Genomic DNA, 111,469 nt, shown 5'->3' on the forward strand with positions numbered 1-111,469 from the left:
CTGCGCGTCGTTGTGGATGGTGACCTGCGGTGCGAAGGCGAAATGCTTGAGCTGGCGCGGCACCCGGCGCTGGATGATGGTCGGGTAGTCGTCAGGATTGCGCAGGGCTTCCACCAGGCCGCGGCGGATCTCCTGGATGCGCCGCGGGTTTTCGCCGATCGGGCTGCCATCGGCGTCCAGCACGATGTAGGTGTCCAGGGTGAACTGACTGGTCGAGGTGATGATGCGGGCGTCATGGATGCTCAGATTGAGCTGGTCCATGGCGGCCACGGTCACGGCGAAGAAGTCGTGCTGGTCCGGCGCGTAGATGAAGATCTGGGTGGCCCCCTCGAACTCGCGTTGGGTGGTTTCCTTGATCAGGACCAGCGGATCGCTGCTGGTGACCGGGTGCTGCAGAATCGCCTCGGTATGCCAGGCGACGTCGTTGGCGGTATGGCGCAGGAAATAGTCGTCGCCCAGCTGCGACCAGAGCTGCTCGGCATCGTCCGGGTCGGTACCACTGCGCACCAGGATGTCCAGCGCGGCGCTCTGGGTCTGGCGGATCTGCTCCTCGCGGTCGACCGGGTGCTCCAGGCCACGGCGCAGTGCCTGCTTGGTCTCGGTGTAGAGCTGGCGCAACAGGCTGGCGCGCCAGGAGTTCCACAGTGTCGGGTTGGTGGCGTTGATGTCCGCCACGGTCAGCACGTAGAGATAGTCCAGGTGGGTCTGGTCGACGACCTGGCGGGCGAAGTCGAAGATCACCTGCGGGTCGGAGAGGTCCTTGCGCTGGGCGGTGGTGGACATCGCCAGGTGGTTGCGCACCAGCCAGACCACCAGCTCGGTGTCCCAGGCCGGCAGGTGATGGCGTTCGCAGAAGGCACGGGCGTCGGTCGCGCCGAGCTCCGAGTGGTCGCCGCCGCGGCCCTTGCCGATGTCGTGATAGAGGCCGGCGATGTAGATCAGCTCGGGTTTGGGCAGCTTGGCGGTGAGCTTGCTGGCCAACGGATACTTCTCCGCCATCTCCGGCCAGGTCAGCTTGCGCAACTGCTTGATCACGTTCAGGGTGTGGGCGTCCACGGTATAGATGTGGAACAGGTCGTGCTGCATCTGCCCGACGATGTGCCCGAACTCCGGCAGATAACGCCCCAGGATGCCGTAGCGGTTCATTCTGCGCAGGTTGCGGTGGATACCCTGGCGGCACTTGAACAGCTCGATGAACAGGCTGGTGTTGCGGATGTCGTTGCGGAATTCGTCGTTGATCAGATAGCGATGATCCCGCAGCAGACGGATGGTATCGGCACGCACGCCCTTGATTTCCGGGTGCTGGGCCAGCAGCACGAAAATCTCCATCAGGGCGAACGGGGCGCGCTTGAAGACGCTCTCGTTGCAGGCCTCCAGATAGCCGTCGTGGATCTGGAAGCGACTGTTCAGGGGCTCGATCTGGTCGGCCTTGTCGCTGCGGAGGATGACTTCCTCGAAGTGCTGGGAGACCAGTTCGGTCAGCTCGGCGATGCCCATCACCACCCGGTAGTACTTCTGCATGAAGCGCTCGACCGCCAGTTTGGCGTCGCTATCTTGGTAGCCGAGCAGTCCGGCGATCTGTCGCTGGTAGTCGAACAGCAGGCGGTCCTCCGCGCGGCCGGCGAGCATGTGCAGGGCATAGCGCACCTTCCAGAGGAACTCCTGGGATTCGGAGAGTAGGGCATATTCGCCTTCCAGCAGGAAGCCCTGGCCGACCATCGCGTGCAGCTTGAGGGTGCCGAACTGGCGGCGGGCGATCCATAGGATGGTCTGGATGTCGCGCAGCCCGCCGGGCGAGCCCTTGACGTTGGGCTCCAGATTGTACTCGGTGTCGTTGTAGCGGGCGTGGCGGGCTTTCTGCTCGTCGCGCTTGGCGAGGAAGAAGGCCTGACTCGGCCACATCCGCTCGGGGCTGGTGACCTCCTGCATGCGCTGGCGCAGGCGTTCAGGGCCGGCGATGGTACGGCTCTCCATCAGGTTGGTGATCACCGTCAGGTCGGCTCGGGCCTCCTCGGCGCACTCGGCCACCGAGCGCACGCTCTGGCCCACTTCCAGGCCGATGTCCCAGAGCAGGGTGAGAAAGCCCTCGATGGACTCGCGAAAGGTCTCATGGTCGTCGCCGTCCAGCAGGATCAGCAGGTCGATGTCCGAATACGGGTGCAGCTCGCCACGCCCGTAGCCTCCGACCGCGACCAGGGCGATATCGGCGTCCTCGCTCCAGTCGAAGCGGTTCCAGGCCTGGCAAAGGATCTGGTCGACGAACCAGGCGCGGTCCTCGATCAGGCGACGAATGTCGCGGCCGGACAGAAAGCGCTCGTCGAGCACCTCCCGTGCGTGCTTGATGGCCTTCTTGAATGCGGCGATGGGGCTGGCCTTCAGAGCCAGCTCCGCCTGGAACTGGCCATGGTCGAACAATTCCGGATCTACCTGCGGCATGACATGAGTTCCTTCCTTTTGAGTGCTGTACGCCGTCGTCAGGCCGGGGTGCGCGGGATGGTGTCGTCGCTGCGCAGGGTGAGGATCTCGTATCCGTCGGCGGTCACCAGGATGGTGTGCTCCCACTGGGCAGAGAGCTTGCGGTCCTTGGTGATGGCGGTCCAGCCGTCGCCGAGCAGACGGGTCTCAGCGCGGCCCTGGTTGATCATCGGCTCGATGGTGAAGGTCATGCCCTCCTTGAGCTCCAGGCCGGTGCCGGCGCGGCCGTAGTGCAACACCTGGGGCTCTTCGTGGAACACGGCGCCGATGCCATGACCGCAGTATTCGCGGACCACGGAGAAACCGTTCTTCTCGGCGTGCTTCTGGATCACCTCGCCGATATCGCCGAGATGGGCGCCCGGGCGGACCAGTTCGATGCCTTTATACAGGCACTCCTGGGTCACCTGGCACAGCCTTCTGGCCCATTCGGAAACATTGCCGACTAGGAACATCATGCTGGTGTCCCCGTGATAGCCGTCCTTGATCACCGTGATGTCGATATTGACGATGTCGCCATCCTTGAGTGGCTTGTCATTGGGGATGCCGTGGCAGACCACGTGGTTGATCGAGGTGCAGATCGACTTGGGAAAACCCTTGTAATTGAGCGGTGCCGGAATAGCCTTCTGCTCGTTGACCATGTAATCGTGGCAGATCCGGTCCAGTTCCTCGGTGGTGACGCCGGGCTTCACATGTTTGCCGATCATTTCCAGCACGTCGGCGGCCAGGCGGCCGGCTACGCGCATTTTTTCGATTTCCTCGGGCGTCTTGATAGTGACGGTCATGAAAACTCTCTGGGCGCACGGGGCGCAAGGCTACAAATCAGAAAGAACGATAATAAACCAAATTGGTCAGAAGCCCGAGAAAAGCACGGAAAACCCCGCCAAAGCAGTACGGCTCGGTCGCCGAGGCGAGGATGGATGGCGCCGCGAACCCTGCAGGCCTGTAGCTCGCAGCTGGCTTTTATGCTATAAAGCGCGCCGCTCGGAGGATCCCTGTCCAGCGAGCGCAAAACCCACACACGCATCGACACGATATCCTGGGTGCCCGCAAGGGTTGGATATTGGGATGCGTGGAGGCCCAACCCGACTTATCGAGGAATAGAGATGTCCCAAGTCAACATGCGCGACATGCTGAAGGCCGGTGTGCACTTCGGCCACCAGACCCGTTACTGGAACCCGAAGATGAACAAGTACATCTTCGGCGCGCGCAACAAGATTCACATCATCAACCTAGAAAAGACTCTGCCGATGTTCAACGAGGCCCTGGCCTTCGTTGAAAAGCTGGCTGCCAGCAAGAACAAGATCCTGTTCGTAGGCACCAAGCGTTCCGCCGGCAAGCTCGTGCGTGAAGAAGCGACCCGCTGCGGCATGCCGTACGTCGATCACCGTTGGCTCGGCGGCATGCTGACCAACTACAAGACCATTCGCGCCTCCATCAAGCGTCTGCGCGAGCTGGAAGCCCAGTCCCAGGACGGCACCTTCGCCAAGCTGACCAAGAAAGAAGCGCTGATGCGCACTCGCGATCTGGAGAAGCTGGAGCGCAGCCTGGGTGGCATCAAGGACATGGGCGGTCTGCCGGACGCCATGTTCGTGATCGACGTCGACCATGAGCGCATCGCGATCAGCGAAGCCAACAAGCTGGGTATTCCGGTGATCGGCATCGTCGATACCAACAGCAGCCCGGAAGGTGTGGATTACATCATCCCGGGTAACGACGACGCCATCCGCGCCGTTCAGCTGTACCTGGTCGCCATGGCTGACGCGATTATCCAGGGTCGTCAGAACGCCAGCACCGGCGACGAGTTCGTCGAAGAAGTCGCGGCCTCCGAGGTCGCAGAAGGCTAAGTTCGGACGCCTGCGTTACCCGGTGCGCAAAAAGGGGGCTAGGCCCCCTTTTTGCCACCTTCGAATTGAAGCCCGCTCGGCTTTCCGGGTTGAGTGGTTTGAAACCTATCCTAGAGGATTGCGAACATGGCAGAGATTACTGCGGCTCTGGTCAAGGAACTGCGCGAGCGTACCGGCCAGGGCATGATGGAGTGCAAGAAGGCCCTGGTTGCCGCCGGTGGCGACATCGAAAAGGCCATTGACGACATGCGCGCTTCCGGTGCGATCAAGGCGGCCAAGAAGGCTGGCAACATCGCAGCCGAGGGTGCCATCGCCGTCAAGGTGGCAGCTGACAACAAGTCGGCCGTGATTGTCGAAATCAACTCCCAGACCGACTTCCTGGCTCTGCAGGAAGACTTCAAGGCCTTCGTCGCCGATAGTCTGGAAAAGGCTTTCGTCGAGAAGTTGACCGACGTGGCTCCGCTGGTCGCTGCCCAGGAGTCCGCTCGCGAGGCTCTGGTGGCCAAGACCGGCGAAAACGTCAACATCCGCCGTCTGACCCGTGTCGAAGGCGACGTGGTCGGTGCCTACCTGCACGGCCACCGCATCGGCGTGCTGGTGACCCTCAAGGGCGGCGATTCCGAACTGGCTCGCGAAATCGCCATGCACGTGGCGGCCAGCAACCCGCAGTTCCTGGACCCGACCCAGGTCTCCGAGGAAGCCGTCGCCAAGGAGAAAGAGATTTTCCTGGCCCTCAATGCCGACAAGATCGCCGGCAAGCCGGAAAACATCGTCGAGAACATGGTCAAGGGCCGTATCAGCAAGTTCCTCGCCGAGGCCAGCCTGATCGAGCAGCCTTTCGTCAAGGACCCGGAAATCAAGGTCGGCGCTCTTGCCAAGAAGGCCGGTGCCGAGATCGTCTCCTTCGTTCGCTACGAAGTGGGTGAGGGTATCGAGAAGGCTGAGGTCGACTTCGCTGCCGAAGTTGCCGCCCAAGTCGCTGCCAGCAAGCAATAAGACGGTTTATCACCGTCGTCCCGACAAGAGGCTGCCCGCTCACGCGTGCGGCCTCTTTGTCAAACTAGCGGTCTGTTCGGTCGATCCGCCTGTCGGTTTTGCCGCTCAAGGCGCCGGTTTGCTCCTTGTCCTGGCGGGGCATGGGGCCGATCAATAGGCCTCTCAGACCGAGGGCGCCAGAAGCGTCCATTTGTTGTTCGCGCCATAGCTGCGCAGAAAACCCGCAGGCGTAATTGTCTGTCATGATTCAAAGTGCCGCAGGAGAGATTCGCAATGGCCCAGCAGGTGAGTGGACGTCAACCTCGCTATAAACGCATTCTGCTCAAACTCAGCGGCGAAGCCCTAATGGGCTCCGAAGACTTCGGTATAGATCCCAAGGTACTGGATCGCATGGCCCTTGAGGTCGGTCAGTTGGTCGGTATCGGCGTTCAGGTCGGCCTGGTGGTCGGTGGAGGCAACCTGTTCCGTGGTGCTGCGCTTTCTGCTGCCGGCATGGACCGCGTGACTGGAGATCACATGGGTATGCTGGCTACGGTGATGAACGCCTTGGCCATGCGGGATGCTCTGGAGCGCTCCAATATCCCCGCACTGGTTATGTCGGCGATTTCCATGGTTGGCGTGACCGACCACTACGATCGGCGCAAGGCCATGCGCCATCTGACCTCTGGCGAAGTAGTGATATTTTCTGCCGGCACCGGCAACCCATTCTTCACCACGGACTCCGCGGCCTGCCTGCGTGCCATCGAGGTCGATGCCGATCTGGTGCTCAAAGCCACCAAGGTGGATGGCGTCTACACTGCCGACCCGTTCAAGGATCCCAATGCCGAGAAGTTCGATCACCTGACCTATGATGAAGTGCTCGATCGCAAGCTGGGCGTGATGGATCTGACCGCTATCTGTCTGTGTCGTGATCACAAGATGCCTCTGCGTGTCTTCAATATGAACAAGCCTGGCGCCCTGCTGAACATCGTCGTGGGGGGCGCCGAGGGAACCCTGATCGAGGAGAGTAAGCATGATCAATGAGATCAAGAAGGACGCGCAGGAGCGCATGAAGAAGACTCTGGAATCCCTGGGCCACGCGTTCGCCAAGATCCGTACCGGTCGTGCCCATCCGAGCATTCTGGATGGTGTCATGGTTTCCTACTATGGCGCTGACACTCCATTGCGCCAGGTTGCCAACGTGGTTGCCGAAGACGCGCGCACCCTGGCTCTGACCGTATTCGACAAGAGCATGATCCAGGCGGTGGAAAAGGCGATCATGACCTCCGATCTGGGGCTCAATCCGGCGACCGCGGGTACCACCATTCGAGTGCCGATGCCGGCGCTGACCGAGGAGACCCGCAAGGGCTATACCCGTCAGGCCCGCGCTGAGGCGGAGAACGCCCGGGTCGCCGTGCGTAATATTCGCCGCGATGCTCTGGCTCAACTGAAGGATCTGGTCAAAGAGAAGGAGATCAGCGAGGACGAGGAGCGCCGCGCGGCTGATGAGGTCCAGAAGCTGACCGATAAGCATGTTGCCGAGGTTGATAAGGCCTTGGAGAACAAGGAAACCGACCTGATGGCCGTGTGATAGCGGCTTTTACAGGAAGCCTTATGGACAAGAAGAAGACGGCTGCTCAGCCCGCAGTGCCACGTCATGTGGCCATCATCATGGATGGGAATAATCGCTGGGCGAAGAAACGCCTGTTGCCTGGTATCGCCGGGCACAAGGCCGGTGTGGACGCGGTGCGCGCGGTGATCGAGGCTTGCCTCGAGGCCGGCGTTGAGGTGCTGACCCTGTTCGCGTTCTCCAGCGAGAACTGGCAGCGTCCCGCCGCAGAGGTCGGTGCCTTGATGGATCTGTTTTTAGCTGCCTTGCGCCGCGAGGCGAAGAAGCTCGAGGAAAACGGCATCTCTTTGCGCATTATTGGCGACCGTTCCCGCTTCCGGCCGGAATTGCAGGCGGCTATGCGCGAGGCCGAGCTGCAGACGGTCGGGCAGGATCGCTTCATCCTGCAGATCGCCGCCAATTACGGCGGTCAGTGGGACATCGTCCAGGCCGCTCAGCGCCTGGCGCGGGAGGTCAAGGCCGGCCATCTGCAGCCAGAGGAAATCAGTCCGCAGCTCCTGCAGAGCTGCCTCTCGACAGGTGATCTGCCTTTGCCCGATCTATGTATTCGTACTGGTGGAGACCATCGCATCAGTAATTTTCTGCTTTGGCAGCTTTCCTACGCCGAATTGTATTTTAGCGATCTCTATTGGCCCGACTTCAAACAGGATGCCATGCGCAAGGCGCTGGCCGATTTCGCGACTCGCCAGCGTCGCTTCGGCAAGACCAGCGAGCAGATCGAGACAGAGGCGCGGCTCTGATGCTCAAGCAGAGAGTTATTACCGCGCTGATTCTCCTGCCCATCGCGTTGGGCGGCTTTTTTCTTCTGGATGGCTGGGCATTTGCTGCGTTTATCGGGGGCGTGATCACGCTGGGGGCTTGGGAGTGGGCTCGACTGGCCGGGCTCGAGGCCCAGGCGGCAAGGGTGGGGTTCGCTGTACTGGTCGCATTGACACTTTGGATGCTTTACCAAATTCCAGTGATTTCGACCTTGCTGCTTCCGCTGGCTCTCGTCTGGTGGGTGCTGGCTGTGCCGTTGGTGCTGCGTTATCCGCAAAGCAGTTTCTACTGGGAGAGTACCGCTAGACGGTTGCTCATCGGTCTGCTGATTCTCCTGCCGGCCTGGAAAGGCTTGCTGCTGCTCAAGCAGTGGCCTTTAGCGAACTGGCTCATCGTCGCCGTGATGGTGCTCGTCTGGGCAGCAGATGTCGGCGCCTACTTCTTTGGCAGGGCCTTCGGCAAGCACAAGCTCGCACCGAAGGTAAGTCCCGGAAAAAGTTGGGAAGGGTTGTTTGGCGGTCTGTTGGTCAGCCTGTTGATCACGGCAGGAGTCGGTTTGTTTCGCGGCTGGTCGATGTCCGAGCTATCGCTGGCGCTGGTCGGTTCAACGCTGGTGGTGCTCGTTTCGGTGGTCGGGGATCTGGCCGAAAGCATGTTCAAGCGCCAATCCGGACTTAAGGACAGCAGCCACCTGTTGCCCGGGCATGGTGGTGTCTTGGATCGCATCGACAGCTTGACGGCAGCCATTCCGCTCTTCGTTGTCATTCTTTGGATTGCTGGCTGGGGGAAACTTTGAATCCGCAACAGATAACGGTGCTGGGTGCTACCGGTTCGATCGGCAAAAGTACGCTAGATGTCATCGCCCGCCATCCTGATCGCTACCAGGCGTTCGCACTAACCGGGTACGCCCGTTTGGACGAGTTGAGGGCGCTCTGCTTGCGCTTCCGTCCGAGATACGCCGTGGTGCCGACAGAGGTGGCGGCGCGTCAGCTGCAGGATGATCTGCGGTCTGCTGGGTTGGCTACTCGGGTCTTGCAGGGGACAGATGGCCTTTGCGAGGTGTCCGCCCATCCCGAGGTGGATGCCGTGATGGCGGCAATCGTCGGGGCGGCCGGTTTGCGTCCGACGCTGGCTGCTGTGGAGGCTGGCAAGAAAGTCCTGTTGGCCAACAAGGAGGCGCTGGTGATGTCCGGTGCCTTGTTCATGCAGGCGGTACGCCGTAGTGGTTCGCAGCTTCTGCCTATCGACAGCGAGCACAATGCGATTTTCCAATGCCTGCCGTCCGATTATCAGCGAGGGCTGAGCAAGGTCGGGGTGCGCCGCATTCTGCTGACGGCCTCAGGTGGTCCATTCCGACAAATGCCTGCAGCGGGTTTGGTTGATGTGACGCCCGAGCAGGCTTGTGCCCATCCCAACTGGTCCATGGGCCGGAAGATTTCCGTCGATTCTGCGAGCATGATGAACAAGGGGCTGGAGTTGATCGAGGCCTGCTGGCTATTCGATGCGCAGCCGGCACAGGTCGAGGTGGTCGTTCATCCACAGAGCGTTATCCATTCCTTGGTCGATTATGTCGATGGCTCGGTTCTGGCTCAGTTGGGCAATCCGGACATGCGCACTCCCATCGCTCACGCTTTGGCTTGGCCTGAGCGGATCGACTCGGGTGTTGCTCCACTGGATCTATTCAGGGTCGCCCGGCTGGATTTCGAAGCTCCCGACGAGCAGCGATTCCCCTGTTTGCGTCTCGCGCGTCAGGCTGCAGAGGCTGGTGGTTGTGCTCCGGCCATGCTCAATGCCGCCAACGAAGTGGCGGTATCCGCTTTCCTCGAGCGGCGCATTCGCTTCACGGAAATCGCGAGTATGATCGGAGACGTGCTCGAGGCGGAATCGAATACGGCCGCCGATAGCCTGGATGCAGTCTTGCATGCGGATGCCAAGGCGCGCTCGCTGGCTGAGGATTGGCTGCGGCGAGGTGGGCGCTGATCCGTTGGCAATGAGCGGATTCGCCGTTTGCCGTATCGCGCCTGGAACGACCATGGATTCCCGAGGAGTCATTCGATGAGTGCACTTTACATGATCGTGGGCACCTTCATTGCCCTCGGGGTCTTGGTTACCTTCCACGAGTTCGGCCATTTCTGGGTTGCTCGTCGCTGTGGGGTCAAGGTTCTGCGCTTTTCCATCGGCTTCGGCAAGCCACTGCTACGTTGGCATGGCCGGAAAGGCACCGAATTCATGATCGCAGCGGTGCCGCTGGGTGGCTACGTGAAGATGCTCGACGAGCGAGAGGCAGAGGTGCCGGTCGAACTCCTCGATCAGGCTTTCAATCGTAAAAGTGTATGGCAGCGCATTTCGATCGTCTCCGCGGGCCCGTTGGCTAACTTCCTCTTGGCACTGTTCTTCTTCTGGCTGTTCGCGGTGCTCGGAAGCCAGCAGGTCAGACCTGTTATCGGCTCGGTCGAGGAGGGCAGTTTGGCTGCGGTGGCGGGATTGGCGGCCGGGCAGGAGATCGTCGCTGTAGATGGCGAGGAAACCTTCGGTTGGGCAGCAGTAAACCTGCAACTGGTCCGGCGTCTGGGGGAGTCCGGGCGGCTGAAGGTGACCGTGCGTGACAATGGATCCAACGTGGCTCAGACGCGCCAAGTGGTTCTTGAGGATTGGCTGAAAGGAATAGATGAGCCCGATCCGATCGCGGCGCTGGGGATTCGCCCTTGGCGTCCCGCCATCCCGCCGTTGTTGGGACGGCTTGATCCGAAGGGGGCTGCGCAGGCGGCCGGTTTGCTCAGTGGCGATCGTCTGCTCTCGTTCGATGGGCAGACATTGGATGACTGGCAACAGGTCGTGGACAGGGTTCGTGCGCGCCCTGGCGAGCGTGTGGTTTTCCAGGTCGAGCGTGCCGGGCAGCAGCTCCAGGTGCCCGTCACCTTGGGCTCGCGAGGAGAGGGCAAGGCACGTAGTGGCTACCTTGGGGCTGGCGTGGAGGGCGTCGACTGGCCTCCTGAGATGCTGCGCACTGTTCGTTTCGGTCCCGCGGATGCGATTGGCGAAGCTTTCCGGCGTACCTGGAGCATGAGCGTCCTGACGTTCGAGTCCCTGAAGAAAATGCTCTTTGGCGAGCTCTCGGTAAAAAACTTGAGCGGGCCGATAACCATTGCTAAAGTGGCCGGCGCCTCGGCCCAGTCCGGGGTGGGGGACTTCCTGAACTTTCTCGCCTACCTGAGCATAAGCTTGGGGGTACTCAATCTGCTGCCTATTCCGGTGCTCGATGGTGGGCATTTGCTGTATTACGTTGTCGAAGCCGTGCGTGGGCGCCCCTTGTCCGAAAGAGTGCAGGCTTGGGGTATGCAGATCGGCATCAGTCTCGTGATCGGGGTGATGCTGTTGGCTCTATTGAACGATTTGAGCCGACTGTAACGCGCTGCCGAATTTACGAACCTGCCGCATTTTGCGGCAGGTTCTTTATTGACAGTTGGAAAAAAGGACTTCATGAAACGCCTGCTGCTACCTGCGGTCCTCGCCGCTTTGATGACCGCTGAGGTTCACGCTGAGTCTTTCAAAATAACCGATATTCGCGTGAACGGTTTGCAGCGGGTTTCCGCCGGCAGCGTATTCGGCGCTCTACCGCTGAACGTCGGCGAGCAGGTAGACGATCGCCGTCTGGTGGAGGCAACGCGAGCTCTATTTCGGACGGGCTTCTTCCAGGATATCCAGCTCGGTCGTGAAGGGAATGTCCTGGTCATCAATGTAGTCGAGCGCCCAACAATTTCGGGGATCGAGCTGGAGGGCAACAAGGCTATCAAGTCGGAAGACCTTCTGAAGGGGTTGCAACAGTCTGGGCTCGCCGAGGGTGAGATCTTCCAGCGAGCCACTCTGGAGGGGGTCCGCAATGAGCTGCTTCGCCAGTATATCGCTCAGGGGCGGTATTCGGCCGACATTCAAACTGAAGTAGTACCGCAACCGCGTAATCGCGTGCTACTGAAGATCAAGATCAATGAGGGCTCGGTTGCTGCTATCCAGCATATCAACGTGGTCGGGAATACCGTCTTTCCTGACAAGACCCTGCTCAATCTGTTCGAGCTGAAAACCACGAACCTGCTGTCCTTTTTCCGCAACGACGACAAGTATGCGCGGGAAAAGCTGTCCGGAGATCTGGAGCGTCTGCGCTCTTACTACCTGGATCGTGGCTATATCAACATGGATATCTCCTCTACCCAGGTATCCATCACGCCCGACAAGAAGCATGTCTATATCACCGTCAACATCGAAGAGGGTGAGAAGTACACCGTTCGCGATGTAAAGCTGGCTGGCGATCTCAAAGTCCCGGAGGATGAGATTCGCTCCCTGGTGTTGGCAAAGGAGGGGCAGGTCTTTTCGCGCAAGGTAATGACCAGCACTTCCGAACTGATCACCCGTCGCCTGGGCAACGAGGGCTATACCTTTGCCAACGTCAACGCTGTTCCCGAGCCCCATGATGAGGACCATACGGTATCGGTGACCTTCGTGGTCGATCCGGGCAAGCGGGCTTATGTGAACCGTATCAATTTCCGTGGGAATACCAAGACCGAAGACGAAGTGCTTCGCCGGGAGATGCGTCAGATGGAGGGCGGCTGGGCATCCACTTACCTGATCGATCAGTCCAAGGTTCGTCTCGAACGTCTGGGATTCTTCAAAGAGGTCAACGTCGAGACCCCCCAAGTGCCAGGTACTGACGATCAGGTTGACGTCAACTACACGGTCGAAGAGCAACCCTCCGGCTCCGTCAGTGCTAGCGTAGGTTTCGCCCAGAACTCGGGTCTCGTGCTCGGTGGTTCAATCAGCCAGAACAACTTCCTCGGTACTGGTAACCGGGTCAGCATCGGTCTGACTCGCAGTAATTATCAGACCAACTACAACTTCGCCTTCACCGATCCCTATTGGACTGACGATGGGATTAGTCTTGGCTATAACGTGTTTTACCGCACTTCCAATTACGACAAGCTCAATGTCAGTTACTCCAGCTATTCGCTGGATAGTTATGGTGCTGGCGTCAACCTCGGTTATCCGATTAACGAGACCTCACGGCTGAGCTATGGCTTGTCTGCTCAGCAGGACAAGATCAAGCCTGGCACCTATCCGGTCGGAGAAATCCTGGATTTCATCGACAAGGAAGGCGACAGCTTCATGAACTTCAAAGCCTCCGCCGGATGGTCAGAGTCGACTCTGAACAAGGGGGTCATGGCTACCAAGGGGCATTCTCAGGGCTTATCGTTGCAGACCACCTTGCCTGGAAGTGACCTGTCGTTCTACAAGCTTGAGTACAATGCTCAGTTGTTCACGCCGCTGACCGAAACCTATACCCTGCGTTTCCATACTGAGCTTGGCTATGCCGATAGTTTTGGCTCGACATCCAAGATGCCGTTCTATGAAAACTACTATGGGGGCGGTTTCGGCTCGGTTCGTGGTTTCCGTGCTGGCAGTCTGGGCTCGCGCAGTACTCCCGCTGCCAATGATCCGGATCAGAAGCCACAACCCTTCGGTGGTAACGTCAAGCTTATCGGCGGGGTCGAGGTGCTGTTCCCTCTTCCGTTCGTCGAGGATCAACGCTCGTTGCGCAGTACTGTATTCTGGGACGTGGGTAACGTGTTCGATACGAACTGCAGTAATGCCCAGAAAAATGGTGTGACTGGTGGCAGGAAAAAGGACGACTCTTGCAGCATCAGCCCCAGCAACCTAGCTAGCGCTGTTGGTGTCGGCCTGACCTGGATCACTGCCATGGGGCCTCTCAGCTTCAGTGTGGCCGCTCCGGTTCAAAAGCCGCAGAATGCCGATACCCAGTTCTTCCAATTCTCTCTGGGGCAGACCTACTGACAGCCGCCCCGTTTTATCTGTAAATGCTTCATAGCAGGAGTGCATCGTGCGTAAATTGACTCAATGGTTTTTGTTCAGTGCTGTCCTGCTGGCATCTCCGGCATTCGCCGAAATGAAGATTGCAGTGCTCAATTACCAGATGGCGTTGCTCGAATCCGATGCTGCCAAGCGCTATGCCGTGGATGCGGAGAAGAAGTTCGGCCCTCAGTTGAACAAACTGAAGTCCTTGGAAGACGATGCCAAGCGCATTCAAGATCGCCTGGTAAAGGATGGTGAAAAGCTCTCGACTGCCGAGCGTGAGCGCCTTGAACTGGAATTCAAGCAGAAGGCGCGTGATTTCCAGTTCCAGTCCAAGGAGCTGAATGAGGCAAAGGCTGTGGCCGACCGCGACATGCTGAAGCAGCTCAAGCCGAAGCTGGACAAAGCCGTCGAGGAAATTATCAGCAAAGGAAACTTCGATCTGGTAATTGAGCGTGGTGCGGTGGTCGACGTCAAGCCGCAATACGACATCACCCGTCAAGTTATCGAACGCATGAATCAAATGCGTTGATGATGACATCTCCTATGTTCACCCTTGGTGAGCTCGCTGAACGGCTTGGCGCCACCCTGCGCGGTGCAGCGGACAGATCGATCAGCGGGCTTGCTTCTCTGGAGGAAGCCGGCCCCCAGCAGCTGAGCTTCCTTGCCAACCCGAAATACCGCAAGTTCCTTTCGGAAACCCGTGCGGGCGCCTTGCTGTTGACTCCAGATGATGCCGAGAGTTACGGCGGCGATGCGCTAATTCTGGCTGATCCTTATCTGGCGTATGCGCGGTTATCACATCTGTTCGACCCGAAGCCGAAAGCGTCCCCCGGCATTCATCCGACAGCTGTGATTGCGGGCGATGCCGTTGTGGATGACCGCGCCAGTATCGGTGCCTATTCCGTCATCGAGTCGGGTGTAAGGATTGAGGCCGGGGTGGTCGTTGGTGCCCATTGCTTCATCGGGGCGCGCAGCAGGATCGGCGCGGATGGCTGGTTGGCTCCGAGGGTCACGCTCTACCATGACGTGCGGATCGGTAAGCGTGTGGTTATCCAGTCGGGCGCGGTGATCGGGGGTGAGGGTTTTGGCTTCGCCAAGGAAAAAGGTGTCTGGATCAAGATCGCGCAGAATGGCGGAGTCCTCATCGGAGATGATGTAGAAATCGGTGCGAATACCACTATTGATCGGGGTGCATTGGCGGATACCCGTATTGGTAACGGGGTCAAGCTGGATAACCAGATTATGATCGCGCACAACGTCCAGATCGGCGATCACACAGCCATGGCTGGTTGTTGCGGAATTTCCGGCAGCACCCAGATCGGCCAGCGTTGCATGATCGCTGGCGGAGTCGGCATGGTCGGGCATATCGAGGTATGCGATGACGTATTTGTCACCGGTATGACCATGGTTACTCGTTCTATCTCTCAACCGGGCGCTTATTCCTCCGGCACGGCAATGCAGCCGGCAGCAGAGTGGAAGAAGAGCGTCGCCCGTATACGCCAGTTGGATGATCTGGCTCGTCGCCTTCAGCAGATGGAAAAGCGCCTGGCAACCGTGACCTCCGGCGGTGATGGTTCATCAGAAGCCTGAACCCGCCCAGACGCGCGTCCCTAATTTTTACTCACAGGCTTTTCTGAAAATATGATGGACATCAAAGAGATTCGCGAGTATCTGCCTCATCGTTACCCTTTCCTTCTGGTTGATAGAGTGGTAGACCTTGACGTCGAGGGTCAGCGCATTCGCGCCTACAAGAATGTCAGCATCAACGAGCCTTTCTTCAATGGGCATTTCCCCCTTCATCCAATCATGCCGGGGGTTCTGATCGTCGAGGCAATGGCTCAGGCGGCAGGAATCCTCGGTTTCAAAATGTTAGACGTCAAGCCTTCCGACGGTACCCTCTACTACTTCGTCGGTTCCGATAAGCTGCGTTTCCGGCAGCCGGTATTGCCGGGTGACCAGTTGATTCTCGAGGCCCAATTCCTCAGCATGAAGCGCGGTATATGGAAATTCGATTGTCAGGCCTTGGTCGATGACAAATCCGTCTGTTCGGCTGAGATCATCTGTGCGGAACGAAAGCTATGAGTTTGATTGACCCTCGCGCCATCATCGATCCGTCGGCTAGTCTGGCGGCCGGTGTGCGCGTCGGTCCCTGGTCCATCATCGGGCCAGATGTGCATATTGGTGAAGGTACGGAAATCGGCCCCCACGTCATCGTCAAGGGGCCGACCTGGATCGGTCGGCATAACCGAGTCTTTCAGTTCTCCAGCATCGGTGAGGATACCCCCGATCTGAAGTTCAAAGGAGAGCCGACCCGTCTGGTGATAGGTGATCACAACGTGATCCGCGAGGGGGTGACCATCCATCGCGGTACCGTTCAGGACCGCGAAGAGACCACCATCGGAGATTACAACCTGATCATGGCGTATGCCCATATCGGCCATGACAGCGTGATCGGTAACCATTGCATTTTGGTCAACAACACCGCACTCGCGGGCCATGTGCACTTGGGCGACTGGGTGATTCTTTCCGGATATACGCTGGTTCACCAGTACTGCCGTTTGGGGGCGCACAGTTTCTCCGGCATGGGGACCGCAATCGGCAAGGATGTTCCGGCTTACGTCACCGTATTCGGCAATCCGGCCGAGGCGCGCAGCATGAACTTCGAGGGCATGCGCCGGCGTGGTTTCACGACCGAGGCCATCCATGCCCTCCGCCGCGCCTACAAGATGGTGTATCGCCAGGGGCTGACGGTAGAGCAGGCTCTGGTGGAGTTGGAAGAGTTGGCCGCGCAGTTTCCCGAGGTGGCTGTCTTCCGGGATTCGATCCGCAACTCGACTCGCGGTATCACCCGCTGAAATGACCGGGGGAATGCGCGTCGCGCTGGTGGCCGGCGAAATGTCCGGCGACATTCTGGGAGCCGGGCTGATGCAGGCCTTGAAGGCCCGTCTGCCGAACATCGAGTTCATCGGTATTGGCGGTCCGCGGATGCAGGCCGAGGGTCTGAAATCCTATTTTCCCATGGAGCGTCTATCTGTCATGGGGCTCGTCGAGGTTCTCGGACGCCTGCCCGAATTGTTGCGGCGGCGACGATGGCTAATCTCGACTCTGCTGGCAGTCCGCCCAGACGTATTCGTCGGCATCGATGCGCCTGACTTCAACCTGGATATCGAACTGAGGCTGCGTCGAGCCGGCATCAAGACCGTGCATTATGTCAGCCCATCGGTCTGGGCATGGAGACAGAAGCGGGTTCAGAAGATTCGCCAGGCCTGCGATCTGATGCTGACGCTGTTCCCCTTCGAAGCGCGCTTCTACGAAGAAAAGTCAGTGCCGGTTAGCTTTGTCGGTCATCCGCTGGCTGATCAGATTCCCTTGCAGGTCGAGCGTGATCGGGCTCGCCAGGAACTGGGGCTCCCTCATGATGGAAGGGTTATTGCCCTGATGCCCGGTAGTCGCGGTGCCGAGGTGGCGCGCCTGGGGCCTCTGTTCATCGAGGCCGCTTCACGCTTGCATGGGATGAGTTCAGAGCCTGTGCATTTCGTCGTGCCCTGCGCCAATCCGCAGCGGCGCGCGCAGTTGGAGAATCTGCTAGCGGATGCCGAGCTGGATTGTTCTCTGATACTGCTCGATGGGTGCTCCCATGAGGCGCTGGCTGCCTGCGATGCCGTATTGATTGCTTCGGGGACCGCGACTCTCGAGGCCTTGCTGTTCAAGCGGCCAATGGTGGTGGCTTATCGGATGGCGCCCTGGACTTACCGGATTCTCAAGCGGCTGGTGAAAATCCCTTATGTCTCCTTGCCCAACCTGCTGGTCGGGCGCCCCCTGGTGCCGGAGCTGCTGCAGGAGCGGGCTACCCCGGCGGCGCTGGCCGAGACGTTGATGCTCGCTCTGGAAAAAGAGGATGGGCAGAAAACCATTTTCGATGATATCCACCGTTCGCTGCGTCGCGATGCCTCGCGACAGGCAGCCGAGGCGGTGCTGCAACTGACAGGGCGAGCCTGATGCAACTTGGATTGGATTTCTCATTGGTCGAGGAACTGGTAGCCGGGGTCGACGAGGTGGGGCGCGGCCCCCTGTGCGGGCCGGTGGTGACGGCGGCCGTGATTCTCGATCCGTCCCGGCCGATCCGGGGCTTGAACGATTCGAAAAAGCTCGGTGAGGCACGACGCGAGGCGTTGTTCGACGAGATCTGCGAGAAGGCGCTGGCCTGGTGTATCGGTCGCGCCGAGGTGGAGGAAATCGATCGCCTCAACATCCTGCATGCCACCATGCTGGCCATGCAGCGTGCAGTCGAGGGGCTCTGCGTGATGCCGCGCCTGGCGTTGATCGACGGGAATCGCTGTCCGCAGTTGTCGGTTCCCACTGCAGCGGTGGTCAAGGGGGACAGCCAGGTGCCGGCGATCGCAGCCGCTTCGATCCTGGCCAAGGTGAGCCGGGACCGCGAAATGCAGACCATGGATCTCCTTTATCCTGGTTATGGTCTGGCCGCACATAAGGGTTATCCCACGGCTGAGCATCTTGACGCTTTGACCCGTCTGGGACCGACCCGGATCCATCGCCGTTCGTTCGCCCCGGTACGCGCCGCCTTCGAGGCCTTGGCGCAGCCGGCGCTGCCAACAGCTACAGGTGCTTTGCTCTAAACAGGCAGGAAGGATCTCGGGCTGCGTTTTCCGGATCTGCCCGCGTCAGGCTGCGCTCTGTAGCTTTCCCATTACCGCCGTTACAATTTTCATCCTCGTCGCCCGTTTTCCAAGGTCTACCCATGCCCGTTTCCTTCGTCCACCTGCGCCTGCATACCGAGTATTCCCTGGTCGACGGGCTGGTCCGGGTCAAGCCGCTTATCAAGGCGGTGGCCGGTGCCGGCATGCCGGCAGTGGCGGTTACCGACCAGAGCAACATGTGCTCGCTGGTCAAGTTCTACAAGACCGCCAATGGCGCCGGGATCAAACCGATCTGCGGCGCGGACCTCTGGCTTGCTAGTCGCGAGGAGGATGGCCCGCTGTCTCGAGTGACCCTGCTGGTGATGGATGCCGAGGGTTACCGCAATCTCACAGAGCTGGTCTCCCGCGGCTGGACCGAGGGCCAACACAACGGACTGGTGATCATTCAGCGCGACTGGGTGAAGGAGGCCGCCGATGGCCTGATCCTCCTGAATGGTAAGGAAGGAGATGTCGGGCAGGCGCTGCTCAATGGCGATCAGTCCCAGGCTCAGGCGTTGCTGGAGGAGTGGCAGGCGGTCTTTCCCGATCGGCTCTATCTCGAGGTGCAGCGTACCAACCGGGCGGGCGACGAAGAGCACCTGCATGCCTCGGTCGCTCTGGCCGAGCGCCGCGGCGTGCCGCTGGTCGCGACCAACGACGTGCGTTTCCTCAAGCAGGCGGATTTCGAGGCCCACGAGACCCGCGTATGCATCGGCGAAGGGCGTACCCTCGAGGACCCGCGACGACCGCGCAACTACTCGGATCAGCAGTATCTGAAGACGCCCGCGGAAATGGCCGAGCTGTTCGCCGACCTGCCCGAGGCCCTGGAAAACACCGTCGAAATCGCCAAGCGATGCAATATCGAAGTGCGTCTGGGCAAATATTTCCTGCCCAATTTCCCCGTGCCGGAAGGCATGACCATCGACGACTACCTGCGCCAGGCCTCCCACGAGGGATTGGAGGAGCGTCTGGCCGTGCTCTGGCCGAAGGAAACCACGCCCAACTACGAAGAGGTGCGGCAGAAATACATCGACCGTCTGGAGTTCGAGCTTGGCACCATCATCCAGATGGGATTCCCCGGCTACTTCCTGATCGTGATGGACTTCATCAAGTGGGCGAAGAACAACGGCGTGCCGGTCGGCCCCGGCCGGGGCTCGGGGGCCGGCTCCCTGGTCGCCTACGCGCTGAAGATCACCGACCTGGATCCGCTGGCCTACGACCTGCTGTTCGAGCGCTTCCTCAACCCCGAGCGGATCTCCATGCCCGACTTCGACGTCGACTTCTGCATGGACGGCCGCGACCGGGTCATCGACTACGTGGCAGAAGCCTACGGGCGCAACGCGGTGAGCCAGATCATCACCTTCGGCTCGATGGCGGCCAAGGCGGTGGTGCGCGACGTGGCCCGGGTGCAGGGCAAGTCCTACGGCCTGGCTGACCGGCTGTCGAAGATGATCCCATTCGAAGTCGGTATGACCCTGGAGAAGGCCTACGAGCAGGAAGAGGTACTGCGCGACTTCCTCAAGTCCGACGAGGAGGCCCAGGAAATCTGGGACATGGCCCTCAAGCTCGAAGGTATCACCCGCGGTACCGGCAAGCATGCCGGCGGCGTGGTGATCGCGCCGACCAAGCTCACCGACTTCGCTCCCATCGCCTGCGATGAGGAAGGCGGCGGCCTGGTCACCCAGTTCGACAAGGATGACGTGGAAGCCGCCGGGCTGGTTAAGTTCGACTTCCTCGGCCTGCGCACCCTGACCATCATCAAGTGGGCGATGGAGACCATCAACCGCGAACAGGCCAAGAAGGGCTTGCCACCGGTGGACATCGACCGCGTTCCGCTGGACGACAAGGCGACCTACGCGCTGTTGCAGAAGGCCGAGACCACCGCGGTGTTCCAGCTGGAATCGCGGGGTATGAAGGAGCTGATCAAGAAGCTCAAGCCCGACAACATCGAAGACATGATCGCATTGGTGGCTCTGTTCCGGCCGGGGCCGCTGCAGTCGGGCATGGTGGATGACTTCATCAACCGCAAGCATGGTCGTGCCGAGATTTCCTATCCCCACCCGGACTACCAGTACGCGGGGCTGGAGCCTGTCCTCAAGCCCACCTACGGCGTCATCCTTTACCAGGAACAGGTGATGCAGATCGCCCAGGTCATGGCTGGGTACACGCTCGGCGGCGCTGACATGCTGCGCCGGGCCATGGGCAAAAAGAAGCCGGAGGAGATGGCCAAGCAGCGCGGCGGCTTCATCGAGGGCTGTGCGAATAACGGCATCAATGCCGAGCTTGCGGGTAATATCTTCGATCTTGTAGAAAAATTCGCCGGTTACGGCTTCAACAAGTCGCACTCCGCTGCCTACGGCCTGGTCTCCTATCAGACGGCCTGGCTGAAGACCCACTACCCGGCCCCCTTCATGGCCGCGGTGCTCTCCGCGGATATGCACAATACCGACAAGGTGGTGACGCTGATCGAGGAGTGCCGCAGCATGAAGCTGCGCCTCGTGGCGCCAGACGTGAACAACTCCGAATTCATGTTCACGGTGGACGACGACGGTCGCATCGTCTATGGCCTGGGGGCGATCAAGGGGGTCGGCGAGGGGCCGGTGGAGGCCATCGTGGAGTGCCGGGCCGAGGGAGGGGCGTTCGAGGATCTCTTCGACTTCTGTGCGCGGGTCGATCTCAAGCGTATCAACAAGCGGACCCTCGAAGCCCTGATCCGCGCCGGTGCGCTGGATCGGCTCGGGCCTTACTTTTCCGACGAACCCAAGGCCTACCAGGCGAATGTCGACCGTAACCGGGCAGTCCTCCTGGCCTCCATGGAGGAGGCGGTGCAGGCGGCCGAACAGACGGCGCGCAGCGCCGACAGCGGCCACATGGACCTGTTCGGCGGACTGTTTGCCGAGCCCGAGGCGGATGTCTACGCCAATCATCGGAGCGCTCGCGAGCTGTCGCTGAAGGAGCGGTTGAAAGGCGAGAAGGAGACGCTCGGTCTCTATCTGACCGGTCATCCGATCGATGAATACGAAGGGGAAATCCGCCGTTTCGCCCGCCAGCGCATCGTCGAGCTGCGGCCGGCGCGGGATACCCAGACGGTCGCCGGGCTGATCGTCAACCTGCGGGTGATGAAGAACAAGAAGGGCGACAAGATGGGCTTCATCACGCTCGATGACCGCTCCGGGCGCATCGAGGCCTCGTTGTTCGCCGATGCTTTCGCCAGCGCGCAGGCGTTGCTGCAGACCGATGCCCTGGTGGTGGTCGAGGGCGAGGTCAGCAACGACGATTTCTCCGGCGGACTGCGGCTGCGCGCCCGGCGAGTGATGAGTCTGGAGGAGGCACGGACCGGCCTGGCCGAGAGTCTACGCCTGCAGGTCGCCAGCGAGGCGCTCAAGGGCGATCGCCTGCGCTGGCTGGCGGAGCTCTGCAGTCGCCATCGCGGCGCCTGTCCGATCACCCTGGACTATACCGGCAGCGACGCACGAGCCCTGTTGCAGTTCGGCGAAAGCTGGCGCATCGACCCGGCCGACAGTCTGATTCAGGCGTTGCGTGACCAGTTCGGCCGCGACAACGTCTTTTTGCACTACCGCTGATGCGTATCGACAGTGGAACCGCCTGCCTGGCTGTGCGGTCTTCGCGGATACATGCAGCAGCCTCGACCCCGAGCGCCCGATCCCGTAAGGTAGGGCGCCAAACGGAACAGCATCCGGCGGCCTGGCCGTCGACGCATGACGGAAGCCTATGAACCCAAATTTTCTGGATTTCGAACAGCCGATTGCCGACCTGCAAGCCAAGATCGAAGAGCTGCGTCTGGTCGGTAACGACAATGCGCTGAACATCAGCGAAGAGATTGCCCGCCTGCAGGACAAGAGCCTCTCGCTCACCGCCAGCATCTTCGGCAACCTCTCCAGCTGGCAGATCGCCCAGCTGGCGCGCCATCCGCGTCGGCCCTATACCCTCGATTACATCGAGCACATCTTCACCGAGTTCGAGGAGCTTCATGGCGATCGCCATTTCTCCGACGACTCCGCGATCGTCGGCGGCATGGCGCGCCTAGATGGCGAGCCGGTCATGGTCATCGGCCATCAGAAGGGCCGCGACGTACGCGAGAAGGTGCGCCGCAACTTCGGCATGCCGCGTCCGGAAGGCTACCGCAAGGCTTGCCGACTGATGGAGCTGGCTGAGCGCTTCAAGCTGCCGATCCTGACCTTCATCGACACTCCCGGCGCCTATCCGGGCATCGACGCCGAAGAGCGCAACCAGAGCGAGGCCATCGCCTGGAATCTGCGGGTCATGTCGCGTCTGAAGACCCCGATCATCGCTACCGTAATCGGCGAGGGCGGCTCCGGCGGCGCGTTGGCGATCGGCGTCTGCGACCGGCTGAACATGCTGCAGTATTCGACCTACTCGGTGATTTCGCCGGAAGGTTGCGCCTCGATTCTCTGGCGTACCGCCGAGAAGGCACCAGACGCCGCCGAGGCCATGGGTATCACGGCTGCGCGTCTGAAGGATCTGGGCATCGTCGACGAAGTGATCAAGGAGCCCCTGGGCGGTGCCCATCGGGACCCGGCCTCCACTGCCGAGGCTGTCCGCCAGCAACTGGCCGGACAGCTGGACGTTCTGCGCGGTCTGGACGCCGACGCCCTGCTCGAGCGTCGTTATTCGCGACTGATGAGTTACGGCGTTTCCTGATGAGGTAAACCGGCTCCGTCGCTGTGCGAGGCTTTTGGCACAGGATGGAGCCGGGCGTCACCGTAGCCGGCGCATGCCCCGTTCGCCGTTGCTGGAAAGCAAGGTGTCTCCTTGAGGTCGAAAGCGCCATGTCCCTCGAAACGCGCCTGCTCGCCGCCCTTGATCCCTGGCTCGATGCGCCGAGATGTTGGGTCGCCTTCTCGGGGGGGCTGGATTCCACCGTTCTTCTGCACCTGCTGGTCCGTCTTGCCGAGCGGCATCGGCTGCCGTCGTTGTCCGCCATTCACATCCATCACGGTCTGCAAGCTGTCGCCGATGCCTGGCCGGAACATTGCCGGCAGATCTGTGCGCGGCTGGGAGTCGTCCTGCAGGTCCGTCACGTCGAGGTCGATGTGATGGCCAGTCTGGAACGGGGTGCCCGCGAGGCCCGCTACCGGGCCTTTGCCGAGGTGTTGGGCGAGGGCGAGCTGCTATTGACCGCCCAGCACCGCGACGATCAGGCGGAGACCCTGCTGTTCCGCCTGCTGCGCGGGGCCGGCGTGCGCGGCCTGGCGGCCATGCCGGCTTGTCGGTCGCTCGGGTGCGGGCATCTGCTGCGGCCGTTGCTGAAGGTCTCGCGGGACGAGCTGGAGAGTTACGCCCGCGAGCATGGGTTGAGTTGGGTCGAGGATCCCTCGAACCAGTCGCTCGAGTTTTCCCGCAATTACCTGCGACATCGGGTCCTGCCCATGATGACCGCTCGCTGGCCGCAGGCCGTGGGGAACATGGCGCGTTGCGCCGGGCACATGCGCGAAGCGCAAGAGATGCTCGGCGAGCTGGCGGAACTGGATCTGGCCGCGGCCAGGGAAGCGTGTGCCTTTCCCTGGCTGGCGCTGCCGTCCCTGGCTTTGGCGCCGTTGCTCCAGCTTTCCCCGGCACGTCAGCGCAATGCTCTGCGCCATTGGCTGGAGCCCCTGACCGGTCTGCCGGATACGGAGCACTGGGCGGGTTGGGAGAGTCTGCGCGATGCGGTGTCCGCGGCGGCTCCGGTCTGGCGGCTGGCGCAGGGTGAGTTGCATCGTGCTGGCGGCAGACTCTGGTGGCTGGCGGGCGAATGGCTTGCCCAGCCGCGCGGCCCGGTATTCTGGGCTAGTCCCGAGCAGGCCTTGTCCTTGCCGGGCAATGGCCGGCTGCTCCTTGCTGGGCAGGGGGCGGAGGGTCCTCTGCAAGTGCGCTACCGGCGGGGCGGCGAGGTGCTGAGCCTGCCGGGGCGAGGTCGTCGCGATCTGAAGCGCCTGCTCAACGAGCGAGGGATACCGGCCTTCGTGCGCGGCCGTTTGCCGCTGCTCTACCGGGGGGATGAGCTGCTGGCGGTCGCCAATCTGCCCGGGCTCGAGGGGCCGCTGGATGGCTCCTGGCAGCTGTGCTGGCAGCCTTGCGGGAAATGATCAAGGTTTGAGCTGAAAAACCCTTTCCGGTAGACTACGCTCCCGTCTTAGCCAGTGCTTCTGTGGTTCCCATTCAGGAAACCCGCAGGGATTGGTTATTGTCGCGCTTCGCGCAATCGCTCCTTCGCTTCCTCGGCGGTGCTGACCGCCTAAACGCAGACTTCTAGGGTTATTCATGACGCGCTATATCTTCGTCACGGGCGGTGTTGTTTCTTCATTGGGGAAAGGCATCGCTTCGGCTTCCTTGGCGGCTATCCTGGAGGCGCGGGGGCTGAAGGTCACCCTGCTCAAACTGGATCCGTACATCAACGTCGATCCCGGCACCATGAGTCCGTTCCAGCACGGTGAGGTGTTCGTCACCGAGGATGGCGCCGAAACCGACCTCGATCTGGGGCATTACGAGCGCTTCGTGCGCACCACCATGACCCAGAACAACAACTTCACCACTGGCCGCGTCTACGAGGACGTGCTGCGCCGCGAGCGCCGTGGCGACTATCTGGGGGCCACCATTCAGGTGATCCCGCACATCACCGACGAGATCAAGCGCCGCATCATCAAGGGCGCCGGCGATGCCGACGTGGCCATGGTGGAGATCGGCGGTACCGTCGGTGACATCGAGTCCCAGCCGTTCCTCGAAGCGATCCGCCAGCTGCGCGTGGAAGTGGGTGCCAAGCGCGCCATGCTGATGCACCTGACCCTGGTGCCCTATATCGCCACCGCCGGCGAGACCAAGACCAAGCCCACCCAGCACTCGGTGAAGGAGCTGCGCTCCATAGGCCTGCAGCCCGACGTGCTGATCTGCCGTTCCGACCATCCGATCGACGTTTCCTCCCGGCGCAAGATCGCCCTCTTCACCAACGTGGAGGAGCGCGCGGTGATCGCCCTGGAAGACGTCGACACCATCTACAAGATTCCTTCGGTGCTGCATGCCCAGGGGCTGGACGACATCGTCGTCGAGCGTTTCGGCCTGGAGTGCAAGAGCGCCGATCTCTCCGAGTGGGATCGCGTGGTCGATGCCAAGCTACATCCGGAGAGGGAAGTCACCATCGCCATGGTCGGCAAGTACATGGAACTCCTGGATGCCTACAAGTCGCTGATCGAGGCGATGAGCCACGCCGGCATCCAGACCCGCACCCGGGTCAATCTGCGCTACATCGATTCCGAGGACATCGAGAACCAGGGCACCGAGCTGCTGGACGGCGCCGATGCCATCCTGGTCCCCGGTGGCTTCGGTCTGCGCGGAGTGGAAGGCAAGATCACGGCAGTGAAGTATGCCCGCGAGAACAAGGTTCCCTACCTGGGCATCTGCCTCGGAATGCAGGTCGCGGTGATCGAGTTCGCCCGTGACGTGCTCGGCTGGTCCGATGCCAATTCCACCGAATTCGACAAGTCCTCCACGCATCCGGTGGTCGGCCTGATCACCGAGTGGCAGGACGCTACCGGCGCCACCGAGACCCGCAGCGAATCCTCCGATTTGGGCGGCACCATGCGTCTCGGCGCCCAGCAGTGCCAGCTGGAGAATGGCTCCCAGGTGCGCCAGTGCTATGGCAAGGATGTCATCGTCGAGCGTCACCGCCATCGCTACGAGGTCAACAACAACCTGCTGCCGGAGCTGGTCGGGGCCGGTCTCAAGGTCACCGGCCGCTCCGGCGACGGTGCGCTGGTCGAGGTGATCGAGGCGCCGGACCATCCCTGGTTCGTCGCCTGCCAGTTCCATCCCGAGTTCACCTCGACGCCGCGTGACGGCCATCCCCTGTTCACCGGCTTCGTCAAGGCTGCGCTGGCGCAGAAGGCGAAGAAGGACTGAGGCATGGCACAGAAGCTTATTCGCGTCGGTAACATCGAGATCGCCAACGACAGGCCGATGGTGCTCTTCGGCGGCATGAACGTGCTGGAGTCCCGCGATCTGGCGCTGAGGGTTTGCGAGGAATACGTGCGGGTGACCGACAAGCTCGGTATCCCGTACGTGTTCAAGGCCAGCTTCGACAAGGCCAACCGCTCCTCGATCACCTCCTTCCGCGGCCCGGGCCTGGAAGAGGGCATGAAGATCTTCGAGGAAGTGAAGAAGACCTTCGGCGTGCCGGTTCTCACCGACGTGCACGAGCCCCATCAGGCCGCGCCCGTGGCCGAAGTCTGCGACATCCTCCAGTTGCCGGCCTTCCTCTCGCGGCAGACCGATCTGGTGGTGGCCATGGCCAGGACTGGCGCGGTGATCAACATCAAGAAGGCCCAGTTCCTCGCCCCGCAGGAGATGAAGCACATCCTGCGCAAGTGCGAGGAGGCGGGCAACGACCAGTTGATCCTCTGCGAGCGCGGCACCTCCTTCGGCTACAACAACCTAGTGGTGGACATGCTCGGCTTCGGCATCATGAAGCAGTTCGAGTATCCGGTGTTCTTCGACGTGACCCATGCCCTGCAAATGCCGGGCGGTCGTGCCGATTCCGCCGGCGGTCGTCGCGCCCAGGTCACCGACCTGGCCAAGGCCGGCATCAGTCAGGGCCTGGCCGGTCTCTTCCTCGAGGCCCATCCAGACCCGGACCAGGCCAAGTGCGATGGCCCCTGCGCCCTGCGTCTGGACAAGCTGGAGCCCTTCCTCGGCCAGCTCAAGCAGCTGGACGACCTGATCAAGGGCTTCCCGCCAATCGAGACTGCCTGATACCGTCCCGTTCCGGTAAAGTAGCGGACGCCCCATGGGGCGTCCGATCACAATTATTCTTCGGTGACCGCAGCCGAGGCAGTGAAGCCCGTGAGCTCGGCCACCTGTACGTAACCCTTCTGGAGTGCTACCAGCAATGGCAAAGATCGTCGACATCAAAGGCCGTGAGGTCCTGGATTCCCGCGGTAACCCGACCGTAGAAGCCGACGTAATTCTCGACAACGGCATCATCGGCAGCGCCTGCGCGCCGTCCGGGGCCTCCACCGGTTCCCGCGAGGCGCTGGAGCTGCGCGATGGCGACAAAAGCCGTTACCTGGGCAAGGGCGTACTGAAGGCGGTCGCCAACGTCAACGGCCCCATCCGCGATCTGCTGCTGGGCAAGGATCCGGCCGATCAGAAGGCTCTGGACAGGGCGATGATCGAGCTGGACGGCACCGAGAACAAGGCCAAGCTGGGCGCCAACGCCATCCTTGCCGTATCCCTGGCCGCCGCCAAGGCCGCCGCCAAGGACAAGGGCGTGCCGCTGTACGCCCACATCGCCGATCTGAACGGCACCCCGGGCGTCTACTCCATGCCGGTGCCGATGATGAACATCATCAACGGCGGCGAGCACGCCGACAACAACGTCGACATCCAGGAATTCATGGTCCAGCCGGTCGGCGCCAAGACCTTCGCCGACGCCCTGCGAATGGGCGCCGAGATCTTCCATCACCTGAAGGCCGTGCTGAAGGCCCGTGGTCTGAACACCGCGGTGGGCGACGAGGGGGGCTTCGCCCCGAACCTGTCCTCCAACGAAGATGCCCTGGCGGCCATCGCCGAAGCCGTGGCCAACGCCGGTTACAAGCTGGGCACCGACGTGACCCTGGCTCTGGACTGCGCTTCCAGCGAGTTCTACAAGGATGGCAAGTACGATCTGGCCGGCGAAGGCAAGGTCTTCGATGCAGCCGGTTTCGCCGACTATCTGGCCGGTCTGACCCAGCGCTATCCGATCATCTCCATCGAGGACGGCATGGACGAGTCCGACTGGGCCGGCTGGAAGGGGCTGACCGAGAAGATCGGCGCCAAGGTGCAGCTGGTCGGCGACGACCTGTTCGTGACCAACACCAAGATCCTCAAGGAAGGCATCGAGAAGGGCATCGCCAACTCGATCCTGATCAAGTTCAACCAGATCGGCTCGCTCACCGAGACCCTGGAAGCCATCCAGATGGCCAAGGCCTCCGGCTACACCGCGGTGATTTCGCACCGTTCCGGCGAGACCGAGGACAGCACCATCGCCGACCTGGCCGTGGGCACCGCGGCAGGCCAGATCAAGACCGGCTCGTTGTGCCGTTCCGATCGCGTCTCCAAGTACAACCAGCTGCTGCGCATCGAAGAGCAACTGGCTGGCAAGGCGCCCTATCGCGGTCGTGCCGAGTTCCGCGGCTGATTGCAGGAGAGCGAAGGAGGGGCGGCGTTGGCTGCCCCTTTTGCTATGAATTTCCGGCGTGCGGGCCCATCATCAGTGGCTCGTCGCGGTCCCACCGCCTTCAATCCCTACCGACGCATGCTCATGTCCATCCTGCGTAGTCACTACTGGCTTTTGGTCGCGCTGATCCTGTTGTTTGCCGGACTGCAGTATCGCCTCTGGGTGGGCGACGGCAGTTTCGCCCAAGTGGCGTCGCTCAAGCGACAGATCGCCGAGCAGCATGGGGAAAACGAGCGCTTGCAGGAGCGCAACCGGATCCTCGAGGCCGAGGTGCGGGAGCTGAAAAAAGGCATGGAAACCGTGGAGGAGCGCGCCCGGCAGGAGCTCGGCATGGTCAAGGAAGGCGAAACCCTATATCAGTTGACCGAATGAACATTCCCGATTTGCCCCCCTTCTGGGCCGTTATCCCGGCCGCCGGCGTCGGCAGCCGCATGCGCGCCGACCGTCCCAAGCAGTATCTGTCGCTGGCCGGCAAGAGCATTCTCGAACATACCCTCGATTGCTTTCTCGATCATCCCCGCCTGAAAGGGGTGGTGGTGAGTCTGGCTGCCGACGATCCCTATTGGCCTGAACTCGCCTGTGCTCGCGATCCGCGCATACACCGGGCCCCGGGCGGGCGCGAGCGCGCCGACTCGGTATTCAACGCCCTGCAGACCCTGGGCGAACTGGGTGCCGAGCCGACGGACTGGGTTCTGGTGCACGACGCCGCGCGACCTAACCTGGCCCGCAGCGATCTGGACAACCTCCTCATGACTCTCGCCCACGACCCGGTCGGCGGCCTGCTGGCGGTTCCGGCGCGGGATACCCTGAAGCGCGCCGATGCCGACGGTCGGGTGAGTCAGACCGTGGACCGCTCGGTCATCTGGCAGGCCTATACCCCGCAGATGTTCCATCTGGAGCCGCTGCGGCGCGCCCTGGCCGATGCGCAGGATGCCGGCGCGACCATCACCGACGAATCCTCCGCCATGGAGTGGGCCGGTCTCTCGCCTCGTCTGATCGAGGGCCGCGGCGACAATCTCAAGGTCACCCGTCCGGAAGATCTGCAGTGGCTGGCCCAGCGCTGGGCCCAGCGCTGAGTTTTCCGTTCTAGAGGCTGGTCTGCTGCTGGTACTCCGGCCGCGCGGCCAGCCCCTCCTTCAACGCCTCGATCAGCAGTCTCACCTTCGGCAGTGGATAGCGCCGCTGCGGGTAAACCGCCCAGACCGCGGTATTCGGCGGCTGGTTGCCTTCCAATAGAGAGACCAGCGCGCCGCGGCGCAGCGGCTCCTGCACGTAGTAGTCCGGCAGCTGGCACAGGCCGAAACCGCGCAGGGCCGCATCCAGCACCGCTTCGCCACTGTTGCAACGCCAGTTACCGCTCGGCCGGAACGGATGCTCGCGGCCGTCGAGCTGGAACATCCAGGTGTCGCTGGTGCCGATCAGGCAGTTGTGCCGGGCCAGTTCGGACAGGGTGTGCGGTCGCCCGTAGCGCTCCAGATAGGCAGGGGCAGCGCACAGGTACATGGCGCGCGGGGCGATGCGGCTGGCGATCAGGCTGGAGTCGCTGAGCCGGCCGAGGCGGATGGCCAGGTCGAAACCTTCCTGGACCAGATCCAGGTTACGGTTGGTCAGCTCGATTTCTACCCGCAGTTGGGGATGCTGCGCCATGAAGGCGTTGACCAGCGGCACGATGAAGCGCTCACCGTAGGTGACCGCCGCGGTCATGCGCAGCAGGCCGGTGGGCGTACTCTGCAGCTCGCCCAGGGCGTTGAAGGCAGCTTCGCGTTCCTCGATCAGCCGCTGGCAGTGGGCAAAGAAGGTCTGTCCGGCCTCGGTGAGGGAAACCCGGCGGGTGGTCCGGTAGAGCAGGCGGGCGTGCAGGCGCTCCTCCAGTCGGGCGATCTGGCGGCTGACATGGGACGAGGACACTCGCAGGCGCTCGGCGGCCCGGTAGAAACTGCCGCATTCGGCGACGGCGACGAACTCGTCCAGACCTTCCCAGCGATTCACGGTGACTCCAAAACCTGATGGACACTGCCGGCATTATCCCTGTGTGGCAATAATGTTTTCCAGCTCGGTCGATTATCCCCTTCGGTGCTTGAATTAGACTTCAGGCTTTCTCACCAGCGAGAGCTTTGTCATGACCATCAAATCCCGCGCCGCTGTCGCCTTCGCGCCGAACGAACCGCTGAAGATCGTCGAAGTGGAGGTGGAGCCGCCGAAGAAAGGCGAGGTGCTGGTGCGCATCGTCGCCACCGGCGTGTGCCATACCGATGCCTATACCCTGTCGGGCCAGGATTCCGAAGGCGTGTTCCCCTGCATTCTCGGCCACGAGGGCGGCGGCATCGTCGAGGCGGTGGGCGAGGGGGTCACCTCCCTGCAGGTCGGCGACCACGTGATCCCGCTGTACACCGCCGAGTGCGGCCAGTGCAAGTTCTGCAAGTCCGGCAAGACCAACCTGTGCCAGGCCGTGCGAGCCACCCAGGGCAAGGGCCTGATGCCCGACGGCACCACCCGCTTCTCCTACAACGGCCAGCCGATCTACCACTACATGGGCTGCTCGACCTTCTCCGAGTACACCGTGCTGCCGGAGATCTCCCTGGCCAAGATTCCGAAGGAGGCGCCGCTGGAGAAGGTCTGCCTGCTCGGCTGCGGCGTGACCACCGGCATCGGCGCGGTGCTGAACACCGCCAAGGTGGAAGAAGGCTCCACCGTGGCCATCTTCGGCCTCGGCGGCATCGGCCTGGCGGCGATCATCGGCGCCAAGATGGCCAAGGCCAGCCGCATCATCGCCATCGACATCAACCCGGCCAAGTTCGAGGTGGCCCGCGAGCTGGGCGCCACCGACTTCGTCAATCCGAAGGACTACGAGAAGCCGATCCAAGAAGTGATCGTCGAGATGACCGACGGCGGCGTGGACTACTCCTTCGAATGCGTCGGCAACGTGCAGCTGATGCGCGCCGCCCTGGAGTGTTGCCACAAGGGCTGGGGCGAGTCGACCATCATCGGCGTGGCGCCTGCCGGTGCCGAGATCAGCACCCGTCCGTTCCAGCTGGTCACCGGCCGCGTCTGGCGCGGAAGCGCCTTCGGCGGCGTGAAGGGCCGCACCGAGCTGCCGAGCTACGTGGAGAAGGCACAGAAGGGCGAGATCCCGCTGGATACCTTCATCACCCACACCATGGGGCTGGATGACATCAACGAGGCCTTCGACCTGATGCACGAAGGCAAGAGCATCCGCACGGTCATCCACTTCTGATCAGCCAGCGGGGTGGATGTCCTGGGGGCATCCATCCTGCGGGTGGAGATAGCAACGATGTCCCTGGAAAACCTTTCCTGCCAGAAGAGCTTCGGCGGTTGGCACAAGCGTTACCGGCACCGCTCCAGCAAGCTGAACTGCGACATGGTGTTCGCCGTCTACCTGCCGCCGCAGGCGGAGCAGGGCGAGAAACTGCCGGTGCTGTACTGGCTGTCCGGACTGACCTGCACCGACGAGAACTTCATGCAGAAGGCCGGAGCCCTGCGGATGGCGGCCGAGCTGGGCTTGATCCTGGTCGCACCGGATACCAGCCCGCGCGGCGAGGGCGTGCCGGACGATCCGGATGGCGCCTGGGATTTCGGCCTCGGGGCCGGCTTCTACGTCAACGCCACCCAGGAGCCCTGGGCCAGGCACTACCGCATGTACGACTACGTGGTCCACGAGCTGCCGGCGCTGATCGAGGCCAGCTTCCCGGTCTCGGGCAAGCGCGGCATCTTCGGTCATTCCATGGGCGGTCATGGCGCCCTGATCTGCGCCCTGAAGAATCCCGGGCGCTACCAGTCGCTATCCGCCTTCGCGCCGATCGCCAACCCGTTGAACTGCCCCTGGGGCGAGAAGGCCTTCACCCGCTACCTGGGCGAGGACCGCTCGCGCTGGCGCGAATGGGATGCCTGTGCGCTGATTGCCGAGGCCAAGGAGAAGCTGCCGATCCTGGTCGACCAAGGCGACCGCGACGACTTCCTGGTCACCCAGCTCAGGCCGGAGGCACTGCAGGCCTCGGCCCAGGCCGCCGGACACCCGCTGACGCTGCGCCTGCAGCCGGGGTACGACCACAGCTACTATTTCATCGCCTCCTTCATTGAGGATCATCTGCGCCATCATGCCCGGGCACTGAAAGGCGAGTGAGCCGTTGTCCTCTGTCGCACCGGTGCGGCAGTCGGCGGCAGGCTCCGTCCGGCCGTCAAACCGGTTAGAATCGCCGCCTGACTTCGGAAAGGCGGTTTTTTTATGCGTATTGGTCACGGCTACGACGTGCATCGCTTCGGCGAGGGCGAATTCATCACGCTCGGCGGAGTTCGGATTCCCCATAAATTCGGTCTGATCGCCCATTCCGACGGCGACGTGCTGCTGCACGCGCTGTCCGACGCGCTGCTCGGCGCAGCGGCCCTGGGCGATATCGGCCGGCATTTCCCGGATACCGATCCGCAGTTCAAGGGGGCGGACAGCCGTGCGCTGCTGCGCCACGTACTCGCTCTGGTGCGGGGCAAGGGCTGGCGGGTCGGCAATATCGACGCCACCATCGTCGCCCAGGCGCCGAAGATGGCGCCGCACATCGAGAAAATGCGCGAGCTGATCGCCGCGGATCTCGAAGTCGAGACGGATCAGGTCAACGTCAAGGCGACCACTACCGAGAAGCTCGGCTTCGCCGGGCGCGAGGAAGGCATCGCGGTGCACGCCGTCGCCCTGTTGCTGCCGCTATGACCGAACTCGAGCTGCTCGGCCCTCGGGCCCATGGCGAGCCTTGCGGCCAGGGGGTACTGAAGGCCTGCGCGGAGGACTTCCAGGTCGACGAGGTACTCGACATCCCGCTGAGCGGAGAGGGCGAGCACCTCTGGCTGTGGGTGGAAAAGCGCGGGCTGAATACCGAGGAGGCGGCACGCCGGTTGGCGCGGGCGGCAGGCATGCCGCTCAAGAGCGTCAGCTATGCCGGCCTCAAGGATCGCCAGGCGCTGACCCGGCAATGGTTCAGCCTGCACCTGCCAGGCAAGGCCGATCCGGAACTGGGCGCGGCGGAGGGCGACAGCCTGCGCATCCTCAAGCGTGTCCGCCACTCGCGCAAGCTGCAGCGCGGCGCCCATGCGGCTAACGGCTTCAGCCTGCGGCTGACCCAGCTGCGCGGCGACCGCGAGCGACTGGAGGCGCGACTCGAGCGCCTCAAGGCCGAAGGGGTGCCCAATTACTTCGGTCTGCAGCGCTTCGGCCACGAGGGTGGCAATCTGCTCGAGGCCCGGGCCTACGCCGAGCGAGGGGAGCTGCCGGTCCAGCGCAACCTGCGCTCGCGCCTGCTCTCCACGGCGCGTAGCTATCTGTTCAATCGAGCGCTCGCCGAGCGGGTCGCTGTCGGCAGCTGGAACCGGGCCCTGCCTGGAGATCTGCTGGCCTTCACCGACAGCCGCAGCTTCTTCCCGGCGGGGGAGGCCGAGTGCGCGGACCCGCGCCTGGCCCTGCTTGATCTGCATCCCACCGGGCCGCTGTGGGGCGCCGGAGCGTCGTCGGCCGGCGGTGCCGAACGGGAATTGGAGGCGGGAATCGCCGCGCGCGAGGACAGACTCTGCGCCTGGCTGGGGGAAGCGGGACTGGCGCACGAACGTCGAATCCTGCGCCTCCCCATCGGCAGCCTGACATGGCATTATCCCGCCACCGATACACTGCAACTGGGATTTATCCTGCCGGCCGGATGCTTCGCCACCGTCGTGGTGCGCGAGTTGATCGATCTGCTGCCAGCAGGGCACACGGATACTCCATGCGAATTCTGATTGCCAACGACGACGGGGTCCATGCCCCCGGCATCGCCGCGCTCCACGACGCGCTGGCCGACTACGCCGAATGCGTGGTCGTCGCCCCCATTCAGGACATGAGCGGCGCCAGCAGCTCGCTCACCCTGGACCGGCCGCTGCACCCGCAGCGCTTGCCGAACGGGTTCATCGCCCTCGACGGCAGTCCGACGGATTGCGTCCATCTCGGCCTCAACGGGCTTTTGGAACAGCCGCCGGACATGGTGGTCTCGGGCATCAACCTGGGCGCCAACCTGGGCGACGACGTGCTCTACTCCGGCACCGTGGCTGCCGCCATCGAGGGGCGTTTCAGCGGACGCCCGGCGTTCGCCTTCTCCCTGCTGTCGCGTCAGCCGGACAACCTGCCGACCGCCGCGCATATCGCCCGGTTATTGGTCGAGCGGCACGGTGAGCTCGATCTGCCGCCGCGCACCGTGCTGAGCGTGAACGTCCCCAATCTGCCCCTGGATCACATCCGCGGCATCCGCCTGACCCGCCTGGGGCACCGTGCCCGCGCCAAGGCTCCGGTGAAGGTGGTCAATCCGCGCGGCAAGGAGGGTTACTGGATCTCGGTAGCCGGCGACGTCGAGGACGGCGGACCGGGGACCGACTTCCATGCCGTGATGCAGGGCTACGTCTCGATCACTCCGTTGCAGCTGGATCGCACCTTTCACGAGGCTTTCAGTGGCCTCGGCAGCTGGGTGGAGGGATTGCTCTGATGCGTCGCCAGCAAGACGACCTGCTGCACCGGGGCATCGGCATGACATCGCAGCGCACCCGCGAGCGTCTGATCCAGCGCCTCTATGAGGAGGGCTTGTCGAACGCTGCGGTGCTCGAGGTGATCCGTCGTACGCCGCGGCATCTGTTCGTCGACGAGGCGCTGGCCCATCGGGCATATGAAGACACCGCCTTGCCCATCGGCCACAACCAGACGATTTCCCAGCCCTACATGGTCGGGCGCATGACCGAGCTGCTGCTGGCGGGCGGCCCGCTGGACAAGGTGCTGGAAATCGGTACCGGTTCGGGCTATCAGACCGCGGTTCTGGCGCAGCTGGTGGAGCGGGTGTTTTCGGTCGAGCGGATCCAGACGCTGCAGGAGCGCGCCAAGGAGCGCCTGACGGAGCTCAGCTTGCGCAACGTGGTCTTCCGCTGGGGCGATGGCTGGGAGGGGTGGCCGGCCTTGGCACCCTACAACGGCATCATCGTGACGGCGGCCGCTGCCGACGTGCCGCAGGCGTTGCTCGATCAGCTGGCTCCCGGCGGGCGCCTGGTCATTCCGGTAGGGGAAGGCACCACGCAACAGTTGCAGCTGATCATCCGCGAAGGCGATGGCTTCGCCCGCCATGTATTGGATAACGTGCGTTTCGTTCCCCTGTTGCATGGCTCGCAGCTCTAAGTATTCGGGACGGATCTGTGAAGCCATCCCTGCATCCTCTTCCGACAGGAGCCGTCCCGTGGGCGACGCCGTCCGGGGCGGGTCCGGTTTCTGTATCAGTTGTGCGATGATTTCGCCGAAATGTCGGCGCGGGTTGAGTGGTCGCTCTGCTGCCGATTCTCGATCGGGCCGGCCAGTCGGGGCCAACAGCTAGGCACCGTGGATCGCCGCGATCCCTGCGGGCCTTCAGTCTTTTTTTATCGGAGGAACGGGTGAGTCTCAGAGCCATACAACAGTGGGGGAGTCATGGCAGTGCATGGCTCCCGGCGACTGGATTCGTCATCGCCATGCTGCTGGGTGGCTGCACGAGTTCACCCTCTGGGAACGTACAGGTGGTCGACCGCAACGCAGTAGCGCGTACCAACAGCGGTCACTACGTGGTGCAGCGTGGCGACTCGCTGTATTCCATCGCCTTCCGCTACGGATGGGATTGGCGGGAGCTGGCCGACCTCAACGGTATTTCCGCGCCCTATACCATCCATCCCGGACAGAGGATTCGCTTCGGACGGGGCCAGTCGTCCGGTACCTATGCCGCAGAGCGCAAGCCGGCGCCTGCCTCCTCCAAGGCGACCTCTTCTACAGCAGTCGTGGCTGCTCCGGCCAATCCCGCGGCCAGGACGGAGAAACCCTCCGCCGCGCCTGCCTCCGTCGCCCCGATTCCGACTCCGATACCTGCCGCGAACTCGCCTGCCGGCTGGACCTGGCCGGCCAACGGTCCCCTCGTCGGGCGCTTCTCCTCAAACGGTAGTTTGAATAAAGGCATTGATATCGGCGGACAATTGGGCCAGCCTGTTTCAGCTGCGTCTGATGGGGCGGTGGTATACGCCGGCAATGGTCTGAGGGGCTATGGCGAGCTGATCATCATCAAGCACAGCGACCTTTACGTGAGTGCCTACGGGCACAACCGTAAATTGCTGGTACGGGAAGGGCAACAGGTCAAGGCCGGGCAGACGATTGCCGAAATGGGGTCCACGGGAACCGATCAGGTGAAGCTTCATTTCGAGATCCGCCAACAGGGCAAGCCTGTCGATCCGCTGCAGTACCTGCCTTCTCGATGATCCAGCCTGGTTACGAAAACTAGGGGATGGCTCTGATCTTGCCAGGGGAGGGTGATTTTCGAGCCTGATTGTCGAACTCAGCATAGGATCGCAACGATGGCACTGAAACTAAATATAAAAGTAAAAGAAGCGCCGGAGTTTGATGTGGATGACGATGTGCTCCTGATGGAGCCCGAGATCGTGCTGGAGGACGTGTTGAGCGAAGAGCCTGATCTTCCCGGCACGAAGTCCCGCCAGGCCGGCACGAAACAGCACAAGTACATCGATTACACCCGAGCGCTCGATGCCACCCAGCTTTATCTCAACGAGATCGGTTTCTCGCCGCTGCTGACCCCGCCGGAAGAGGTGCACTTCGCGCGACTGGCGCAGAAGGGGGACCCGGCCGGGCGCAAGCGCATGATCGAGAGCAACCTGCGTCTGGTAGTCAAGATCGCCCGCCGCTATGTCAATCGTGGCCTGTCGCTGCTCGACCTGATCGAAGAGGGCAACCTGGGACTGATCCGGGCGGTGGAGAAGTTCGATCCGGAGCGTGGATTCCGCTTCTCCACCTACGCCACCTGGTGGATTCGCCAGACCATCGAGCGGGCCATCATGAATCAGACCCGCACCATTCGTCTGCCGATCCACGTGGTCAAGGAGCTCAATGTCTATCTGCGGGCGGCACGCGAGCTGACCCAGAAGCTCGACCACGAGCCTTCGGCCGAAGAGATCGCCTGCCTGCTGGAAAAGCCCGTGGCAGAAGTGAAGCGAATGTTGGGCCTGAACGAGCGGGTCACCTCGGTGGACGTTTCCCTGGGGCCGGACTCCGACAAGACCCTGCTCGACGTGCTGACCGACGAGCGGCCGTCGGACCCCTGCGAACTGCTGCAGGACGACGATCTTTCCCAGAGCATCGACCAGTGGCTGTTCGATCTGACCGAGAAGCAGCGCGAGGTCGTGGTCCGGCGTTTCGGTCTGCGCGGCCATGAAAGCTACACGCTGGAAGAGGTAGGGCAGGAAATCGGTCTGACCCGCGAGCGGGTCCGTCAGATCCAGGTCGAGGCGCTCAAGCGTCTGCGGGAGATCCTCGAGAAGAACGGACTTTCCAGCGACGCATTGTTCCAGTGAAGCGATATTCCTGAACCTGAACCTGAACCTGAACCTGAACCTGAACCTGAACCTGAAGGGGCGGGCTGTGCCACGCCCCTTTTGCTGGTCCTGTGGCACTCCCCCCTGGCCTGCTACTCCCTCTGCCCACGCCTCCATTTCTCCTCCAGAAGAATGAGCAGCCATACCCGTGCGGCCTGATTCGGCTCTGTCGTTGAGTGTCGACGGATTGCCGTTCCCGGCTCGCTGGGGGCCGAAACCTTTGTCTCAATATGTACAAAGAGCGTTGGGGAATCCGACTGTTTCTGTCGGCAATCCGACATTGAAATGGCTATCTGCCATCTAAAGTCCATGAAAACCGGGCTCTTATCCCTGGTGTGCTTCTTGCTGTTGCTCCGGTGGGGCTAGTACGTCCGCCCCAAATCGTAGCCTTGCCTCGCGCGTCCCTGCAGAAGCATACACAAGGAGCTCGACATGAAGTCCGACCTACCGATCACGCAGAATGAATACGAGCTGAGGGATGATCAGAACCTGCTTTCTAGAACCGACCTGAAAGGGCGGATCACCTACGCAGCCCCCGGCTTCATCGAAGCGAGCGGTTACAACCGTGAGGAGTTGATCGGTGCTCCCCACAGCCTGGTTCGTCACCCTGACATGCCCAAGGAGGCATTCGCCAACCTCTGGGAAACCCTCCAGCGCGGCGAGATCTGGACGGGGCTGGTGAAGAACCGGCGAAAGAATGGCGATTACTACTGGGTGCGTGCCAACGTCGCCCCCATCATCGAGAACGGAGAGGTTCTGGGCTACTCCTCCGTTCGCGTCAAGGTGTCACCCGCGGAGCGGACCCGGGCCGAGGCGGCCTACTCCCGTATCCGCGCCGGCCAGTCGCGGGGCATACGTCTCGTGCGCGGGCAGATCACCCGGACCGGCCTGGTCGGCTGGCTGCAGCGCATCGACCCTGGTTCCATCGGTTTTCGCCTGAACGCCATGGTCTGTCTCAATCTGCTGCTGCTGGCGGTCTGCGCCAGCGTGAGCTTTCTCGGGTTCGAGCAGACTAGCGGCTACATCGCGCAACTCAAGCAGGAGGCGACGGGCGCGACCGCGCTGCTGGATGGCATGCAGTCGCAGCAGGAAAGTCTGCTGTGGACCCAGTTGATCCTGATGCTGCTGGTCGGGGGGCTGATGGTGGGGGTGGGCTCTTTGGTGCTGCGCAGTTTCCTGCGCCAACTCCAGGATGCCATCGGCTTCTCCATGCAGATCGCCACGGGCAATCTCGCCGCCACCCCGGCGCAGATGGCGCGCAGCGAGATCGGTAGGCTGCTCGACATGCTGGTGATCATGCGCAAGAGCCTGGGCAATATCGTCACCGACGTCTATCAGAGCCTCGGCGAAGTCCAGCCGGCCGCCCAGTCGATTGCCGAGGGTAACGTCGATCTGTCCCAGCGTACCGAGCAGCAGGCCGGCGCCCTGCAGCAGACGGCCTCGAGCATGGAAGAGATCACCGGCACCGTGCAGCAGAACGCCGACAACGCGCGGCAGGCCAGCCAGCTGTCGAATACCGCGGCCATGGAGGTCCAGGCCACCGGCTCGGCGGTGAGCGCGGTAGTGGATAGCATGGCGCGTATCGCCGGCAGTTCCGACAAGATCGCCGAGATCATCCGGGTGATCGACGGGATCGCCTTCCAGACCAACATCCTCGCCCTCAATGCCTCGGTCGAGGCGGCCCGTGCCGGCGAGCACGGGCGCGGCTTCTCCGTGGTCGCCAGCGAGGTGCGCAACCTCGCCGGGCGTTGTTCGGCCGCGGCCAAGGACGTGCGCGAGCTGATCGAGGTTTCCGGCCGCGAGGTGCAGAGCGGCGAACAGCACGTCAAGCAGGCCGAGACGGCCATTCAGCGCGTGGTCGAGGCGGTGCTCAAGGTCAACGACATCATGGGCGAGATCGCCGCTGCCTCGGAAGAACAGACCCGTGGCATCGAGCAGGTCAACCGGGCGGTCGCGCAGATGGACGAGGTCACCCAACGCAATGCGGAGCTGGTCGAGCAGTCGGCCCGTGACGCGGCCCATCTGGACGAGCAGGTGGCCTATCTGTCCAACACCATTTCCGTGCTGCGCACCGCCGGACGAGGGCTAGAACAGGTCAGTCGCGAACAGCGCTTCGTCGCCCAGGCGGCCCGGAAGCGCATCGAAAAGAAGGCTCCGCTGGTGAGCCGGGTCGCCGAGGTCACGACCCTGCTGCGCCCGAGGGGCCCGCTGCCGGCCGCGAGCGGGGCGATCGGCGGCGACGACTGGAAGGTGTTCTGACCGGCGATCCTGCGCTGCCGGAAAGCAAAAGGCCCGCCGAACGGCGGGCCTTTTCGTTGGCAGGGGAACTCAGCGCTCCAGATACTTGATCTTGCCTTTCACCCCGTCCCACTGCTCGGCGTCCGGCAGCGATTCCTTCTTCTCGGTGATGTTCGGCCAGACTTCAGCCAGTTCGGCGTTCAGCTGGATGTACTCCTGCATGTCCTCGGGGACTTCGTCCTCGGAGTAGATCGCCTGGGCCGGGCACTCGGGCTCGCACAGCGCGCAGTCGATGCACTCGTCCGGATGGATGACCAGGAAATTCGGCCCCTCGTAGAAACAGTCTACCGGGCAGACTTCAACACAGTCGGTGTACTTGCATTTGACGCAGTTGTCGGTAACGACGAAGGACATTTTTCTTTCTCTCCTCAGGCGGTAGCAGAAGAGCCCGATGGGGAATCCTGCTTGTATCGTGGTGTCTCGCCGCCTCTAGGCCATGGGCAGCGGATTTCGAAACGGGCGCGATTCTATCAGCTTGTTCCGGGTGCCGTCAGATGCGCTTCTTTAATGTATACAACAGCTCGAGGGCCTGCCGCGGACTCAGGTCGTCCGGATCGACCCGTTCCAGCTCCTCCAGCACCGGATGGGGCAGGCTGGCGAACAGATCGTTCTGGATCGGCGCCGCGGACTTGCCGTCCTTTGCGCGCGGCGTTTCGTGCGGCAGGCTGGTGGTTTCCAGCCGCGCCAGATGCTCCCGCGCACGCAGGATCACGGCGGTCGGCACCCCGGCGAGCTGCGCCACCGCCAGACCATAGCTCTGGCTGGCCGGCCCCGGCAGCACGTGATGCAGGAAGACGATGCGGTCGTTGTGCTCGGTGGCGTTGAGATGCACGTTGGCCACCACCGGCTCGCTCTCCGGCAGCACGGTCAGCTCGAAGTAGTGGGTGGCGAACAGGGTGAAGGCGCGCAGACGCGCCAGGTGCTCGGCGGCCGCCCAGGCCAGCGATAGGCCGTCGAAGGTGCTGGTGCCGCGGCCGACCTCGTCCATCAGTACTAGGCTGCGGTCGCTGGCGTTGTGCAGGATGTTGGCGGTCTCGCTCATTTCCACCATGAAGGTGGAGCGCCCGCCGGCCAGATCGTCGCTGGAGCCGATGCGGGTGAAGATGCGGTCCACCAGGGACAGCTCGCAGCTGGCCGCCGGCACGAAGCTGCCGATGTGGGCGAGCAGCACGATCAGCGCGGTCTGGCGCATGTAGGTGGACTTACCGCCCATGTTCGGGCCGGTGATGATCAGCATGCGCGTGGCATCGTCCAGCGCCAGGTCGTTGGCGACGAAGGGCGTGTCGAGCACCTGCTCCACCACCGGGTGGCGGCCCTGCTGGATGCGCATGCAGGGCTCGTCGACGAAGCGCGGTCGGTTGAGGTCCAGATTCAGCGCCCGTTCGGCCAGGTTCGCCAGCACGTCCAGTTCCGCCAGGGCCGCAGCGGTTTCCTGCAGCGGCGCCAGCTCGCCGATGAGAATCTCCAGAAGTTCGTCGTACAGCGCCTTCTCCCGCGCCAGGGCACGGCTCTTGGCCGACAGCGCCTTGTCCTCGAAGGCCTTGAGTTCCGGCGTGATGAAGCGCTCGGCGCCCTTCAAGGTCTGCCGGCGGATATAGTCGGCCGGCGCCTGCTCGGCCTGGACCCGCGGCAGCTCGATGTAGTAGCCGTGGATGCGGTTGTAGCCGACCTTGAGATTGGGCAGGCCGGTGCGTTCCTTCTCCCGCGCTTCCAGGTCCATCAGGAACTGGCCGGCGTTCTCGCTGAGCGACAGCAGCTCGTCCAGCTCGGCGTCGTAGCCGCGCTTGAGCACGCCGCCGTCGCGGATCACCGCCGGCGGGTTGTCGATGATCGCCCGGGCCAGCAGCTCGGCGAGCTCGGGATAGGTGCGGATGCTCTCGGCGAGCTGATTCAGGTGCGGCACCACCAGATCCTGCATGCCCGCCTGCAGCTGCGGCAGGGCGGCCAGGGCGTCGCGCAGGCGCGCGAGATCCCGCGGGCGGGCGTTGCGCAGGCCGATGCGGGCGAGGATGCGCTCGACGTCGCCGATCTCCTTGAGCTGCGGCTGGAGCTGCTCGAAGCGGTAGTTCTCCTGCAGACAGGCGATGGAGTCCTGGCGCGCCACCAGCACGGCGCGGTCGCGCAACGGACGGTTCAGCCAGCGCCCGAGTAGGCGATTGCCCATGGCGGTCTGGCAGCGGTCGATCACCGATTGCAGGGTGTTGTCTCGTCCGCCGGAGAGATTGACGTCCAGCTCCAGATTGCGTCGGCTGGCACCGTCGAGGATGACCGTGTCGTCCAGGCGCTCGTGGCGCAGACTGCGCAGATGGGGCAGGGCGGTGCGCTGGGTTTCCCTGGCGTAGGCCAGGAGACAGCCGGCGGCGCCGATGGCCAGGGTCAGGCCCTCGCAGCCGAAGCCCTTCAGGTCCTGGGTGGCGAACTGCTGGCAGAGGCTCTTGTGCGCGCTGTCGCGGTCGAAGTCCCAGGGCGCGCGGCGATGCGCCCCGCGGCGCTTCTCCAGCGGCAGGCCGGTCGGCCAGTCGTCGGGGTACAGCAGCTCGGCCGGATTCAGGCGTTCCAGTTCGGCCAGCAGGTTGTCCCAGCCCTTGAGCTCCTGCACGCTGAAGCGGCCGCTGGTGATGTCCAGCACCGCCAGGCCAAACAGCCGCTCGTCGCCGAGCACTGCGGTCAGCAGGTTGTCCTGGCGCTCGTCGAGCAGAGCCTCGTCGCTGATCGTGCCCGGGGTGATGATGCGCACCACCTGGCGTTCCACCGGCCCCTTGCTGGTCGCCGGGTCGCCGATCTGCTCGCAGATCACCACCGACTGGCCGAGCTTGACCAGCTTGGCCAGATAGCCCTCGGCGGAATGAAAGGGAATCCCAGCCATGGGAATCGACTGCCCGGCCGACTGTCCGCGAGCCGTCAGGGTGATGTCGAGCAGCTTGGCGGCCTTCTTGGCATCCTCGTAGAACAGCTCGTAGAAATCGCCCATGCGATAGAACATCAGCTGATCCGGATGCTCGCGCTTGAGCTTCCAGTACTGCTGCATCATCGGAGTGTGTTGGGAAAAATCAGAAAAGTCTTTAGACATCAGGGGGTTACGCGATCAGTCTTAAAAGTGTGGGGCAGATTTGGGGCTTTTTGCGCTTCGTTTTGCATGCCGCGCCAGATGTGCTGCAGCTCGTTCGGAGACTCGTCGTCCATCCACCTGGCGTAGACCTCCACCAGCATGGTGTAGTCCTTGTGCCCCATTTGCTTGGCGATGAAGGCAAGGTTACCACGGGCCGTCAGACACCAGCAGGCATAGGTGTGCCGGGACTGGTACGGGCGGCGCGGGCGGATCTTGGCGCGCTTCTGGATGGTGTTCCATTTGGTGTTCCAGGCGGTGGGAACGAACCAGGGATTGATGTGGGTCTTCCTGGCCTGCAGCGTGGGAGAGAGCAGCGGGGTCACGGTGTCGATCCGGGTTTCGTGCCTGGTCAGCTGGACGGTGATCTGGTGCCGGGGCACCTTGCTGGGAATGGCGAGCAGGGTGCGGCAGGCCTCTAGCGCCGGGGGGAACAGCATCACGGTACGGGGCTTGCCGGTCTTCGGTAGTTTGAAGGTGCCCTTGCCGGTGATGGCACGCTGGACGTGAATCAGGCCGACCTCGAGGTCGATGTCTTCCCGGGCCAGGGCGCAGATCTCGCCAGGACGCAGGCCAGTGTAGATGGCCAGGGTAACGGCAGCGTGGTCGGCCGGGTGTAGGCAGCCCACGGTCAGCAGCGCCTCGACCTCGGCCCGGGTGAGCGGATCCGGCTCGCGATCACTCATCTCGAAGCGGTTGCAGGCCTCGGCCAGGCCCGCCCGGCAGTAGCCGTTACTTTCACACCAGCGCAGGAAGCCGGCGACCGTGGCCAGGTAGTGGTTAACCGTTGAGGTGGCTCGGTCCTCTATCAGCTGGACGCGCAGCGTCTGGATATCCTCGGGCAGCAGCACGCTAGCCAGGCGGTCCTTGCCCAGTAGATCGATGCAGATATTCAGCGCCCAGCCGTAGCGGCGCTCGGTTTCTTCGGTGATGTCGACGGCTTTTAGCGGCTTGTACCGCTCGAGCAGAGTGCCGAGGCGCTCGTCTCGCGGAGTGCTGTAGTTGCCGGCGTGCTTCGAGTCGGGGAAGTGCCGGGCATAGTCGAAGGTGCCTAGCTTGATCTCGTGGAGGATCGCCGCCCGGAGCTGGGCGGCGTGGCGGATATTGGCCTTGGTGACGGGCAGGCCCAGGGTCTCGCGGCAGCGACGCCGGCGCCACATGAATGTGATACGCAGGCTATTGCCGTGGATTTCAATGCCCGTGTGCTTGGCCAGTTCGGTTTCTAGGCCGCTTCCTGCGGAGCGCTCTCGACCCACTTGTCCACTTCCTCCAGGTTGATGAATACCCGGTTGTCCCGAGCCTTTCTCCAGATTCGGCCCTGTGCCCAGGTGCCGTTCTTCACTTTGTGTCTTATGGCGTCTTCGCTGTAGCCGGTGAGCTCGGCGGCGCGCTTGATCAGGACCCATCGCGGCATGCTCATCGGCTTCGCCCTCCCTTCCTACTTTTCCTCTTCCCCCCATGGGCCGTCGCCCTCCAGCTGATGAAGTTGGCGACGTTGCCGACCTCATCGCCGATTGCGCCGATGGTGTGGTCCATGATGGCGCGCAGTTCATCGAACGTGGCGTGCTGGATGGTTTTGGTGCTCTCTACCACGGTGCGCCCGTCCGGGGTTTTGACGACGTAGTCCACGGCCCAGCGCATGGGTTTGGTGGGGACGCCGCCGGTGACCTTGGCCTGCTCCTTGGGCATTTCGGTGCTGTAGAAGATGGTGCAGGTCATGCTGCCACCTCAATCGGCCGCCAATCGCTGTCGCACAGGCCATAGGCGCTGGAGCAGGCCGAGGCGTCGACTTCTCCATCGCTGGCCAGCAGGTCGTACTGGATTCCGCCGCGGGTGGTGCGTGACCACTCGACGGCCTGGCGGATGTTGGCGATTGCTACGATCTGCTGGGCATCCATTTCCTTGATCGAGCCCTGCTGATGCTTAGCGTTGGCACCGGCAAAGAACGTCGCGCCGCCGCGCTTGCTGGCTTGGCGAACCAAGCTCTCCCAGTGCTCGATGCGGTCGATGTGTTCGGGCCAGCGTGCGGCAATCTCTCGCAGTTCAGACTTGCGGCAGTTGATGCATGGCATACACCCGACCCGGCCGGCGCCCATGGTGTAGAGCGGGTTCGGCTTGATACCCATGCAACGATGGGCCTCGAACACTGCGGGCACATCCCATTTCAGAATCGGCCGGTAGTTGAACAGGCCGCCGCCCACCTCGTCGCATTCCGGTAGGTAGCGCCTGGCCTCTGACTCCTCGCGGCGCACGCCCTGCCACGACAGGATCATGTTCTCGCCATCCATCAGCGGCAGCATGACCTGCTCGATGATGACGTTGCGCTTGAGCTCCTCGGTGCAGAACTGTGCCCGGCGGCTGGGGAAGCGTCCCTTCCAGAGACATAGGTCGAGGAAGGGGATACCGGTCGGATGCAGTACGTCCAGGGCCGCGCACACGATGCTTTCGGCTACGCCCTGAGCACGCCACTGGGTGGCGACGAACTGGCGCTTACGGGCGATTCGTTCAGAGAAGTTGGCGCGGCGGCGCTCGATGGTTACGCCGGTGGCATGTTCCAGATAATCGAGGTACTCCAGCGTCAGCTCGTGCTCGTTTCCGGTGTCGGCGAACACGGCGCGCAAGTTCGGCGCCCCCATGGTGATGGCGAGCAGCAAGGTTGCAGTGCTGTCTTTTCCCCCGGAGACGCTGACGATGTTGTGCTGCTGGACCAGAACATGGTCTGCCCCATGGGGGTAGGATGATCGAGGGTTGATGCGGAAGAGGCTGGTCATTGGCCGGCCTCCTGATCAATCCACAGGCTGGCTCGATCAAGACGCTCGATCTCAGCAAGGATCAGGGCGCCGGCCTTGATTTGATTCTGACGGTACGTCGTTGGCTTCCACCAACTATCGGCCCATGGCCATCCAGCCGGCGGCTGTCCTTCGTTCGGGTAGGCGTCAGAGAACAGCAAGTAGCATCCGGCGGCGGTAGCCAGCTCTCCAACACGGTACTGGTCATCACACTCAGGCGCGAAGCCTTCCGCCTCGACCTGGCGGCGGCGCTCTGCGAGCACATCCGCGGAGGCCTGGCTCAGCTCCGGCCGATGGCATGTCTGCGCGACGGGGGCGGTGTATAGCTTGGTTCCAGCTGGAAGATATCCCAGTCGATTCAGATCTTCCCTACTGAACCATGGGCCGTCGCGTTCGTCGGAAGGGTCAGGCAGTTGAATAGTCGCCACCGGCTGCTGCTCAGGCTCCTGCGCTTCCTGTGCTGGCGCGACCACCTCCGCAAGCTGCGCGCGCAACTGATGTGCAATGCGATATCCAGCGTCGACAAGCCGAATTGATCCGCCCGTCTCGAAGAAGCTGGCTATGACCTCGGCATCCGCTCGATTGAGCTTCACGGTTTCCTGCTGCTCGGCGGCGGGTAGGGCGGCCAGCCCGTCGACAGCCGTGGCGTAGATATCCTTGATGGTCGACCAGTCCACGGGAATTATCTCCGTGTACTCAACTTCACCGGCGCAGACTTCGCAGTCTTCTTGCGGCTCATCGAAACTGCAGGCAGTACATGTGGCCGTGTGCAGGATCGTGAATTCTCCGGACAGCAGTGCCTTGGCTCCGTTCTCTGCAGTCAGGGTACGCGGCATCAGGATGTAGTCAGCCAGCGCCTTGGCGGGCATGGTGGCTTTCTTAACCATGGCTCACCTCCTCGCGCTCCACCTGCAGCAGCGGGTTGTTCTCCAGCTCGCCCTCGATGCTGCGGGTCAACTGCTGGCGGGCGGTCATGCTGGCGGAGGGGTTGGATAGCATGCTGGCTGCCTGAAGCAGCAGGTCGTTCAGCACGATGCGGCTCTCGATTTGCACCGGGCGGTCATCAGGCTTCTTCCAAATGACTGCCGCGAGTTGCGCCTGCTCGCCGGCCAGGGCCTCAACCATTCCGAGCAGCTCTTCCTTCTCCCGCTTCGCTTGCTCCAGCTGGTCCCCACTGTCGAACGGCCCACTGACCAGCGACCAGGCGCTGGCGAATACCTGGGCCTGCTCCATGACCTGGTCGACGGTGGGCGGGCTGGCCGGATTTTCTTCGATCTCTGCCTTGCTCTGTGACGATGTGGAACCGGTCGGGTCATTCCATCCTTCTGCCAGCCCTTCCGGCGTGAATGACTCGACGCTGCGAGAGCATTTCGGGCAGACCAGCGATAGGAATCCCTCCTTATGCTGCACGCCTAAGAACGGGCCGTCGGAGCCGCAGTGGCACGGTTTCAATTCGATACTCATGCCGCAGCCTCCTGTACCACCTCGGTGGGTGCGCTGGCTTTGTCTGCCAGGGTGCGGGCGATGGCTGCGCCGCGCTTCATGTTGTCGGCTGCAACCGTGGCGCCGACGTTTCTGCAGGTGGTAGCGGCTACCTCCAGCTGAGTGGCGAAGGCGCGCAGAGTGGTGGCGTCATCGGCACTCAGGGCGCGGCGTTCGGTGTCGGCGATGCGCTGGTCGGCATCGTGGACGGCCTGTTCCAGTGCCTCGTGGGCTTCGATGCGCTCGCGATCACGGGCGGCGCGCAGCTTGAGGAGGTCGACGGTCTGGTTGTCGATCTGGCGTTGCAGGGCGGCGATCGTACCCTGCTGGCTCTCGGCACCGGCCGAGTAGCCGATGGAGTAGGAGTAGTCCTTGGCGCTGGAAATCCTGTGCAGCAGGTACATGGCCGGCAGGGCTCCGCTCAGGACCATGGCCCCGATGATGATGTAAGTGTTCATGCTGTGTCTCCCTGAGCCCGCCGCCGGGAATTAGTGTCAGAGTCCGGCGGCGGGCTTTATGTGTTAGAGGTTGGCTTCGTAGAGCGGGACTTGACCGATAGCGGCCTTGATCTGCTCGCGCACGGCGGTGTAGGCCTCTTCCAGCACCTTGTCCGGGCGCACCAGCTCGTACCACATGAATAGGCGGCCATCGGTGATGCGGTAGCGGAAGCGGGCCGGGATGCAGAAGGCTTCGCCGCCGAGGAAGGGGCGGATGCCGATGTAGAACTGCTCGGGGATGTTGAGCTGGCCGGAAGCGCCGGCGCGGCCGTCGATCTCCTCGTTGTAGGTCAGTTGCACCTGGCCGTTATCGAGGCGGATGCCCTGGCGGAAGCTGATGTTCTTCTTCGCCTCTAGGGTGCGGCTAATCTCCAGCATGTCGGCCGCGCTCGGTGCCGTGCTGGTGCCATCGGGCTGAACGATGTCCTTGACGTTCTCCTCGATGAACTCGGCAAAGTCGTTCTGGGACAGCTTCTGGCGGTCTTGCTTGCGCCAGTTTCCCCACTCGACAGTGGTCGGGCACTGGTAGGTGGCCTTGTGGGTAGCCCAGCTCGGCTGGCCGGGCTGGTGGTAGTCGAGCACGGCGATGAAGGTGCGTCCCTCCGGGCCGTTGCAGAACACCGCCGAGGCGTCGGAAGCGAAGCGGTTGACGTAGTCGATGAAGGTCTGGGCGTCCAACACCTTCAGGCTCTGGCGGATGCGCACAGGGGCATCGAGGTGCTCTTCCAGATCCTGCAGGCGCACATCGTCGGGAACCAGGGCGAGCGGGGCCGGCAGACCCGGGTGGTTGAACGGCTTGCCGAGAGCCAGGGCGAGGGTGGTCAGTTTGTTGATGGCTTCTTGCATCGTGGTTTTCCTTGGGTGAACTGCTTATTCGTTGACGGTACGCAGAGTGGCGGCCGGTTCTTCGGAGACGGAGCGCAGCGGGATTTCCTGCTGGCGAGGATCCTTGCGGGTGAGGTTGCCTTCCGGGGTCAGGAAGAACAGGGAGGTGCCGCGCGACAGTTGCGGCTCCTTGGCCTTCACATCGGCCTTGATGGTCATCTGGCCGGCGCCATCGGGCTTGTAGGTCAGCTTGATGGTCAGCTCGCCTTGCTTTCCGGTCAGGCGGATGGCGTCGATCAGGCTGTGCTGGCTATCCGTCAGCTCGTCGAGCAGGTGCCCGGCCTCCAGATCGCGCAGGGTGTCAATGAATGGGCGTGCCTTCTTGGCTGTCATGGTGCTGTGCCTCTTGGTTGTAGATCGTCAGAGTGTTGCCCGGAGCGGCCGGGCGCCGTGTCAGGCTGCAGCCCTAGTCTTGCTGTCCAGGAATGAAGCCAGATCCTCCAGAGTGACCCGGGGGCACTCCAGGCGAGATTTCGTAAGGGTGAAGGTGCGCAGCTTGATGTCGCCCTTGCGGATCAGGGAGCGCAGGTGCTTATCCGTCTCGATGTGCGGGAAGTAGTGTTCGCGTACCTCGGTAAGAGTCAGGCTGGCGACTCTCCACTGCTTCCACAGCGCATCGAGCGTGCTTGAAAAGCCAGGCTCCACCCCGCGCCCCTCCTGGGTAGCCTGGCTGGCGCAGTTCTCGGCAGGTTGGCGGGCGATGGTTTGGCCTGCGTTCATGTGGCATCGTCCTTGTGTTGGGGGATAGTGATGGATACCCAGAGGCGGCCTCAGGCTGCCTTGCGCAACTGGCGGTGGATGATTCCGGCGATGGTGGTGCGCAGCACGGCGTGGAGCGTTTCGATGTCCGAGTCGTTGCTGATCTCGATATCGCTTCCGTGGATAGCAATGCCGTGCTCGCTGCGGTGGCTGGCGACCTGGGGGGCGTCCGGGCGGTGGATATGCAGGATCATCCCGCCTCGGGCGCGAACCCAGGCGGCCTCGTTCTCGAAGCGCACGTCGCTGATGATGTAGCCGTTGAAGGCATGGGGTAGGGCGTCCTCGATGTGCGCCAGACGACGTTCCGCCACGCGCAACCAGAAGTCGCGGCCGCCGTACTGGCGGCCCCATTCCGTGCCCAGGGTCTGCAGTAGCTGGCGGGGGCTGAGGCCGATATCGGCCAGAGGCGCCTCCTTCAGATCGCCCTCTAGTTCGCGATCGCTGAGATTCAGCATGCCGCGCAGAGCCTCTTTCAGCGGCTGGGCGAAGGCGTACTGCGCGAAGCCGAAGTGCTGCTCGATGTAGGTGGCGGCGGTGCTCTTGCCGCTGTGAGCGGGGCCGGCGAGGCCGATGAGGATCTTGCGGCTCATGCTGCATCGCCTCCCCAGGGGCCGAAGTCGTCGGTGGGGCGGGCGAGCGTTGGCGCCTTGCGGCTTTTCCCAGCGATCACCAGCAGGCCGGTGCGGGCCTGGATGCGGCGGATGGTGTTGGGGCTAGAGGCGCATGCCGGGTGCAGGTACACCGGGCAGCGAGTAGTGGCGTGCTGTGTCGTATTCATCGTCGCGTACTCCAGAGGTCAGAGTGTGGGTACGCGGATTACAATACGGCGGTGAATTGGATTAAGTCAATACATTTATGAATTGGAAGCGGGTGTCTTTCGGCGGCGATTCATCCAAGAGCCAGTGACGACTCCACAGATCTCGGTACCATCGGGTACGTGGATTATTCGGTTTGGAAATTCAGGGTTGAGTGCGAGGAGGTGAGTGCCGTCTTCAGTGATCTGCAGTCGCTTGAAGGTCGCATGGCCGTCTGGTGTCCTCACGACGATGTCGTCGTTGTGCGCCGGCTCAATGCTCGGATCGACCAATATCAACTCACCAGGGCGATAATCGGGGAACATGCTCATACCGCGTACTTCAAGGCAAAACGCGCGGGAGCTATGGGGGAAGGGACAGTCTAGCCATTCCTCTGCGTAGCCTGGCTCAAACAAGTTGACCGCCTCACATAGAGCGCCTGCCTGCACCCAAGAAATCCTAGGAACCCTTCCTTTAATGTCGGGGCCTGCGGTTACGTTTATGTCGATCTCAGTCTCGAGCTTGCCCGCCAGAAGGGCGGCAGAGTCAAGGCCGAGGGCCTTGGCCAGCTTGTTGACGTTATCGATACGAGGGTTATTCGATTCTCCCGCAAGGATGCGGTGAGTAGTGGGCTGGGGAACGCTGGCACGGCGGGCTAGCTCACCCTCCGACCAGCCAAACTCCTTCAGTTTCTCCGAAAGCAGGCGGCCAATCAGCAGCCCTGAGATTGCCATGATCGGCGGCTCCATATTCTTAAATGAATAATGCGCGATTGTATTGCTTGCAGGAATCCGGCTGTGTATTATCCGTGCAATTCATTTGTGAATTGATGGGGTCTTATATGACCATTCAGGAAATGCTTAGAGCGCTCGGGATGTCGGGCCTCTCGCAGAGCGAGATTGGGGAGTTGACGGGGGTAAGTCAGCCGACAATCTGCAGAGCTCTGGGAGGGGCAGACGTCAAGTATGAGACTGGAAAGAAGATTGAGCGCTTGTATCAAGATCGCTTCAGCAAAAAGAAAGCTGCATAGCTTCAAGGATGCCGGCGCGGGACTCTGACCTCCCACGCCGGCGGGGTGCCTGGTAAGGACTCTGACCTCCTTACTTCGGCTTACGACGACACAGCACGCATCGGTCGTGGTCATAGAGTAGGGCGTGCCCGGCTCGATGGCTACACCGTAAAGGAGCTATTTACGGTTATGAGCCGCACTGACCTTTTGCCGGACGCTGGTCCGGTCCTATCTCTCCGCCAGGCGCTGTATCGTGCCGGGCGCGACTACAAGGGCGGGATAACCGCCCTTTCTCATGATCTGGCGATGGATCTCGATTCCCTGCAGAAGAAACTGAAGCTTAACGAGGAGCGGCGCTGGCCGACCCCCGACGAGCTAGAGGAGATCATTGCCGCTACTCGCGATTCTCGTTTACTCGACGCGCTTGTGAGACCGGCAGGGGCTGTCTGGTATCGCCCGGAGCCCGTAGATGCCACCTGTGATGCTCTCAAGGCGGTAGGCGAGCTGTTACAGACGGAAGGAGCGTTCGTGGGCAGTCTGCATGCCGGCGCCGCGGACAACGTATGGCAGCCACATGAGGTCGCCCTGCTTGAGCACCACGGCAACCAGGTGATCCGGGCGGTTCTCGGCATCATGGCCGGCGCACGGGCCTCGATGGAGGGCCGCTGCGATGGATGAGCGTTACATCGAGCTGGCCGAGCAGGTGCAGGCTGCGCAGTTGCAGCGGGCCATCGACAGCCGCGTGCGCTACCAGGGCGTGAGCGCGCTGGAGTGTGATGACTGCGGCGACAAGATTCCGGAAGCCCGGCGCCAGGCGGTGCCGGGTTGTCGTTTGTGCGTGGATTGCCAGTCGCTGGCGGAGGTGCGCCGATGACTCAGGCAGGGACCGCCACCCCGATTGCCGCCTGGGCGCGGCGTTACATCGAATCCTTCAATCTGGCTCTGGTGCCGATCGATCCAGGCGAGAAGGCGCCGAAGGGTAACGGCTGGAATCAGCCCGGCGGGTATTTCACCGACGCGGCCGAGGCCGAGGCGTTCTGGAGTCGTCACCCGCAGCACAACATGGGCGTGGTGCTCGGCCCGAGTCGGGTGTGCTCGCTGGACGTTGACCATGTGGAGTACGCGCGGCAGGTGCTGCGAGATGTGCTGGGCATGGATCTGGACGCGTTGCCGCCGGTTTACCCGACGCTGGTAGGCAACCCGGCGCGGTTCCGGGTGATGTTCCGCCTGCCGGATGGGGTGGAGTTCAGCCGGCATTCGCTGTCTTGGCCGAACGAGCTGGACCCGGACGGGAGCCAGTTCAAGCAACTGATGGCCGAGGCGCGGCAGGCGAAGGCGGCCGGTGATGCGGCGCTGGAAGCCGATCTGCGGGCGAAGGCCAAGCCGCTGGCTCCGGTGACGGTGTTCGAGCTGCGCGCGGGGCCGGTACAGGATGTGCTACCGCCGTCGATCCACCCGGAGACGGGCAAGCCGTACTCCTGGCGCACGCCGCCGGCGGCCGATGGGCTTCCGGAGCTGCCGCGCGATCTGCTGAACATCTGGCGCAACTGGGATGTGTTCAAGCGCATGGCGCTGGAGGCGTGCCCGTGGGCGCCGAAGGCGGCGCCGGCACCGGTGCGCGCTGCGTCGCCGGCCCGCGCGTCGGTTGGCGATCAGCCATCGGTGATCGAGGCCTTCAACCGGGCGCAGGATGTGGAGAGCCTGCTGAAGGCGCACGGGTACGAGCGGCGCGGGCGGAAGTGGTTGTGCCCGCAGAGCAGCACCGGGTTGCCGGGGGTGACGATCAGCGATGAAGGCCGGGTGTATTCGCACCATGGTTCGGACCCGCTGGCCAACGGGCACATGAATGACCCCTTCGATGTGTTCTGCATCCTGGAGCATGGCGGCGACACCTCGGCGGCGATCAAGGCGGCTGCTCGGCTGCTAGGGTTGGAGCACAAGCGGTCGTCGCCGAGACCGCCAGAGCCACCTGCCGTGGGCGACCTTCCCCCGGCCCCATCCGATGTCGAGGGCGAAAGCGAGGCCGGCTGCTCCGAAGACGGGGGGGCGGGGGAGGGCCTGTCTCTGGCTCGGGTGTTGCGCCGTTACGCCTTGATCGAGGGGACCACGTCGGTGTGGGACTTGGACAAGGCGAAGAAGATGAAGCGGTCGGCGTTCGAGGCACTGGTCGGTAAGGAGATGTTCAAGGAGTGGTCGGCTGTCACCGATGAGAAGCGCAAGAAGCGGGTCAGCGAGGAGTGGGTCCGCGATATCGAGAAGGCTCGGGCGATGGCCGGCAAGGCGGTAGGCGATGACAAGATGCCGCCGCTGGTGCGCTATGTGTACATCGATGGCACCAAGGATGTGTGGGACTACGCGAAGAAGCGGCGGATCTCCGAGGGTGCGGTAAGGATGGCCCTGGGCGATGCGTACAGCCTGTGGCTGAATAGCCCGGAGCGGCGGGTGGTGGACATGAACCACATCGTATTCGATCCGGCGATGACCCATGACCCGAAGACGTACATCAATACCTTCGAGGGGCTACCGTTGCAGCCGGTGCGGGATGACCTGGCGTGCGAGAACCTGCGCTGGCTGATCAGCTTCCTGTGCAACCACGACGAGAAGGCGACCGACTGGCTGACGCGGTGGATTGCCTATCCACTGCAGCACACGGGAGCGAAGATGGACACTGCGGTGCTGATGCACTCGATCACGGAGGGCTCGGGCAAGAGCCTGCTGTTCTCTGTGGTGATGGGGCGGCTGTATGGGCAGTACTCGGCGACGGTCGGTCAGGCGCAGTTGGAGGGGAATTTCAACGCCTGGCAGAGCGGTAAGCTGTGGGCGGTGTTCGAGGAAGTGGTCAGCCGCGATCAGCGGTACAACCAGGTGGGCAAGATCAAGCAACTGATCACTGGGCAGACGGTGCGCATCGAGTCGAAGTTCGTGAACGGTTGGGAGGAGGCCAGCCACATGAACGCTGTGTTCCTGTCGAATGAGATCATGCCGTGGCCGATCAGCGACAGCGACCGGCGCTTCCTGGTGATGTGGCCAGAGGGGAAGCTGCCCGAGGATCGGCAGGCGGCGATCAAGCATGAGCTGGCGAACGGGGGCGTTGAGGCGCTGTATAGCTGGCTGCTGTCGGTCGACCTGGCTGGATTCGATCAGCAGACGAAGCCGCCGGTAACCGAGGCGCGCAAGCGGTTGGTCGCGCTGAGCCGGGCGTCCTGGCAGACCTTCCTGTACCTATGGAAGACCGGCGAGCTGGGGCCGAAGTTGTGGGGCGCCTGCATAGCGTCTGACCTGTATGCGATGTTCATCGAGTGGTGCCAGCGCAACCGCGAGCACACGCTGTCCCAGACGAAGTTTTCGGAGTTCATCAGTACCGACTCCGAGGTGGAGAAGACCCCGAGGAGCATTCCTTGGACGGATGGCACCAACCGGCGGTTCGCCAACTTCTTCTTTCCGTCCTGCGAGCAGGCCTTCCTGCCACCTTCCCTTAGATCGGCCGATCTGGGTGCTCATATCGTCGCCTGGCGTGAGGCTGCGCGGGGCGCGGGCTGGGCTGTCGACTCTTGGGACCATGTGAAGGGGATGGCGGCATGAGTGCGCTTGGATGCGTGGTGAGTGTGTCGGGTTTGTGTCGGGTGGTTTCTGGTGACTCAACACAGCCGAAAGCCGCGTGCTGCGCTGGGTCTATCCATCTGTGTCGAGTGTGTCGGGTTGGCGCGCATGCGCGCGCGCGTGCGTGTGAATCCATGCCGGCTGATGGAAGCAGTTTTTTCTATTACGCGATGACTGATAACCCCGACAAACTCGACACACTCAACACAGACTTACTCAAGGCATTGTTTTTATTTGTTTTTCTGTGTGCCGGGTGTGTGTCTGGTTTGGCTGTTTTGTGTCGGGTTGATTCTGGCGAGGGAGTGCGTGGCCATGATTGAGGCAATCGAGGTGGTGATGACGCACTGGGGCGAGCAAGTGCAGAAGGCCGGCTCGGCCGGGGCGCTGTCCAGCCCGATGGGGACCATCCTCCAATACGGTGGCTGTGCGCCGCGCGGCGGTGTGCCAGGGGCGAGGTTGCTGCTGGCCGGTGCCGGGCCGGATTACGTGGCAAGTGAGGTGGAGGCAGCGCTGGGTGCTGTAGAGCGCAGTCAGGGCGGTATTGCACTCGTCGCGCTCGCTGCCAAGCGGTACGTGAACTACCACGGGCTGACACTGGACGAGCAGGTGTACGACCTGGATCTGGGCCGCGGCGAGGCCGGTCGGAGGGCGTACTTCCGGCAGTTGCACAAGCTGCACACGCTGGTGCAAGCGGAGCTGCTTGATCGGCAGGCTAAGCAGGGCGGTCGTCGCCGCGAGGCACGCCGTGATGGAGAGCGGATGCGAAAGGCAGCGCACAGCCAGGCGCTAGCGGCGCATTCGGCCCGCGGTGCAGAGCTGTTCAAGGGGGACTGCTGATGACCGTTCGTCGGATGACTCGGCGTCAGTCGGCGTCTATTGGTGTTTGTCGGCGTCCGTCGATGAGAACCGAAAACGGGGGCTTTTCGGTTTGTCACTTGAGGGGTACAAAGTTCCCACGATTCGACAGGTACGCCTGACGAGTTGACCGAGCACAGTGCTGTGCACCCTCGACCGTTTCCCCGGTCACCCCAACGCCCGCTCTTGCGGGCGTTTCCCTTTCTGGAGCCCGAGCCCGAGCCCGAGCCCGAGCGCTTGGCTTGGCCGATTCTCCGCCGCTTTCGAAGTAGAGCCGTTGCCCGCCGCGTGCGGGCTTTTTTATTCCTTCGGTCCTGCACCAGTGATGACGGGGCGCGGGCCGACTATCCGCCCGAGAGGGCTATCGAGCATGCAGACAATGACTGAACCCGCCTCGACCGCTGCCGGCGGCATCGCGCTGTACAAGCTGGGCATCCTCGCCGCTATCGGTTCCGCCGTGGTGGCGTTCGTCGTGATGGCGATGACGACCCCGCGCACGACGCGCGAGTTCGTCGTGGCGATGATCTGCACGATCGTCTCCAGCATCTGCGGCGGTGCCGGGGTGGTGCGCTGGTTCGATCTGACCAGCTGGATGCTGGACGACATCGGCATGGTGGCCATCGGCGGGATCATCTTCGCCTGCGGGTTGCCGGCCTGGGTGATCGTGCGGGCCTGGTTCAACTGGAGCGAGGCGCGGCGGTTGGTGCCGCTGCCGGAGATGGTGAAGGAGTTCCGCGATGAAACGGGGATGTGAGTCTGGCCGCGGTGATCGCCGGGGCTCTGCCTCCTACCGTGGCTACGGTCATCGCTGGAGGCTGGCGCGCGAGGATCATCTGCGGCGCCATCCTGAGTGTGTGATGTGCGGCATCAAGGCCGGCCCGCTCCAGCCGTTCGTGGTCGACCACAAGGTGGCGCCCCGGCTCGGTGAGGCGAAGGCAAGCGGCGATCCCCAGCGGATAGCCGATGCCTGGCGGATGTTCTGGGACCGGAGCAACTGGCAGTCCCTCTGCAAGCCGTGCCACGACTCGACCAAGCAGCGACTGGAGAAGTCGGGCCGGCTGGCCGGCTGCGCCGCCGACGGTCGCCCGCTCGACCCGCGCCACCACTGGAACACCCCCAGGGGGGGTTAAAAACTTCGGCCCTCCCGCCACTGAGACCGCCCCGTCCCCTCTGTTCGCAACGCCGGGAAAAATGGGTAGGGGGGGGTATCAACGATTCTGGAGGCCAAGATGGCTGGAAATTTCAACTCTGGGCGGCCTGCAAAGCCGGCAGCACTCAAATTGCTGCAGGGCAACCGCAGCAAGGCGAACCCAATTGACCTGCTCGCCGAGGTGCAATCGCCAGCGGTACCGATCGAAGCACCACCCATGCCCGACTGGCTGAGCGCGGACGCCCAGGCCGAGTGGGCGCGTATCGTCCCCGACCTGCTCACCCTGGGCCTGCTCAGCAAGCTCGACATGATGGCCCTGGCCACCTACTGCGAAGCGGTCGCCGACTGGCAGCGCTTCCGCCGCCTGATCGCCGAGCACAACGCCAAGGCCGATGGTGCTGGCGACATCCAGACCTTCGCCACCGGCGCCAAGCAGATCAGCGTCTGGCGGCAGCTAGCCAACGACGCCGAGAAGCGCGCCAATGCTGCTGGCGTCCAGTTCGGCTTTTCCCCCATGGCCCGCCGCAACCTGAAGACGACGCCGCAGGGCCAGGGAGAGCTATTCCCCAATGAACAACGAGACGCCGCCGCCAGCTACTTCTCCTGACCGCGTCACCGCCTTCGCCCAGGCCGTACTGGCCGGCGAGCTCGTCGCCGGGCCCGATGTGCGTAACGCCTGCCGCCGCCACCTGCGCGACCGGGAGACCGGCGCCCTGCGCGGTCTGGTTTGGGATCAGGCCGCCGCCGACCGCGCCATCGGCTTCTTCGAGGACGTGCTCTGCCTCAACGGTGGCGACTACGAAGGCGAGCCGTTTCTCCTTGCGCCCTGGCAGGCCTTCGTCGTCGGTAGCCTGTTCGGCTGGTATACCGACGATGGCTACCGGCGCTTCCGCACCGCCTACATCGAGACCGGAAAGGGCTCCGGCAAGTCGCCGCTGGTCGCCGGCATCGGCCTGTACGGACTGGTCGCCGATGGCGAGCAGCGCGCCGAGGTATACGCCGCGGCGACCAAGCGCGACCAGGCCATGATCCTGTTCCGCGACGCGGTGTCGATGGTCAGTATGTCTCCGGCGCTGAGCACCCGGCTGGTTCCATCGGGCCGCGACGAGAAGGTCTGGAACCTGTTCTACCCGAACACCAACAGCTTCTTCCGGCCGATCAGCTCCGACGAAGGCCAGTCCGGCCCGCGCCCGCATATCGGCCTGCTCGACGAGGTGCACGAGCACAAGACCGCCACCGTGGTGAACATGATGCGCGCCGGCACCAAGAACCGCCGGCGCGCGTTGATCGTGATGATCACCAACAGCGGTTCCGACAAGAACAGCGTCGCCGGCCAGTACCACGATCTCGGCAAGCGCGTATGCGCGGGCCTCGAGGATAACGACACCCTGTTCGCCTTCATCTGCTCCCTGGACGAGGGCGACGACCCGTTCACCGACGAGGCGTGCTGGGCGAAGGCCAATCCCTCGCTGGACTGGATCCCCGAAGGCAAGAGCGACGGCATCCCCGGCCGCAAGTACCTGCGCGAGCAGGTGGCGGAGGCCCGCGGCTTGCCGGCGAAAGAGGCGGTGATTCGCCGGCTCAACTTCTGCCAGTGGACCCAGGCCGACAACCCCTGGATCAGTTGGGACATCTGGAGCGCCGCCGACGAGCGCGTACCCATGCGGGTACTACGCAACCGCCCGGCGGTGGCCGGACTCGACCTCTCCAGTACCACCGACCTGACGGCCTTCGTGCTGCTGTTCTATCCGACGGCCGTCGACCCGAACTGGCGACTGCTGCCGTACTTCTGGATTCCCGATTACCAGCTCGAGGAGCGCGAGCGCCGGGACAAGGTGCCCTATGCCGTCTGGATCAAGGAGCGGCATCTGGAGACTACCCCGGGCAAGGCGATCAGCAAGCTGCATGTGCTACGGCGGCTACAGACCATCTGCGACTACTTCGATGTGCGACAGATCGCCTACGACCGCTGGCGGATCGAAGACCTGCGTGAGCTGATGAACGAGCACGGCATCTCCCTGCCGGAGATGGTCGGCTTCGGCCAGGGCTTCAAAGACATGGGCCCGGCCGTCGACGAGTTCGAGCGGCGCCTGCTGGGCCAACCGGCAGCGAGCGAAACCCTCGACCTCGGCCCGGAAGACTACCAACTGGTAGCCAGCGAGACCCCGGAAATCGAAACCCTGCGCCATGACGGCAATCCGGTGCTCACCTGGTGCGCCGGAAACGCGATCACCACCTCCGACCCGGCGGGTAACCGCAAGGTCGACAAGGCCAAGGCCATCGGCCGCATCGACGGCATCGTCGCCGCCATCATGGCCACCGGCATCAGCGTCGGCGGCCTCGGTGACGGCGGGACCTCCATTTACGACGAAGGCGTGGGCATATGAAGACTCTGCAACTGCTGTCCTGGCTGACCGGCCTCGCCGGCTTCGGCCTGCTGGTCGCCGGTGTGGCCCAGCTCAACGTCCCGGCTGCCTACATCGTCGCCGGCGCCGGTCTGCTCAGCTGGTCCAAGCTGGCCGACCGGGCGGCCGCCCAGATCAAGGCGGGGGGCTGACCATGTTCTTCTCCAGCCTACTCGGTGGGCAGGGCAACGTGAGCGACGGCACCACTGGCTTCTGGCGTGGCCTGATCGGCAGCGGCCGCAACAGCGCCGGCGTGCGGGTCACTCCGGAAACCGCCCTGGGTCTGCCGATCCTGCAGAACTGCGTCACCCTGCTGGCCGAGAGCGTCGCCCAGCTGCCGCTGGAGCTCTACCGCCGGCAGGACAAAGGCCAGCGCGAAGCGGCCATCAACCATCCGCTGTACGACGTGCTGCGCTACCAGCCCAACGGTTTCCAGACGCCCTACGAGCTGCGCGAGTGCAGCCAGCTCGCTCTTGGTCTGACGGGAAACAGCTTCCTCAGTATCGAGCGGCGGGCGGACGGGAATGTTCAAGCGTTGTGGCCGCTGTATACCGACCAAGTGGTTGCATACAAAGGTCCGGACCTGCTGCCGTACTATCAAGTGGGGTCGAATCCTGAGCGGCTGCCCATGCGGCTGATTCACCATGTCCGCTGGGTGACGCGCAACGGTTATGTCGGTCTCTCGCCGATTGACTTGCATGCCGAAGCGGTCGGCCTGGCCCAGGCGGTGCGGCAGTATACCGGCAAGTCGTTCGCCAACGGCGCGACCGTCTCCGGCGTGATCGAGCGCCCGCGCGAGGCGGCGCCGATCAAGGACCAGGGCACGATCGACCGCATCCTCGACCAGTGGGGCAGCAAGTACAGCGGCATGGACAACGCCAAGAAGGTGGCGATGCTGCAAGAGGGCATGACGTTCAAGCCCATTTCCATGAGCAACGTGGATGCCGACATCGTCAACATCCTCAAGCTCAGCGGCGCCGACGTGGCGCGGATCTACAAGATCCCGCTGCCCATGGTCAACGACCTGGAGCAGGCCAACTACAACACCACCGAGCAGTTGCTGATCCAGTTCGTGGTGTTCGGCCTGCTGCCCTGGCTCAAGCGCCACGAGCAATCGATGATGCGTGACTTCCTACTGCCGCAGGACCGCCGCGACTACTTCATCGAGTTCAACCTGTCCGGCCTGCTGCGCGGCGACCAGAAGAGCCGCTACGAGGCCTACGCCATCGGCCGCCAGTGGGGATGGCTGAGCGTCAACGACATCCGCCGGCTGGAGAACATGCCGCCGGTACTGGGCGGCGACATCTACCTACAGCCGCTGAACATGATCGATGCCGGCAAGGGTGCCCCCGACCTGACCAATCCCAACACGCGGGCGCAGCTCGAGCTGCAGCAGCGCGAAATCGAGAGGATCCTGGCGCAATGAGACAATACCTGCGAGCGTCCAGCCTGCTGTTCAACCAGCCGCTGCTGGTCGCCCCCGACATGCTCGACCTGGGCGTGCGCTGGGCCAACCGGGCGATGAACCTGAACATCATCAACGTCGGACCGGTCGGCGATCCCCGCCTGATGCCCGATGACGACGGCTATGCCGAGCGCCTGGCGGTCGCCGACAGCCAGCGGCGCAATGCCGTCGCCCAGACCGGGATCGAGGTGGTGCCCGTGCACGGCGTGCTGGTCAGCCGGGGCAGCCACATCAACGCCTGCGAAACCATGACCAGCTACGAGGACCTGCGGCAGCAGCTCCGGGCCGCCGTCGCCGATCCGCTGGTCGAGCACATCGTGCTGGACATCGACAGCCCCGGTGGCGCCGCCGTCGGGGCCTTCGAGCTGGCCGCCGACATCCGCGCCATGAGCCAGCAGAAGCCGATCACCGGCATCGTCAACTACATGGCCTACAGCGGCGGCTACCTGATCGGCAGCGCCTGCAGCGAACTGGTGGTCAGCCAGACCAGCGGCGTTGGCTCCATCGGCGTAATCGCCAGCCATATGGACCGCTCCCAGATGGAGGCCAACATGGGGGTGAAGGTCACCACCGTGTTCGCCGGCGCCCACAAGAACGACCTCAACCCGCATGAGCCGCTCAGCGACCAGTCGCTGCAGGTGCTGCAGGACCTAGTGCAGGAGAGCTACCAGCTGTTCGTCAATGCCGTGGCCGACTATCGCGGCCTGTCGGTCGAGCAGGTGATCGCCACCCAAGCCGCGCTCTACCGAGGCCAGGCCGGCATCGCCGCCGGGTTAGCCGACCGCCTGCAGAGCCCGCAGGATGCAGTGGACAACATCTCCCGCGCGGTCTCCATGAGCCGCGCTAACCGCCAGACCGGTCGCGTCAGCGTGCGCGCCGCGGCCATGAACATCCAGTCCCGACTCTGACCGCGTTCGCGGCAGTCCACCAGCCCGCCCTGTGCGGGTTTTTTTATGCCCAGGAGGCACCATGTCTGTACTTCAACTGCGTAGCGAACGCGCCAAGCTCAACGACGAGCTGCAGGCTCTGGCCAAGCTCGAGGCGGGCGGCGAGACGCTGTCGACCGAACAGCTCGCCCAGTTCACCGCGCTGGAATCCCAGATCAACGCCCTGACCGACAAGATCAGCCGTGCCGAGATCGCCGAGCGCGCCGCGGCGGCAGCCGCCGTGCCGGTCACCGAAAGCGCCCAGGGCATCGCTGGCCCTCCGGCTGGCCGTGTCGAAGGCCCCTATGCGCCGAAGCCGGTCGCCGGCGCCAAGATGGCCCAGATGGTCCGCCTGCTCGCGGCGGCCCAGGGCAACCAGCAGCAGGCCGCGCAAATGGCGTCCCAGGGGGGATACCCGACCGATGTCGCCATGGCCCTCTCCACAGTGACCCCGGGGGCCGGCGGTGTGCTGGTTCCGGAAAACTTCGCCACCGAAGTCATCGAGGCCCTGCGGCCGAAGTCGGTAGTCCGTCGCATGGGCGCCGTCAGCCTGCCGCTGAACAACGGCAATCTGACCCTGCCACGCGTGATCGGTAATACCAGTGTCGGCTACGTCGGTACCGAGACCGATATCCCGACGACCGGAATGGCCTTCGCCGACCTCAAGCTGTCGGCCAAGAAGGCGGCCGCCATCGTGCCGATCTCCAACGATCTGCTGGCGTTCTCCGGCGTCAACCCGCGGGTCGATCAGCAGGTGGCCAACGATCTGACCGTCAGCATGGGGCTTTCCGAGGACCTGCACTTCATCCGGGCCGACGGCTCCGGGGTACTGCCGAAGGGGCTGCGCTACTGGGCGCCGGTCGGCAACGTCGTGGCGCAGCCGGCCAGTACCAACCTGGCCGACCTCGACCTGTTCCTCGGCGGGCTGATGCTGCGCCTTGAGACGGCCAACGTCGACCTGGCGGCCTGCGGCTGGCTCATGGCGCCGCGCACCATCCGCTGGCTGCAGTCGCTGCGCGACGGTAACGGCAACAAGGCTTACCCGGAGATCGACCAGGGCCTGCTGAAGGGCTACCCCTTCGCTCTCACCACCCAGATCCCCACCAACCTGGGCGCCAACTCCAACGAGTCGGAGATCTACTTCGTCAACTTCGCCGACTGCTACATCGGCGAGGTGGAGAACCTGGTCATCAGCTTCAGTCAGGAGGCCTCCTACAAGGACGGGGAGGGCAACTGGGTCAGTGCCTTCCAGCGCGACCAGACGCTGGTCCGCGTGATCGCCAAGCACGACTTCGGCCCGCGCCACGTCGAGTCCGTCGCCGTCGGTACCGGCATCACCTGGGGCGCTGGCATGTGATCCCCGCGCCCCGCCTGAGTGCGGGGCGCTCCCTTCCTGAATCGAGGATTCCCCATGAGCAAGCTGATCCCTGTCAAATTCCTCAAGGCCTGGCGCGGCTACAGCGCCGGCGAGACCGCCGGCTTCAGCGCCGAACAGGTCAAAGCGCTGACCGACTCCGAAACCGCGGTACTGGTCACGGTCGACGCGAAAGCCGCCCAGCCGAAATCGACGCCCGCCGCCAAGGTTGCTGCACCCGTGACGCCGGCGGCTGCCGAGGCGCCTGCCGACAGCGGCGCTGACGACGAGAAGCCCTGAGCATGGCCAGGCGCATCGCCTACACCGGAGCGCCGGTGCTGACGCTGGAGCAGGTGGCCGAGCAGTGCCGGCTGGAGCAGGCCGACCTGCAGCAGACCCTGATCGAGCAGATCATCATCCCCGGCGTTACCGCCCAAGCCGAGGCCCGAACCGGCGCGGCGATCCGCGAGGCCGAATACGAGGAGGACTGGCCGGAAACCTACCGCTCCGGCCATGCCCTGGATATCGGCCAGGCCAGCGCGGTGCTGTCGGTCGCCTCGGTGCTGCCGGACGGCACGACGACCCCGCTGGAGGTCAGGATCTACCTGCAGCGCCTAGGGCGGGAGAGCTTTCTGCACTTCCCGGACGGTCGCCCGGAGGGCGTGCTGCGCATCCGCTACCAGGCCGGCGCCGATCTGGAAGCCTACCCGGGCGTACGCTCCTGGCTGCTGGCCCAGGCTGCCAGCGCCTATGCATTCAGGGAGTCCATGATCGCCGGGACCATCCTCACGGAACTCCCGGCATCCTTCATGGATTCGCTGCTGGCCGAAATCACCGTCCCGCCGAGGTTTTGACATGCAGGCCGGCCGACTCCGTCACCGCTGCACCCTGCAGCAGAAACAGCGCACCGCCGACGGCATGGGCGGCGGGCTCGAAACCTGGACTGATCTGCGCTCGCTCTGGGCCGAGATCGCTATTCCGACCGGGCGTGTCGCCACCGTCGCCCAGCAGCTGGAAGCCACCGTGACTGCGGAGATCCGCGTGCGCCTGGCCGCCGACATCCGGGCGGGCATGCGCCTGGTGCACGGGAGCACGACCTACGCCATCGAGGCGGTACTGCCCGACAACGAACGCACGCTGCTCCGGCTGCTGTGCTCCAGCGTACCGCATCCCTGAGGAGTGACCATGGCCAGACGATCTCGCATCCTCGGCGACTTCAAATTGCGCCGCCTGCTGCGCACCATCCACAAGACCATGGACAACGAGCTCAAGCCGGCCATGCAGGAGGGGGCCAACAAGATCCTCGCCGACATGCAGCGCTTGGCACCGAAGGACACCGGGGACGGCGCCGCCGCCCTGACGGCCTTCGTCGCCAAGTCCGGGCTGGACGCCCAGATCGGTCTGCGCGGCAAGAAGGCCAACCGGGAGTTCTACTACCTGAAATACATCGAGTACGGCACCAAGGGCGTCTCCGGCGAGAAGCGTGCGAACGGGCGCCGTCGCCGGAACACCAACAAGAGCGACGGCGCGCACTGGTTCGGTAAGTACCCGGACATCCCGGCCCGCCCGGCGCACCCGTTCATTCGCCCGGCCTACGACCTGAACCGCGACGAGATGGTGGCGCTGATCCGCCAGGCCATCGCCAGCACCCTGGCCCGCGCCGCTGGAGGTGGCCCGTGAGCGATCCTTCGATTGCCGTCCAGACCGGCCTCTACCAACTGCTCACGACCGGGCTGAGCTGCCCGGTCTACGACGCCGTTCCGAAGGATTCCGCGTTTCCCTATGTGACCATCGACTACGAGGTCGCCGCCAACCGTGACTTCCTCGCCAGCCGTATGGACGAGCGCTTCCTGTACCTGTCCGTCTGGTCGCAGTACCCGGGGCAGGCCGAGGTGAAGCGCCTCATGGGCGAGATCGACGCCGCCGTGCACGGCAAGAGCCTTCCCCTGGCATCGGGCCAGTCCACCCGGATCAGCGTCCGGAGCAAGAGCACCAACCGCGAGCCGGACGGCCATACCTACCAGGGGCAGGTCGTCCTGCAGGTCCTGACCCAACACTGACACCCGCTCAACCAACCCAGGCCCGCCCCGTGCGGGCCTTTTCGTTCCTGCCGCGCCCGCGGCATCACTCCATAGGAGATAACCCATGTCCGTCATGACCGGTGCCGGCACTCGCGTATTCATCGGCAGCAAACTCACCGCCGCCCTGAGCGGCGTCGACGCCACCGACCTGGCTGCCATGAAGGCGGCCGGTATCACCTACACCGAAATTGGCGAGCTGGTCAGCGTCGGCGACTACGGCGACTCGGTGAGCGACGTGTCCTACACCGCTCTGGCCAAGTCCCGCGTTACCCACCTGAAGGGCGTGTCCGATGGCGGCACCACCGACCTGACCATCGCTTTCGATGCAGGCGATGCGGGGCAAGATGCTCTGATCGCCGCCAGCCGGGACCGCGCCGGCTTTTACTACCTGTACCCGATCAAGATCCAGTACGTCGATGGTCTCACCGACTACCTCGCCGTGACCGTCCAGGGCGTGCGCAAGCAGCCCGGCTCCGGCAACGACGTCGTCCAGCGCGTGGTTACCGTGGCCGCCAACAGCCCGGTCCTGGAAGACCCGGGTGTCTGATCCACTTTTCTATGGCCCGTTCTTGGCGGGCCTTCTCCCTTCTGAATCGAGGAACCTCCCATGACCACCAAGACCCTGCACGGCACCACTACCGTCACCGTTGGCGACGACGTCTTCACCCTGACCCCGACCCTCGCCGCCGTGCGCGCTATCGAGCTGCGCTATGGCGGCCTGCTGAAAGCAGGCCAGGCCTGCGACGCCATGTCCGTCGATGCCGTCGCCCATGTCATTGCCGCCGGCGCCGGCCTCACCGGCAAGGCCGCCGAAGCTCTGCCCGAGGCCGTTTTCCAGGCCGGTGTGGTGCGTGTGTATAACCAGATCCGTTCCTACCTGATGGTCTTGTTCAACCCGCGGGCGATCGAAGAGGGCGCCGAGGGAAACGCGGAACCGGCCGCGAAGACGGCCGAGAAAGCGCAGTAAGGGATGGTAGCTACGTCGACTACCTGTTCGGCGTAGCCACCGGCCTGCTGGGCTGGATGCCCGAGGTAGCCTGGCGCACGCCGATCCCTGAGCTGCTGATCGCCATGGATGCCAAGATCGAATGGTCGCTGGCGTTCCACCCGTTCGGCGGAGGGAAGAAGAAAGAGCCGGAGAGGCAGACGCCGCAGGAGATGCGCAAGGCGTTGCGGGCGAAGTGAGGTCATCGACCCAGCCATGTGCTGGGTCTTGGTGCTGGCGTTTTGGTATATTCGCGGAATTCGCATAAGGAGCTGCTATGTCGCGAGCATTCAAAAACCCGGTAAATGGTCATGTGGAAACCACAGGCTCGCTAGGTCCTATAGCAGTTCTGCTACTCGGTCCGATTTATCTATTGTTCCGTGGGTTATGGGCGCATGCCATGGTGTGGCTGGTAATCGCGATCGGCCTCGGTGTAGCTACTGGGCCGGGTGCCCTGTTGGCAGTAATTATTCTTAGCATCATCTATGCGTTCGCGATCAATGGAATTCTGGCGAATAACTATCTGCGCAATGGATGGCTTGAAGTTAAGGCTCCATTCAATGGTTCTGCTGCTGAAACTGTATCCGTCGCGCCTACCCCTGCGGAGAATGATCCATCCGAGATAGCCTGGACTATTGCGATGGACGAGTATGAATCCGGCAAGAAGTCTACCGGCCTTTGGGCAAAGTGCTTTGCCAGGGCCGGAGGTGACGAGCAAAAGGCCAAGGCGGCCTATCTCGAAGCTCGCGCACGCGAGCTATCGGCAGGAAGTACGCCGCTATAAGAATCCCCAAGAGCCCGCCTAGTGCGGGCTTTTCATTCAACCAACCCGCTTCGGCGGGTTTTTTATTGCCCGGAGAACCGCATGGCCGAACAAGACGTCCAGGGGATGCTGATCCGTATCGAGGCTACCGCGGCCCAGCTGATCAGCGAGCTAGGGCGTGCCGATAGGGCCGTGGCCTCGACCAGCCAGAAGATCGACAAGAACCTGTCGGTCATCGATCAGGCCTTCGGTCGGGTCGACTCGACCATCTCCAGTGCCGTCGATAAGGCGCTGGGCGACCTGAACGTCAGTGTCGCCGCCGCCTATGCCCATCTGGACCGGCTGGAGGAGGGGCTGACGGGCACCTCGCAGTCCGCAGCCCGGATCGCTCCCGGCCTGAATGCCTCGACCGCCGCCATGGGCAAGGCCGGCATCAGCGCCGGACAGTACGCCCAGGCCATGCGCCTGCTGCCGATGCAGCTGTCAGACGTGGTCAGCAGCCTGGCCAGCGGGATGCCGGTCTGGCAGGTGGCGATCCAGCAGGGCGGGCAGGTGCGCGACGCCTTCGGCGGGCTCGGCAATGCCGCGCGCGGGGTGGCTTCCGCCGTCGGGCCGGTAGCCGGTACCCTCGGTGCCGTTGCGGCTGCCGCTGCCGTACTGCTTTCCGCTCACGAGCAGGGCGCGGCCGAGGCCCGGGCCTATGAGCAGGCGCTGATCCTCACCGGCAATGCTGCCGGTACCAGCGCCGATGCTCTGGCCGGTATGGCCATCGCCCTGGATCAGGCCGGCTCCACCCAGCACGCCGCCGCGGCGGCGCTGGCCGAGCTCGCCGGCAGCGGCCGGTTCGCCGAGAACCAGCTCGGCGCCATCGCCGAGGCGGCGCTGGCCATGGAGGAGGCCACCGGCACGGCGGTGGCCGACACGGTCAAGGCGTTTTCCGCGCTGGCCGACGCCCCGGCCGCGGCCAGCGCCAAGCTGAATGAGCAGTACCACTACCTGACCGAGGCGGTTTACCGGCAGATCCGCGCGCTGGAAGAGCAGGGGCGCACGAGCGAGGCGGCCAAGCTGGCGACCGATACCTATGCCGCGGCCCTGACGGAGCGGGCCGGGCAGATCGACGAGCACTTGGGTGCCCTGCAGCGGGCTTGGCGGGGAATCACCGGCGCCGCCGGCGAAGCCTGGGACGCCATGCTCGGCCTGGGCCGCGAGAAGACCCTCGAGCAGCAGATCGGCCAGTTGGAAGGGCGGCTGGATAACCTGCGCCACAACCCGTTCACCGGCAGCTTCCTGGACTTCGGCCCCAGCGAAGAGGAACTGAACAACGCCCTGCTCGGCCTGCGCATCCAGCAGCAGGGACAGGCCTTGATCGCCGAATCGGCCGCGGAAGAGGTCCGGCTGAACCAGGAGCGCATCGCTGCCGACCAGCGCGAGCAAAAGGCCCAGGAGTCGCTGAACCAGGCCTATGTGGCCCGGCTGGTCAGCCTGAAACAGTCCGCCGCGCTTCAGGGCCAGAACTCGGAGGAGGCCCGCGTCCGCTACGAGACCGAGCGGGGGGAACTGGCCCGGCTCGGCGAGGCGCAGAAGCAGGCGCTAATCGGGGAAGCCCGCGCCATAGATGCCAAGCGGGCAGCCGAGCAGGCTGCGAAGGACCAGGCAGAGGCCAGTAAAAAGGCGGCTGAGGCGCAGAAGCGGGAGGCCGCCTCATTCCAGCAACTGCTGGACACTTTGCTCCCGGCCGACGCCGCTAGCCGCCGATACGGCGAGACCCTCGCCGCACTGGACAAGGGCCTGATTGCGGGCACCCTGTCGCTCGATACCTACCAGTCCGCCGTCGAAGCGGCCTGGCAGGCGCTGAACAAGGCCGATTGGGACAAGCAAAACCAACAGGTCAAGGAGGCCAACGACCAGTTCAAGTCGCTGCGCGATCGTCTCGATCCGGCGACGGTGGCCGCCGAGCAGTACGCCAAGGGGCAGGATATCCTCAATCAGAGGCTGGCCGACGGGAAGCTCTCCGCCGAGGAATACGCCCGCCTGCTGGGCCTGCTCGATCAGGAGTACCAGCAGAATGCGGCCTCCAGCAGCGAGTGGGCCCGCTTCACCGAGCGCCAGCTCGACCGCGTGGACCAGGCGTTCTCCGATGCCTGGCTCAACATCGGCCACGGCTTCGACAGCTTCGCCAGCAGCCTGAAGCGCGCCTTCGAACAGATGCTGGCCGAGTTGGCTCACATGGCCATTACCCGGCCGATCATGCTGCAGATCGGCTCGGCGCTGGGCATCGGCGGGCTGACCGGGAGCGCGATGGGTACCGGCCTCTGGGGCTCTCTCAGCGGCGGCAGCGGCGTGCTGGGCTCGCTCGGCGGCCTGTACTCCGCCTATAAGGCCGGATCGGGCATCCTGGGTGGCATTACGAGCGCCGGGAAGTACCTTGGCTCCGGCGCATCCGGAGTGCTCGGCAGTCTGGATTCCGGTCTCGGCCAGGTCGTCGGCAAGCTGCTGTACGGCGGGGCCAGCACCTACGCGCCGGCCAGCTTCCAGCTACAGAGCGCGCTCAGTCGGATGGGGGCCTCGGCGAGCAGTTTCGCTGCGCAGCTCGGCATCAGCGAGCAGGCCTTGGCCAAGTTCGGCGCGGCGCTGGGCGTCGTCGGCGACGTGGCCTCGGTGGCCGGGGCGGCCTACAACGTCTATGGCGGCTTCAAGGAGGGCATCGGCAACGGCCTCACCACCCTGGCCGGCGCCGCCATCGGAGCGTTCTTCGGCGGACCGGTCGGCTCGGCTATCGGCAGCACCATCGGCAAGTTCGTCGGCGGGGCGCTGTTCGGCACCTGGAAGATCAAGGACTACGGCCTCGCCCTGGGAGTCAACAACGGCGATCTGAACCCGCAGAGCTACGTCTACAAGAAGAAGTCGGGCCTGCTCAGCCACAAGAAGAAGACCACCTACGACCCGCTCGGCGGCGACCTCGCCCAGCAGATGCAGGACACCTTCGCCTCGACCGAGGACAGCGTCGCCGCCTTGTTCGAGCAGCTCGGCTACGCCATCGACCAGGGCACCTTCGACGGCCTGCAGATCGCCCGCTCGAAGATCAGCACCAAGGGCAAGACGCAGGACGAGATCAGCAAGGCCATCGGCGATTGGTTCACCCAGGCCGGGGAGAGCATCAACAGCTACCTGAACGCCACCCTGGGCACCGGGTTGAGCTACGACATCGCCGGCATGACGACGTTCGTCAACGACCTGTACGCGGTCAACGGCCTGCTCGACCACCTGAACGTCGGCCTGTTCTCTACCAACGTGGCTGGCGGCAAGCTGGTCGAGCAGCTACTCGGGCTGACCGGCGGGCTGGATTCGCTGACCAGTTCGGTGTCGACCTACTACGACCAATTCTTCTCCGACGCCGAGAAACAGGCCAACACCCTGGAGGACGTGACCCAGGCCTTCGCCGACGCCAACCAGACCCTACCGGCTACCCGCGCCGAGTACCGGGCGATGGTCGAGAGCATCGACCTGACCACCGAGGCCGGCCGCAGTATGTTCGCCACGCTGATGAACCTGGCGGGGCAGGCCGACAGCTACTACGACATCGTCGAGCAGCGGGCGCAGGCGGTTCAGGCCGCCACGTCCGGTGCCGCGGTCTCGGCGGCCAAGGGCGCACTGTCCACACTGTCCAGCGCCATCGGCGCCGAGCAGCAGCGCCTGAGCGATGCCTACAATGCCCAGGTCGCCTCGATCAACGATAGGGTCGGCACGGCCAACAGCGCGGTGAGCAGTCTGACGGCGGTCGGCAGCAGCCTGGATGTGGCGCTGAAGCAGCTGGCCGGCTCGTCCGAGCAGGCTACGGCCCTCCTGCACGAGCAGGCGGTGGCCACGCTGCGCTCGGCGCTGGCCTTTGCCCAGGCCGGCGGCTCCCTGGCCGGTTTCGCCGGACTGCAGGCCGCCCTCGACTCGGCCGGTAACATCGACTCGGGCCGCTACTCGACGTTGGCGGACCTGCAGCGGGAGCAGGGCCGCACCGCCGGCCTGATCGCCCAGTTGCAGGGCGTCAACGGCGCCCAGCTGACGACCGAGGAGGGCATCGTCGCCAACCTGCAGGCGCAGCTCGACCAGGCCAAGGCCGACTACGACCTGCAAGCGGCGGGCCTCGACGCGCAACTGAGCGCGGCCCAGGCGCAGCTCGATGCGTTGCTCGGTATCGACAGCGGCGTGAAGAGCGTGGCGGACGCACTGAGCCTGTTCGTCGGGGCGATGCAGCAGGCCCAGGCGCTGCAGGACGCGAACGCCAGCATCACCAGCGTGATCGGTCCGGACGGCGTGAAGCATCAGGTCGCCAGCAATGGAACGATCCTCGACCCGAACGGCGCCTCCATGGGCCTCAAGGTGGTCGGCGATCAGGTGGTCGGTACCCAGAGCTGGAACCAGGACTGGCGGTTCAATCTCGGCCAGGACGGCCAGATGAGCTGGGCGGCTGGCCAGCAGGCCAACCTGCAGGCTTGGGCGAAGTCGATGGGCATCCCCGGTTTCGCCACCGGCGGTGACTTCGGCGGCGGCCTGCGGCTGGTCGGCGAGCACGGTCCGGAGCTGGAGGTGACCGGCCCGAGCCGGATCTTCAATGCCCGGCAGACCGCCGACCTACTGTCCGGCGGTGGCGCCTCGGCCGAGGAGCTGCGCGGCCTACGCGCCGACCTGGCGCAGGTGTTCGACGCCCTGCGCGCCATCGCCAAACACACCATGCAAACGGCGAAACGCGCCGAGTTCCTGGAGCGCTGGGACTACGACGGCATGCCGACAGTGAGAGCCTAATGCAGATCATCAAACCCATCGACATCACCGAGGCGGTGCTGGTCGCCAGCAACGTGCCCGAGGACGACTACCCGCTCTGGAGCCCGGCGACCGCCTACCTGGTCGGCGACCGCTGCCTGCGGGGCCGCCGGATCTACGAGGCGCTGCTTGCGCACAGCGGCGTGGACCCGGGCGGAGTGGCCACCAACCCGGCCACCTGGCTGGATCTGGGGATGGACAACCGCTGGCGGATGTTCGACGACCAGGTCGGCTCGCTCACCCGGCAGGCGGGCGCCATCGCCGTCGCCCTGCAACCGGGGACGGTGATCAACGCCCTGGCCCTGTTCAACCTGCAGGGCCGGACGGTGACGGTGGCGATGACCGACCCGAACGAGGGCGAGGTCTACCGGCGCACGCTGTCGCTGGTCGATGCCGGCGTGAGCGACTGGTACGCCTGGTGCTTCGCGCCGATCGGCCGGCGCCGCGACGTCGTGCTGCTGGACCTGCCGGCCTACGGCACCGCCCAACTGAGCGTGACCGTCGACAACGCTGGCGACCCGGCGGCCTGCGGCCATCTGGTCACCGGCACCCAGGCCGACCTCGGCGTGGCGCTGTACGGCACCAGCGTCGGCATCACCGACTACTCGCGCAAGGACACCGACGAGTTCGGCAACGCCCTCGTCGTCGAGCGCGCCTACAGCAAGCGCGCCGAGTTCGACCTGCGCCTCGATACCGCCCGGGTGGGCGCCATCCAGCGCCTGCTGGCCTCGATCCGCGCCCGCCCGGTGGTCTGGATCGGTGAGCCGAGCTACGAGGCGACCGTGCTGTTCGGCTTCTTCAAGGACTTCACCCTCTCGATCTCCGGCCCGTCGCTCTCCGACGGGACCCTTACCGTGGAAGGACTGGTATGACCCTACCCGCGATCACGCCGCTGCCCCCGGCACCGGCGCGCAGCGACGCGCCCAACGACTTCTCGGCCAAGGCCGATGCCTTCGCCGCCGCCCTGCCCGGGCTGGTGGAGGACATCAACGAGGCCGCCGGCTTCATCGACCAGCGCGCCGCCGACGCCCAGCAGAGCGCGCAGGCGGCGCTCAACGCCGTGGCGGTGGCCGGCAGCGCCGAAGGCCTTCCCGCCCTGGCCGGCAACGCCGGCAAGGTCCTGCGCATCAACGCCCAGGAGAACGCCGTGTTCTGGGACACGGCCGCGCCGCCGGCCAGCAGCGGAACGCCCGGGCTCATCGCGCTGGCCACGCTGGCGGAGGCCAATGCCGGCACGGACCCGGCCAAGGCCATCGTCTCCGCCGTGCTAGCGGCGGTGCTGGCCGGCTATGCCCGGCTCGACTCGCCGACCTTCAGCGGCACGCCGAAGGTGCCGACCCCGGCGGCCGGCGACGACAGCCTGCGGGCCGCCAACACGGCCTTCGTGCAGGCCACCCTCCGGGCGGCGATCGCCGCCCTGGTGAACCAGTCGCCGGCCGCGCTGGACACGCTCAACGAGCTGGCCGCGGCGCTGGGCAACGATCCGAACTTCGCCACCACGGTGCTCAATGCCCTGGCTGGTAAGCAGCCGCTTTCGGGCAACCTGACCGCTCTGGCGGGGCTGGCCGGGGCGGCTAACCAGCTGGGCTACTTCACGGCGGCAGGCGCGATGGCGCTGACAGCCTTCACGGCGTTTGCGCGGACCCTCGCCGGGGCGGCGGATGCCCTGGCGGCGCGCACGACGCTGGGCGCCTGCGGCATCGCCGGGCCAGTGAGCCAGACGCTATCGGGGACGGCTGTGGACTTCACTGCCATTCCGAGTTGGGCGAAGCGGCTGCGGGTCGGTCTCAACGGCGCCAGCCTCAACGCGGCCACGGCCATCATGGCCCAGCTGGGCACCTCTGCGGGGGTGGCCACCAGCGGGTATGGGGGGACGGTATTCGCGGTGGATAACGGGGGCGCCGGGGTTGGCGCCCTGAGCGTCGGCATAGACCTAGACTGGTTGAACAACCTAAGCGCGGCATGGACTTATAGCGGTGTTTTGGATTTCGAGCACATGGGGGGCAACGTCTGGGCGTTCAAAAGCACGATGTCCCCGACCAACGGAACTAGGCAGGCCAGCACGTCCGGCGCCGTGGCATTGCCGGGGGGCCTCACCACGCTGCGCCTCACGTCCCATAACGGCACCGCATCGTTCGATGCTGGTACGGCCAGTCTCACCTATGAGGGGTAACCATGTTCCGCGTCGAATACAACCTTGAAACCGGCGAGCGCCGGGAGATCGAGCAGGCCGTTTACCGAAGCCTCGCCGACCCGACCGTGGTCGTCGTGCTCGATGCGACGGAGGCGGCGCCGGCAGGGATGGAGGCCTTCGATCCGGCCGCCGTGGACCCCACGGCCAGCGACACGGCCCCGGCCTGACCAGAGCGTTCCAGCCTTCTCTCAGGAACCCGCCCCGGCGGGTGTTTTTTTGCCCGAAACCCGGCCCCGCGCCGGGTTTGGTGTTTTTGGAGAGTACCCATGCCCATCACCGAGCAGCAGCTGCTGCAGATCATGCCCAACGCCGGCCCTCGTGCCGGCGTTTTTGTACCGGTCCTCAACGCGGCCATGAAGCGCTGGCAGATCACTACGCCCCGGCGGATTGCCGCCTTCCTGGCACAAATCGGCCATGAGTCGAGCCAGCTGCGCAACACCCGGGAACTCTGGGGGCCGACGCCGGCCCAGGCGCGCTACGACCTGCGCACCGACCTCGGCAACACGCCACAAGCGGACGGCGACGGCCAGCGTTACCGGGGCCGCGGCCTGATCCAGATCACCGGGCGGGCCAACTACGCGGCGGTGAGCATCGCCCTGTTCGGCGACGACCGCCTGCTCCGACAGCCCGAGCTGCTCGAGCAGCCGGAGTGGGCGGCGGAGTCCGCCGGCTGGTTCTGGTGGGTGAAGGAGCTGAACGGCCTCGCCGACCAGGGCCGGTTCGCGGACATCACCCGCCGGATCAACGGCGGGCTGAACGGGCAGAAGGAGCGGCTGGCCCTGTGGTCGCGGGCCACGGAGGTGCTGGCATGAGCGAGTTCAAGTCATTGTCGCCCATCTTGGTGACTGCCGAAGAGGGGAGTCTGTGGTTTGAATGCCCCGGCTGCGGCGCGCCGCACCGGGTCATGCATGGGCCTGGATCGGGGCCTCGCTGGAAATGGAATGGCAGTGCAGAGAAGCCAACCTTCACGCCATCAATCTTGGTTCAGTGGGATCAATGGGAGCCGCCGGTAACCACGGAAGAGATCCGCGAGAAGATTGCCAGCGGGGAAATCGTACAAACCCCGGTCAAGAAGGTGTGTCACTCATTCGTCACCGATGGCCGTATCCAGTTCCTGAGCGACTGCACTCATGCATTGGCTGGGAAAACCGTTGACCTGCCTGATTGGGAGGCAGCATGAGCCTCACCGACCTAATCCCCGTGCAATACCGCTTGCTGGCCGCCGGTGGCATCGCCCTGGTCCTGCTGCTGGCCGGCGCCGGCATCGTCTGGTGGGGGCTGTCTCCGCGCATTGGTCTGCAGTCCGCCCGGGGCGATCGCGCCGAACAGGCGCTCGCCGACTCGCAGCAGCTGGTCGAGCTACAAGCCAACGTGCTGGCCGAGCAGCAGAAACAGATCGGCCAGGTCACCGCCTTGGACCAGCGCATGCGCGCGCTCGAACAAACCGTCACCCGTAATGCCCAGGCGCAGAGCCGCGCCATCGAGGAGCTGAAACGCCATGATCAAGCCGTCGCCGACTATCTCGCTGCTGCTGTACCTGCTGCTCTCGGCGGGCTGTACGAGCGGCCCGAGACCACCGACCCCGCCGCCTACCACAGCCCGGATCGACTGCCCGCTGACCCCGTGCCGGCTACCAGCACGGCCGGCGCTGAAGACCAATGACGACTGGCGTGCCGCCGTCGATGCGCTGGAGGGGGAGTTGCTGAGTTGTGCCGGGCAGGTGCTGGAGTGCATCGATCGGCAGAGGGTGCGGTCATCTGTCCTTTATGAGCCAATGAAGTGAGGGAGCGGTCGGCTGGTGCGGGAACACATAGCCGGCCATGCGTGGGAAGGCTAGACGTTGGGGGGAGCGGGTGGTGTCAACAGGCTTGCGTTCGTCGCTATGCGTGTTGCATGGTGCGTTTAACGCACCTAAAATCGCGCGTTTTTTTAACTGGACTAGGCTGACGTGCATGGAGTTGACCTACAAGGCTGAGGTAGAAGGAGTTGCCAGCGTGACAGGGTTCCATTGCCCTCCGTTGGTGGCTAAGCCGGTTTCCCGTGAAGCTTGGCGCTGGATTGCGTACCCGCAAACAGATCAGTGCTTTCTGCCAGTAGCTGTTAGGAACCCCCGTAGATTGCTTGAGGATCCTGAAAAGCAGTGCTCTGCTTGGGGGTTGTCAATGTTCACATCCAAGGAAGCGGCTGAAGCTGTGTTCCTGAAACTCGAAAAAAAAATCCGCAATATCAGAAAAACCATTGGCTCGCATGTTGGAAGGGTTTCTCTTGGCCCCGCGGATGGGTTATGTACTCCGCCTGACAAAGGCGGTCATTTTGATCTTCATCCAATCGCCAAGAGTTTTGTTGCTCTTGATGTTGTCGAGTTACCAAAGCAAGCCGCTAAGCTTTCGCCTGTTCAGGGGAAGAAGAAATGAGCTATCCAAGGATTGATGGCAAAAAGATGGCTGCCGGCGAGTTTAAGCATACTTGGAACGCCGACCTTGTGTACTTCGATGGTCCGCTAGTCAGCCTTTATAAGGCAGAAGATGGTTCGGACCTGCTGTATGTCTGGCTTGATTGCACAGGGAAAAGTAATCGCTGGTGCATGTTTCCTGTAACGCGCGCAAACCTTTGGAACTATCTTGAAAAAGAAAAATCTCTGCGCGAAGTTTTTGAAGCTTCAAAGTGGGTGGTTGTTTTTCAGACTGGATCGAGTCTTAAAAGATCTGGCCTGATAAAAACAACATGGTCGGATTTGCCAGAAAATTATCTCCCGGATAATGACTCTTATCTAGATGATGATGTTGCAACTAAAGCGGCTGGGAAGCTTGCTGCTGAGATAGCAGAAGAATATCTGCTCGGTCTAGATGGGGAGCTATTTATTGAAGACCTTACGGAGATACCTAAGGTTTATCAGCAGCTATACTCCTTTCATTATGGTTTAGAGCATATTGAGCGGCCGGCGGTAAGAAACTCTATAACAAGGTTGACCCAGAGATGGAGTGGCGGTTTTAATGCGGTGCACCTTTTCTCTGGTCTGCAGGATGTTACTCCGAGCATCCATCGGGCGAAGGTTTGTGAATTAAGGTTTAATTCTCCTGGATTTATTCGTCTTGAATTGCTGGGGAATCTTGCAAGGCAAGTCGAGATTGCAGCTAATAGAGTTGCGGATGAGGATTATTTTTCACAGCTTCAGGATTTTTATACCAGTACATACCGATACTTTAATGATCATGAGTTATCTGGTTTTGATAATGAAAGTGGTGTTGAAAGTAGGCCATTAACTCCTGAGGCTGAAAAGGAGTTGAGAGGGAAGGTTGTGCTTTTCTTCCGGTTGCTCGGTTGGGGTGAGAAGCATGAATGCCTAGATGCGCTCGGTATAAATCCTTTGCAGCAGCTTAGGGTTTTGCTTGCCTACTATCGTAGGTTAAGGAAATTGCGCCCATATCTTGTAAGTGGGAATTTGATACTTGGTCGTTCTCCACTTGTAAATGGGAGTTGAAATGTTATTAGGTAGCCAAGCTGCCTAACACTTAAGGCTCAGCCTCTATGCTGGGCCTTTTGCTTTTATTAGGTTATCAATCAAGTAGGGGAGACAATGGCGTAGTCTTGTCTTCCAACTCACGGTGCGGGCAATCGCGACTCGGGTTATCCGCCCGCTGATCCCATTACCGGCATAAACTCTCACACGGCACCCCATCCCTGTTGCCATCGAGCTTGGTATTTCCGTGCGCCTCAGCGCACGAGGCCAGCTGGCTGCATGCCTTCCGCGCTGAGCGGCTGTAGCCGGCGCTTCCCCCGCTGGCGTTGCCACTGGTAAAGCCTGAACGCGTTCCGCTGAGGCTGCTGCTGGAGCCAGGCCACGCTTGCCGCTGCTCGCGCCTGGCCTTGTGCCACTCCCACGGCGGCATCCGCTCGCTCTCCGGCAGCGCCCACGGTCCCCGACGCGCAGCGAAGGCCTGCTCCTCCAGCGCGAGCAGGCTCCGGTCGCGGTTTTACTGCTGATAGACCCACACCGCGGCCTGGCGCACCAGCTCGGCGTTGACGTTAGTACCACCCCCCCCATGCTGGTGTCGACCCGCTGAATTGCATCGGGTGCTGCCGGTCATTAAAGGCCGGAGTCGACCCATAGCTGTCAGTGGAGACAGGCAACAACCGGCCAAAAGCGGCCGGTCGATCTTATAAATAAATGCGCCCCCTTTTTCGATGATTATTTGCGTGATAGTGGGTTATGGGGTATTGGTTAGGCGCCCGGTAGATCGCCGCAAAAAGGAGAGGTTATGGAGAATCTAACAAAGAATCAACATTTCATCTCTCAGTCCGAGCAGCGCAGTAACTGCATAGACGAGAGCAGACCAAAGGATAAGCAGCGAATCTACAAATTTGAAATTGCCGATCGAGAAAATAGCGTTGTTCGCCTGACTAATACTGAAGGCGTCAAGATAAAGAAGAATCTCTCTTTTGATGATCTTTTTAGCTTTGATGTAAAAAGCTCATCTCTAAGAAAGAATCTAGAGGACTTCTTTCAGAAATTTGAAGAGGACTTAGCCCCAGCCGCTGATCTTCTTATTTCTGAGTCAAAGGTCAATTCTGGCGGCGATGTTTTGAAGGGCGCGGCTGAGCGAGTGTTCAAAGCAAAGTTTATGGGGTGGATAAGAAACCCATATTCTATTGCTCGAACAATTGACATGTATAAAGGACTGGTGGGGGCGTATCCAACTGATCCTCTTTTGCTAGCCGACTTCTCCGACATTCGCACGGGAACAAAGCCTCACCTAGCTGGTGTTTGCGCAGAGTTTGGGGTGACGAGTGATCAGTACTTTCAGTGGCTGGAAATTCTTTTTCTGGCGCTAATGACCCCGCCTGGCGGCACAAAAAGTATTTTGGAATCGTGCGCTGAGAAGATTATTGAGTCAAAGGGTCACATGGGTCATGTGATAGTGGCAACCTTTGATGACGTTGCGGGCTGCCGAGTCGCTATACCTGATACAGGTTACCTTCAAGGAACTCAGGACCCCACTCACAATATGTTTCTTTTTAACTTGAATCGGAGTGCGTTTGCTTCATTCAATGTCGTGGACTTGTCAAAGCAGACCCTTGTAGAGATCTCGCCGCATATGAGGGAGCAAGTAGAGGCGTTCAATATTAAATTCTCGGTACAGCATCATCACAATGATATGAGGCTACTTGAGAGGTTTAACGTGCTTGCCGCGTATCAAGCCCATTCTCATATTTTTTGTGCCGATCCCAATGTCTTCGGAATCACCACTATTCAATGAGTGCTATTGCTTTACGCTGTGAATCCCCCCACCCGGCCGCAATAGGCAAGGACGTGCCAGGGAGGGTTGGTTTGAGCCGATTAGAGGGCTATTCGGTCCAGTGCCGGGTTGCGACCAAGATCACGGCCGATACGCTGTTGCCCACAAACTCAATAGCAGATGCTGCAGGCCATTCATGGGTTAAGCCGGGTAGCTACTCTTTACCTTTGGAGCTTGAAGGCAATATCGCAACCAGACGGCCTCGGCAGCTAGAAGGCTTGCTGCCAGTTCAAGAAAAGGTGACAGATTTATTTATTGGACTGACTGTCCCCCTTCTGGCCGATTTCTGCCGGGTCTAACAGGTCACTTAGGACCAATGAGAGACATGGAGCCCGCGCTTTCCTGTGCTCTCTGCACGGTGATGTTTGCGCTTGGTGTAAAGTTTTTGCGAGGGATTGAGAGTGCTTGGCCGAGCGAGAAGGGTAGGTGTCACGTGTAAAGAGTAAGGAGTGTCAGTAGGCAGTGTCGTGCTGGTGGCGTATGAAAGAAATTTCTTCTGCTACATATTTGCTACATACCTTCCGCTGTTTCAAGTATCTACTTGTATTATAAGGATATTTTTTAGAGGTTTGCCCAATCCATCATCGATAGGGGCCTACCGTTAGAGATCGGACGGGGTGCGCTCTCTGAGTCCGAGCCACAACTCGAGAACGCTATGCAACGTTCGTAGGGCCTCCTCGTGCTCAGGGAATTCGTCGGGATCGATCGCGTCGCACCTTGCCTTCGCCACATCGATGCCGATGAAGTCGGCGATTGTCTCTTTGTTGAAACTGTAATACAGCGTAGAGACCCGATCACCCCGCGAGTGGCTCATACCTCGGCTCATCATGCGTGTGGCCATGCTTGCGAAGCCCTCGTCGGTCCGGATTGCCTCCACCATCCACTCGCAGGGTTCATCCAATGAACCCGCATATTTCCCCCACCGGTAGAGCTGGGACATGAGATCCGGTTCAGCAATCAGCGCGTCGCCGTCTATGGCACGGTCCCTCATCAACCGCAGCCATTCTGTCTTCATCGCCTCGACGGTCTCGAGGTCGAGTGCCGGATCGAAAGAGTCCTTGTCCTCCTTCATATCGGCGGGATCGCTCAGGTGGATCAGGATTGCAGCGACGGACAGCGCCTTGGTCTGGCGGAGTGCCGCGAGTGCCAGACCACCTCGCACGCCCTCCGGGATACGCTTCAAGAACCAGTGCGTCGCTCGCCATGCAGAAAGCCAGGGCGAATTAAAGGGGACAGCGGCGTACAGGCCTGCGAGTTTCTGGGCGATTTCGAACATGCCGGGCAGCAGCACAGCTGCGTTCTCGATCGGGAGGCGGTCGACGGACTCGTCGAGCCTGGCAACGAGCGAGGGCAGTAGGTGATTGGCCTCGATGTCAGCGATCGCTGCAGCCAGACCTTCTTCCGTCGCCGTCGCATCAAGGAACGCAACGAAGCAGCGCTCTGATACTTCGCCGACTGCGGTCTGTAGTTCGAAGTAACGCGGGAAGTAGCGCGGGGAACATACCCGCTTTTCGTTCAGCCACCTGAGATGGAAGCCGTCTGCGTAGTTCATACCTCCGTATGCCCATTCGAGCGGCGGGAAGAGGTCCTTGAGCACACTCCTGGCAATATCGCGCCGTTCTACCGATACGATCTCGAGAAGCCGCTCGGCCGCCGCCTTGTCCGCATCCCGCTGGCTATTGCCCCAGATACGACTTTCCTGGAGAAGCAGCTCCCTCTCTCGGAACAGCGCCTCATGGAGATCCGGTTCAAAGACCCGGAGCGTCTCCAGAAGAAGGAAGTCGACAACGTTCACCTCAAACACGCTGTCGGCTACATGCAACGGCATGTGCACGGCGATGGATGAAATCAGGCGGCGCGCGTCACGCATGTTGCGCAGCAGGGGCTGGATACAGCCGATGAAGGCGTTACCCCAGCGCATCTGCGAAAATCCGTTTGCCTCAGTAGCGTAGGGGCCAGCCAGCGCTGATAGCTCCTTCTCGAATATACGATGCACAATCGACACTGGAACCGCTGGTAGGTCGAAACTAGCCTGCACGACCTTCTCGAGGAAGGCGCGACCTTTGCTGTCGGCGACCGGATCGAGTGCCCGCTCTACGATACTGGGTTGGAAAAGCAACACAAAGACGATGTTGGGAAGGTTGGCATTCGCCTTTACCTGCCGGAGAAGCAACCGGATTTGCTCGGGCTCAAGCCGGTCAATGTCATCGACGAAGACGACCAGCGGTCGGTCGAGTTCGCGAAGACGAGCCTCCAGCGCTTCGCGTATCTTGTCGAGCGACTCACTGCCGCGGTCACGCCCAAGATGCGATAGCACGCGTCCGAGCAGGGGCGTACAGACCGCGAGGAGTGCGAGAGTAGCCGCTACCTCCGCTACCGTCGGGAGGTCGAAGCTTATGGCCGAGGCGACGGCAAACACCGAAGCATTCGTCAGCACCGTCGAGATGAGATGGCTCGAGCCACCGGCCTTCTTAAGTGGCGCGCCTGCACCTGAGAGGATAGCGCCGTAGCGTCGCAGCGCTTCGGCACGGGCGAGCGCTGCCTTCGAATGTTCGCCTCCCAGACGATCTGCTATCTGGCCGAAGAGGGCGCGGGCAATCGCGTTGCTGTCGCCCCACTGCCATGGATTGAAGTCAAGCCAGTCTGCTCCGTCGCTGGTGTCGTCGAGACGCTCGGTGATTAGGTTCTTAAGGGATGACTTGCCGAAGCCCCATCCGCCACGGATGGCGAATACCCTGCCCTCACGCAGACTTAGTTCTGAGAGCACGGCGGCTATGCGGCCCGCGAAGTCAGTCCTTCTCAGGCGATCCTCGGATGCCGTTCGGATCGGAGCCTCTGCCCCAATCCCGCCGTCCGGCCGTTCGCTCCTCGCGGCCTTTGCACTGAGCCTCGCGCGGCGACGGGCGAGCCACATAGAAAGACGGACCGGCAACTTGGTCATCGCGCAGGGACTCCCAGAGGACCGCCGATCCAGCCGAAGCGACGGGGCGCTGGCGGCGAGGTGGGGTGCATTGGCTCAGGCGTTGGGGTAGAGACTCTCGAATATCTCCCACGTCCTCTACCTCTGCGGCCATGCCCAATGCTTTTTCGACACATAGCTATATTCCGGATAATGCTCAAGGAAATCCCGCCACGCTTGCGCATCCTAGTCCATCCCGTTCGCTAACGGCGAGACAGCGGATATATATCGAATTGATGGCGAATGGCAGCTCAGCCGCCGACGCAGCGCTGGTTCTCTATGATTAAGTGATTTTTTGCTGAGTGAAGCTGCCTCTTAGGTATCCGCGCGACGGCGTCGGGCGAAGGTTTCCTCATGGCTGATTTTTCCGGGTCTGATAAGCTGCTTTGGATCAGTCCGTGTGGGGCATTTTTGGGGCATTCAGCGCGCCAAAGCATGCCAACAGACGCCAATTACTACTAGCAAGCTCATCCCAGAAACAAAGCCAGAACGCCTGGTGCTGCTGGCTTTGAGGGGATCTAGCAAAACTACCGCCACACAATCGGAGTGTGTTGGGAAAGGCTTTCCATTCAGTCAGTTACGCTTGGTTGTCGGGGCGGGGAAAAGGGCTAATAGTACCCGGCTTTGCGTACTGACTGCAGGCGGCAATTTCATTGCCTGGGGATATGGCAGGGGCAAGGCTTGCCGGGGCTCGGACCGAGAGTGTCTGTGCCTAGGCTGTGCCGGTTCGCCGGACCAGCCCTTTCAAGGCCTTCGGCTGCTTTTGCCGGCAAGGGTAGGGTCGGATTCATCTGCGATGGACAGCGAAAGCAGAAGCATCGCGAATGAATTCACCCCTACCAAAGCGGTCCGGCTCACCTGGCTTCTACGGGAACACTTCCGCTTCGCTCAAGGCTTTGCCCAGTTGGTCCTTGCCGGACAGCGAGGGCGTGCCCTCGAACGGCCATTCGATGCCGATCTCGGGATCGTTCCAGGCGATGCAACGCTCGCATTCCGGGGCGTAGAAGGCGGTGGTCTTGTAGATGAACTCGGCGGTTTCGCTCAGGGTGATGAAGCCGTGGGCGAATCCCGGCGGAATCCAGAGCTGGTGCTTGTTGTCGGCCGAGAGGATTTCGCCGACCCACTGGCCGAAGGTTGGCGATGACTTGCGGATATCCACCGCCACATCGAATACCGTTCCCTGGACCACTCGCACCAGCTTGCCCTGGGCATGGGGCGGGAGCTGGTAGTGCAGGCCACGCAGCACGCCCCGTGTGGAGCGCGAGTGGTTGTCCTGGGGGAAATCCGGCTGCAGCCCCGTGGCTTCCTGGAAGGCTCGGGCGCTGTAGCTCTCGAAGAAGAATCCGCGGTCGTCCCCGAACACTTTCGGGGTGAACAGCACCACCTCGGGAATGGCCAGTCGCTTGGCTTGCATCAGAACACCCTCTCTTTCAGCAGATTCTGCAGATACTTTCCGTAACCGTTCTTGGCCAGTGGCTGGGCCAGACGTTCGAGCTGGGCGGCGTCGATCCAGCCGGCGCGGAAGCAGATCTCCTCCGGGCAGGCCACTTTCAGACCCTGGCGTTTCTCGATGGTGGCGATGTACTGCCCGGCTTCCAGCAGGCTGTCGTGGGTGCCCGTATCCAGCCAGGCATAGCCGCGGCCCATGATTTCCACCTGCAGTGCCTGTTGGCGCAGATAGAGCATGTTCAGGTCGGTGATTTCCAGCTCGCCGCGGGGGGAGGGCTTCAGCTCCCTGGCCAGATCCACCACCTGCCGGTCGTAGAAGTACAGGCCGGTCACCGCGTAATTGGATTTCGGTGCGGGCGGCTTTTCCTCCAGAGATAGCACCCGGCCAGCGGCGTCGAACTCCGCCACGCCGTAGCGCTCGGGGTCGTGCACGTGATAGGCGAACACGGTGGCGCCCGCTTTGCGGTTCATCGCATTCTTGAGCAAGCTCTGGAAGTCATGCCCGTAGAAGATGTTGTCGCCCAGTACCAGGGCCGAGAGATCGTTGCCGATGAAATTCGCGCCGATCAGAAAGGCCTGAGCGAGTCCGTCCGGACTCGGCTGAACGGCATAGGAGAGATTGATGCCCCACTGGCTGCCGTCGCCCAGCAGCTGCGAGAAGCGCGGCGTGTCCTGCGGCGTGGAGATGATCAGGATGTCGCGAATGCCCGCCAGCAGCAGGGTGCTCAACGGGTAGTAAATCATCGGCTTGTCGTATACCGGCAGCAGCTGCTTGGAAACCGCCAGGGTCGCCGGATGCAGACGGGTACCGGAGCCGCCGGCGAGGATGATGCCTTTACGTTTCAGCATGAAATCAATCCAGAATTTCAGAGAGCATGCGAGCGACGCCGGTCTGCCAATGGGGCAGATGCAGGCCGAAGGTCTCGCGGAGTTTAAGGGTGTCTAGGCGCGAATTGAGCGGACGTCGTGCCGGGGTCGGATAGGCGCTGGTGGGGATGGCCTCGACCTGTGCCGGACCGGCCTTCAGCGATACGCCGCGAGCCTGGGCCTGCTGCAGCACGAAGCGGGCGTAGTCGCACCAACTGGTCTCGCCGGCCGAAGTCAGGTGATAGACGCCGGCGAGCGTCGAGGCGTCGGCTGCGGTATGGACCTGACGCAACAGATGGGCGGTCACGTCGGCGATCAGCTCGGCGCCGGTCGGCGCGCCGACCTGGTCGTCTATCACCCGCAGGGCGTCGCGCTCCCCGGCCAGACGGAGCATGGTCCGGGCAAAGTTGCCGCCGCGTGCGGCGTACACCCAACTGGTCCGCAGCACCAATGCCTTCGCGCCGCTGGCGGCGATCGCCCGTTCGCCCGCCAGCTTGCTGCGCCCGTAGACCGACAGCGGGCCGGTCGGGGCATCTTCGCGCCAGGGCTGCTCACCGCTGCCGTCGAACACGTAGTCCGTCGAGTAATGCACCAGCCAGGCGCCGAGGCGTTCGGCCTCGCGGGCCAGGACGCCGGGGGCTTCGCCGTTGATGCGCAGGGCCGACTCCGGCTCGCTCTCGGCCTTGTCCACCGCCGTGTAGGCGGCGGCATTCACGATCACCTGTGGAGCCAGGCTGCGAACGGTGGCGGCTAGGGCGTCGATATCGGCCAGATCGCCGCATAGGTCCTGGCCACCCTGGCGGTCTAGCGCTACCAGTTCGCCCAACGGTGCCAGCGCGCGCTGCAGCTCCCAGCCGACTTGGCCGTTCTTGCCCAGCAGCAGGATCTTCATGCACGTGCTCCGTACTGCGTTTGCACCCAATCACGGTAACTACCGTCCTGCACGGCGGCGACCCACTCCTGATTGGCCAGATACCATTGCACCGTCTTGCGGATGCCCGTTTCGAAAGTCTCCGCCGGCCTCCAGCCCAGCTCGCGCTCCAGCTTGCGTGCGTCGATCGCGTAGCGGCGGTCGTGACCGGGGCGGTCGGTGACATGGGTGATCAGTTCGGCATAGCGGCCCAGCGGGGCGCCACTGCGGGCATCGCGCACGCCGCGGTCGGGCGCCGCGGCCAGCTCGTCTAGCAGGGCGCAGACGGTTTGCACGATGTCGATGTTGGCCTTCTCGTTCCAGCCGCCGACGTTGTAGGTTTCGCCCGGCTGGCCGGCCTCTAGCACGCGGCGGATCGCCGCACAGTGATCTTCCACGTACAGCCAGTCGCGGATCTGCTGGCCATCGCCGTACACCGGCAGCGGCTTGCCCGCCAAGGCGTTGACGATCATCAGCGGTATCAGCTTCTCCGGGAAGTGATAGGGGCCGTAGTTGTTCGAGCAGTTGGTGGTCAGGGTCGGCAGACCATAGGTGTGCTGGTAGGCGCGCACCAGATGGTCGGAGCCGGCCTTGGACGCAGAGTAGGGGCTGTTCGGCGCATAGGGCGTGGTTTCGCTGAAGGCCGGATCGTTCGGCCCCAGGGTGCCGTACACCTCGTCGGTGGAAACGTGCAGGAAGCGGAACGCCGCCTTCGCCGCCTCGTCCAGCCCGCTCCAGTAGGTACGGGCCGCCTCCAGCAGGCGGAAGGTGCCGACCACGTTGGTCTCGACGAAGGCTTCCGGCCCGAGGATCGAGCGATCCACATGGGATTCGGCTGCGAAATGCACCACTGCTCGCGGCTTGTGCTCGGCGAACAGGCGATTCAGCAGTGCCGAATCGCGGATGTCGCCCTGGACGAACATATGCTGCGGCGAACCGGCCAGGGACTGCAGATTGGCTAGATTGCCAGCGTAGGTCAGCGCGTCCAGATTCAGCACCGGCTCATCGGTATGAGCGCACCACTGCAGAACGAAGTTCGAGCCGATGAAGCCGGCTCCGCCGGTGACGAGGAGCATTGAATAATACCTATGGATTGGTCGAAAAAGACGATTCTAATAATTATCCAGGATTGCTAATAGGGTTTCGCGAACAGGGCGATTGGTAAGGGCTGCGAGGGTTAATGCCAACTGTTTGGTAATCGAGTGGGTTGGGCTATTCATCGGGCTGGGAAGTTGGCCCGTCTGTGACGCTGTTCTCTTGGCGATGATTCGCTAATTGAGGGGGTTGGCGGGTTGTGCTTAGGCATGGTCCGATGCAAATGAAAAATCAAGTGGATGCGTCCACTTATGGCTGGAAGCTGACTGGCAATGCTGTTCTGCAGTAGTGATAGCTGTATTTGCTTCAGCCTTGAAATTGAGCGCTTCACAATATGGGATATCGAGCTGCTACTTTGATCTCGATAGGGGCATGGTAAATAAAAAGGCTATCAATCGGATGATGACCTGATTGTTAAATTTCGTACTAGGTACATTCTTTTCGTAATTTTCCCCTTGTCGAAAAGATGGAAGGCGTTAGAGGCGTGCAGTGCAGGAGGGCGCGAGAAGGCATGTACGTCAAGTCGATAAGCAGTGAGAGTATCCTTATCTCCGCAAGAGGCTCCCATGAATCACATTACTCATCTGGCTGACGAGCTCGGTGCTGCCCTGCGTGGTCTGGGCGAGCAGGTGACTACCGCTGAATCCTGCACCGGCGGCGGCATAGCCGAGGCGATTACCCGCATTCCCGGCAGTTCGGTTTGGTTCGAGGCCGGTTATGTCACGTATTCGAACCGTCAGAAAACGATCCAGTTGGGGGTGCCGGTTGAGCTGTTCGAGCGCGTAGGGGCGGTCAGTCGCGAGGTGGTCGAAGCCATGGCGCGTGGCGCACGGGCGCGCAGCGGGGCGCACTTCGCAGTGGCGGTGAGCGGGGTTGCCGGACCAGATGGCGGCTCTGTGGAGAACCCGGTCGGCACCGTCTGGCTAGCCTGGGCTGACGGTGAGCGTCTGTTTGCCAGGCGCGAACTCTTTCCCGGTGATCGCGAGGCCGTGCGTCGACAGACGGTGCAGGCCGCTCTGGCAGGGCTGGCTCGCCTGGTGGCCGGCGAGGATCCGGGCACGAACACGCAAATCCCGCCGAAGAGTGGCATGCCGGGGTAGGCGAGAGAGATTTCCTGTGCTCTAATACTGTCTACTTATACAGTTGTCAGTGGCCGTGTGGCCCTTTGAACACGTGAGGTCTCCAATGGACGAGAACAAGAAGCGCGCTTTGGCTGCCGCCTTGGGCCAGATCGAGAAGCAGTTCGGCAAGGGGGCGGTGATGCGCATGGGCGATCATGATCGCCAGGCGATTCCGGCCATTTCCACTGGCTCCCTGGGCCTCGACATCGCACTCGGCATCGGCGGTCTGCCCAAGGGACGAATCGTCGAGATCTATGGTCCGGAATCCTCCGGTAAGACTACCCTGACCTTGTCGGTGATCGCTGAAGCGCAGAAGCAGGGCGCCACCTGCGCCTTCGTCGATGCCGAGCACGCGCTCGACCCCGACTACGCCGCCAAGCTCGGCGTCAACGTCGACGACCTGCTGGTTTCCCAGCCGGATACCGGCGAGCAGGCCCTGGAAATCACCGACATGCTGGTGCGTTCCAACGCGGTGGATGTGATCATCGTCGACTCCGTGGCTGCGCTGGTGCCCAAGGCGGAGATTGAAGGCGAAATGGGCGACGCCCACGTCGGTCTGCAGGCGCGCCTGATGTCCCAGGCCCTGCGCAAGATCACCGGTAATATCAAGAACGCCAACTGCCTGGTGATCTTCATCAACCAGATCCGCATGAAGATCGGCGTGATGTTCGGCAACCCGGAAACCACCACCGGCGGCAACGCCCTGAAGTTCTACGCCTCGGTACGCCTCGATATCCGCCGTACCGGCGCGGTGAAGGAGGGCGACGAGGTGATCGGCAGCGAGACCCGCGTCAAGGTAGTGAAGAACAAGGTGGCGCCGCCGTTCCGTCAGGCCGAATTTCAGATTCTCTACGGCAAGGGGATCTACCACAGCGGCGAGGTTATCGACCTCGGCGTACAGCTAGGTTTGGTGGAGAAATCCGGGGCCTGGTACAGCTACCAGGGCAACAAGATCGGTCAGGGCAAGGCCAACGCGGCTAAGTTCCTGGAGGACAACCCGGAAATCAGTGCGACCATCGAGAAGAGCATTCGCGAGCAGCTGCTGGTCACCGGCAATGCGCCCAAATCCTCGGCCGACGAGTTGGAAGCAGTCGACGCGGATGCGGATATCTGAGTAGGTCGATCCGATGCTGCTCGATAGCCCTGCGGCCGTGCGCCGTGCGGCCATGGATCTGCTGGCGCGGCGCGAGCACGGGCGCGTCGAGCTGACCCGCAAGCTGCGCCAGCGCGGTGCAGCAGCCGAACTGATCGAGAGCGCCCTCGACCGTCTCACGGAAGAGGGACTGCTCAGCGAAGCTCGCTATCTGGAGAGCTTCATCGCCAGTCGGGCGCGGGCCGGCTACGGTCCGCTGCGTATCCGCGAGGAGTTGGCCCTGCGCGGACTGCCGCGGGCGGACATCGAGCAGGCGCTACGCGGGAGTGGTCTCGACTGGTCGGAGTTGCTGGCCGAGACCTGGTGGCGTAAGTTCGGCGGGCAGCGACCCCGCGATCCCCGTGAACGCGCCCAACAGGGACGTTTCCTTAGCTATCGGGGGTTTTCCCCGGATCTCATCGGCCGTTTGCTGCGTGGCGAATCGAGCCACGACGACTGATCGCACCTGTGTGCGGCTTTGGGCTCGCCGTTCTCGATTTTTTGCAAAGCCTGCCATATAGCGCCCCAAAGCCCAGCACTTTCAGGCTATCCGGTTGCTTTTGCCGGCAAGGGCTGAAGGGATTCATCTGCCATGAACAGCGGAAGTGAAGCACGGATGCGTCCACTCTCAGCAAAGCGCTATCGATCTTGCTCCTCCGACTCTCCGACGAGAGATGAGTGCAATCCCTTGAAAGGACTGGCTCTCGAGCTCCCGCAGGAGAATGGGTATGCCTGTGCCCCGAGGGCGGCTTTTGCAACAGGCAGAAGCGGTACCTCGGGCGAGTTCGGAGTGGGCAGATCGACCGAAGGTCAGGACTTGGGCTTAGGCGCCCAGTTTTCGGCAAGGTTGATGAAGTCGAGCAGTTCGCGCAGCCGGCCGTGATCGCGGGCGTTGAAGATGAAGGCCAGGCGCATCAGGTGGCAGAGTTCTGGCTCGTCCTGTTCGATGTCGCAGTAGTTCTGCTGCTCGAAGCTGCCGGTCAGGCAGAGATCGGCGAACTCGTCGCGCAGCCGCGCCAGGGCCGCTTCGCTCAGGGGGTGATGCATGCGGATGACGAACAGGTCCTTGAGCCAGCGGCTGGAGTGGTAGTTCCGGTAGAACTGGGCGATTTCCTCGACCGCGTCCTCGACACTGTGGGCCAGGCGCATCAGCTGGGTGTCGGTGGGCAAGATGTAGCGATTGCTCTCCAGCTGCTTGTGGATGAACTGCAGGGCGTCGGTCCAGTAGCTGCCGCCGGGTACGTCGAGCAGCACCACCGGAACCAGCGGGCTCTTGCCGGTCTGGATCAGGGTCAGCACTTCCAGGGCCTCGTCCAGGGTGCCGAAGCCGCCCGGGCAGAGGATCAATGCATCGGCCTCCTTGACGAAGAACAGCTTGCGGACGAAGAAGAAGTGGAACGACAGGAGGTTCGGGGTGCCTTCGACCGTCGCGTTGGCATGTTGCTCGAAGGGCAGGGTGATGTTGAAGCCGAGGCTGTTTTCCAGACCGGCTCCTTCGTGAGCGGCGGCCATGATGCCGCCGCCGGCGCCGGTGATGACCATCAGGCCGCGCCGTCCCAGGGCGCTGCCCAGTTCGCGGGCCATGGAATACAACGGGTGTTCCACCGGCGTACGGGCCGAGCCGAAGACCGTCACCTTGCGCCGGCGCTTGAACTGTTCGAGCCGGCTGAAGGCCATCTCCATTTCCCGCAGCGTCTGAAGCATGATCTTGGCATCCCAGCGGTTGCGGTCGGCCTGTGCCATGCGGATGACGGTGAGCAGCATCTCCCGGTAGAGCGGGAGGTTGGCGCTGGTTTCGGGAACGATCTCGTCGACCAGTTGGTGGACGAGTCCATTGACATCTAGCCCAGTAGTCTGGACATGGCGGGACAGAAAATCGTCCGGTTCGTAAGGCATCGACTTCTCCTTATGCGCAGAACCTGGGGCAATGCCGGCTCGCGGCACGACCACAATGCAGGCTGTGTCATTCATTGACAACCCTTCGAGGGAGCGGACCGGGATTCCGGTCGCGCCCGTCCATACTACTGCCGCTGCGGTTCAGAGCGCTATTTGTTCTCCCGGCTCCGGGATGGTGGCGACCCAGTCCAGGCGGTCATGGAGGGCCTGCTTCAGGATCTGCATCTTCTCCAGTTCGCCGTGCACGAGATACAGCTCGGGGTGGTGGTCGAAGTGGCTCACCCAGTCGATCAGCTGGGATTGCCCGGCGTGGGCCGAGAAGCCGCCCAGGGTATGTACCTTGGCGCGTACGGCGATGTTCTGGTGCAGCACCCGGACCGTGCTGGCGCCGTCGATGATACGCCGCCCCAGGGTGCCCTGGGCCTGGTAGCCGGGGAACACCACATGGCATTCCTCGCGCCAGAGGTTGTGCTTGAAGTGGTGGACGATGCGTCCGCCGTTGCACATGCCGCTGCCGGCGATGATGATGGCGCCGCTCTTGATCCGGTTGATCGCCATGGACTCGTCGGGCGTGAGGGTGGGGCGCAGGATCGGCAGCCAGTCTTCGGCGCGCTTGACGCCCTTGTCGCGCAGCAGGGCCCGGTCGGCGGGGTCGAAGTGCTCGCCGAAGCGGGAGTAGATGGCGTTGGCGCGGATCGCCATGGGGCTGTCGAGGAACACCGCCTGCTGGGGCAGCCGGCCTTCCTGATAGAAGCGGCCGAGGTAGAACAGCAGGTCCTGGGTGCGGCCGACGGCGAAGGACGGGATCAGCACGTTGCCGCCTTCGCGGTGGGCGGTCTGCAGGATCTCGGCGAACTCTTCCAGGGTTTCCTCTGTGGGGCGATGATCCCGGTCGCCGTAGGTGGACTCCATCAGCACCACATCGGCGCGGGTGAGGATCGTCGGATCGGGCATCAGGGGCGTGGAGGAATTGCCGAGATCGCCCGAGAACACCAGATGGCGGGTCAGGTGATGGTCGTGCACCTCCAGCTCGACGATGGCCGAGCCGAGGATGTGGCCGGCGTCATGGAAAGTCACCTGCACTCCGGGGGCGACTTCCTGGCTCTGCCCGTAGGGCAGAGGGCGGCACAGGGAGAGGGCCTTTTGCGCATCGGCGGTGGTGTAGAGCGGCTGGACCGGGGGCTTGCCTTGGCGTGCCCGCCACTTGCTTTCCCATTCGGCGTCGTTCTCCTGGATGTGCGCGGAATCCAGCAGCATCAGGTCCATCAGCTCGCAGGTGGCTTCGGTGGCGTAGATCGGTCCGTTGTAACCGGCCGTCGCCAGGCGCGGCAGCAGCCCGGTGTGATCGATATGGGCGTGGGAGACGACCACGGCGTTCAGGCTGTGCGGGTCGAAGGCGAAGGGCTTGCTGTTGCTTTCATCCTCCTCGCGCCGGCCCTGGTGCATGCCGCAATCGAGCAGTACGCGGCTGCCGTCGCGCGTCTCGAGCAGATAACAGGAGCCGGTAACTTCTTGAATCGCACCGAGAAAAGTGAGTAAAGCCATGGTCTTTCCTTCGTCGGGAGAATGATGGCAGGCTGCCGGCAGCTGGCAGGGCCCGCGTTGATATGCGTCATCATATACTCAAGCCGGCACTGACTAGACTGATGAATAACCGACCATGGAGCAGCCGATGACCCAGATTCTCCCGAGCCTCGCCGAGCTGGAGGAGCACGCTCGAGTCGAGCCTGCCTTCGCCGCCTGGCAACAGGGATACGGTCCTCTTCAGCATAGTTCGCAGACCCAGGCGGGAGTCTTCCGTCTTGCTCACCAGCTGGTGCAGGCGGGCCTGCAGCCGGATCTGGCGAGCGTCTACCGGCTCTTGTCCGCACTCGACCGGCTGACCGCCGCGGGGCTCTGGCTGGTTGTGCACATGACCTATGCCCGGCGCGTGCGTCTGGATGGCGCCTCCCTCGAAGCGGACGACTTCAAGGCCTGGCCGGAGGGGCACACCGGCGGCGCGCTGAACATGGTGCCGGCCTACGCCGGCTATCTCGCGCTCAATGCCCTGAGCGGCGAAACCCGCGGCTGGCTGATGGGCCAGGGGCACTGCGTGGCGGCCATCGATGCCCTCAACCTGTTGACCGGCAACCAGCAGCCCGAGCAGGCCCTGACCTATCCCTGCGACGAAGACGGCATCAACCGTCTGCTGGAGGATTTCTACGGTTACCGCCAGGCTGCGGACGGGCGTCCGGCGGCGCCGCTGGGCAGCCATGTCACCCCGCATACCGCCGGAGGCATCGCCGAAGGCGGCTACCTGGGCTTCGCCGAACTGCAGTACGCGCATCTGCCGTTGCCGGGTGAGACGCTGGTGGCCTTCCTCTCCGACGGCGCGGCGGAGGAGCAGCGCGGCGGCGACTGGATGCCGCGCTGGTGGCGGGCGGAGGACTGCGGCGCGGCGCTGCCGGTGATGATCGCCAACGGCCGACGCATCGAGCAGCGCACTGAGCTGGGCACCTCGGAGGGGTTGGCCGGATTCAAGCAGCACCTGCGCCATTGCGGCTTCGACCCGATCGCCTTCGACGGTCGCGACCCGGCGGCCTTCGCCTGCACCCTGTGGGAGATGCAGCAGCGTCTGGGGCGCCGGGTGACCGAGCTGGAGCGGGGCATACTGCACTATCCCCTGCCGATTCCCTACGGCATCGCCGAGACGGTGAAGGGCTTCGGCTTCTACGGCGCCGGCAGCAATGCCGCGCACAACCTGCCGTTGCCGGGCAACCCGCACACCGACGTCGGTGCTCGGGCGCTGTTCAACCAGCATGCGGCGCCGCTGTGGGTGTCTCCGGACGAGCTGGCGGCCGCTCGCGCGCTGTTCGCCACCCTGCGCCAGGGGCGCCCGCTCGAGCGCGACAACCCGCTGGCCACGCGCAACCCGCCCATACCGGCGCTTCCCCCGCTGCACTACCTCGACCTGAGCGAGCGCTGCTCGCCGATGAAGGCGCTGGACCGCTTCTTCGTCGATCTCGTGCAGGCCAATCCGCAACTGCGCCCGCGCGTCGGCAATCCGGACGAACTGGCCAGCAACCGCCTGGGGGGCGTGCTCAAGGCGCTCCGTCACCGCGCCTGTCAGCCGGAAAGCGAGCTGGAAGCGGTCGACGGCAAGATCATCACCGCGCTGAACGAGGAGGCGGTGGTTTCCGCCTGCCTGGCCAACCGGGGTGGGCTCAACCTGGTGGCCAGCTACGAAGCCTTCTGCGTGAAGATGCTCGGCGCGGTGCGCCAGGCCCTGATCTTCGCCCGCCAGCAGAAGGAGGTGGGCCGTCCGGCCGGCTGGCTGGGTTGGCCGCTGGTGGCCAGCTCGCACACCTGGGAGAACGGCAAGAACCAGCAGTCGCACCAGGACACCACCTTCTGCGAGGCCCTGCTCGGCGAGATGGGCGACATGGTGCGGGTGATCTTCCCGGCCGATCACCACAGCCTGCTGGCGGTGCTGCCGTCGATCTACCGGGCGCGCGGCCAACTAACCTGCATGGTCGTGCCCAAGCGCGAGCGTCCCGTGCTGTTCGACCAGATCCAAGCCGAGCAACTGGCCCGCGACGGGGCCCTGGTGGTGGATGAGGTTGCCGGTGTGGACGCCGTTCTGCTGATCGCCAACGGCAGCTACCAGCTGGCGGAGATGCGTCGCGCCGCCGAGCGTCTGCGTGCGGCCGGGAAGGCCTATCGGCTGGTCTACCTGCAGGAGCCGGGACGCTTCAGGGCGCCCCGGGATCGCTGGGAGGAGGAGGCCCTGGCCGATGCCGATCTGCGCGCCCGGCTGTTCCCGGATGGTCTGGAGCGCCGCGTGCTGCTCACGCACATGCGCCCGGAAGTGGCCCGCGGCCATCTCTGGCCGATCCTGCCGGATGCGCGAAAGTCGGTGGTGATGGGGTACCGCAACCGCGGCGGCACCCTCGACGAGGCCGGCATGCTGTTCGCCAACCAGGCCAGTTGGGCCCATGTCGTGCAGGCCTGCGCCGGATTGCTGGGACTGCCGCTCGGCGGCCTGCTGAGCGAGGACGAGGTCGCGGCGGTGGCCGGCAAGGGCGATCCGGCCGCGTTGAGATGAGAAGCGGCCGGCCGCCGGTCGACCGGCTCAGAGACCGCAGTCGCTGGCGGTGAAGCGCTGGGAAGCCACCGGGCGGTTGGTCTTGTACTCGCTGAACTCGTAGCGCAGCACGGCGCCCTTGGCGAGCAGCTGGCGATAGCCGCGGTTGCCGCACACGCTGCTTTTCAGCTGGTTGCGTACGGTGCCGGGGTTGGCGCGCATCTGCGCGGCGTGCGAGGCCCGCACGCTCAGGTGGTTGATCAGCTCGTTGCCCTCGGCCGTATAGCCCTGGTCGAGAATGTCCTCGTTGATGGCGCGGGGCGTTCCGACGCTGCTCTCGCTGGCCACCTTGGTCAGCATCTTGCTGAGCTCGAAGTCCTTCAGGGAAGCTGCCTGGGCGGCCGGCAGGCCGAGGCAGAGGGTCAGGGCGATCAGTCGCAGCATTGTTATTTCTCTCCGTGGGCTTCGATTCGAGGGCACCGAAGGAAAACGGCAGGCTTCGGTGGCGCGCTGCATTATAGAGGTGCGAGGAGTGGCCACAATGTGAATGCGGATCGGGTTCAGGTCCGCGCGCGGGGAAAGCGGTCCGGGGCGATGGGAAACGGCGCTTGCATCGGGGGCGTACCGGCTCTGATAGACTGCCGGCTCTTCTTCCGATGTCCCGTACCGATCATGTTTCCAGTTTGCCCGTTGTCCGGGGAGCGCCGATGAGCCATGCCGTATCCCGCCTGCGCGAGGAGCGTCTGGCTCGCAGCCTGAAACCCTTCCAGGCGCGCGGGTCGCGGGTGCCGCGCTGCCCGTCCTGCCGGGTTCCCTTCAGCCATTGTCTGTGCGCCTGGCGGCCGCGAGTCCAGGCCGAGTCCGGCATGTGTCTGTTGATGCACGACGTCGAGCCGCTGAAGCCGAGCAATACCGGCTGGCTGATCGCCGATGTGATCGCCGATACGGCTGCCTTCGGCTGGTCGCGGACCGCGGTGGACGAGCGACTGCTGGCGCTGCTCGACGATCCCCGCTGGCAGCCTTGCGTGGTGTTCCCCGGCGAGTACGCGGCGCCCGAGCGGGTGGTGAACGAGGTGCCCCGGGTGGCGGGACGGCGGCCGCTGTTCATTCTGCTCGACGCCACCTGGACCGAGGCGCGCAAGATGTTCCGCAAGAGTCCCTACCTGGACCGGCTGCCGGTGCTGAGCCTGCAGCCCGAGCAGCTTTCGCGCTATCGCTTGCGGCGTTCCAAGCGGGACGATCATCTGTGTACCGCAGAGGTGGCGGCGCTCTGTCTGGAGTTGGCGGGCGACCGGCACGCCGGGGAGGCGCTGAATGCCTACCTGGACGTGTTCACCACCCATTACCTGGCGGCCAAGCGCAGCGGTCCGCTCGATCCGGACGACGAGGTCCATCGGCGTTTGCGTGCCTTCCTCTGAGCCGAGGCCGGGTTATCCGGCCTGTCGGTTCGATCCTTTCGGCCGGTTCGGCCAGAGCTGCGCGACGAGCATGCCGGCGAACATCACGGCGCAGCCGATGTAGCCTCTGGCGGACAGGCTTTCGCCGAGGTACAGGGCGCCGGCGAGGGCGGCGAACACCGATTCCAGGGAGAAAATGATCGCTGCGTGCGAGGCGATGGCGTGCTTCTGTGCCACAACCTGCAGGGTATAGCCGACGCCGACCGAGATGAAGCTGCTGTAGAGCAGGGCGGGGCCGGCCGCGATGATGCCCGACAATTCGATGGGCTCCAGCAGCAGGGCCAGGATCAGGCTGATCAGGGAGCAGACGACGAACTGCAGGAACGCCAGGCGTAGCGGGTCGTAGCGCTGGGCGAAATGGCCCACCAGCAGCACGTGCACGCCCCAGACGAAGGCCCCGGCCAGTTGCAGCCAGTCGCCCGGGGCGAGGCGCAGGTCCGCGCCGACGCTGAGCAGGAACATGCCGAGCACCGCCAGCAGGGCGCCGAGCCAGGTGCCGAGGCTGGCACGCTGGCCGAAGAAGAGTCCGAGCAGCGGCACCACGATCACATAGAGTCCGGTGATGAAGCCCGAGTGGGTGATGCTGGTGAACAGTAGCCCGATCTGCTGCAGGCTGATTCCCAGCGTCAGCGCCAGTCCCATCAGCAGGCCGCCGCGCAGCATGCCGCGAAAATCCGTTGGTGGCGATGGGCGAGCTTCTCTCTTGAACAGGATCAGCGGCAGGAGCGCCAGCGATCCCATGCTGAAACGCAGTCCGGTGAAGAGGAAGGGACCTATGCTGTCCATGCCGAGGCGCTGGGCGACGAAGGCGCTGCCCCAGATCAGGGCGGTCAGCAGCATGAGCAGGTCGGCGCGCAGGGCGGGGTTGTGCATTCAGGGGCTCGGAGGAAAACCGCCAATTTTGCCTGAAAGCCCCGGTTGATGGCTCTTCGACTTATGCGATTGTCCCTCTCCGGTGTGGGGATTCGCCCATCGGAAAGCTCTTAGCTCAGGCGCTTGAAGGCCGCACTGGCGGCGTTTGCCGGCATCCGACTAGCGGCTGCGCAGCACGGCTGCGTGCCGACCTGCCACCATGAAGGACAAGCGTAACGCTTGACCATTCCGATAGCGGCTCTCATGCTTTGCGCCCGAGCAGGGACGCGGATTTCGAGTCTGTCCAGCCATCTCGAGTCGGAAATCAGGCTCGACGGTCGACTGGAAGCGTAAACTATGGGCCTTCGCCCGATGGCGTCCGCCCTGTGGGGCAATCTGTGGCGCATCGCCGCAGGCTCCTCGTCCCTGGCCCGCCCGATAAGGAAACAGGATCTGCCGATGCCCGCTTATGACATCCTGATTGCCGATGACCATCCGCTCTTTCGCAGCGCCCTGCAGCAGGCATTGACCCTCGGGCTCGGTTCCGGGGGAAGGCTGGTGGAGGCCGACAGCATTGCCGTACTGGAGGCCCGCCTGGCGGAGAAGTCCGACTGGGATCTGGTTCTGCTAGATCTCAACATGCCTGGCGCCCATGGCTTTTCCGGCCTGGTCCTGCTGCGCGGACAATACCCGCAGATTCCCGTAGTGATGATTTCGGCCCAGGAAGATACGGCTGTGGTCGCCCGGGCCCGCGAATTCGGCGCCGCCGGATTCATCCCCAAATCCAGCTCGCTGGAGATCATCCAGCAGGCCGTGCGCACGGTTCTCGACGGCGACGAGTGGTGGCCGCCGCAGGCCCGCGCCAAGGCCAGCGTGTCCGACGAGGCCAAGGCTGCCAGCGCCGGTCTGGCCAGCCTGACGCCGCAGCAGTTCCGGGTACTGACCATGGTCTGCGACGGCCTGCTGAACAAGCAGATCGCCTACGAGCTGAACGTCTCTGAAGCGACGGTCAAGGCCCACGTGACCGCCATCTTCCGCAAGCTCAACGTACGCAACCGCACCCAGGCGGCCTTGCTGCTGCAGCAATTGGAGTCGGTGCCGGAGGAGTGAGCTGCGAGGCTGTGCTGGAGCCGCGGACCCTGGATAGGGGCGTGCCCGATGCCTTGCTAGGCGATCGGCGGCAGGACGATCTCGTCGCTGCGTCTCACGCCGGCGGTGAGCGTCTGGCATTGTTCGAGGAATTCGCGCATGGCCGCGGTATGCAGCTTCTGTCTGTGCCAGAGGAAGAAGAATTGCCGGGTCAGGTCCAGGTCGGGCGTCTCCACCGGTACCAGGCTGCCGCGCCGGAAGGCGTCGCGCAGCGCCAGGCGGGAGATGCAGCTGATGCCCAGGCTCGATTCGACGGCCCGCTTGATCGCTTCGGTATGTTCCAGCTCCAGGCGGATGTTCAGCATCCCGCGGTGATGGCGCATGGCCTGGTCGAAGGTCCGGCGGGTGCCGGATCCCTGCTCGCGCAGGATCCAGGCTTCGCCGGAGAGTTCGTCCAGGCTGGCCCGGCCGCGCCGAGCCAGGGGATGCTGCGGCGAGCAGAATACCACCAGTTCGTCTTCGACCCAGGGCAGCATCTCCAGATCCGGATGCTGACATTCCCCTTCGATCAGACCCAGGTCAAGTTCATGGTTCGCCACTTGGTGGATGATGTGGGAGGTGTTCTGCACATGCAGCCGGACCTGCGACTCGGGATGGCGTTGCATGAAAGCGCCGATCAGCAGGGTGGCCAGGTAATTGCCCACGGTCAGCGTGGCGCCGACGGACAGGGAGCCGAACCCGGCCTTGCCGTTGAGCAGCTCTTCGATCTCGTGGGCCTGGTTGAGCAGGGCCATCACCTGGGGCAGCAGCTGCCTGCCCAGGGCGTTGAGCTTGAGGCGCTTGCCGGCGCGGTCGAACAGCTGGCAGTCGGATTGCCGCTCCAGTTCGGTCAGCGAGGTGCTCGCGGCGGATTGCGACAAAGCCAGCGACTCGGCCGCGCGGGTGACGCTTTCCAGCCGGGCGACAGCAGCGAAGACCTCAAGCTGGCGAAGAGTGAAGCGCATATCTATATAACCGATTATCCATATCTTAATAATTCATTTAACGGATAGTTTGCTCCCTTCTAAAATAGGGGACAATCATGCCGATTTGGTAGCTTAAATTCCGAGGAGTCCCTGAATGAGTAATCTGAACATCGAGCGTGTCCTCAGTGTTCATCACTGGAACGATACCCTGTTCAGTTTCAAGACCACCCGTAATCCGGGCCTGCGTTTCGAGAATGGTCAGTTCGTCATGATTGGTCTGGAGGTCGATGGCCGTCCCCTGATGCGTGCTTACAGCATCGCCAGCCCGAACTACGAGGAGCATCTGGAGTTCTTCAGCATCAAGGTGCAGAACGGTCCGCTCACTTCGCGCCTACAGCATCTGAAGGAAGGCGACGAGATCATGGTCAGCCGCAAGCCCACCGGCACCCTGATCCTCGGTGACCTGCTGCCCGGCAAGCATCTCTACATGCTCAGCACCGGCACCGGCCTGGCGCCCTTCATGAGCCTGATCCAGGACCCGGAAGTCTACGAGCGCTTTGAGAAGGTCGTCCTGATTCACGGCACGCGTCATGTCAGCGAGCTGGCCTACGAGCAGTTCATCACCGAAGTGCTGCCGCAGAACGAATTCTTCGGCGATGCGGTGAAGGAAAAGCTGATCTACTATCCCACCGTCACCCGCGAGCCATACCGCAATCAGGGTCGCCTGACCGACCTGATGCGCAGCGGCAAGCTGTTCCAGGACATCGGCCTGCCGCCGATCAACCCACAGGACGACCGCGCCATGATCTGCGGTAGCCCGAGCATGCTCGAGGAAACCTGCCAGGTGCTGGACGGTTTCGGCCTCAAGGTCTCCCCGCGCATGGGCGATCCGGGCGACTACCTGATCGAGCGCGCCTTCGTCGAGAAGTAAGCGCATCGCTCGTCCGTTCGAAGCCCGGCTCGTCCGGGCTTCTTCGTTTCTGCCGCACGCTCGGGCCGTGAGGCATCCATTCTCTATTTGCTGCGGCGCTCAGGCCTTTATCACTTCCAGTACGAGAATCCGCCCGGGCTGCGGGTAATGCCAGCGTACGTCCAGGTCCCAGAAGCGCGCTCCGTAGCGGCGCTCCGGCTCGGGCCTCTGGTAGGCCGGCCGCGGGTCCTGGGTCAGGCATTGCTCGATCAGCTCGACCAGTGGCTCGCCCAGGCGCGCAGCGTGCTCCCGGACCTGCTGCAGCGCGGTTTCGCTCCAGTCCAGCGGGATCGGCACGGGCGGCGCGTCGGCGATCGCGTTGCGTGCTCCGGCGACGCAGTCGGCATAGGGGACGTAGGGTTTGATGTCCAGCACCGGCGTACCGTCGAGCAGGTCGATGCCGGACAACCACAGCCGTCCCGGCTCCACTTTCTCCAGGCTGACCACCGATTGGCCGATGCCGTTGGGACGGTGGGTCGAGCGGGTGGCGAACACGCCCAACGAGCGGTTGCCGCCCAGGCGTGGCGGCCGCACCTTCAGGCGCGGCTGCTCTTCGAGTGCCTGATGGAACAGGAACAGCAGCCAGACGTGGCTGACCTGCTCCAGCCCCTCGACAGCCTCCGGCTGAGCGAAGGGCGGCACCAGTTCCAGCACGCCACGGGCGGCCGGGGCCAGTTGCGGCTGGCGCGGTATGGCGAACTTTTCCTTGAAGCAGGAGCGGAGGAAGCCGATCGGCGAAACGGAATAGGGCATGAGGGTAGGGCAGCGGTTGAGCGGGCGGCCATGGTAACCCGTTCGGCATCCGTCTGCCGCTTCAGGGGGGATCGCCGGCCTAATTCGGATCGTTCTTGCGCAGGCCGCGGATGTTCATCAGCGCCAGGCAGAGTTGCAGAACGATCAGGGCCCAGGCCTTGGCCGACCAGCCCCAGAGAACCCACAGCAGGTTGCTGAGCAGGAAGCAGCAGAAGCCGATGCGGCGTCGGCGTCGGTGCAGCGAGCCGATCAGCCAGGCCGCTACCACGGTGGCGACCATCGCAGGCCATTGGATGAGATCGAGCCAGTCCATTCGAACGGTCCTCAGGGGCTGCCACCGGGATGGGCAGAGGGACAGGTCGGCGGCGCCGCTCTTCTCACGGAGCGCGCGGCGCTGCCGACGTTCACTGGGAAGGGTGACACAGGACCGCAAGGTCGGCGAAGGTGAAAGAAAAACGGGCCCGTGCGGATGGCACGGGCCCGTTTCTCAGAACAGCCCGCTGCGAGCGGGCTGTGCGCTGCGGAAAGGCTTACTTCACTTCCACGGCCAGGCTGTCAGCGATCTTCTGCTTCCAGAGGGCCGGGCCGGTGATGTGTACCGACTCACCCTTGGTGTCGACCGCTACGGTGACCGGCATGTCCTTCACTTCGAACTCGTAGATGGCTTCCATTCCGAGTTCGGCGAAGGCCAGCACCTTGGACTTCTTGATCGCCTGGGCGACCAGGTAGGCGGCGCCGCCCACGGCCATCAGGTACACGGCCTTGTTGTCCTTGATCGCTTCGATGGCGGTCGGGCCGCGCTCGGACTTGCCGATCATGCCCAGCAGGCCGGTGCTTTCCAGGATCTGGCGGGTGAACTTGTCCATGCGGGTCGCAGTGGTCGGGCCGGCCGGGCCGACCACCTCGTCGCGCACCGGATCGACCGGGCCGACGTAGTAGATGAAGCGGCCCTTCAGGTCCACCGGCAGCTCTTCGCCGCGGTTGAGCATGTCGACCATGCGCTTATGCGCGGCGTCGCGGCCGGTCAGCATCTTGCCGTTGAGCAGCAGGGTTTCGCCCGGCTTCCAGCTCTGCACTTCTTCCGGGGTGACGGTGTCGAGGTTGACGCGGCGGGCGCTCGGGCCGGCTTCCCAGACGATTTCCGGGTAGGCGTCCAGGCTCGGGGCTTCCAGTTCGGCCGGGCCGGAACCGTCCAGCACGAAATGGGCATGGCGGGTGGCGGCGCAGTTGGGGATCATGCACACCGGCAGGGAGGCGGCGTGGGTCGGGTAGTCCTTGATCTTGACGTCGAGGACGGTGGTCAGGCCGCCCAGACCCTGGGCGCCGATGCCCAACTGGTTGACCTTCTCGAACAGCTCGAGGCGCAGTTCCTCGACGCGGTTCTTCGGTCCGCGGGCCTTCAGCTCATGGATGTCGATCTCGTCCATCAGCGACTCTTTGGCCAGCAGCGCGGCCTTCTCGGCGGTGCCGCCGATGCCGAGGCCGAGCATGCCCGGCGGGCACCAGCCGGCACCCATGGTCGGGACGGTCTTCAGGACCCAGTCGACGATGGAGTCGGACGGGTTGAGCATGACCATCTTCGACTTGTTCTCGGAGCCGCCGCCCTTGGCCGCCACGTCCACTTCCACCTTGTCGCCGGGGACGATGGAGTAGTGGATGACCGCCGGGGTGTTGTCCTTGGTGTTCTTGCGCGCGCCGGCCGGGTCGGCCAGGATCGAGGCGCGCAGGACGTTGTCCGGGTTGGTGTAGGCGCGGCGCACGCCTTCGTTGATCATGTCGTCGACGCTCATGGTGGCGCCGTCCCAGCGCACGTCCATACCGACCTTGACGAACACGGTCACGATGCCGGTGTCCTGGCAGATCGGGCGGTGGCCGGTGGCGCACATGCGCGAGTTGATCAGGATCTGGGCGATGGAGTCGCGTGCGGCCGGCGACTCTTCGCGCAGGTAGGCCTCGTGCATGGCCTGGATGAAATCGGTCGGGTGGTAGTAGGAGATGAATTGCAGGGCATCGGCGACGCTCTGAATCAGGTCGTCTTGCTTGATCACGGTCATGCTGCGCTCCTTTGGATAGGGCAGGAACTTCCACGTGCCGAACCTAGGTCTAAATCGTTGATCGACTGGGTACGTCGGCCAATCGGGCCAGGTCCGGTGCGAAAAATCGCCGCAGTATAACGCGCCCCGTCCAGGCGGCACAGCCGACCAGATTCCGGCTAGGCAAACGGTCGGCCCACCGGTAGAGTGAAAGCCTTGTGTTACACGGGAAGGACCCCATGAGCACTACAAGTCCCAGGCACGAGCAGGATGCTCGACGACGCCTGTTGCTGAAGCGTTTCGCCATGGCATCGGCGATCTATGCCATGACATTCCTGCTGATCCTGGTGGCGGCTGCAATCGGCCATTACCAGGCGCCGATCCACATGATCCCGATCGGCGGCGCCCTCATCATCGCCAGCCAGCTTGGCTTTCTCCTGCTGTTTCGCAGCGGCCGCAATCTCAAGGCGAAGGACCCGTGCCGGACCGAAGTCCAGGTGCTGGTGGGGTTGGCTTGGCTGACCTACTTTCTGGTCGATCTGTCGCTCGAGGCCCAGGCCACCCTGCTGGTCTTTTATGTCCTGATCCCGCTGTTCGGCATTCTCCAGCTACGCCCCTGGGCTTTCGTGCGCTGCTGCGGCTACGCCTTCCTCTGCTTTTCCCTCCTCGTGCTGTGGGAGACCTCCCGCGGTGAGCCGGTCCCGCCCGGACCGGTCATTCTGCAGTTGCTGACGCTGGCTGGCGCTCTGCTGTGGTTGTGTCTGTTCCGCCGGCATATCCAGGCGACCTACCAGCGCATGCGGCAGAAGCGCAACGACCTGCTCGCCCATCAGAACACCCTGCGCGGCATGATGCGCCAGCTGGAGGATCTGGCGGCGACCGACGAACTGACAGGGATGTACAACCGGCGCTACTTCATGCGCCTGGCGGAGACCGAGCTGGCAAATCTGACTCCCGACCGCCAGCTCGGCTTGGCCCTGATCGATCTCGACCATTTCAAGCGGATCAACGATCTGCACGGGCACGCGGCCGGGGACCGGGTCCTGCAGACCTTCGCCGCAGTGGCGAAGGCATGCCTGCGCGAAGGCGACGTACTGGCCCGTTATGGCGGCGAGGAGTTCGTGCTGTTGCTGCTGAACGTGGACATCGATCAGATAGCCGTCTGCTGCGAACGCCTGCGCGAAGCCTTCGCCGTGGCCAGTCCCGTGGGGATGCGTCTGAGCGATCTCAGCCTGTCGATCGGCATGACCCTGCTGCAGGACGGCGATACGCTCCAACTGGCCCTGGAGCGTGCCGATCAGGCGCTCTATCGGGCCAAGCGCAACGGGCGCAACCGCTGCGAGGCGAGCTGGGAGTCGGCGGGTGTCTGAAGGGGATGTCGGAGGAGGGACAGCGCCGCGGCCTTCATGAACGCCACGGCGCTGCCGGTCTCAAGAGGGCGGCCTTGAGCCGCCCGTTACGTCAGACCAGCGGCTCGCCTACATGGAGGATCTTCATGCCGTTGGTGCCGCCGGTGGTGTTGTAGCTGTCGCCCTTGGTCAGGATGACCCAATCGCCTGGCTCGACCGCACCAAGTTTGAGCAGTTCGTCTACGGCGGCCTGGTTGAGCTTTTCCGGGGGGACCGCCGCCGGGTCGAAGGGCACGGTGTAGACGCCGCGGAACAGCGCCACCCGCGCCTGGGTTTCGCGGTGCGGAGAGTAGGCGAAGATCGGCACCGAGGAGCGGATGCGCGACATGATCAGCGGGGTGTAGCCACTCTCGGTCAGGCTGATGATCGCCTTCACGCCCGGGAAGTGGTTGGCGGTGTACATGGCGGCCAGGGCGATACTCTCGTCGCAGCGCTTGAACTGCTCGCCCATGCGATGCTTGGAGCGGGTGTTGGCGGGGTAGCGCTCGGCGCCCAGGCAGATGCGCGCCATCGCCTGCACCGCTTCCACCGGGTATTCGCCGGCGGCGCTTTCCGCCGAGAGCATCACTGCGTCGGTGGAGTCGAGCACGGCGTTGGCCACGTCCGAGACTTCGGCGCGGGTCGGCATCGGGCTGTGGATCATCGACTCCATCATCTGGGTCGCGGTGATCACCGCCTTGTTCAGGCGCCGGGCATGCTGAATGATCTTCTTCTGGATGCCCACCAGTTCGGCATCGCCGATCTCCACCCCGAGATCGCCGCGGGCCACCATCACCGCGTCGCTGGCGCGGATCAGACCATCGAGCGCCTCGTCGTCGGCCACCGCCTCGGCGCGCTCGATCTTGGCCACCAGCCAGGCGGTGCCGCCGGCCTCGTCGCGCAGGCGCCGGGCCAGCTGCATGTCGGCGGCGTCGCGGGGGAAGGACACGGCCAGGTAATCCAGCTCCAGCTCGGCGGCCAGCTTGATGTCGGCCTTGTCCTTGGCGGTCAGGGCCGGGGCGGTGAGGCCGCCGCCGCGACGGTTGATGCCCTTGTGGTCGGATAGCGGGCCGCCGATCAGCACCACGCAGTGCAGCTCGTCGGCGGTCTTTTCCTCGACGCGCATGACCACGCGGCCATCGTCGAGCAGCAGTTCGTCGCCGACGCTGCAATCCTTGATCAGATCGGGGTAATCGATGCCCACCACTTCCTGGGTCCCGGCATCGCGGGGATGGGTGACGGAGAAGCGGAAGCGGTCGCCGACCGCCAGCTCGATGCGCTTGTCGGCGAATTTGGCGATGCGGATCTTCGGTCCCTGCAGATCGCCGAGCAGGGCGACGAATCGGCCGTGCTTGGCCGCCAGTTCGCGGACCAGGCGGGCGCGGGCGCGGTGTTCGTCCGGAGTGCCATGGGAGAAGTTCAGTCGGGCTACATCGAGTCCGGCGAGGATCAGTTGTTCCAGCCGTTCGGGAGAACTGCTGGCTGGACCGAGGGTGGCGACGATTTTGGTACGGCGGAACGTCATGCGGAACTCCTTCATAGGACGCTGATTCGGAGGCTACTACGGTGCGTCCCTGTAGTCATGGTCGGTCTGCACTACCTTGGGCTTGCGGCTTGAAGATCAGCAGATCGCAGTCCACCGCATCCAGCACGCGCTCGGCGGTGTTACCGATCAGGGCGTTGTCCAGGTGGCCGCGGGCGACGGCGCCCATCAGCAGCAGGTCGATCTGTTGTTCGCGGACGAAGCGGGGGATCAGCTCCTCCGGATAGCCCGGCTGCAGGTGGCTGTGTCCGTCCGGGATCGAATAGGGGCTGAGCAGCTGGGCGAAGGCTTCCCGGTGGCGCTCCTCGCTGCGCTTGACGTAGTCGTCGTAGCTCTCCACCAGTTCGGCATCGAACACCAGGGTGCGCGGCAGCGGGGCATAGCAGTGCAGGTAGTGGGCCTCCATGCCGAACGTTTCGGCGAGGTCGCGCGCCGCGGCGATCAGGCGATGATCCAGGTGCGCCGGCTTGTCGGCGCTGTGCAGCGGGTCCAGGGCGGCGCACAGGCGTTTGCCCTGCCACTGGCCATGATGGACCAGCCATAGCGGTACCGGGCAGTGGCGCAGCAGCTCCCAGCAGGTATTGGTCAGCAGCAGGCGCTTGAGCAGCCCGTGTTCGTGGGTGGGCTTGAAGAGGATGTCCGGCTTCAGCTCCTCGACCCGCTTGAGGATCATCTTGTGCAGCGGCCGGCCCCAGCGGACCTCGACCGTGACCGCGAGGCCCTCGGCGCGCAGCGGCGCGGCGAGGTCTTCGAGCATCTGCCGGCGCTGGGCGAGCAGCGAGGTGCGGGCCTTCTCCTCCTGCTCCCGGTCGAACAGCTGGCCGATCTCCAGGGACGGGTGGAATTCGCAGACCAGCAGCTCCATGGCCGCTCCGCTCTGGCGGGCCAGCCAGGCAGCCCGGTCCAGGGCGGGCTGCGCCTCCCGGGTCGGATCGATCACGACGAGCAGCTGATGCAGATTCATTCCTGGTTCTCCTGTGGGCAAGTGCCGGCGTAGCGCGGTTCATTCGGTGGCTGCAGGTTAGCCTAACCGGAATGACGTCCGATCGATAAAAGATCGGCAAAAAAGAGCGGGGAGTTTTAGTGACGTCAGTACTGGTTAGTGGGCGATACTGAGGCCATACTGAGATACCCCAACTAGCGATTCGCTATTAATCATGACCGCCGAACGTCGTATCGAACGTCACCAACTGCCCTACTACCTGAAGGTTTTCAATCGCATTACCGACAAACCCATGGGGTATATCGGCAACATCTCGCGCGATGGACTGATGCTGATCAGCCCCTGGCCGATGCTGGTATATGGTCGTTTCGACATGCGCTTGAAGATCCCCCAGGACGATCATCTCTCCTTCGTGGACTTCGCCGCGGTCTGCCGCTGGACCTGCGAGGACGTGACCCCCGGCAGCTTCGATTCCGGCTTCGAGCTGATCGACCCGCCGGTGGAGTACCACGAGCTGATCGACGTCCTCCGCCATTATTTCGCCTTTCCCGCCCAGGCCGCCTCGGCCTGACTCCCCCTACAACACCCCGGCCTTCTTCCAGGCCAGATAGCGGCCGACCAGCTCCGGCCCCAGCTCGCCCGGACGCGCGTCGAGCAGCGGAATGCCCTGGGCGACTAGGCGTTCGTGCAGACGATCGCGGGCATCCAGATAATCGCGCGTGCCGCAATAGGCGAGGGCGTCGGCATAGCCTTGTACCGGCGTCTGCGCCAGGCGGTCGAGCACTTCCTCGCGCAGGCTGGCGACCAGCACCCGGTGCCGATGCCCCAGACGGCGCACGGCGGCCAGCAGCTCCTCGTCGTCCTCGTCGTGCAGGTTGCTGACCACCACGACCAGCGCGCGCCGGCGCTGGCGGGCCAGCACCAGACTGGCCGCGGCGGCGTAGTCCGCCGGTTGCCGGGTGGTCTGCAGGTCGTAGACCGCGTTCAGCAGCTGATTCAGCTGGCCGCTGCCCTTGACCGGCGTGAGGAAGCGCGGGCGTTCGCCGGCGAAGGTCGCCACGCCCACGGCGTCGCCCTGGCGCAGCGCCACATAGGCGAGCAGCAAGCAGGCGTTCAGCGCGTGGTCGAAATGGGAGAGTTCGCCGTCCTGGCTGCGCATGCTGCGGCCGCAATCGATCAGGAAGAGGATCTGCTGGTCGCGCTCGTCCTGGTATTCGCGGACGATCGGCGTGTGCTTGCGGGCGGTGGCCTTCCAGTCGATCTGCCGCAGGCTGTCGCCGTCGTGGAACTCGCGCAGCTGATGGAACTCCAGGCCGAGCCCACGGCGCGGCTGCTGGCGCACCCCGAGCTGGCCGAGCCAGACGTCGACCGCCTTCAGCTGGGCGCCATACAGGCGGGCGAAGTCCGGGTAGACCCGAGTTTCGCCCGGCAGCGCCAGATAGCGCCGGCCCTGCCATAGCCCGAGCGGGCTGGGCAGGGCGATCTCGCAGCGCTGGAAGCGGAAATGCCCGCGCAAGAGCGGGCGCACCCGGTAGCCGCAGTCGAGGCTTTCGCCGGGGGGCAGCTCGACCGACAGCGGCAGATGCTCGCCGGCCATGCCGTCGGGTAGGTGATCGAAGATCTCCAGGCGCAGCGTGCGCCGGCCGGCGTTCTCCAGGGACAGGCGCACCTCGCTCCAGCGGCCCAGCGGCAGATGGCCGGGCAGCTGCCGCGCCAGCTGCGGCGAGAGCTGGCGCCGCAGCCGGAAGGCGTCCAGCCCGGCAAGCAGCAGCAGGGCGAGCAGCAGGCTCCACCAGAGCGAGCCGAGCGCGGCCGGTACGCTCACCTGCAGGGCGGACAAGGCGCCGAGGACGACGGCGACGCCGAACAGTCCGCCGAGCAGGGCGAGCAGCAGACGGGATGGCTTCATGGTGCGGTCGCGACGGGACGGTCGACGGGGCTCATGAGCGCGGCGCCGCGATCTGCTCGAGCAACTGCAGCAGCACCTGATCCACGCTCAGGCCCTCGATGTCCATCTCCGGCGCCAGGCGTACCCGGTGGCGCAGCACGGCCAGGGCGCAGCCCTTGACGTCGTCCGGGACGACGAATTCGCCGCCACGCAGCAGCGCGCGGGCGCGGGCGCAGCGGACCAGGGCGATGGACGCGCGCGGCCCGGCGCCCAGGGCCAGCCCGGGCCACTCGCGGGTGCTGCGGGCCAGGCGCACGGCGTAGTCGAGCACCTGGTCGTCGAGCGGTAGTTCGCTGGCGATCTTCTGCAACAGCGGCACGTCGCGGGCTTGCAGCAGGGGGCGCAGGGGCGCGACTTCGAGCATGTCGGCGCGGCCCGAACGGGTGACCTGGCGGACCAGGGCGAGCTCGTCGGCAGCCGCCGGATAGTCGATGCGCACCTTGAGCATGAAGCGGTCGAGCTCCGCCTCCGGCAGCGGATAGGTGCCTTCCTGCTCGATCGGGTTCTGCGTGGCCATCACCAGGAAGGGTTGCGGTACGGGCAGGGCGCGCCCTTCCAGGGTCACCTGGCGCTCCTGCATCACCTCCAGCAGCGCCGACTGGGTCTTCGCCGGCGCCCGGTTGATCTCGTCGGCCAGCAGCAGGTGGGTGAACACCGGCCCCTTGCGCAGCTTGAAGCGCTCGCTGGCAAGGTCGTAGACGGCATGCCCGGTGACGTCGCTGGGCATCAGGTCGGGGGTGAACTGGATGCGCGCGAAGTCGCCGCCGAAGCAGCGCGCCAGGGCCCGTACCAGCAGGGTCTTGCCGAGGCCGGGAACGCCCTCGACGAGAACGTGGCCGTTGGCGATCAGGGCGGTCAGCAGGTCGTCGATCACGGCCTGCTGGCCGATCACGGCTTTCTGCAGCTCCTCGCGCAGGGCCTGCAGCAGCTGGCTGGCGCGCTGGCGCTGGAGTGCCGGCTCGGGCGCGGCCGGACTGCTGGGTGTCGCTTCGCTCATAGGGCATTCCTGAGTGTTTGCAGGTCGGCGACCTGGCGGGTGAATTCGACGGCGGAGAGCGTCCCGGACGCCGGCTGCATGGCGGCGCGGACGTGCTCCGGCGACAGCCGGCAGAGACGGGCGAGCTGTTGCCACTGCTCGGCTTCGGAAAGCTGGGCGAAGCCCGGATGGCGGCGCCGGGCGCGCTGGCGGATATCGCTCTGCAGCTCCTGCAGCAGACCGCTCTGGCCGCCGTGACGGAGGAGGAAATCGGCGTTGGCGCGCAGGTGCTCCTCCAACTGCCGACGGGCCGGAGCAGCGGCCGGTTGCAGCGGCCCCTGGCGCATGCCGGCACGCCAGAGCGCCAGGGCGAGCAGCAGCGCCAGGGCCAGCAGGGCCTGCGGGAAGTGGCGCAGCAGCAGACGGGGCAGGGCGTCGCCGGCACTGCGATGGAGCAGGATGACCTGACTGCCTCGGGTCAGGTGCCAGAGCAGCCAGGCATGGTCGAACTCGCCGATCTTGCCGTTCTGCCAGATCCAGCTGTCGGTCAGGACCGTGACGCTGCCGGCGCCGTGCGCCAGCTGCAGCAGATGGGTGGCGGTCGCGCTGTTGGCCCAGGCGGTGCCGCGGTTGCGCGGGTCGTAGAGATGGAAGCTGTCGTCGAAGGCGAGATAGACCGGCGATCGTCCGGGCTCCACGTAGAACCGGGTCAGCTCCGGATGGGGCTCCGCGGGGGCGGCGGCGCTGTCGGGCGAGCCGACCTTGAGGTCCTCGCTGAGGTACTGGCGGATGCCCAGCCGGTCCAGCAGCGGATCGCCACTGCGGCCGGTTTTCTCGTCCCACAGGCGCTCGGCGACGAAGACCAGGTGGCCGCCGCGGGCGGTCCATTCCAGCACGCGCTCGGCCTGATACGGCGTCATGTGCGTACGATCGGCGAGCAGGAGCAGGGTGTGGCCGTGGTCGGGTAGGCCGTGGAGCGCCCCGGGCCCTTCGGCGCGCCGCACGGCGACGCCCTCCCGGCGCAGGAAGCGCTCGGCGGCCAGATAGGGATTGGCCCGCACCTCGGCGGTCGGGCCGCGCTCCACGGTTTCCCGATAGGGCTGCAGCCGGCCGAGTAGAAAGGCGGCGAGCACGCCGAGCGCCAGCAGGGCGGCGATGCCGAGTAGCCGGCGATGCCCTCTCACGCGCGGGTCTCCGGCCCGAATTGGCGGCGCCAGGCGGCGCACAGCTCGACCCTGGCCTGCTCCGGCGGCAAGCGGTGACCGTAGGCGAGATTCGCCCAATGCTGCGTCAGCTGTTCGGCGAAGCGCTCCAGGTCGGTCTGATGCAGCTGACGCACCCTGGCCAGCACTTCCCCCTCGGTGTCCGCCTCCTTGAGCGGCAGGCGGAAGTCGTGCAACAGGCGGCTGAGCAGGCCACGGTAGAGCAAGGCCAGGGCCTGGCGCGGTTGTTCCGGCCAGAGCCGTTCTGCTTCCCCGGCGATGTCGTCCGGCAGGCTGTGCGGCGCCACCTGCAAGCCGAGGAGCACTTCCGGCGCCGGCCGCTGGCGTCGCGACGTCCGGGGCAGGCGGCCGGCAAAGACGCTCAGCCAGTCGCGGTAGCGCCAGGCGAGCAGAACGAGCAGGCAGACGATACCGCTCCAGAGCAGGATCTCGACGAGATCCGGC

The 111,469-nt window shown here is 63.6% G+C and carries 109 protein-coding genes and 2 pseudogenes (2 of these 111 running past the window's edge); 73 read left to right on the forward strand and 38 right to left on the reverse strand.

All coding sequences use genetic code 11. The annotated features are described in order from the left end of the window. Together ACFOJE_RS01335 and map are read right to left on the reverse strand one after the other, a co-directional pair. Positions 1–2,436 carry the 5' portion of a [protein-PII] uridylyltransferase gene (locus tag ACFOJE_RS01335; protein WP_377812423.1) on the reverse strand. 270 nt of this gene lie to the left of the window's left edge, so the window shows 2,436 of its 2,706 coding nt (coding positions 1–2,436); it begins with the start codon at positions 2,434–2,436; its stop codon lies beyond the left edge, outside the window. A 38-nt stretch (positions 2,437–2,474) separates the two neighbouring features. Further along, entirely contained in the window at positions 2,475–3,257 is a 783-nt protein-coding gene (gene map, locus ACFOJE_RS01340; RefSeq protein ID WP_377812424.1) for a type I methionyl aminopeptidase, read from the reverse strand. Positions 3,258–3,578: 321 nt separating this feature from the next. On the opposite strand from map, the gene rpsB reads away from it, so the two are divergent. From rpsB to ispD, 23 genes and pseudogenes are all read left to right on the forward strand, one after another. Beyond that, positions 3,579–4,319 (forward strand): 30S ribosomal protein S2, encoded by a 741-nt coding sequence (gene rpsB, locus ACFOJE_RS01345; protein ID WP_377812425.1) that lies wholly within the window; start codon positions 3,579–3,581, stop codon positions 4,317–4,319. A gap of 126 nt (positions 4,320–4,445) precedes the next feature. Beyond that, positions 4,446–5,315, forward strand: coding sequence for a translation elongation factor Ts (tsf, locus tag ACFOJE_RS01350; protein ID WP_377812426.1), 870 nt, complete (start codon positions 4,446–4,448; stop codon positions 5,313–5,315). 273 nt (positions 5,316–5,588) lie between these two features. After that, positions 5,589–6,338, forward strand: a complete 750-nt coding sequence (pyrH, locus tag ACFOJE_RS01355; RefSeq protein ID WP_377812427.1) for a UMP kinase — start codon at positions 5,589–5,591, stop codon at positions 6,336–6,338. Continuing rightward, positions 6,328–6,885 carry a ribosome recycling factor gene (frr, locus tag ACFOJE_RS01360; protein WP_377812428.1) on the forward strand — a complete coding sequence of 186 codons (558 nt, stop codon included), beginning with the start codon at positions 6,328–6,330 and terminating at the stop codon, positions 6,883–6,885. The genes pyrH and frr overlap by 11 nt, the downstream gene beginning before the upstream one ends. Positions 6,886–6,908: 23 nt before the next feature. Beyond that, positions 6,909–7,664: a polyprenyl diphosphate synthase gene (uppS, locus tag ACFOJE_RS01365; RefSeq protein WP_377812429.1), complete on the forward strand. Its 756-nt coding sequence runs from the start codon at positions 6,909–6,911 to the stop codon at positions 7,662–7,664. Beyond that, a complete protein-coding gene (locus ACFOJE_RS01370) occupies positions 7,664–8,479 on the forward strand; it encodes a phosphatidate cytidylyltransferase (RefSeq protein ID WP_377812430.1) in 816 nt (271 codons plus the stop codon). The genes uppS and ACFOJE_RS01370 overlap by 1 nt, the downstream gene beginning before the upstream one ends. Further along, positions 8,476–9,663: a 1-deoxy-D-xylulose-5-phosphate reductoisomerase gene (ispC, locus tag ACFOJE_RS01375; RefSeq protein ID WP_377812432.1), complete on the forward strand. Its 1,188-nt coding sequence runs from the start codon at positions 8,476–8,478 to the stop codon at positions 9,661–9,663. The genes ACFOJE_RS01370 and ispC overlap by 4 nt, the downstream gene beginning before the upstream one ends. A gap of 75 nt (positions 9,664–9,738) precedes the next feature. Then, on the forward strand, positions 9,739–11,091 hold the full coding sequence (gene rseP, locus ACFOJE_RS01380) for a sigma E protease regulator RseP (RefSeq protein WP_377812433.1): 1,353 nt from the start codon (positions 9,739–9,741) through the stop codon (positions 11,089–11,091). 72 nt (positions 11,092–11,163) lie between these two features. After that, the gene (gene bamA, locus ACFOJE_RS01385; RefSeq protein ID WP_377812434.1) at positions 11,164–13,524 is read left to right on the forward strand and encodes an outer membrane protein assembly factor BamA; all 2,361 of its coding nucleotides are present in this window, start codon (positions 11,164–11,166) and stop codon (positions 13,522–13,524) included. 46 nt (positions 13,525–13,570) lie between these two features. After that, positions 13,571–14,074 carry an OmpH family outer membrane protein gene (locus tag ACFOJE_RS01390; protein WP_377812435.1) on the forward strand — a complete coding sequence of 168 codons (504 nt, stop codon included), beginning with the start codon at positions 13,571–13,573 and terminating at the stop codon, positions 14,072–14,074. Between the two features lie 2 nt (positions 14,075–14,076). Continuing rightward, positions 14,077–15,135, forward strand: coding sequence for a UDP-3-O-(3-hydroxymyristoyl)glucosamine N-acyltransferase (gene lpxD / locus ACFOJE_RS01395; protein WP_377812638.1), 1,059 nt, complete (start codon positions 14,077–14,079; stop codon positions 15,133–15,135). A 51-nt stretch (positions 15,136–15,186) separates the two neighbouring features. Next, positions 15,187–15,627 (forward strand): 3-hydroxyacyl-ACP dehydratase FabZ, encoded by a 441-nt coding sequence (gene fabZ / locus ACFOJE_RS01400; protein ID WP_377812436.1) that lies wholly within the window; start codon positions 15,187–15,189, stop codon positions 15,625–15,627. Further along, a complete protein-coding gene (gene lpxA, locus ACFOJE_RS01405) occupies positions 15,624–16,400 on the forward strand; it encodes an acyl-ACP--UDP-N-acetylglucosamine O-acyltransferase (protein WP_377812437.1) in 777 nt (258 codons plus the stop codon). Before fabZ ends, lpxA begins: the two co-directional genes overlap by 4 nt. A gap of 1 nt (position 16,401) precedes the next feature. Next, the gene (gene lpxB / locus ACFOJE_RS01410) at positions 16,402–17,544 is read left to right on the forward strand and encodes a lipid-A-disaccharide synthase (protein WP_377812439.1); all 1,143 of its coding nucleotides are present in this window, start codon (positions 16,402–16,404) and stop codon (positions 17,542–17,544) included. After that, positions 17,544–18,182, forward strand: a complete 639-nt coding sequence (rnhB, locus tag ACFOJE_RS01415) for a ribonuclease HII (RefSeq protein ID WP_377812440.1) — start codon at positions 17,544–17,546, stop codon at positions 18,180–18,182. The genes lpxB and rnhB overlap by 1 nt, the downstream gene beginning before the upstream one ends. A gap of 122 nt (positions 18,183–18,304) precedes the next feature. After that, the gene (gene dnaE / locus ACFOJE_RS01420) at positions 18,305–21,826 is read left to right on the forward strand and encodes a DNA polymerase III subunit alpha (protein WP_377812442.1); all 3,522 of its coding nucleotides are present in this window, start codon (positions 18,305–18,307) and stop codon (positions 21,824–21,826) included. A gap of 148 nt (positions 21,827–21,974) precedes the next feature. Continuing rightward, positions 21,975–22,925, forward strand: a complete 951-nt coding sequence (locus ACFOJE_RS01425; protein WP_377812443.1) for an acetyl-CoA carboxylase carboxyltransferase subunit alpha — start codon at positions 21,975–21,977, stop codon at positions 22,923–22,925. Positions 22,926–23,053: 128 nt separating this feature from the next. Further along, a pseudogene (tilS, locus tag ACFOJE_RS01430) lies at positions 23,054–24,368 on the forward strand (tRNA lysidine(34) synthetase TilS). 159 nt (positions 24,369–24,527) lie between these two features. Continuing rightward, positions 24,528–26,159, forward strand: a complete 1,632-nt coding sequence (locus ACFOJE_RS01435) for a CTP synthase (RefSeq protein WP_377812444.1) — start codon at positions 24,528–24,530, stop codon at positions 26,157–26,159. Between the two features lie 3 nt (positions 26,160–26,162). Beyond that, the gene (kdsA, locus tag ACFOJE_RS01440; RefSeq protein ID WP_377812445.1) at positions 26,163–27,008 is read left to right on the forward strand and encodes a 3-deoxy-8-phosphooctulonate synthase; all 846 of its coding nucleotides are present in this window, start codon (positions 26,163–26,165) and stop codon (positions 27,006–27,008) included. Positions 27,009–27,144: 136 nt separating this feature from the next. Continuing rightward, positions 27,145–28,434 carry a phosphopyruvate hydratase gene (eno, locus tag ACFOJE_RS01445; RefSeq protein ID WP_377812446.1) on the forward strand — a complete coding sequence of 430 codons (1,290 nt, stop codon included), beginning with the start codon at positions 27,145–27,147 and terminating at the stop codon, positions 28,432–28,434. Positions 28,435–28,557: 123 nt separating this feature from the next. Further along, positions 28,558–28,845: a cell division protein FtsB gene (gene ftsB, locus ACFOJE_RS01450; RefSeq protein ID WP_377812447.1), complete on the forward strand. Its 288-nt coding sequence runs from the start codon at positions 28,558–28,560 to the stop codon at positions 28,843–28,845. Further along, positions 28,842–29,549 (forward strand): 2-C-methyl-D-erythritol 4-phosphate cytidylyltransferase, encoded by a 708-nt coding sequence (gene ispD, locus ACFOJE_RS01455; protein ID WP_377812448.1) that lies wholly within the window; start codon positions 28,842–28,844, stop codon positions 29,547–29,549. The genes ftsB and ispD overlap by 4 nt, the downstream gene beginning before the upstream one ends. A gap of 10 nt (positions 29,550–29,559) precedes the next feature. On the opposite strand, the gene ACFOJE_RS01460 is transcribed toward ispD, so the two are convergent. Continuing rightward, on the reverse strand, positions 29,560–30,462 hold the full coding sequence (locus ACFOJE_RS01460; RefSeq protein ID WP_377812449.1) for a LysR substrate-binding domain-containing protein: 903 nt from the start codon (positions 30,460–30,462) through the stop codon (positions 29,560–29,562). 130 nt (positions 30,463–30,592) lie between these two features. On the opposite strand from ACFOJE_RS01460, the gene ACFOJE_RS01465 reads away from it, so the two are divergent. From ACFOJE_RS01465 to ACFOJE_RS01505, 9 genes are all read left to right on the forward strand, one after another. Beyond that, a complete protein-coding gene (locus tag ACFOJE_RS01465) occupies positions 30,593–31,708 on the forward strand; it encodes an S-(hydroxymethyl)glutathione dehydrogenase/class III alcohol dehydrogenase (RefSeq protein ID WP_377812450.1) in 1,116 nt (371 codons plus the stop codon). A gap of 57 nt (positions 31,709–31,765) precedes the next feature. Beyond that, on the forward strand, positions 31,766–32,614 hold the full coding sequence (gene fghA, locus ACFOJE_RS01470; RefSeq protein ID WP_377812451.1) for an S-formylglutathione hydrolase: 849 nt from the start codon (positions 31,766–31,768) through the stop codon (positions 32,612–32,614). 102 nt (positions 32,615–32,716) lie between these two features. Continuing rightward, complete coding sequence (ispF, locus tag ACFOJE_RS01475; RefSeq protein WP_377812452.1) at positions 32,717–33,190, forward strand: 2-C-methyl-D-erythritol 2,4-cyclodiphosphate synthase; 474 nt, start codon at positions 32,717–32,719, stop codon at positions 33,188–33,190. Continuing rightward, positions 33,187–34,245: a tRNA pseudouridine(13) synthase TruD gene (gene truD, locus ACFOJE_RS01480; RefSeq protein ID WP_377812453.1), complete on the forward strand. Its 1,059-nt coding sequence runs from the start codon at positions 33,187–33,189 to the stop codon at positions 34,243–34,245. The genes ispF and truD overlap by 4 nt, the downstream gene beginning before the upstream one ends. Beyond that, positions 34,233–34,982 (forward strand): 5'/3'-nucleotidase SurE, encoded by a 750-nt coding sequence (gene surE / locus ACFOJE_RS01485; RefSeq protein ID WP_377812454.1) that lies wholly within the window; start codon positions 34,233–34,235, stop codon positions 34,980–34,982. Before truD ends, surE begins: the two co-directional genes overlap by 13 nt. Next, on the forward strand, positions 34,982–35,659 hold the full coding sequence (locus ACFOJE_RS01490) for a protein-L-isoaspartate(D-aspartate) O-methyltransferase (protein ID WP_377812455.1): 678 nt from the start codon (positions 34,982–34,984) through the stop codon (positions 35,657–35,659). Before surE ends, ACFOJE_RS01490 begins: the two co-directional genes overlap by 1 nt. Before the next feature lie 251 nt (positions 35,660–35,910). After that, a complete protein-coding gene (locus tag ACFOJE_RS01495; RefSeq protein ID WP_377812456.1) occupies positions 35,911–36,756 on the forward strand; it encodes a peptidoglycan DD-metalloendopeptidase family protein in 846 nt (281 codons plus the stop codon). A gap of 96 nt (positions 36,757–36,852) precedes the next feature. After that, complete coding sequence (rpoS, locus tag ACFOJE_RS01500) at positions 36,853–37,863, forward strand: RNA polymerase sigma factor RpoS (protein ID WP_377812457.1); 1,011 nt, start codon at positions 36,853–36,855, stop codon at positions 37,861–37,863. A gap of 453 nt (positions 37,864–38,316) precedes the next feature. Then, positions 38,317–40,143 (forward strand): methyl-accepting chemotaxis protein, encoded by a 1,827-nt coding sequence (locus ACFOJE_RS01505; RefSeq protein ID WP_377812458.1) that lies wholly within the window; start codon positions 38,317–38,319, stop codon positions 40,141–40,143. Between the two features lie 69 nt (positions 40,144–40,212). On the opposite strand, the gene fdxA is transcribed toward ACFOJE_RS01505, so the two are convergent. The 15 genes from fdxA to ACFOJE_RS01580 form a co-directional block, all read right to left on the reverse strand. Then, the gene (gene fdxA, locus ACFOJE_RS01510) at positions 40,213–40,536 is read right to left on the reverse strand and encodes a ferredoxin FdxA (protein WP_377812459.1); all 324 of its coding nucleotides are present in this window, start codon (positions 40,534–40,536) and stop codon (positions 40,213–40,215) included. A 136-nt stretch (positions 40,537–40,672) separates the two neighbouring features. Beyond that, on the reverse strand, positions 40,673–43,252 hold the full coding sequence (mutS, locus tag ACFOJE_RS01515; RefSeq protein ID WP_377812460.1) for a DNA mismatch repair protein MutS: 2,580 nt from the start codon (positions 43,250–43,252) through the stop codon (positions 40,673–40,675). Beyond that, positions 43,252–44,544 (reverse strand): Arm DNA-binding domain-containing protein, encoded by a 1,293-nt coding sequence (locus ACFOJE_RS01520; protein ID WP_377812461.1) that lies wholly within the window; start codon positions 44,542–44,544, stop codon positions 43,252–43,254. Before ACFOJE_RS01520 ends, mutS begins: the two co-directional genes overlap by 1 nt. Next, a complete protein-coding gene (locus tag ACFOJE_RS01525; protein WP_376943974.1) occupies positions 44,511–44,708 on the reverse strand; it encodes an excisionase in 198 nt (65 codons plus the stop codon). Before ACFOJE_RS01525 ends, ACFOJE_RS01520 begins: the two co-directional genes overlap by 34 nt. Then, positions 44,705–45,007 carry a hypothetical protein gene (locus tag ACFOJE_RS01530; protein ID WP_377812462.1) on the reverse strand — a complete coding sequence of 101 codons (303 nt, stop codon included), beginning with the start codon at positions 45,005–45,007 and terminating at the stop codon, positions 44,705–44,707. The genes ACFOJE_RS01525 and ACFOJE_RS01530 overlap by 4 nt, the downstream gene beginning before the upstream one ends. Continuing rightward, positions 45,004–46,059, reverse strand: coding sequence for a phosphoadenosine phosphosulfate reductase domain-containing protein (locus ACFOJE_RS01535; RefSeq protein ID WP_377812463.1), 1,056 nt, complete (start codon positions 46,057–46,059; stop codon positions 45,004–45,006). Before ACFOJE_RS01535 ends, ACFOJE_RS01530 begins: the two co-directional genes overlap by 4 nt. Then, complete coding sequence (locus ACFOJE_RS01540; RefSeq protein ID WP_377812464.1) at positions 46,056–46,964, reverse strand: hypothetical protein; 909 nt, start codon at positions 46,962–46,964, stop codon at positions 46,056–46,058. The genes ACFOJE_RS01535 and ACFOJE_RS01540 overlap by 4 nt, the downstream gene beginning before the upstream one ends. Then, complete coding sequence (locus ACFOJE_RS01545) at positions 46,957–47,541, reverse strand: hypothetical protein (RefSeq protein WP_377812465.1); 585 nt, start codon at positions 47,539–47,541, stop codon at positions 46,957–46,959. Before ACFOJE_RS01545 ends, ACFOJE_RS01540 begins: the two co-directional genes overlap by 8 nt. Next, a complete protein-coding gene (locus ACFOJE_RS01550; RefSeq protein ID WP_377812466.1) occupies positions 47,538–48,017 on the reverse strand; it encodes a hypothetical protein in 480 nt (159 codons plus the stop codon). Before ACFOJE_RS01550 ends, ACFOJE_RS01545 begins: the two co-directional genes overlap by 4 nt. A gap of 63 nt (positions 48,018–48,080) precedes the next feature. Then, entirely contained in the window at positions 48,081–48,902 is an 822-nt protein-coding gene (locus tag ACFOJE_RS01555; protein ID WP_377812467.1) for a YfdQ family protein, read from the reverse strand. Positions 48,903–48,926: 24 nt separating this feature from the next. Beyond that, positions 48,927–49,274 carry a hypothetical protein gene (locus ACFOJE_RS01560; protein ID WP_377812468.1) on the reverse strand — a complete coding sequence of 116 codons (348 nt, stop codon included), beginning with the start codon at positions 49,272–49,274 and terminating at the stop codon, positions 48,927–48,929. A gap of 60 nt (positions 49,275–49,334) precedes the next feature. Next, positions 49,335–49,661 carry a pyocin activator PrtN family protein gene (locus tag ACFOJE_RS01565; protein ID WP_377812469.1) on the reverse strand — a complete coding sequence of 109 codons (327 nt, stop codon included), beginning with the start codon at positions 49,659–49,661 and terminating at the stop codon, positions 49,335–49,337. A gap of 50 nt (positions 49,662–49,711) precedes the next feature. Then, the gene (locus ACFOJE_RS01570; protein WP_377812470.1) at positions 49,712–50,290 is read right to left on the reverse strand and encodes a deoxynucleotide monophosphate kinase family protein; all 579 of its coding nucleotides are present in this window, start codon (positions 50,288–50,290) and stop codon (positions 49,712–49,714) included. Continuing rightward, positions 50,287–50,478 (reverse strand): hypothetical protein, encoded by a 192-nt coding sequence (locus tag ACFOJE_RS01575; RefSeq protein WP_377812471.1) that lies wholly within the window; start codon positions 50,476–50,478, stop codon positions 50,287–50,289. Before ACFOJE_RS01575 ends, ACFOJE_RS01570 begins: the two co-directional genes overlap by 4 nt. A 75-nt stretch (positions 50,479–50,553) precedes the next feature. Beyond that, positions 50,554–51,228, reverse strand: coding sequence for a LexA family protein (locus ACFOJE_RS01580; protein ID WP_377812472.1), 675 nt, complete (start codon positions 51,226–51,228; stop codon positions 50,554–50,556). 464 nt (positions 51,229–51,692) lie between these two features. On the opposite strand from ACFOJE_RS01580, the gene ACFOJE_RS01585 reads away from it, so the two are divergent. The 31 genes and pseudogenes from ACFOJE_RS01585 (at position 51,693) to ACFOJE_RS01735 (ending at position 77,577) form a co-directional block, all read left to right on the forward strand. Then, positions 51,693–52,181 carry a phage regulatory CII family protein gene (locus tag ACFOJE_RS01585; protein ID WP_377812473.1) on the forward strand — a complete coding sequence of 163 codons (489 nt, stop codon included), beginning with the start codon at positions 51,693–51,695 and terminating at the stop codon, positions 52,179–52,181. Next, complete coding sequence (locus ACFOJE_RS01590) at positions 52,174–52,377, forward strand: TraR/DksA C4-type zinc finger protein (protein WP_377812474.1); 204 nt, start codon at positions 52,174–52,176, stop codon at positions 52,375–52,377. Before ACFOJE_RS01585 ends, ACFOJE_RS01590 begins: the two co-directional genes overlap by 8 nt. After that, on the forward strand, positions 52,374–55,085 hold the full coding sequence (locus ACFOJE_RS01595; protein WP_377812475.1) for a bifunctional DNA primase/polymerase: 2,712 nt from the start codon (positions 52,374–52,376) through the stop codon (positions 55,083–55,085). Before ACFOJE_RS01590 ends, ACFOJE_RS01595 begins: the two co-directional genes overlap by 4 nt. 330 nt (positions 55,086–55,415) lie before the next feature. After that, positions 55,416–55,940 carry a hypothetical protein gene (locus ACFOJE_RS01600; RefSeq protein WP_377812476.1) on the forward strand — a complete coding sequence of 175 codons (525 nt, stop codon included), beginning with the start codon at positions 55,416–55,418 and terminating at the stop codon, positions 55,938–55,940. Between the two features lie 397 nt (positions 55,941–56,337). After that, on the forward strand, positions 56,338–56,712 hold the full coding sequence (locus ACFOJE_RS01605; RefSeq protein WP_377812477.1) for a hypothetical protein: 375 nt from the start codon (positions 56,338–56,340) through the stop codon (positions 56,710–56,712). 103 nt (positions 56,713–56,815) lie between these two features. After that, positions 56,816–57,088, forward strand: coding sequence for a hypothetical protein (locus ACFOJE_RS01610; protein WP_377812478.1), 273 nt, complete (start codon positions 56,816–56,818; stop codon positions 57,086–57,088). A gap of 237 nt (positions 57,089–57,325) precedes the next feature. Next, entirely contained in the window at positions 57,326–57,715 is a 390-nt protein-coding gene (locus ACFOJE_RS01615) for a phage terminase small subunit P27 family (RefSeq protein ID WP_377812479.1), read from the forward strand. Beyond that, entirely contained in the window at positions 57,678–59,495 is a 1,818-nt protein-coding gene (locus tag ACFOJE_RS01620; RefSeq protein WP_377812480.1) for a terminase large subunit, read from the forward strand. The genes ACFOJE_RS01615 and ACFOJE_RS01620 overlap by 38 nt, the downstream gene beginning before the upstream one ends. Beyond that, positions 59,492–59,665: a hypothetical protein gene (locus tag ACFOJE_RS01625; protein WP_377812481.1), complete on the forward strand. Its 174-nt coding sequence runs from the start codon at positions 59,492–59,494 to the stop codon at positions 59,663–59,665. The genes ACFOJE_RS01620 and ACFOJE_RS01625 overlap by 4 nt, the downstream gene beginning before the upstream one ends. A gap of 2 nt (positions 59,666–59,667) precedes the next feature. Further along, positions 59,668–60,939, forward strand: a complete 1,272-nt coding sequence (locus tag ACFOJE_RS01630) for a phage portal protein (RefSeq protein WP_377812482.1) — start codon at positions 59,668–59,670, stop codon at positions 60,937–60,939. Next, on the forward strand, positions 60,936–61,886 hold the full coding sequence (locus ACFOJE_RS01635) for a S49 family peptidase (RefSeq protein ID WP_377812483.1): 951 nt from the start codon (positions 60,936–60,938) through the stop codon (positions 61,884–61,886). The genes ACFOJE_RS01630 and ACFOJE_RS01635 overlap by 4 nt, the downstream gene beginning before the upstream one ends. Before the next feature lie 61 nt (positions 61,887–61,947). After that, positions 61,948–63,261 (forward strand): phage major capsid protein, encoded by a 1,314-nt coding sequence (locus ACFOJE_RS01640; RefSeq protein WP_377812484.1) that lies wholly within the window; start codon positions 61,948–61,950, stop codon positions 63,259–63,261. Positions 63,262–63,315: 54 nt separating this feature from the next. Then, positions 63,316–63,558, forward strand: a complete 243-nt coding sequence (locus ACFOJE_RS01645) for a hypothetical protein (RefSeq protein ID WP_377812485.1) — start codon at positions 63,316–63,318, stop codon at positions 63,556–63,558. A 2-nt stretch (positions 63,559–63,560) separates the two neighbouring features. Continuing rightward, complete coding sequence (locus tag ACFOJE_RS01650; RefSeq protein ID WP_377812486.1) at positions 63,561–64,112, forward strand: hypothetical protein; 552 nt, start codon at positions 63,561–63,563, stop codon at positions 64,110–64,112. 1 nt (position 64,113) lies between these two features. Continuing rightward, positions 64,114–64,434 (forward strand): phage head closure protein, encoded by a 321-nt coding sequence (locus ACFOJE_RS01655; protein ID WP_377812487.1) that lies wholly within the window; start codon positions 64,114–64,116, stop codon positions 64,432–64,434. A gap of 9 nt (positions 64,435–64,443) precedes the next feature. Next, complete coding sequence (locus ACFOJE_RS01660; protein WP_377812488.1) at positions 64,444–64,938, forward strand: HK97-gp10 family putative phage morphogenesis protein; 495 nt, start codon at positions 64,444–64,446, stop codon at positions 64,936–64,938. Next, a complete protein-coding gene (locus tag ACFOJE_RS01665) occupies positions 64,935–65,318 on the forward strand; it encodes a DUF3168 domain-containing protein (RefSeq protein ID WP_377812489.1) in 384 nt (127 codons plus the stop codon). Before ACFOJE_RS01660 ends, ACFOJE_RS01665 begins: the two co-directional genes overlap by 4 nt. A gap of 85 nt (positions 65,319–65,403) precedes the next feature. Continuing rightward, the gene (locus ACFOJE_RS01670) at positions 65,404–65,886 is read left to right on the forward strand and encodes a hypothetical protein (RefSeq protein WP_377812490.1); all 483 of its coding nucleotides are present in this window, start codon (positions 65,404–65,406) and stop codon (positions 65,884–65,886) included. A gap of 60 nt (positions 65,887–65,946) precedes the next feature. Further along, entirely contained in the window at positions 65,947–66,306 is a 360-nt protein-coding gene (locus tag ACFOJE_RS01675; RefSeq protein WP_377812491.1) for a hypothetical protein, read from the forward strand. Between the two features lie 56 nt (positions 66,307–66,362). Then, entirely contained in the window at positions 66,363–66,524 is a 162-nt protein-coding gene (locus tag ACFOJE_RS01680) for a hypothetical protein (RefSeq protein ID WP_377812492.1), read from the forward strand. 77 nt (positions 66,525–66,601) lie between these two features. Continuing rightward, positions 66,602–67,108 (forward strand): DUF2628 domain-containing protein, encoded by a 507-nt coding sequence (locus ACFOJE_RS01685; protein ID WP_377812493.1) that lies wholly within the window; start codon positions 66,602–66,604, stop codon positions 67,106–67,108. An 81-nt stretch (positions 67,109–67,189) separates the two neighbouring features. Further along, positions 67,190–71,884, forward strand: coding sequence for a phage tail length tape measure family protein (locus ACFOJE_RS01690; protein WP_377812494.1), 4,695 nt, complete (start codon positions 67,190–67,192; stop codon positions 71,882–71,884). Then, a complete protein-coding gene (locus tag ACFOJE_RS01695) occupies positions 71,884–72,774 on the forward strand; it encodes a hypothetical protein (RefSeq protein ID WP_377812495.1) in 891 nt (296 codons plus the stop codon). Before ACFOJE_RS01690 ends, ACFOJE_RS01695 begins: the two co-directional genes overlap by 1 nt. After that, entirely contained in the window at positions 72,771–74,075 is a 1,305-nt protein-coding gene (locus ACFOJE_RS01700; protein WP_377812496.1) for a hypothetical protein, read from the forward strand. Before ACFOJE_RS01695 ends, ACFOJE_RS01700 begins: the two co-directional genes overlap by 4 nt. 2 nt (positions 74,076–74,077) lie before the next feature. Further along, positions 74,078–74,263, forward strand: a complete 186-nt coding sequence (locus ACFOJE_RS01705; RefSeq protein ID WP_377812497.1) for a hypothetical protein — start codon at positions 74,078–74,080, stop codon at positions 74,261–74,263. Positions 74,264–74,362: 99 nt separating this feature from the next. Next, entirely contained in the window at positions 74,363–74,908 is a 546-nt protein-coding gene (locus ACFOJE_RS01710) for a glycoside hydrolase family 19 protein (protein WP_377812498.1), read from the forward strand. Next, positions 74,905–75,276, forward strand: a complete 372-nt coding sequence (locus ACFOJE_RS01715; protein WP_377812499.1) for a DUF6527 family protein — start codon at positions 74,905–74,907, stop codon at positions 75,274–75,276. Before ACFOJE_RS01710 ends, ACFOJE_RS01715 begins: the two co-directional genes overlap by 4 nt. Then, positions 75,273–75,758 carry a hypothetical protein gene (locus ACFOJE_RS01720; RefSeq protein ID WP_377812500.1) on the forward strand — a complete coding sequence of 162 codons (486 nt, stop codon included), beginning with the start codon at positions 75,273–75,275 and terminating at the stop codon, positions 75,756–75,758. The genes ACFOJE_RS01715 and ACFOJE_RS01720 overlap by 4 nt, the downstream gene beginning before the upstream one ends. Beyond that, positions 75,682–75,879, forward strand: a pseudogene (locus tag ACFOJE_RS01725) (hypothetical protein); the annotation flags it as partial. The gene ACFOJE_RS01720 and the pseudogene ACFOJE_RS01725, both read left to right, overlap by 77 nt. Before the next feature lie 169 nt (positions 75,880–76,048). Continuing rightward, positions 76,049–76,510 carry a hypothetical protein gene (locus ACFOJE_RS01730; RefSeq protein WP_377812501.1) on the forward strand — a complete coding sequence of 154 codons (462 nt, stop codon included), beginning with the start codon at positions 76,049–76,051 and terminating at the stop codon, positions 76,508–76,510. Beyond that, complete coding sequence (locus ACFOJE_RS01735) at positions 76,507–77,577, forward strand: hypothetical protein (protein ID WP_377812502.1); 1,071 nt, start codon at positions 76,507–76,509, stop codon at positions 77,575–77,577. The genes ACFOJE_RS01730 and ACFOJE_RS01735 overlap by 4 nt, the downstream gene beginning before the upstream one ends. A 166-nt stretch (positions 77,578–77,743) precedes the next feature. Here ACFOJE_RS01735 and ACFOJE_RS01740 read toward each other — a convergent pair whose 3' ends face one another. Then, entirely contained in the window at positions 77,744–77,986 is a 243-nt protein-coding gene (locus ACFOJE_RS01740; protein ID WP_377812503.1) for an excalibur calcium-binding domain-containing protein, read from the reverse strand. Positions 77,987–78,355: 369 nt separating this feature from the next. Here ACFOJE_RS01740 and ACFOJE_RS01745 point away from each other — a divergent pair, with 369 nt between their 5' ends. Further along, positions 78,356–79,354 carry a hypothetical protein gene (locus ACFOJE_RS01745; protein ID WP_377812504.1) on the forward strand — a complete coding sequence of 333 codons (999 nt, stop codon included), beginning with the start codon at positions 78,356–78,358 and terminating at the stop codon, positions 79,352–79,354. Positions 79,355–79,994: 640 nt separating this feature from the next. On the opposite strand, the gene ACFOJE_RS01750 is transcribed toward ACFOJE_RS01745, so the two are convergent. The 5 genes from ACFOJE_RS01750 to rfbB form a co-directional block, all read right to left on the reverse strand. Beyond that, on the reverse strand, positions 79,995–82,334 hold the full coding sequence (locus tag ACFOJE_RS01750; protein ID WP_377812505.1) for a KAP family P-loop NTPase fold protein: 2,340 nt from the start codon (positions 82,332–82,334) through the stop codon (positions 79,995–79,997). A gap of 883 nt (positions 82,335–83,217) precedes the next feature. Further along, positions 83,218–83,766, reverse strand: a complete 549-nt coding sequence (gene rfbC, locus ACFOJE_RS01755; RefSeq protein WP_377812506.1) for a dTDP-4-dehydrorhamnose 3,5-epimerase — start codon at positions 83,764–83,766, stop codon at positions 83,218–83,220. After that, complete coding sequence (gene rfbA / locus ACFOJE_RS01760; RefSeq protein WP_377812639.1) at positions 83,766–84,647, reverse strand: glucose-1-phosphate thymidylyltransferase RfbA; 882 nt, start codon at positions 84,645–84,647, stop codon at positions 83,766–83,768. Before rfbA ends, rfbC begins: the two co-directional genes overlap by 1 nt. Before the next feature lie 7 nt (positions 84,648–84,654). Then, positions 84,655–85,560 carry a dTDP-4-dehydrorhamnose reductase gene (gene rfbD, locus ACFOJE_RS01765; RefSeq protein ID WP_377812507.1) on the reverse strand — a complete coding sequence of 302 codons (906 nt, stop codon included), beginning with the start codon at positions 85,558–85,560 and terminating at the stop codon, positions 84,655–84,657. Further along, a complete protein-coding gene (gene rfbB / locus ACFOJE_RS01770) occupies positions 85,557–86,654 on the reverse strand; it encodes a dTDP-glucose 4,6-dehydratase (RefSeq protein ID WP_377812508.1) in 1,098 nt (365 codons plus the stop codon). The genes rfbD and rfbB overlap by 4 nt, the downstream gene beginning before the upstream one ends. 585 nt (positions 86,655–87,239) lie before the next feature. Between rfbB and ACFOJE_RS01775 the strand changes: the two genes are divergently transcribed. The 3 genes from ACFOJE_RS01775 to recX all read left to right on the forward strand — a co-directional run bounded on the left by ACFOJE_RS01775 (position 87,240) and on the right by recX (position 89,386). Further along, positions 87,240–87,773, forward strand: a complete 534-nt coding sequence (locus ACFOJE_RS01775; RefSeq protein ID WP_377812509.1) for a CinA family protein — start codon at positions 87,240–87,242, stop codon at positions 87,771–87,773. Between the two features lie 85 nt (positions 87,774–87,858). Further along, on the forward strand, positions 87,859–88,908 hold the full coding sequence (gene recA, locus ACFOJE_RS01780) for a recombinase RecA (protein ID WP_377812510.1): 1,050 nt from the start codon (positions 87,859–87,861) through the stop codon (positions 88,906–88,908). A 13-nt stretch (positions 88,909–88,921) separates the two neighbouring features. Then, on the forward strand, positions 88,922–89,386 hold the full coding sequence (gene recX, locus ACFOJE_RS01785) for a recombination regulator RecX (protein ID WP_377812511.1): 465 nt from the start codon (positions 88,922–88,924) through the stop codon (positions 89,384–89,386). A 350-nt stretch (positions 89,387–89,736) separates the two neighbouring features. Here the strand turns inward: recX and ACFOJE_RS01790 are convergent, their stop codons facing one another. Together ACFOJE_RS01790 and ACFOJE_RS01795 are read right to left on the reverse strand one after the other, a co-directional pair. Next, complete coding sequence (locus ACFOJE_RS01790) at positions 89,737–90,822, reverse strand: LOG family protein (protein ID WP_377812512.1); 1,086 nt, start codon at positions 90,820–90,822, stop codon at positions 89,737–89,739. Positions 90,823–90,963: 141 nt separating this feature from the next. Next, positions 90,964–92,367: an MBL fold metallo-hydrolase RNA specificity domain-containing protein gene (locus tag ACFOJE_RS01795; protein ID WP_377812513.1), complete on the reverse strand. Its 1,404-nt coding sequence runs from the start codon at positions 92,365–92,367 to the stop codon at positions 90,964–90,966. Between the two features lie 127 nt (positions 92,368–92,494). On the opposite strand from ACFOJE_RS01795, the gene ACFOJE_RS01800 reads away from it, so the two are divergent. Next, the gene (locus tag ACFOJE_RS01800; protein ID WP_377812515.1) at positions 92,495–94,906 is read left to right on the forward strand and encodes a phosphoketolase family protein; all 2,412 of its coding nucleotides are present in this window, start codon (positions 92,495–92,497) and stop codon (positions 94,904–94,906) included. A 27-nt stretch (positions 94,907–94,933) separates the two neighbouring features. Here the strand turns inward: ACFOJE_RS01800 and ACFOJE_RS01805 are convergent, their stop codons facing one another. Next, complete coding sequence (locus tag ACFOJE_RS01805) at positions 94,934–95,329, reverse strand: quorum-sensing-regulated virulence factor family protein (protein ID WP_377812516.1); 396 nt, start codon at positions 95,327–95,329, stop codon at positions 94,934–94,936. Positions 95,330–95,592: 263 nt separating this feature from the next. Between ACFOJE_RS01805 and ACFOJE_RS01810 the strand changes: the two genes are divergently transcribed. After that, complete coding sequence (locus ACFOJE_RS01810) at positions 95,593–96,303, forward strand: tRNA-uridine aminocarboxypropyltransferase (protein ID WP_377812518.1); 711 nt, start codon at positions 95,593–95,595, stop codon at positions 96,301–96,303. 12 nt (positions 96,304–96,315) lie between these two features. Here the strand turns inward: ACFOJE_RS01810 and ACFOJE_RS01815 are convergent, their stop codons facing one another. Further along, on the reverse strand, positions 96,316–97,215 hold the full coding sequence (locus tag ACFOJE_RS01815; RefSeq protein ID WP_377812519.1) for a DMT family transporter: 900 nt from the start codon (positions 97,213–97,215) through the stop codon (positions 96,316–96,318). A gap of 438 nt (positions 97,216–97,653) precedes the next feature. On the opposite strand from ACFOJE_RS01815, the gene erdR reads away from it, so the two are divergent. After that, entirely contained in the window at positions 97,654–98,304 is a 651-nt protein-coding gene (gene erdR, locus ACFOJE_RS01820; protein WP_377812520.1) for a response regulator transcription factor ErdR, read from the forward strand. 56 nt (positions 98,305–98,360) lie between these two features. Here the strand turns inward: erdR and ACFOJE_RS01825 are convergent, their stop codons facing one another. Further along, positions 98,361–99,287 carry a LysR family transcriptional regulator gene (locus tag ACFOJE_RS01825; RefSeq protein ID WP_377812521.1) on the reverse strand — a complete coding sequence of 309 codons (927 nt, stop codon included), beginning with the start codon at positions 99,285–99,287 and terminating at the stop codon, positions 98,361–98,363. Positions 99,288–99,402: 115 nt separating this feature from the next. On the opposite strand from ACFOJE_RS01825, the gene fpr reads away from it, so the two are divergent. Beyond that, positions 99,403–100,179 carry a ferredoxin-NADP reductase gene (fpr, locus tag ACFOJE_RS01830; protein WP_377812523.1) on the forward strand — a complete coding sequence of 259 codons (777 nt, stop codon included), beginning with the start codon at positions 99,403–99,405 and terminating at the stop codon, positions 100,177–100,179. Positions 100,180–100,278: 99 nt separating this feature from the next. Here the strand turns inward: fpr and tsaA are convergent, their stop codons facing one another. The 3 genes from tsaA to ACFOJE_RS01845 form a co-directional block, all read right to left on the reverse strand. Next, positions 100,279–100,971 (reverse strand): tRNA (N6-threonylcarbamoyladenosine(37)-N6)-methyltransferase TrmO, encoded by a 693-nt coding sequence (gene tsaA, locus ACFOJE_RS01835; protein ID WP_377812524.1) that lies wholly within the window; start codon positions 100,969–100,971, stop codon positions 100,279–100,281. 79 nt (positions 100,972–101,050) lie between these two features. Continuing rightward, positions 101,051–101,284 carry a YgjV family protein gene (locus ACFOJE_RS01840; RefSeq protein WP_377812526.1) on the reverse strand — a complete coding sequence of 78 codons (234 nt, stop codon included), beginning with the start codon at positions 101,282–101,284 and terminating at the stop codon, positions 101,051–101,053. Positions 101,285–101,501: 217 nt separating this feature from the next. Further along, complete coding sequence (locus tag ACFOJE_RS01845) at positions 101,502–103,025, reverse strand: fumarate hydratase (RefSeq protein WP_377812527.1); 1,524 nt, start codon at positions 103,023–103,025, stop codon at positions 101,502–101,504. Positions 103,026–103,243: 218 nt separating this feature from the next. Between ACFOJE_RS01845 and ACFOJE_RS01850 the strand changes: the two genes are divergently transcribed. Then, the gene (locus tag ACFOJE_RS01850; protein WP_377812528.1) at positions 103,244–104,374 is read left to right on the forward strand and encodes a GGDEF domain-containing protein; all 1,131 of its coding nucleotides are present in this window, start codon (positions 103,244–103,246) and stop codon (positions 104,372–104,374) included. A 91-nt stretch (positions 104,375–104,465) separates the two neighbouring features. On the opposite strand, the gene pyk is transcribed toward ACFOJE_RS01850, so the two are convergent. After that, a complete protein-coding gene (pyk, locus tag ACFOJE_RS01855; protein ID WP_377812529.1) occupies positions 104,466–105,917 on the reverse strand; it encodes a pyruvate kinase in 1,452 nt (483 codons plus the stop codon). A 55-nt stretch (positions 105,918–105,972) separates the two neighbouring features. Then, positions 105,973–106,899 carry a universal stress protein gene (locus ACFOJE_RS01860; protein WP_377812530.1) on the reverse strand — a complete coding sequence of 309 codons (927 nt, stop codon included), beginning with the start codon at positions 106,897–106,899 and terminating at the stop codon, positions 105,973–105,975. A gap of 193 nt (positions 106,900–107,092) precedes the next feature. On the opposite strand from ACFOJE_RS01860, the gene ACFOJE_RS01865 reads away from it, so the two are divergent. Continuing rightward, positions 107,093–107,449, forward strand: a complete 357-nt coding sequence (locus ACFOJE_RS01865; RefSeq protein WP_377812531.1) for a PilZ domain-containing protein — start codon at positions 107,093–107,095, stop codon at positions 107,447–107,449. Positions 107,450–107,455: 6 nt separating this feature from the next. On the opposite strand, the gene ACFOJE_RS01870 is transcribed toward ACFOJE_RS01865, so the two are convergent. The 4 genes in view from ACFOJE_RS01870 to ACFOJE_RS01885 are tightly spaced (at most 31 nt apart) and all read right to left on the reverse strand, a layout consistent with a single transcriptional unit that may run on beyond the window. Further along, a complete protein-coding gene (locus tag ACFOJE_RS01870) occupies positions 107,456–108,787 on the reverse strand; it encodes a DUF58 domain-containing protein (RefSeq protein WP_377812532.1) in 1,332 nt (443 codons plus the stop codon). Positions 108,788–108,818: 31 nt separating this feature from the next. Further along, positions 108,819–109,823 (reverse strand): AAA family ATPase, encoded by a 1,005-nt coding sequence (locus tag ACFOJE_RS01875; protein ID WP_377812534.1) that lies wholly within the window; start codon positions 109,821–109,823, stop codon positions 108,819–108,821. After that, a complete protein-coding gene (locus ACFOJE_RS01880; protein WP_377812535.1) occupies positions 109,820–110,986 on the reverse strand; it encodes a DUF4350 domain-containing protein in 1,167 nt (388 codons plus the stop codon). Before ACFOJE_RS01880 ends, ACFOJE_RS01875 begins: the two co-directional genes overlap by 4 nt. After that, positions 110,983–111,469: the 3' portion of a DUF4129 domain-containing protein gene (locus ACFOJE_RS01885; RefSeq protein ID WP_377812537.1), read on the reverse strand. Its footprint extends 1,061 nt past the window's final position; only the last 487 of its 1,548 coding nucleotides appear in the window; its start codon lies off the right edge, out of view; its stop codon occupies positions 110,983–110,985. The genes ACFOJE_RS01880 and ACFOJE_RS01885 overlap by 4 nt, the downstream gene beginning before the upstream one ends.

The sequence above is a fragment of the Azotobacter bryophylli genome, from assembly GCF_042643485.1.
GTDB classification, from domain to species: domain Bacteria; phylum Pseudomonadota; class Gammaproteobacteria; order Pseudomonadales; family Pseudomonadaceae; genus Azotobacter; species Azotobacter bryophylli.

Excerpts from the sequence above, each read along its gene's own strand:
- map (WP_377812424.1), bottom strand. The coding sequence starts at position 3,257 with ATGACCGTCACTATCAAGACGCCCGAGGAAATCGAAAAAATGCGCGTA.
- rpsB (WP_377812425.1), top strand. The coding sequence starts at position 3,579 with ATGTCCCAAGTCAACATGCGCGACATGCTGAAGGCCGGTGTGCACTTC.
- tsf (WP_377812426.1), top strand. The coding sequence starts at position 4,446 with ATGGCAGAGATTACTGCGGCTCTGGTCAAGGAACTGCGCGAGCGTACC.
- pyrH (WP_377812427.1), top strand. The coding sequence starts at position 5,589 with ATGGCCCAGCAGGTGAGTGGACGTCAACCTCGCTATAAACGCATTCTG.
- frr (WP_377812428.1), top strand. The coding sequence starts at position 6,328 with ATGATCAATGAGATCAAGAAGGACGCGCAGGAGCGCATGAAGAAGACT.
- uppS (WP_377812429.1), top strand. The coding sequence starts at position 6,909 with ATGGACAAGAAGAAGACGGCTGCTCAGCCCGCAGTGCCACGTCATGTG.
- ACFOJE_RS01370 (WP_377812430.1), top strand. The coding sequence starts at position 7,664 with ATGCTCAAGCAGAGAGTTATTACCGCGCTGATTCTCCTGCCCATCGCG.
- rseP (WP_377812433.1), top strand. The coding sequence starts at position 9,739 with ATGAGTGCACTTTACATGATCGTGGGCACCTTCATTGCCCTCGGGGTC.
- bamA (WP_377812434.1), top strand. The coding sequence starts at position 11,164 with ATGAAACGCCTGCTGCTACCTGCGGTCCTCGCCGCTTTGATGACCGCT.
- lpxD (WP_377812638.1), top strand. The coding sequence starts at position 14,077 with ATGACATCTCCTATGTTCACCCTTGGTGAGCTCGCTGAACGGCTTGGC.
- fabZ (WP_377812436.1), top strand. The coding sequence starts at position 15,187 with ATGATGGACATCAAAGAGATTCGCGAGTATCTGCCTCATCGTTACCCT.
- lpxA (WP_377812437.1), top strand. The coding sequence starts at position 15,624 with ATGAGTTTGATTGACCCTCGCGCCATCATCGATCCGTCGGCTAGTCTG.
- lpxB (WP_377812439.1), top strand. The coding sequence starts at position 16,402 with ATGACCGGGGGAATGCGCGTCGCGCTGGTGGCCGGCGAAATGTCCGGC.
- rnhB (WP_377812440.1), top strand. The coding sequence starts at position 17,544 with ATGCAACTTGGATTGGATTTCTCATTGGTCGAGGAACTGGTAGCCGGG.
- dnaE (WP_377812442.1), top strand. The coding sequence starts at position 18,305 with ATGCCCGTTTCCTTCGTCCACCTGCGCCTGCATACCGAGTATTCCCTG.
- ACFOJE_RS01425 (WP_377812443.1), top strand. The coding sequence starts at position 21,975 with ATGAACCCAAATTTTCTGGATTTCGAACAGCCGATTGCCGACCTGCAA.
- ACFOJE_RS01435 (WP_377812444.1), top strand. The coding sequence starts at position 24,528 with ATGACGCGCTATATCTTCGTCACGGGCGGTGTTGTTTCTTCATTGGGG.
- kdsA (WP_377812445.1), top strand. The coding sequence starts at position 26,163 with ATGGCACAGAAGCTTATTCGCGTCGGTAACATCGAGATCGCCAACGAC.
- eno (WP_377812446.1), top strand. The coding sequence starts at position 27,145 with ATGGCAAAGATCGTCGACATCAAAGGCCGTGAGGTCCTGGATTCCCGC.
- ftsB (WP_377812447.1), top strand. The coding sequence starts at position 28,558 with ATGTCCATCCTGCGTAGTCACTACTGGCTTTTGGTCGCGCTGATCCTG.
- ispD (WP_377812448.1), top strand. The coding sequence starts at position 28,842 with ATGAACATTCCCGATTTGCCCCCCTTCTGGGCCGTTATCCCGGCCGCC.
- ACFOJE_RS01465 (WP_377812450.1), top strand. The coding sequence starts at position 30,593 with ATGACCATCAAATCCCGCGCCGCTGTCGCCTTCGCGCCGAACGAACCG.
- fghA (WP_377812451.1), top strand. The coding sequence starts at position 31,766 with ATGTCCCTGGAAAACCTTTCCTGCCAGAAGAGCTTCGGCGGTTGGCAC.
- ispF (WP_377812452.1), top strand. The coding sequence starts at position 32,717 with ATGCGTATTGGTCACGGCTACGACGTGCATCGCTTCGGCGAGGGCGAA.
- truD (WP_377812453.1), top strand. The coding sequence starts at position 33,187 with ATGACCGAACTCGAGCTGCTCGGCCCTCGGGCCCATGGCGAGCCTTGC.
- surE (WP_377812454.1), top strand. The coding sequence starts at position 34,233 with ATGCGAATTCTGATTGCCAACGACGACGGGGTCCATGCCCCCGGCATC.
- ACFOJE_RS01490 (WP_377812455.1), top strand. The coding sequence starts at position 34,982 with ATGCGTCGCCAGCAAGACGACCTGCTGCACCGGGGCATCGGCATGACA.
- rpoS (WP_377812457.1), top strand. The coding sequence starts at position 36,853 with ATGGCACTGAAACTAAATATAAAAGTAAAAGAAGCGCCGGAGTTTGAT.
- ACFOJE_RS01505 (WP_377812458.1), top strand. The coding sequence starts at position 38,317 with ATGAAGTCCGACCTACCGATCACGCAGAATGAATACGAGCTGAGGGAT.
- fdxA (WP_377812459.1), bottom strand. The coding sequence starts at position 40,536 with ATGTCCTTCGTCGTTACCGACAACTGCGTCAAATGCAAGTACACCGAC.
- mutS (WP_377812460.1), bottom strand. The coding sequence starts at position 43,252 with ATGTCTAAAGACTTTTCTGATTTTTCCCAACACACTCCGATGATGCAG.
- ACFOJE_RS01525 (WP_376943974.1), bottom strand. The coding sequence starts at position 44,708 with ATGAGCATGCCGCGATGGGTCCTGATCAAGCGCGCCGCCGAGCTCACC.
- ACFOJE_RS01530 (WP_377812462.1), bottom strand. The coding sequence starts at position 45,007 with ATGACCTGCACCATCTTCTACAGCACCGAAATGCCCAAGGAGCAGGCC.
- ACFOJE_RS01535 (WP_377812463.1), bottom strand. The coding sequence starts at position 46,059 with ATGACCAGCCTCTTCCGCATCAACCCTCGATCATCCTACCCCCATGGG.
- ACFOJE_RS01540 (WP_377812464.1), bottom strand. The coding sequence starts at position 46,964 with ATGGTTAAGAAAGCCACCATGCCCGCCAAGGCGCTGGCTGACTACATC.
- ACFOJE_RS01545 (WP_377812465.1), bottom strand. The coding sequence starts at position 47,541 with ATGAGTATCGAATTGAAACCGTGCCACTGCGGCTCCGACGGCCCGTTC.
- ACFOJE_RS01550 (WP_377812466.1), bottom strand. The coding sequence starts at position 48,017 with ATGAACACTTACATCATCATCGGGGCCATGGTCCTGAGCGGAGCCCTG.
- ACFOJE_RS01555 (WP_377812467.1), bottom strand. The coding sequence starts at position 48,902 with ATGCAAGAAGCCATCAACAAACTGACCACCCTCGCCCTGGCTCTCGGC.
- ACFOJE_RS01560 (WP_377812468.1), bottom strand. The coding sequence starts at position 49,274 with ATGACAGCCAAGAAGGCACGCCCATTCATTGACACCCTGCGCGATCTG.
- ACFOJE_RS01565 (WP_377812469.1), bottom strand. The coding sequence starts at position 49,661 with ATGAACGCAGGCCAAACCATCGCCCGCCAACCTGCCGAGAACTGCGCC.
- ACFOJE_RS01570 (WP_377812470.1), bottom strand. The coding sequence starts at position 50,290 with ATGAGCCGCAAGATCCTCATCGGCCTCGCCGGCCCCGCTCACAGCGGC.
- ACFOJE_RS01575 (WP_377812471.1), bottom strand. The coding sequence starts at position 50,478 with ATGAATACGACACAGCACGCCACTACTCGCTGCCCGGTGTACCTGCAC.
- ACFOJE_RS01580 (WP_377812472.1), bottom strand. The coding sequence starts at position 51,228 with ATGGCAATCTCAGGGCTGCTGATTGGCCGCCTGCTTTCGGAGAAACTG.
- ACFOJE_RS01585 (WP_377812473.1), top strand. The coding sequence starts at position 51,693 with ATGAGCCGCACTGACCTTTTGCCGGACGCTGGTCCGGTCCTATCTCTC.
- ACFOJE_RS01590 (WP_377812474.1), top strand. The coding sequence starts at position 52,174 with ATGGATGAGCGTTACATCGAGCTGGCCGAGCAGGTGCAGGCTGCGCAG.
- ACFOJE_RS01595 (WP_377812475.1), top strand. The coding sequence starts at position 52,374 with ATGACTCAGGCAGGGACCGCCACCCCGATTGCCGCCTGGGCGCGGCGT.
- ACFOJE_RS01600 (WP_377812476.1), top strand. The coding sequence starts at position 55,416 with ATGATTGAGGCAATCGAGGTGGTGATGACGCACTGGGGCGAGCAAGTG.
- ACFOJE_RS01605 (WP_377812477.1), top strand. The coding sequence starts at position 56,338 with ATGACTGAACCCGCCTCGACCGCTGCCGGCGGCATCGCGCTGTACAAG.
- ACFOJE_RS01610 (WP_377812478.1), top strand. The coding sequence starts at position 56,816 with ATGTGCGGCATCAAGGCCGGCCCGCTCCAGCCGTTCGTGGTCGACCAC.
- ACFOJE_RS01615 (WP_377812479.1), top strand. The coding sequence starts at position 57,326 with ATGCCCGACTGGCTGAGCGCGGACGCCCAGGCCGAGTGGGCGCGTATC.
- ACFOJE_RS01620 (WP_377812480.1), top strand. The coding sequence starts at position 57,678 with ATGAACAACGAGACGCCGCCGCCAGCTACTTCTCCTGACCGCGTCACC.
- ACFOJE_RS01625 (WP_377812481.1), top strand. The coding sequence starts at position 59,492 with ATGAAGACTCTGCAACTGCTGTCCTGGCTGACCGGCCTCGCCGGCTTC.
- ACFOJE_RS01630 (WP_377812482.1), top strand. The coding sequence starts at position 59,668 with ATGTTCTTCTCCAGCCTACTCGGTGGGCAGGGCAACGTGAGCGACGGC.
- ACFOJE_RS01635 (WP_377812483.1), top strand. The coding sequence starts at position 60,936 with ATGAGACAATACCTGCGAGCGTCCAGCCTGCTGTTCAACCAGCCGCTG.
- ACFOJE_RS01640 (WP_377812484.1), top strand. The coding sequence starts at position 61,948 with ATGTCTGTACTTCAACTGCGTAGCGAACGCGCCAAGCTCAACGACGAG.
- ACFOJE_RS01645 (WP_377812485.1), top strand. The coding sequence starts at position 63,316 with ATGAGCAAGCTGATCCCTGTCAAATTCCTCAAGGCCTGGCGCGGCTAC.
- ACFOJE_RS01650 (WP_377812486.1), top strand. The coding sequence starts at position 63,561 with ATGGCCAGGCGCATCGCCTACACCGGAGCGCCGGTGCTGACGCTGGAG.
- ACFOJE_RS01655 (WP_377812487.1), top strand. The coding sequence starts at position 64,114 with ATGCAGGCCGGCCGACTCCGTCACCGCTGCACCCTGCAGCAGAAACAG.
- ACFOJE_RS01660 (WP_377812488.1), top strand. The coding sequence starts at position 64,444 with ATGGCCAGACGATCTCGCATCCTCGGCGACTTCAAATTGCGCCGCCTG.
- ACFOJE_RS01670 (WP_377812490.1), top strand. The coding sequence starts at position 65,404 with ATGTCCGTCATGACCGGTGCCGGCACTCGCGTATTCATCGGCAGCAAA.
- ACFOJE_RS01675 (WP_377812491.1), top strand. The coding sequence starts at position 65,947 with ATGACCACCAAGACCCTGCACGGCACCACTACCGTCACCGTTGGCGAC.
- ACFOJE_RS01680 (WP_377812492.1), top strand. The coding sequence starts at position 66,363 with ATGCCCGAGGTAGCCTGGCGCACGCCGATCCCTGAGCTGCTGATCGCC.
- ACFOJE_RS01685 (WP_377812493.1), top strand. The coding sequence starts at position 66,602 with ATGTCGCGAGCATTCAAAAACCCGGTAAATGGTCATGTGGAAACCACA.
- ACFOJE_RS01690 (WP_377812494.1), top strand. The coding sequence starts at position 67,190 with ATGGCCGAACAAGACGTCCAGGGGATGCTGATCCGTATCGAGGCTACC.
- ACFOJE_RS01695 (WP_377812495.1), top strand. The coding sequence starts at position 71,884 with ATGCAGATCATCAAACCCATCGACATCACCGAGGCGGTGCTGGTCGCC.
- ACFOJE_RS01700 (WP_377812496.1), top strand. The coding sequence starts at position 72,771 with ATGACCCTACCCGCGATCACGCCGCTGCCCCCGGCACCGGCGCGCAGC.
- ACFOJE_RS01705 (WP_377812497.1), top strand. The coding sequence starts at position 74,078 with ATGTTCCGCGTCGAATACAACCTTGAAACCGGCGAGCGCCGGGAGATC.
- ACFOJE_RS01710 (WP_377812498.1), top strand. The coding sequence starts at position 74,363 with ATGCCCATCACCGAGCAGCAGCTGCTGCAGATCATGCCCAACGCCGGC.
- ACFOJE_RS01715 (WP_377812499.1), top strand. The coding sequence starts at position 74,905 with ATGAGCGAGTTCAAGTCATTGTCGCCCATCTTGGTGACTGCCGAAGAG.
- ACFOJE_RS01720 (WP_377812500.1), top strand. The coding sequence starts at position 75,273 with ATGAGCCTCACCGACCTAATCCCCGTGCAATACCGCTTGCTGGCCGCC.
- ACFOJE_RS01730 (WP_377812501.1), top strand. The coding sequence starts at position 76,049 with ATGGAGTTGACCTACAAGGCTGAGGTAGAAGGAGTTGCCAGCGTGACA.
- ACFOJE_RS01735 (WP_377812502.1), top strand. The coding sequence starts at position 76,507 with ATGAGCTATCCAAGGATTGATGGCAAAAAGATGGCTGCCGGCGAGTTT.
- ACFOJE_RS01740 (WP_377812503.1), bottom strand. The coding sequence starts at position 77,986 with ATGCCGCCGTGGGAGTGGCACAAGGCCAGGCGCGAGCAGCGGCAAGCG.
- ACFOJE_RS01745 (WP_377812504.1), top strand. The coding sequence starts at position 78,356 with ATGGAGAATCTAACAAAGAATCAACATTTCATCTCTCAGTCCGAGCAG.
- ACFOJE_RS01750 (WP_377812505.1), bottom strand. The coding sequence starts at position 82,334 with ATGACCAAGTTGCCGGTCCGTCTTTCTATGTGGCTCGCCCGTCGCCGC.
- rfbC (WP_377812506.1), bottom strand. The coding sequence starts at position 83,766 with ATGCAAGCCAAGCGACTGGCCATTCCCGAGGTGGTGCTGTTCACCCCG.
- rfbD (WP_377812507.1), bottom strand. The coding sequence starts at position 85,560 with ATGAAGATCCTGCTGCTGGGCAAGAACGGCCAAGTCGGCTGGGAGCTG.
- rfbB (WP_377812508.1), bottom strand. The coding sequence starts at position 86,654 with ATGCTCCTCGTCACCGGCGGAGCCGGCTTCATCGGCTCGAACTTCGTT.
- ACFOJE_RS01775 (WP_377812509.1), top strand. The coding sequence starts at position 87,240 with ATGAATCACATTACTCATCTGGCTGACGAGCTCGGTGCTGCCCTGCGT.
- recA (WP_377812510.1), top strand. The coding sequence starts at position 87,859 with ATGGACGAGAACAAGAAGCGCGCTTTGGCTGCCGCCTTGGGCCAGATC.
- recX (WP_377812511.1), top strand. The coding sequence starts at position 88,922 with ATGCTGCTCGATAGCCCTGCGGCCGTGCGCCGTGCGGCCATGGATCTG.
- ACFOJE_RS01790 (WP_377812512.1), bottom strand. The coding sequence starts at position 90,822 with ATGCCTTACGAACCGGACGATTTTCTGTCCCGCCATGTCCAGACTACT.
- ACFOJE_RS01795 (WP_377812513.1), bottom strand. The coding sequence starts at position 92,367 with ATGGCTTTACTCACTTTTCTCGGTGCGATTCAAGAAGTTACCGGCTCC.
- ACFOJE_RS01800 (WP_377812515.1), top strand. The coding sequence starts at position 92,495 with ATGACCCAGATTCTCCCGAGCCTCGCCGAGCTGGAGGAGCACGCTCGA.
- ACFOJE_RS01805 (WP_377812516.1), bottom strand. The coding sequence starts at position 95,329 with ATGCTGCGACTGATCGCCCTGACCCTCTGCCTCGGCCTGCCGGCCGCC.
- ACFOJE_RS01810 (WP_377812518.1), top strand. The coding sequence starts at position 95,593 with ATGAGCCATGCCGTATCCCGCCTGCGCGAGGAGCGTCTGGCTCGCAGC.
- ACFOJE_RS01815 (WP_377812519.1), bottom strand. The coding sequence starts at position 97,215 with ATGCACAACCCCGCCCTGCGCGCCGACCTGCTCATGCTGCTGACCGCC.
- erdR (WP_377812520.1), top strand. The coding sequence starts at position 97,654 with ATGCCCGCTTATGACATCCTGATTGCCGATGACCATCCGCTCTTTCGC.
- ACFOJE_RS01825 (WP_377812521.1), bottom strand. The coding sequence starts at position 99,287 with ATGCGCTTCACTCTTCGCCAGCTTGAGGTCTTCGCTGCTGTCGCCCGG.
- fpr (WP_377812523.1), top strand. The coding sequence starts at position 99,403 with ATGAGTAATCTGAACATCGAGCGTGTCCTCAGTGTTCATCACTGGAAC.
- tsaA (WP_377812524.1), bottom strand. The coding sequence starts at position 100,971 with ATGCCCTATTCCGTTTCGCCGATCGGCTTCCTCCGCTCCTGCTTCAAG.
- ACFOJE_RS01840 (WP_377812526.1), bottom strand. The coding sequence starts at position 101,284 with ATGGACTGGCTCGATCTCATCCAATGGCCTGCGATGGTCGCCACCGTG.
- ACFOJE_RS01845 (WP_377812527.1), bottom strand. The coding sequence starts at position 103,025 with ATGACCGTGATCAAGCAAGACGACCTGATTCAGAGCGTCGCCGATGCC.
- ACFOJE_RS01850 (WP_377812528.1), top strand. The coding sequence starts at position 103,244 with ATGAGCACTACAAGTCCCAGGCACGAGCAGGATGCTCGACGACGCCTG.
- pyk (WP_377812529.1), bottom strand. The coding sequence starts at position 105,917 with ATGACGTTCCGCCGTACCAAAATCGTCGCCACCCTCGGTCCAGCCAGC.
- ACFOJE_RS01860 (WP_377812530.1), bottom strand. The coding sequence starts at position 106,899 with ATGAATCTGCATCAGCTGCTCGTCGTGATCGATCCGACCCGGGAGGCG.
- ACFOJE_RS01865 (WP_377812531.1), top strand. The coding sequence starts at position 107,093 with ATGACCGCCGAACGTCGTATCGAACGTCACCAACTGCCCTACTACCTG.
- ACFOJE_RS01870 (WP_377812532.1), bottom strand. The coding sequence starts at position 108,787 with ATGAAGCCATCCCGTCTGCTGCTCGCCCTGCTCGGCGGACTGTTCGGC.
- ACFOJE_RS01875 (WP_377812534.1), bottom strand. The coding sequence starts at position 109,823 with ATGAGCGAAGCGACACCCAGCAGTCCGGCCGCGCCCGAGCCGGCACTC.